The sequence below is a fragment of the Salegentibacter profundi genome, assembly GCF_054121475.1.
The window spans coordinates 1-115,343 of sequence record NZ_JBSYGG010000008.1 but is presented as its reverse complement, the minus strand read 5'-3'; the positions used below and the strand labels follow the sequence as shown (position 1 = coordinate 115,343).

102 protein-coding genes, 2 tRNA genes, 1 pseudogene and 1 CRISPR repeat array (1 of these 106 running past the window's edge) are annotated in these 115,343 nt (G+C 39.7%); of the genes and pseudogenes, 46 read left to right on the top strand and 59 right to left on the bottom strand.

Features of this window, described 5'->3' with window-relative positions; all coding sequences use genetic code 11:
• From ACW6NC_RS11485 to thrC, 4 genes are all read left to right on the top strand, one after another.
• A protein-coding gene (locus ACW6NC_RS11485) for a magnesium chelatase (RefSeq protein WP_457866174.1) crosses the window boundary here: on the top strand, positions 1-223 show its 3' portion. Its footprint begins 1,241 nt before the window's first position; only the last 223 of its 1,464 coding nucleotides appear in the window; its start codon lies beyond the left edge, outside the window; its stop codon occupies positions 221-223.
• 346 nt (positions 224-569) lie between these two features.
• On the top strand, positions 570-3,017 hold the full coding sequence (thrA, locus tag ACW6NC_RS11480) for a bifunctional aspartate kinase/homoserine dehydrogenase I (RefSeq protein WP_457866173.1): 2,448 nt from the start codon (positions 570-572) through the stop codon (positions 3,015-3,017).
• A gap of 3 nt (positions 3,018-3,020) precedes the next feature.
• Positions 3,021-3,944, top strand: coding sequence for a homoserine kinase (locus ACW6NC_RS11475; RefSeq protein WP_457866171.1), 924 nt, complete (start codon positions 3,021-3,023; stop codon positions 3,942-3,944).
• A complete protein-coding gene (gene thrC, locus ACW6NC_RS11470; protein ID WP_457866169.1) occupies positions 3,941-5,236 on the top strand; it encodes a threonine synthase in 1,296 nt (431 codons plus the stop codon). Before ACW6NC_RS11475 ends, thrC begins: the two co-directional genes overlap by 4 nt.
• A gap of 105 nt (positions 5,237-5,341) precedes the next feature.
• Here the strand turns inward: thrC and ACW6NC_RS11465 are convergent, their stop codons facing one another.
• The 15 genes from ACW6NC_RS11465 to ACW6NC_RS11395 all read right to left on the bottom strand — a co-directional run bounded on the left by ACW6NC_RS11465 (position 5,342) and on the right by ACW6NC_RS11395 (position 22,617).
• A complete protein-coding gene (locus ACW6NC_RS11465; protein WP_457866168.1) occupies positions 5,342-6,826 on the bottom strand; it encodes a S10 family peptidase in 1,485 nt (494 codons plus the stop codon).
• Between the two features lie 78 nt (positions 6,827-6,904).
• The gene (locus ACW6NC_RS11460) at positions 6,905-8,584 is read right to left on the bottom strand and encodes an ABC1 kinase family protein (RefSeq protein ID WP_457866167.1); all 1,680 of its coding nucleotides are present in this window, start codon (positions 8,582-8,584) and stop codon (positions 6,905-6,907) included.
• A 139-nt stretch (positions 8,585-8,723) separates the two neighbouring features.
• Positions 8,724-10,724: a cation:proton antiporter domain-containing protein gene (locus tag ACW6NC_RS11455; protein ID WP_457866165.1), complete on the bottom strand. Its 2,001-nt coding sequence runs from the start codon at positions 10,722-10,724 to the stop codon at positions 8,724-8,726.
• 111 nt (positions 10,725-10,835) lie between these two features.
• Positions 10,836-12,701: a M61 family metallopeptidase gene (locus ACW6NC_RS11450; RefSeq protein ID WP_457866163.1), complete on the bottom strand. Its 1,866-nt coding sequence runs from the start codon at positions 12,699-12,701 to the stop codon at positions 10,836-10,838.
• 149 nt (positions 12,702-12,850) lie between these two features.
• Complete coding sequence (locus tag ACW6NC_RS11445) at positions 12,851-14,050, bottom strand: glutamate-5-semialdehyde dehydrogenase (RefSeq protein ID WP_457866161.1); 1,200 nt, start codon at positions 14,048-14,050, stop codon at positions 12,851-12,853.
• Between the two features lie 43 nt (positions 14,051-14,093).
• Positions 14,094-14,864: a glutamate 5-kinase gene (gene proB, locus ACW6NC_RS11440; RefSeq protein WP_457866160.1), complete on the bottom strand. Its 771-nt coding sequence runs from the start codon at positions 14,862-14,864 to the stop codon at positions 14,094-14,096.
• Positions 14,865-14,892: 28 nt separating this feature from the next.
• Positions 14,893-15,696 (bottom strand): pyrroline-5-carboxylate reductase, encoded by an 804-nt coding sequence (gene proC, locus ACW6NC_RS11435; protein ID WP_457866159.1) that lies wholly within the window; start codon positions 15,694-15,696, stop codon positions 14,893-14,895.
• A 446-nt stretch (positions 15,697-16,142) separates the two neighbouring features.
• Positions 16,143-16,769, bottom strand: a complete 627-nt coding sequence (locus ACW6NC_RS11430; protein ID WP_457866158.1) for a hypothetical protein — start codon at positions 16,767-16,769, stop codon at positions 16,143-16,145.
• A 41-nt stretch (positions 16,770-16,810) separates the two neighbouring features.
• Positions 16,811-17,251 carry a hypothetical protein gene (locus tag ACW6NC_RS11425; RefSeq protein WP_457866156.1) on the bottom strand — a complete coding sequence of 147 codons (441 nt, stop codon included), beginning with the start codon at positions 17,249-17,251 and terminating at the stop codon, positions 16,811-16,813.
• Between the two features lie 23 nt (positions 17,252-17,274).
• Complete coding sequence (locus ACW6NC_RS11420; RefSeq protein ID WP_457866155.1) at positions 17,275-17,697, bottom strand: hypothetical protein; 423 nt, start codon at positions 17,695-17,697, stop codon at positions 17,275-17,277.
• Positions 17,698-17,776: 79 nt separating this feature from the next.
• Positions 17,777-19,144 (bottom strand): MBL fold metallo-hydrolase RNA specificity domain-containing protein, encoded by a 1,368-nt coding sequence (locus ACW6NC_RS11415; RefSeq protein WP_457866153.1) that lies wholly within the window; start codon positions 19,142-19,144, stop codon positions 17,777-17,779.
• The gene (locus ACW6NC_RS11410) at positions 19,141-19,989 is read right to left on the bottom strand and encodes an ATPase (protein WP_457866151.1); all 849 of its coding nucleotides are present in this window, start codon (positions 19,987-19,989) and stop codon (positions 19,141-19,143) included. Before ACW6NC_RS11410 ends, ACW6NC_RS11415 begins: the two co-directional genes overlap by 4 nt.
• Positions 19,990-20,020: 31 nt before the next feature.
• Positions 20,021-20,890, bottom strand: a complete 870-nt coding sequence (locus ACW6NC_RS11405) for a universal stress protein (RefSeq protein ID WP_457866149.1) — start codon at positions 20,888-20,890, stop codon at positions 20,021-20,023.
• Between the two features lie 2 nt (positions 20,891-20,892).
• Positions 20,893-21,744, bottom strand: a complete 852-nt coding sequence (locus ACW6NC_RS11400; RefSeq protein ID WP_457866148.1) for a universal stress protein — start codon at positions 21,742-21,744, stop codon at positions 20,893-20,895.
• Positions 21,745-21,762: 18 nt separating this feature from the next.
• The gene (locus tag ACW6NC_RS11395; RefSeq protein WP_457866147.1) at positions 21,763-22,617 is read right to left on the bottom strand and encodes a universal stress protein; all 855 of its coding nucleotides are present in this window, start codon (positions 22,615-22,617) and stop codon (positions 21,763-21,765) included.
• Positions 22,618-22,802: 185 nt separating this feature from the next.
• On the opposite strand from ACW6NC_RS11395, the gene ACW6NC_RS11390 reads away from it, so the two are divergent.
• The gene (locus ACW6NC_RS11390; RefSeq protein WP_457866146.1) at positions 22,803-23,429 is read left to right on the top strand and encodes a WG repeat-containing protein; all 627 of its coding nucleotides are present in this window, start codon (positions 22,803-22,805) and stop codon (positions 23,427-23,429) included.
• A gap of 67 nt (positions 23,430-23,496) precedes the next feature.
• Here ACW6NC_RS11390 and ACW6NC_RS11385 read toward each other — a convergent pair whose 3' ends face one another.
• Both ACW6NC_RS11385 and ACW6NC_RS11380 read right to left on the bottom strand, forming a co-directional pair.
• The gene (locus ACW6NC_RS11385) at positions 23,497-23,943 is read right to left on the bottom strand and encodes an Hsp20/alpha crystallin family protein (protein WP_457866145.1); all 447 of its coding nucleotides are present in this window, start codon (positions 23,941-23,943) and stop codon (positions 23,497-23,499) included.
• A gap of 779 nt (positions 23,944-24,722) precedes the next feature.
• Positions 24,723-25,760 (bottom strand): response regulator, encoded by a 1,038-nt coding sequence (locus ACW6NC_RS11380; protein WP_457866143.1) that lies wholly within the window; start codon positions 25,758-25,760, stop codon positions 24,723-24,725.
• 374 nt (positions 25,761-26,134) lie between these two features.
• On the opposite strand from ACW6NC_RS11380, the gene ACW6NC_RS11375 reads away from it, so the two are divergent.
• Both ACW6NC_RS11375 and ACW6NC_RS11370 read left to right on the top strand, forming a co-directional pair.
• On the top strand, positions 26,135-26,545 hold the full coding sequence (locus tag ACW6NC_RS11375) for a hypothetical protein (protein ID WP_457866141.1): 411 nt from the start codon (positions 26,135-26,137) through the stop codon (positions 26,543-26,545).
• Between the two features lie 4 nt (positions 26,546-26,549).
• Complete coding sequence (locus tag ACW6NC_RS11370; RefSeq protein ID WP_457866139.1) at positions 26,550-26,813, top strand: zinc ribbon domain-containing protein; 264 nt, start codon at positions 26,550-26,552, stop codon at positions 26,811-26,813.
• Here ACW6NC_RS11370 and ACW6NC_RS11365 read toward each other — a convergent pair.
• The 5 genes from ACW6NC_RS11365 to ACW6NC_RS11345 form a co-directional block, all read right to left on the bottom strand.
• Positions 26,810-27,316 (bottom strand): hypothetical protein, encoded by a 507-nt coding sequence (locus tag ACW6NC_RS11365; protein ID WP_457866138.1) that lies wholly within the window; start codon positions 27,314-27,316, stop codon positions 26,810-26,812. The genes ACW6NC_RS11370 and ACW6NC_RS11365 overlap by 4 nt on opposite strands.
• Before the next feature lie 11 nt (positions 27,317-27,327).
• The gene (locus tag ACW6NC_RS11360) at positions 27,328-28,155 is read right to left on the bottom strand and encodes a universal stress protein (protein WP_457866137.1); all 828 of its coding nucleotides are present in this window, start codon (positions 28,153-28,155) and stop codon (positions 27,328-27,330) included.
• Positions 28,156-28,226: 71 nt separating this feature from the next.
• Positions 28,227-29,219, bottom strand: coding sequence for an MlaD family protein (locus ACW6NC_RS11355; protein ID WP_457866136.1), 993 nt, complete (start codon positions 29,217-29,219; stop codon positions 28,227-28,229).
• Positions 29,220-29,226: 7 nt separating this feature from the next.
• A complete protein-coding gene (locus tag ACW6NC_RS11350; protein WP_457866135.1) occupies positions 29,227-29,970 on the bottom strand; it encodes an ABC transporter ATP-binding protein in 744 nt (247 codons plus the stop codon).
• Positions 29,971-29,975: 5 nt separating this feature from the next.
• Entirely contained in the window at positions 29,976-30,755 is a 780-nt protein-coding gene (locus tag ACW6NC_RS11345; RefSeq protein WP_457866134.1) for an MlaE family ABC transporter permease, read from the bottom strand.
• 370 nt (positions 30,756-31,125) lie between these two features.
• Here ACW6NC_RS11345 and ACW6NC_RS11340 point away from each other — a divergent pair, with 370 nt between their 5' ends.
• The 7 genes from ACW6NC_RS11340 (at position 31,126) to ACW6NC_RS11310 (ending at position 42,285) form a co-directional block, all read left to right on the top strand.
• Positions 31,126-34,764 carry a chemotaxis protein CheB gene (locus ACW6NC_RS11340; RefSeq protein WP_457866132.1) on the top strand — a complete coding sequence of 1,213 codons (3,639 nt, stop codon included), beginning with the start codon at positions 31,126-31,128 and terminating at the stop codon, positions 34,762-34,764.
• Between the two features lie 5 nt (positions 34,765-34,769).
• On the top strand, positions 34,770-36,986 hold the full coding sequence (locus ACW6NC_RS11335; RefSeq protein WP_457866131.1) for an ATP-binding protein: 2,217 nt from the start codon (positions 34,770-34,772) through the stop codon (positions 36,984-36,986).
• Between the two features lie 57 nt (positions 36,987-37,043).
• Positions 37,044-37,610 carry a response regulator transcription factor gene (locus tag ACW6NC_RS11330; RefSeq protein ID WP_457866129.1) on the top strand — a complete coding sequence of 189 codons (567 nt, stop codon included), beginning with the start codon at positions 37,044-37,046 and terminating at the stop codon, positions 37,608-37,610.
• Positions 37,588-38,151, top strand: coding sequence for a biliverdin-producing heme oxygenase (locus ACW6NC_RS11325; protein ID WP_457866127.1), 564 nt, complete (start codon positions 37,588-37,590; stop codon positions 38,149-38,151). The genes ACW6NC_RS11330 and ACW6NC_RS11325 overlap by 23 nt, the downstream gene beginning before the upstream one ends.
• Before the next feature lie 83 nt (positions 38,152-38,234).
• Entirely contained in the window at positions 38,235-39,956 is a 1,722-nt protein-coding gene (gene ggt / locus ACW6NC_RS11320; protein WP_457866125.1) for a gamma-glutamyltransferase, read from the top strand.
• Between the two features lie 134 nt (positions 39,957-40,090).
• Positions 40,091-40,693 (top strand): NAD(P)H:quinone oxidoreductase, encoded by a 603-nt coding sequence (wrbA, locus tag ACW6NC_RS11315; RefSeq protein WP_457866123.1) that lies wholly within the window; start codon positions 40,091-40,093, stop codon positions 40,691-40,693.
• Positions 40,694-40,776: 83 nt separating this feature from the next.
• The gene (locus ACW6NC_RS11310) at positions 40,777-42,285 is read left to right on the top strand and encodes an N-acyl-D-amino-acid deacylase family protein (RefSeq protein WP_457866121.1); all 1,509 of its coding nucleotides are present in this window, start codon (positions 40,777-40,779) and stop codon (positions 42,283-42,285) included.
• Here the strand turns inward: ACW6NC_RS11310 and ACW6NC_RS11305 are convergent.
• From ACW6NC_RS11305 to recF, 4 genes are read right to left on the bottom strand one after another with little or no spacing between them, the layout of a single operon-like run.
• A complete protein-coding gene (locus ACW6NC_RS11305) occupies positions 42,282-42,854 on the bottom strand; it encodes a pseudouridine synthase (RefSeq protein WP_457866119.1) in 573 nt (190 codons plus the stop codon). The two genes, ACW6NC_RS11310 and ACW6NC_RS11305, sit on opposite strands and share 4 nt — an antisense overlap.
• An 11-nt stretch (positions 42,855-42,865) precedes the next feature.
• Entirely contained in the window at positions 42,866-43,171 is a 306-nt protein-coding gene (locus ACW6NC_RS11300; RefSeq protein WP_457866118.1) for a DUF721 domain-containing protein, read from the bottom strand.
• Positions 43,158-43,592 (bottom strand): lipocalin family protein, encoded by a 435-nt coding sequence (locus ACW6NC_RS11295; RefSeq protein ID WP_457866116.1) that lies wholly within the window; start codon positions 43,590-43,592, stop codon positions 43,158-43,160. The genes ACW6NC_RS11300 and ACW6NC_RS11295 overlap by 14 nt, the downstream gene beginning before the upstream one ends.
• Positions 43,589-44,668, bottom strand: a complete 1,080-nt coding sequence (gene recF / locus ACW6NC_RS11290; protein ID WP_457866115.1) for a DNA replication/repair protein RecF — start codon at positions 44,666-44,668, stop codon at positions 43,589-43,591. Before recF ends, ACW6NC_RS11295 begins: the two co-directional genes overlap by 4 nt.
• Before the next feature lie 147 nt (positions 44,669-44,815).
• Between recF and ACW6NC_RS11285 the strand changes: the two genes are divergently transcribed.
• The 7 genes from ACW6NC_RS11285 (at position 44,816) to ACW6NC_RS11255 (ending at position 51,036) form a co-directional block, all read left to right on the top strand.
• A complete protein-coding gene (locus tag ACW6NC_RS11285; RefSeq protein ID WP_457866114.1) occupies positions 44,816-45,586 on the top strand; it encodes a tetratricopeptide repeat protein in 771 nt (256 codons plus the stop codon).
• Positions 45,587-45,590: 4 nt separating this feature from the next.
• The gene (gene ribH, locus ACW6NC_RS11280) at positions 45,591-46,088 is read left to right on the top strand and encodes a 6,7-dimethyl-8-ribityllumazine synthase (RefSeq protein ID WP_457866112.1); all 498 of its coding nucleotides are present in this window, start codon (positions 45,591-45,593) and stop codon (positions 46,086-46,088) included.
• Between the two features lie 126 nt (positions 46,089-46,214).
• Entirely contained in the window at positions 46,215-46,508 is a 294-nt protein-coding gene (locus ACW6NC_RS11275; protein WP_457866111.1) for a hypothetical protein, read from the top strand.
• On the top strand, positions 46,509-48,356 hold the full coding sequence (mutL, locus tag ACW6NC_RS11270) for a DNA mismatch repair endonuclease MutL (RefSeq protein WP_457866109.1): 1,848 nt from the start codon (positions 46,509-46,511) through the stop codon (positions 48,354-48,356).
• Positions 48,357-49,100: a rhomboid family intramembrane serine protease gene (locus ACW6NC_RS11265; RefSeq protein ID WP_457866107.1), complete on the top strand. Its 744-nt coding sequence runs from the start codon at positions 48,357-48,359 to the stop codon at positions 49,098-49,100.
• Positions 49,100-50,008, top strand: a complete 909-nt coding sequence (locus tag ACW6NC_RS11260) for a rhomboid family intramembrane serine protease (protein WP_457866230.1) — start codon at positions 49,100-49,102, stop codon at positions 50,006-50,008. Before ACW6NC_RS11265 ends, ACW6NC_RS11260 begins: the two co-directional genes overlap by 1 nt.
• The gene (locus tag ACW6NC_RS11255) at positions 50,008-51,036 is read left to right on the top strand and encodes an endonuclease/exonuclease/phosphatase family protein (RefSeq protein ID WP_457866106.1); all 1,029 of its coding nucleotides are present in this window, start codon (positions 50,008-50,010) and stop codon (positions 51,034-51,036) included. Before ACW6NC_RS11260 ends, ACW6NC_RS11255 begins: the two co-directional genes overlap by 1 nt.
• Here the strand turns inward: ACW6NC_RS11255 and ACW6NC_RS11250 are convergent.
• The 13 genes from ACW6NC_RS11250 to ACW6NC_RS11190 form a co-directional block, all read right to left on the bottom strand.
• The gene (locus ACW6NC_RS11250) at positions 51,014-51,676 is read right to left on the bottom strand and encodes a WbqC family protein (RefSeq protein WP_457866104.1); all 663 of its coding nucleotides are present in this window, start codon (positions 51,674-51,676) and stop codon (positions 51,014-51,016) included. The genes ACW6NC_RS11255 and ACW6NC_RS11250 overlap by 23 nt on opposite strands.
• A gap of 1 nt (position 51,677) precedes the next feature.
• Positions 51,678-53,249 (bottom strand): signal peptidase I, encoded by a 1,572-nt coding sequence (gene lepB, locus ACW6NC_RS11245; protein ID WP_457866102.1) that lies wholly within the window; start codon positions 53,247-53,249, stop codon positions 51,678-51,680.
• Positions 53,250-53,297: 48 nt separating this feature from the next.
• Positions 53,298-54,014, bottom strand: coding sequence for a 4-hydroxy-tetrahydrodipicolinate reductase (dapB, locus tag ACW6NC_RS11240; protein WP_457866100.1), 717 nt, complete (start codon positions 54,012-54,014; stop codon positions 53,298-53,300).
• A 2-nt stretch (positions 54,015-54,016) separates the two neighbouring features.
• Positions 54,017-54,598 (bottom strand): DUF5683 domain-containing protein, encoded by a 582-nt coding sequence (locus tag ACW6NC_RS11235; RefSeq protein ID WP_457866098.1) that lies wholly within the window; start codon positions 54,596-54,598, stop codon positions 54,017-54,019.
• Complete coding sequence (locus tag ACW6NC_RS11230) at positions 54,588-55,493, bottom strand: ParB/RepB/Spo0J family partition protein (RefSeq protein ID WP_457866096.1); 906 nt, start codon at positions 55,491-55,493, stop codon at positions 54,588-54,590. Before ACW6NC_RS11230 ends, ACW6NC_RS11235 begins: the two co-directional genes overlap by 11 nt.
• 3 nt (positions 55,494-55,496) lie before the next feature.
• Entirely contained in the window at positions 55,497-56,261 is a 765-nt protein-coding gene (locus ACW6NC_RS11225; protein WP_457866094.1) for a ParA family protein, read from the bottom strand.
• A gap of 217 nt (positions 56,262-56,478) precedes the next feature.
• Positions 56,479-57,360: an SDR family oxidoreductase gene (locus tag ACW6NC_RS11220; protein WP_457866227.1), complete on the bottom strand. Its 882-nt coding sequence runs from the start codon at positions 57,358-57,360 to the stop codon at positions 56,479-56,481.
• Positions 57,361-57,408: 48 nt separating this feature from the next.
• The gene (scpA, locus tag ACW6NC_RS11215) at positions 57,409-59,532 is read right to left on the bottom strand and encodes a methylmalonyl-CoA mutase (RefSeq protein WP_457866092.1); all 2,124 of its coding nucleotides are present in this window, start codon (positions 59,530-59,532) and stop codon (positions 57,409-57,411) included.
• A gap of 12 nt (positions 59,533-59,544) precedes the next feature.
• A complete protein-coding gene (locus ACW6NC_RS11210; RefSeq protein WP_457866091.1) occupies positions 59,545-60,942 on the bottom strand; it encodes a methylmalonyl-CoA mutase subunit beta in 1,398 nt (465 codons plus the stop codon).
• Positions 60,943-60,968: 26 nt separating this feature from the next.
• Entirely contained in the window at positions 60,969-61,283 is a 315-nt protein-coding gene (locus ACW6NC_RS11205) for an FtsB family cell division protein (protein WP_457866089.1), read from the bottom strand.
• A 19-nt stretch (positions 61,284-61,302) separates the two neighbouring features.
• Positions 61,303-61,911, bottom strand: coding sequence for a uridine kinase (gene udk, locus ACW6NC_RS11200; protein ID WP_457866088.1), 609 nt, complete (start codon positions 61,909-61,911; stop codon positions 61,303-61,305).
• Positions 61,912-61,979: 68 nt separating this feature from the next.
• Entirely contained in the window at positions 61,980-62,441 is a 462-nt protein-coding gene (locus ACW6NC_RS11195) for a c-type cytochrome (protein WP_457866086.1), read from the bottom strand.
• 4 nt (positions 62,442-62,445) lie between these two features.
• Positions 62,446-63,642 carry a PQQ-dependent sugar dehydrogenase gene (locus tag ACW6NC_RS11190; RefSeq protein ID WP_457866085.1) on the bottom strand — a complete coding sequence of 399 codons (1,197 nt, stop codon included), beginning with the start codon at positions 63,640-63,642 and terminating at the stop codon, positions 62,446-62,448.
• A gap of 208 nt (positions 63,643-63,850) precedes the next feature.
• Here ACW6NC_RS11190 and ACW6NC_RS11185 point away from each other — a divergent pair.
• Together ACW6NC_RS11185 and ACW6NC_RS11180 are read left to right on the top strand one after the other, a co-directional pair.
• Positions 63,851-63,925: transfer RNA gene (locus ACW6NC_RS11185), tRNA-Pro, on the top strand.
• A 215-nt stretch (positions 63,926-64,140) separates the two neighbouring features.
• Entirely contained in the window at positions 64,141-65,358 is a 1,218-nt protein-coding gene (locus ACW6NC_RS11180) for a site-specific integrase (protein WP_083645113.1), read from the top strand.
• A 618-nt stretch (positions 65,359-65,976) separates the two neighbouring features.
• Here the strand turns inward: ACW6NC_RS11180 and ACW6NC_RS11175 are convergent.
• A complete protein-coding gene (locus ACW6NC_RS11175; protein WP_083645114.1) occupies positions 65,977-66,420 on the bottom strand; it encodes a hypothetical protein in 444 nt (147 codons plus the stop codon).
• Positions 66,421-66,437: 17 nt separating this feature from the next.
• Positions 66,438-67,193, bottom strand: a complete 756-nt coding sequence (locus ACW6NC_RS11170) for a PepSY-like domain-containing protein (protein ID WP_083645115.1) — start codon at positions 67,191-67,193, stop codon at positions 66,438-66,440.
• A 1,500-nt stretch (positions 67,194-68,693) separates the two neighbouring features.
• On the opposite strand from ACW6NC_RS11170, the gene ACW6NC_RS11165 reads away from it, so the two are divergent.
• On the top strand, positions 68,694-68,837 hold the full coding sequence (locus tag ACW6NC_RS11165; protein ID WP_457866081.1) for a hypothetical protein: 144 nt from the start codon (positions 68,694-68,696) through the stop codon (positions 68,835-68,837).
• Positions 68,838-68,873: 36 nt separating this feature from the next.
• On the opposite strand, the gene tnpC (ACW6NC_RS11160) is transcribed toward ACW6NC_RS11165, so the two are convergent.
• The 3 genes from tnpC (ACW6NC_RS11160) to tnpA (ACW6NC_RS11150) form a co-directional block, all read right to left on the bottom strand.
• A complete protein-coding gene (tnpC, locus tag ACW6NC_RS11160; protein WP_457866079.1) occupies positions 68,874-70,424 on the bottom strand; it encodes an IS66 family transposase in 1,551 nt (516 codons plus the stop codon).
• A gap of 74 nt (positions 70,425-70,498) precedes the next feature.
• Complete coding sequence (gene tnpB / locus ACW6NC_RS11155) at positions 70,499-70,840, bottom strand: IS66 family insertion sequence element accessory protein TnpB (RefSeq protein ID WP_457866078.1); 342 nt, start codon at positions 70,838-70,840, stop codon at positions 70,499-70,501.
• Positions 70,833-71,111 carry an IS66 family insertion sequence element accessory protein TnpA gene (gene tnpA / locus ACW6NC_RS11150; RefSeq protein WP_457866076.1) on the bottom strand — a complete coding sequence of 93 codons (279 nt, stop codon included), beginning with the start codon at positions 71,109-71,111 and terminating at the stop codon, positions 70,833-70,835. The genes tnpB (ACW6NC_RS11155) and tnpA (ACW6NC_RS11150) overlap by 8 nt, the downstream gene beginning before the upstream one ends.
• Positions 71,112-71,193: 82 nt before the next feature.
• On the opposite strand from tnpA (ACW6NC_RS11150), the gene ACW6NC_RS11145 reads away from it, so the two are divergent.
• The 11 genes from ACW6NC_RS11145 (at position 71,194) to ACW6NC_RS11095 (ending at position 79,728) form a co-directional block, all read left to right on the top strand.
• On the top strand, positions 71,194-71,601 hold the full coding sequence (locus ACW6NC_RS11145; protein ID WP_457866075.1) for a hypothetical protein: 408 nt from the start codon (positions 71,194-71,196) through the stop codon (positions 71,599-71,601).
• A 466-nt stretch (positions 71,602-72,067) separates the two neighbouring features.
• Positions 72,068-72,484 carry a VOC family protein gene (locus tag ACW6NC_RS11140; RefSeq protein ID WP_457866073.1) on the top strand — a complete coding sequence of 139 codons (417 nt, stop codon included), beginning with the start codon at positions 72,068-72,070 and terminating at the stop codon, positions 72,482-72,484.
• A gap of 7 nt (positions 72,485-72,491) precedes the next feature.
• Positions 72,492-72,908 carry an SRPBCC family protein gene (locus tag ACW6NC_RS11135; protein WP_457866072.1) on the top strand — a complete coding sequence of 139 codons (417 nt, stop codon included), beginning with the start codon at positions 72,492-72,494 and terminating at the stop codon, positions 72,906-72,908.
• Entirely contained in the window at positions 72,892-73,425 is a 534-nt protein-coding gene (locus ACW6NC_RS11130; protein WP_457866071.1) for a VOC family protein, read from the top strand. Before ACW6NC_RS11135 ends, ACW6NC_RS11130 begins: the two co-directional genes overlap by 17 nt.
• Positions 73,426-73,472: 47 nt before the next feature.
• Complete coding sequence (locus ACW6NC_RS11125) at positions 73,473-73,739, top strand: hypothetical protein (protein ID WP_457866069.1); 267 nt, start codon at positions 73,473-73,475, stop codon at positions 73,737-73,739.
• Between the two features lie 174 nt (positions 73,740-73,913).
• A tRNA-Pro gene (locus ACW6NC_RS11120) sits at positions 73,914-73,987 on the top strand.
• A gap of 260 nt (positions 73,988-74,247) precedes the next feature.
• On the top strand, positions 74,248-75,456 hold the full coding sequence (locus ACW6NC_RS11115; protein ID WP_457866068.1) for a site-specific integrase: 1,209 nt from the start codon (positions 74,248-74,250) through the stop codon (positions 75,454-75,456).
• A 337-nt stretch (positions 75,457-75,793) separates the two neighbouring features.
• Positions 75,794-76,525 (top strand): DUF6088 family protein, encoded by a 732-nt coding sequence (locus ACW6NC_RS11110; protein WP_457866066.1) that lies wholly within the window; start codon positions 75,794-75,796, stop codon positions 76,523-76,525.
• Position 76,526: 1 nt separating this feature from the next.
• Positions 76,527-77,492 carry a nucleotidyl transferase AbiEii/AbiGii toxin family protein gene (locus ACW6NC_RS11105; protein ID WP_457866064.1) on the top strand — a complete coding sequence of 322 codons (966 nt, stop codon included), beginning with the start codon at positions 76,527-76,529 and terminating at the stop codon, positions 77,490-77,492.
• A gap of 630 nt (positions 77,493-78,122) precedes the next feature.
• Complete coding sequence (locus ACW6NC_RS11100) at positions 78,123-78,530, top strand: hypothetical protein (protein WP_457866063.1); 408 nt, start codon at positions 78,123-78,125, stop codon at positions 78,528-78,530.
• Between the two features lie 925 nt (positions 78,531-79,455).
• Complete coding sequence (locus ACW6NC_RS11095; protein WP_457866062.1) at positions 79,456-79,728, top strand: IS110 family transposase; 273 nt, start codon at positions 79,456-79,458, stop codon at positions 79,726-79,728.
• Here the strand turns inward: ACW6NC_RS11095 and tnpC (ACW6NC_RS11090) are convergent.
• From tnpC (ACW6NC_RS11090) to tnpA (ACW6NC_RS11080), 3 genes are read right to left on the bottom strand one after another with little or no spacing between them, the layout of a single operon-like run.
• Entirely contained in the window at positions 79,699-81,171 is a 1,473-nt protein-coding gene (tnpC, locus tag ACW6NC_RS11090; RefSeq protein WP_457866059.1) for an IS66 family transposase, read from the bottom strand. The genes ACW6NC_RS11095 and tnpC (ACW6NC_RS11090) overlap by 30 nt on opposite strands.
• A 42-nt stretch (positions 81,172-81,213) precedes the next feature.
• Positions 81,214-81,567, bottom strand: a complete 354-nt coding sequence (gene tnpB / locus ACW6NC_RS11085; RefSeq protein WP_457866057.1) for an IS66 family insertion sequence element accessory protein TnpB — start codon at positions 81,565-81,567, stop codon at positions 81,214-81,216.
• Positions 81,567-81,836 carry an IS66 family insertion sequence element accessory protein TnpA gene (gene tnpA, locus ACW6NC_RS11080; protein ID WP_457866054.1) on the bottom strand — a complete coding sequence of 90 codons (270 nt, stop codon included), beginning with the start codon at positions 81,834-81,836 and terminating at the stop codon, positions 81,567-81,569. Before tnpA (ACW6NC_RS11080) ends, tnpB (ACW6NC_RS11085) begins: the two co-directional genes overlap by 1 nt.
• An 82-nt stretch (positions 81,837-81,918) precedes the next feature.
• Between tnpA (ACW6NC_RS11080) and ACW6NC_RS11075 the strand changes: the two are divergent.
• Positions 81,919-82,149: pseudogene (locus ACW6NC_RS11075) on the top strand (IS110 family transposase); the annotation flags it as partial.
• Positions 82,150-82,254: 105 nt separating this feature from the next.
• The gene (locus ACW6NC_RS11070) at positions 82,255-82,692 is read left to right on the top strand and encodes a transposase (RefSeq protein WP_457866226.1); all 438 of its coding nucleotides are present in this window, start codon (positions 82,255-82,257) and stop codon (positions 82,690-82,692) included.
• A 99-nt stretch (positions 82,693-82,791) separates the two neighbouring features.
• Here ACW6NC_RS11070 and ACW6NC_RS11065 read toward each other — a convergent pair whose 3' ends face one another.
• The 4 genes from ACW6NC_RS11065 to ACW6NC_RS11050 form a co-directional block, all read right to left on the bottom strand.
• Positions 82,792-83,289 carry a DUF6252 family protein gene (locus ACW6NC_RS11065; protein WP_457866053.1) on the bottom strand — a complete coding sequence of 166 codons (498 nt, stop codon included), beginning with the start codon at positions 83,287-83,289 and terminating at the stop codon, positions 82,792-82,794.
• 106 nt (positions 83,290-83,395) lie between these two features.
• Positions 83,396-83,866: a hypothetical protein gene (locus ACW6NC_RS11060; RefSeq protein WP_457866051.1), complete on the bottom strand. Its 471-nt coding sequence runs from the start codon at positions 83,864-83,866 to the stop codon at positions 83,396-83,398.
• Positions 83,867-84,481: 615 nt separating this feature from the next.
• Positions 84,482-84,724: a hypothetical protein gene (locus tag ACW6NC_RS11055; RefSeq protein ID WP_457866050.1), complete on the bottom strand. Its 243-nt coding sequence runs from the start codon at positions 84,722-84,724 to the stop codon at positions 84,482-84,484.
• A 387-nt stretch (positions 84,725-85,111) separates the two neighbouring features.
• Positions 85,112-85,513 carry a Dabb family protein gene (locus ACW6NC_RS11050; RefSeq protein ID WP_457866048.1) on the bottom strand — a complete coding sequence of 134 codons (402 nt, stop codon included), beginning with the start codon at positions 85,511-85,513 and terminating at the stop codon, positions 85,112-85,114.
• Positions 85,514-86,165: 652 nt separating this feature from the next.
• Between ACW6NC_RS11050 and ACW6NC_RS11045 the strand changes: the two genes are divergently transcribed.
• The 9 genes from ACW6NC_RS11045 (at position 86,166) to ACW6NC_RS11005 (ending at position 99,859) form a co-directional block, all read left to right on the top strand.
• A complete protein-coding gene (locus tag ACW6NC_RS11045; protein ID WP_457866046.1) occupies positions 86,166-87,137 on the top strand; it encodes a type I phosphomannose isomerase catalytic subunit in 972 nt (323 codons plus the stop codon).
• A gap of 203 nt (positions 87,138-87,340) precedes the next feature.
• Positions 87,341-88,390, top strand: coding sequence for a LacI family DNA-binding transcriptional regulator (locus tag ACW6NC_RS11040; protein WP_457866044.1), 1,050 nt, complete (start codon positions 87,341-87,343; stop codon positions 88,388-88,390).
• Between the two features lie 122 nt (positions 88,391-88,512).
• Positions 88,513-90,978 carry a hypothetical protein gene (locus tag ACW6NC_RS11035; RefSeq protein ID WP_457866043.1) on the top strand — a complete coding sequence of 822 codons (2,466 nt, stop codon included), beginning with the start codon at positions 88,513-88,515 and terminating at the stop codon, positions 90,976-90,978.
• A 35-nt stretch (positions 90,979-91,013) separates the two neighbouring features.
• On the top strand, positions 91,014-94,064 hold the full coding sequence (locus ACW6NC_RS11030) for a SusC/RagA family TonB-linked outer membrane protein (protein WP_457866041.1): 3,051 nt from the start codon (positions 91,014-91,016) through the stop codon (positions 94,062-94,064).
• A 28-nt stretch (positions 94,065-94,092) separates the two neighbouring features.
• Complete coding sequence (locus ACW6NC_RS11025) at positions 94,093-95,565, top strand: RagB/SusD family nutrient uptake outer membrane protein (RefSeq protein WP_457866039.1); 1,473 nt, start codon at positions 94,093-94,095, stop codon at positions 95,563-95,565.
• Positions 95,566-95,584: 19 nt separating this feature from the next.
• The gene (locus ACW6NC_RS11020) at positions 95,585-96,694 is read left to right on the top strand and encodes a glycoside hydrolase family 130 protein (protein WP_457866036.1); all 1,110 of its coding nucleotides are present in this window, start codon (positions 95,585-95,587) and stop codon (positions 96,692-96,694) included.
• A 12-nt stretch (positions 96,695-96,706) separates the two neighbouring features.
• Positions 96,707-98,017 (top strand): sugar porter family MFS transporter, encoded by a 1,311-nt coding sequence (locus ACW6NC_RS11015; RefSeq protein WP_093411422.1) that lies wholly within the window; start codon positions 96,707-96,709, stop codon positions 98,015-98,017.
• 712 nt (positions 98,018-98,729) lie between these two features.
• Complete coding sequence (locus ACW6NC_RS11010; protein ID WP_457866034.1) at positions 98,730-99,005, top strand: transposase; 276 nt, start codon at positions 98,730-98,732, stop codon at positions 99,003-99,005.
• On the top strand, positions 99,002-99,859 hold the full coding sequence (locus ACW6NC_RS11005) for an IS3 family transposase (protein ID WP_457866224.1): 858 nt from the start codon (positions 99,002-99,004) through the stop codon (positions 99,857-99,859). The genes ACW6NC_RS11010 and ACW6NC_RS11005 overlap by 4 nt, the downstream gene beginning before the upstream one ends.
• A 120-nt stretch (positions 99,860-99,979) precedes the next feature.
• A CRISPR array of direct repeats spans positions 99,980-104,994; the repeat unit is 37 nt; unit sequence GTTTCAATCCTAGTTTCTTAATGGAATGGTCTGGAAT.
• 193 nt (positions 104,995-105,187) lie between these two features.
• Here the strand turns inward: ACW6NC_RS11005 and cas4 are convergent.
• Genes cas4 through ACW6NC_RS10965 form a run of 8 tightly spaced genes read right to left on the bottom strand, consistent with a single transcriptional unit; the run spans position 105,188 to position 114,033 of the window.
• A complete protein-coding gene (cas4, locus tag ACW6NC_RS11000) occupies positions 105,188-105,763 on the bottom strand; it encodes a CRISPR-associated protein Cas4 (RefSeq protein WP_457866031.1) in 576 nt (191 codons plus the stop codon).
• Positions 105,763-106,053: a CRISPR-associated endonuclease Cas2 gene (gene cas2, locus ACW6NC_RS10995; protein WP_457866029.1), complete on the bottom strand. Its 291-nt coding sequence runs from the start codon at positions 106,051-106,053 to the stop codon at positions 105,763-105,765. The genes cas4 and cas2 overlap by 1 nt, the downstream gene beginning before the upstream one ends.
• Before the next feature lie 10 nt (positions 106,054-106,063).
• Positions 106,064-107,056: a CRISPR-associated endonuclease Cas1 gene (cas1, locus tag ACW6NC_RS10990; protein WP_457866028.1), complete on the bottom strand. Its 993-nt coding sequence runs from the start codon at positions 107,054-107,056 to the stop codon at positions 106,064-106,066.
• Entirely contained in the window at positions 107,057-107,743 is a 687-nt protein-coding gene (locus ACW6NC_RS10985) for a CRISPR-associated endonuclease Cas6 (protein WP_457866027.1), read from the bottom strand. It lies immediately after the preceding gene.
• A gap of 31 nt (positions 107,744-107,774) precedes the next feature.
• On the bottom strand, positions 107,775-110,201 hold the full coding sequence (gene cas3 / locus ACW6NC_RS10980; RefSeq protein ID WP_457866026.1) for a CRISPR-associated helicase Cas3': 2,427 nt from the start codon (positions 110,199-110,201) through the stop codon (positions 107,775-107,777).
• Entirely contained in the window at positions 110,198-110,998 is an 801-nt protein-coding gene (gene cas5 / locus ACW6NC_RS10975) for a CRISPR-associated protein Cas5 (protein ID WP_457866025.1), read from the bottom strand. Before cas5 ends, cas3 begins: the two co-directional genes overlap by 4 nt.
• 27 nt (positions 110,999-111,025) lie before the next feature.
• Complete coding sequence (gene cas7b / locus ACW6NC_RS10970) at positions 111,026-112,039, bottom strand: type I-B CRISPR-associated protein Cas7/Csh2 (RefSeq protein ID WP_457866023.1); 1,014 nt, start codon at positions 112,037-112,039, stop codon at positions 111,026-111,028.
• 20 nt (positions 112,040-112,059) lie between these two features.
• Complete coding sequence (locus tag ACW6NC_RS10965; RefSeq protein WP_457866021.1) at positions 112,060-114,033, bottom strand: TM1802 family CRISPR-associated protein; 1,974 nt, start codon at positions 114,031-114,033, stop codon at positions 112,060-112,062.
• Between the last annotated feature and the right edge of the window lie 1,310 nt (positions 114,034-115,343).

The window sequence follows — 115,343 nt, the reverse complement described above, 5'->3', positions numbered from 1 at the left end:
CGATGAGCTCCCGGAAAAAGCCTATAAAGAAAAATTGAATTCCGTCCCAGCCCTGGAATCACTGATAAAAAAATATCAACCAGAGATTGAGGGGAAAGATAGCTATTTTCTGAAGGAATTTTTGTTATGGGGTCTTGTAGAATATAAAAAGCTCAGCAAACAGCGCTTTAGCCGAGGGATTCAGTTTAAAGATCTTTACGGTTCTTATATAAGCGGGATTTAAATAGATTAAATACAGGGAGTTGAATTCAAGTATTGATAATTCACTCCCTTTTTATTTATCAAAAATTCAGAAAACATCCTTAATTATGAATTATCTGCATTTCTGCCCCTAAAGCTTGCTTTTCGTTTTTCTTTCAGAGAAAAACCTGTACATTTATCACCATATTGCAGAATTAAATGGCAAAAAGTAATTTCTATTATAAGCGCTTTTCTTTTAACCCAATTCGGGTTGTTTTTACTATGATTACCGGTATTACCCCGTTTGGGGTATGCTGCTAATAATTTCCGCCACAAGTACATCTGTACATTTCTTAAACAACTTATCTCTTAAATTTAAAATTTCAAAAATGAATGTCCTGAAATTCGGGGGATCTTCCCTTGCAACACCCCAGCGTATAAAACTGGTAGCCCAAACTGTAGAAAAGCATCTTAAAAATGATTCCACCCTGGCTATATTCTCCGCCTTTGGTGGTGTCACCAATGATTTGCTGGAGATGGCAGAACTTGCTGCAAATGAAGATCCCACCTATAAAAAAATCCTTGAAAAAAATGAAAAACGGCATCTCGATGCAGTACGTGAACTCATTCCTGTAAATGACCAAAGTGCCATTTTAAGTAAAGTAAAGACCGAGTTTAATCGTCTTGAAACTTTATATGAAGGTGTGTATTTACTCAATGAGCTCTCCAATAAGACCAGACACGTAGTATCTGGTTTCGGAGAAATTCTCTCCTCACTGATCATCAACGCCTATTTCAAAAGCAAAGGAATTACAACCAGTTATGTGGATTCCCGTGAACTTGTAGTTTGCCGCAATAACAATGAAAAGGTGCAGGTGAATTACGTGAAGACCAATAGGAATATTGAGCATTATTTTGCCGGAAAGCCTAAAGGTTTATTTGTCGCTCCAGGATTCGTTGCAAAAAATGATGAAGGGGTACCAAGTACACTTGGACGAGGCGGTTCTGATTTTACCGCAGCGATTTTTTCTGCTGCTCTAGGTACCAAAAAGGTAATAATCTATACCGATGTCAACGGGATGTATACTGCTAATCCTATGATCGTTCCCCAGGCATATTCCCTGGATAAAATATCCTATGAAGAGGCCATGGAGCTTTCTCATTTTGGAGCTAAAGTCCTCTATCCGCCAACGCTTCAGCCTTTACTGGAAAAGCAAATTGAAATTCATATCAAAAATACGTTCAAGCCTGAGGAGCCCGGTACTATTGTATCAAAATCCAGTAAGGAAAACTTTCGTTGGGTTACCGGGATCACTCATATAGATTCCATTAAGCTTCTCAATATTGAAGGTAGCGGAATGGTCGGAATCCCAGGATTTTCCAAGCGTTTTTTTGAAGTGCTTTTTCAGGAAAATATCAACGTGGTGTTGATCACCCAGGCTTCTTCAGAGCACAGTATTTGTGTGGCTGTAAAGGATGATGAGGCCAAGGCTGCCAAGGAAGCCCTGGACGAAGCTTTTGAAGTAGAGATTCAGAATAAAAAAATAAAACCAGTCAGTATAGAGGAAAACGTGGCCATAGTTGCCCTTGTGGGTGATCGCATGAAAAGTCATCATGGACTAAGTGGAAAGATGTTTAGTGCTCTGGGCAATAACAATATTAATATCCGGGCGATAGCCCAGGGATCTTCAGAGCGAAATATATCGGCTGTTATCGCTAAGAAAGATGTAAAAAAAGCCCTCAATACTTTGCATGAACAATTTTTCGAGGTGCCTTCTAAAGAACTTAACCTCTTTATTACCGGGGTAGGCAATGTTGGCGGTAAGTTGCTGGCCCAACTTAAAAAGCAGGAGGATTACCTGTTAGAAAAACTCAGGCTTAAGGTGAGGGTCCTCGGGCTTTCTAATTCCAGGAAGATGGTTTTCAATGAAGAAGGAATAGACCTGCAGCACTGGGAGCAGGCCCTGGAAAAAGGCGTCAAAGCTGATAAAAGTGGGTTTTTCAAAAAAGTCCAGCAATTGAATTTGCGTAATAGTGTATTTGTAGACAATACCGCTAGCGCAGCGATCTCTTCCTGGTACAAACATTACCTGGCCAATTCCATCTCCGTGGTCACCTGTAATAAAATTGCCTGTGCCGATGACTATAGGAATTACCAGGAACTACAGGATCTATCCAGGGAGTATGGGGCTTCATTCCAATATGAAACCAATGTAGGGGCTGGGTTGCCTATTATCGACACCTTAAAAAACCTTGTGGCTTCCGGAGACCGGATCAAAAAGATCCAGGCGGTTCTTTCAGGTAGTTTGAATTTCGTATTTAATAATTATGATGCCAGTGCGCCGTTTTACAAAACAGTGGAAATGGCCATGAAAGAAGGATACACTGAACCTGATCCCAAAATAGATTTAAGCGGGGTAGATGTAGCCCGGAAGATCCTTATCCTTGCCCGTGAGACAGGATTAGAACTGGAGCTTGCGGATATCGAAAAGAAGAATTTCCTCTCAAAGGAGGCTTTGGATTCTCCAGACAATGAAGCCTTCTTTGAACTCCTTGAAAAAGATGAGCATAGCTTTAAGGAGATATATGAAAATGCAGAAAAGAATAATGCTCAACTAAAGTATGTAGCTCAGCTTGAAAATGGTAAAGCCCAGGTTGGGCTTCAGGAAGTTGGGAAGGACCATCCTTTTTATAATTTAAGCGGCAGTGATAATATCGTTTTATTTTTTACCGAGCGCTATCCGGATCAGCCCCTCATCGTTAAAGGCGCTGGAGCCGGAGCGGATGTTACTGCATCTGGAATATTTGCTGATGTGATAAGAATAGGAAAGAAATAAGCGATGGAAGAACTTCAAATTTTCGCTCCTGCCACCGTGGCCAATCTCTCATGTGGTTTTGATGTGTTGGGATGCTGTCTGGAAAACGTAGGGGACCGGATGCTGATCAGGAAAAATGATTACCATAAGCTGCAGATCACTAAAATTACCGGGCAGGAATTACCTATGGAAGTCGACCAGAATGTCGCCGGAGTAGCGGTAAAGGCCTTGCTTGAAAAAGCCGAAAGCACCCAGGGTTTTGATATCGAAATACATAAAAATATCAAAGCCGGTAGTGGGATAGGCAGCAGTGCAGCAAGCGCTGCCGGGGCCGTTTATGCGGTAAACAGACTCTTAGGTGAACCTTTTGGTATTAATGAGTTGATCCAATTTGCCATGGAAGGGGAGCGTTTGGCCAGTGGTAACGCGCATGCAGATAATGTAGCCCCTGCTTTGCTTGGAGGTTTTAGCCTGGTAAAGAGCTATGAGCCCCTGGAGATCCTTAAACTTCCGAGTCCTCCCGAATTACGCATGGTTATCCTTCATCCGCTAATCGAGATCAAAACCCGGGATTCCCGGGCTGTGATCAGACAAAATGTGAGTCTGCAGAAAGCCATTTCCCAATGGGGTAACCTGGCCGCCCTGGTGAGTAGTCTTTATACCGAGGACTATGCGTTGCTAGGGAGAAGCCTAAAAGATGAGATCATTGAACCTTTTAGGGCTATTCTGATCCCGCATTTTGATGAATTAAAATCGATTGCTATGGAAAACGGTGCGTTGGGCTTTGGAATCTCGGGCTCAGGACCTTCTGTTTTTGCCATGTGCAAAGGAGCGGAAAATGCTGAAAATGTCAGAGAAAAACTCGAGGCCTTTTACGGCGATAAAAATATTGCATTTGACCTTCACCTATCAAAAATTAATACCCAGGGAATAAAAGAACTATCATGAAATATTTCAGTTTAAATGACAAGAAGAATACCTCCAGCTTTGAAAATGCTGTTGTAAAAGGTTTGGCCCAGGACAAAGGCCTTTATTTTCCTGAAAGAATACCCCGTTTAGCTCCGGAATTTTTTGAAAACATCAGTGAGCGCTCACAGGAGGAGATCGCCTTTGAGGTGATCAGGGAATACATCCAGGATGAGATTCCTGAAAAAGACCTCAAAAGAATCATAAGTCAAACCCTGGATTTTGACTTTCCTGTGGTTCCTGTGGAAAGTAATATAGGTACCCTGGAACTTTTTCACGGGCCCACCCTGGCATTTAAAGATGTCGGGGCCAGGTTTATGGCCGGTTGCCTGGGCTATTTTATTAAGAAAAGCAACCTGGGGAATATAACCGTGCTGGTTGCAACCTCCGGTGACACAGGGGGAGCGGTTGCTAACGGTTTTCTCGGGGTCGATGGAATAGATGTAGTTATTTTATATCCTAAGGGGAAAGTAAGTGGAATCCAGGAAAAACAACTGACCACCCTTGGCCAAAATATACAAGCCCTGGAAGTAGATGGAAGTTTTGACGATTGCCAGGATATGGTTAAAACAGCTTTCCTGGATAATGAAATTCAAACAAAAAGACAGTTAACCTCTGCTAATTCCATCAATGTCGCCCGTTGGTTGCCACAGATGTTCTACTATTTCCTGGCCTGGAAACAGTTAAAAGGAAATAAGAAAGACCTGGTTTTTTCTGTGCCCAGCGGAAATTTCGGAAATATTTGTGCCGGTCTTATGGCCAGGGAGATGGGCTTGCCCATAAAACATTTTGTAGCGGCGAATAATGAGAATGACGTGGTGACCCGATACCTGAGAACCCAGAAATATGAGCCAAAACCCAGTGTGCATACTATTTCCAATGCTATGGATATCGGTAATCCCAGTAATTTTGTAAGGGTGCTGGAGCTCTTTGAGAATAATTTTAAAGACCTCAAAAAGATCCTTTCCAGTTATAGTTTTAATGATGAAGAAACCAGAAAAGCCATCAGGGATGTATACCGGAAAGATGCTTATGTTATGGATCCCCATGGCGCGGTTGGTTACCTTGGGTTAAAGGAGTTTTTAAAGGATAGGCAGGAGTATTACGGGGTGTTCCTTGAAACGGCCCATCCGGTTAAATTTCTGGATACTGTAGAAGCCGCAATTGAGAAAAAACTTGAGATTCCCGATAAGGTTCAGGCCTTTATGAGCAAAGAAAAAAAGACCTTGCTCATTCAGGGTTATGACCAACTAAAAGCCTATCTTCTAAAATAGAATAACCCCGGCAGGATACCCTGCCGGGGCTTTAAATTCTCTAAATCTTAGCTCACAGGCTTAAGAAATTTAAATGCAAAGGGATTTGAATGCTTGGCCTAATTTTTAATATTTCGCCGATTCTCCCTTTTTAGGAAGACTGTTTTCAATAAATTCCCTGATATCATCATTAGCATTTTTAAGATCTTCAGCTCTTAGGTACATCATGTGACCACTCTCATAGGCTTTAAAGCTTAAACGATCTCTCATTTTTCCGCTTTTATCAAGCTGCCACATGGAGTATTTGGCATTGAAATAAGTGGTAGCACCATCAAAATATCCAGATTGCACCAGGACATCTAGATTGGGGTTTTGGGCCATTGCTTGCCTTAGGTTCTCTCCGGTATTATCCCCGCTACGATCCCAGGGATGAACAGGTCCGAACATAAAATATTTTAGATCGGTTTTAAAATTAAGTTCATCGCGTAAATAATGATTGATCGCGGGAGTGAATGAATGTAACCAGGAGGTCAGTTCAGAATTATAATCGGGAGAATCGCCGGCTTCCCTGGCGTCCAGGCCAAGGTATCGGGAATCAAGTCTTCCAACAGTGTAGCCACTATCTTCACGTAAAAGTTCTTTCCAGAAATAACGGATCGGCACCTCGAGATTGTTTTGTAGAATCACGTTTTGAGAAAGTCCGGAATAATAAGCCATTTTTTCAGCCGCCTTTTGCTTTTTATCGGTATCGGTAAAACCTCCCTTGATCAGTACGGGTAACAGGTCGTTGATCGCATAGGTTTCTACTTCGGAAAGCAAGTCTTCCAGTTCCCTTTGTTGCAATTGCTCATCAAGGGCATTATGGTACCAGGCCGCCGCCGTAAAATAGGGTAGGCGATTTGCAACTTCTACCGGTCCATCGCGGTCAATACCGATATCTGTGGGAGAAACAAGAATCACTCCGTTGAGATACATCCATTGGCTGTTTTGAAGTTCCAGGGCCAGACCGGAAACCCTTGTCGTTCCATAACTTTCCCCAATAAGATATTTTGGTGACAACCAGCGATTGTTTCTGGTGACAAAGGTATTAAGCCACTCTGCCAGATATTTAATATCGGCTTGTACACCAAAGAATTTTTCCCGGTCTACTTTACCATCCTTATCCGGGATAGGTCTGGAATAACCGGTGTTCACCGGGTTGACGTACACGATATCAGCAACATCCAAAATCGAGTGGGGGTTATCTTTTATGCCATAGGGCTGAACCGGAAAGCCTTCATCATCGATCTTTAATACGCGGGGGCCGGTATAGGCAATATGCATCCACACGGAAGCCGAACCGGGTCCTCCGTTAAAGGATATCACTAGCGGACGGTTTTCCCTGTTTAGAATATCACTACGCTGGTAATAGGTATAATAAAGGCTGGCAATGGGTTCTCCCGCCTCGTTCCAAACGGGTTGAGTCCCCGTGCTTGCGGTATACTTAATGTTTTGGCCCTTAATACGTACCGAATGCTGGGTGACCACGGTCGTATCTACTGGCACTTCAATTTTTTGTGCCTGGATTCCAAGACTTAAAAAAAGGAGCAAAATTGTAGAAATATATTTCATGTAATCAGGTTTTAGTTGAATTAAAACCGAAAATACACTGATTCGCGGAATCCTACAAAAAACTGAGGCTATTAAAACTTATTCCTCTTTTTTCGAGTTGAGATTTTCATCCTTGAAAATGATGATATAACTCAGATAAATCCCCATGAGCGCTGCCAGTAGAAAAAATACCATCGCCAGCCCGGGATAACCAAAAATGGTAAAGTCTGAGGGGACCTGCATCAGCATGGAAGCTCCAATAATCATCGCTGCGATGATAAGACCCAGGGTTATCCGGTTGGCAACTTTTTGAAAACCATCGGTGACCCGCTGTTCATCTATGGCATCGATATTTATCTTAAACCGGTTATTGGCCAGGTTATCGGATATTTTATTGATTCGTTCGGGGAGTTGCTCTGTGAGCTTTTTGGTTTCCAGCACAAAGGAAAAGAAGTTTTCAGGCTTTAATTCCTCGTACATCTTTTTGCTCATGATTTCATTCACATGTTTTTTGATGGCTTCCTTTAAATCGAAATCAGGATCTAATACGGCAATGATCTGATCCATATTCAACAGGATTTTGCCGAGTATATTAACTTCTACGGGGATATGAATATTATTAGTGGCGGCCACCCTGTTAAGCTGAATTAACAGCCTCCCTGTTTGCATATCTTTGGCACTGCCTTGCTGGCTGTCCATCACCAGGTCACTTATCTGTTTGTTAAATGCTTTCACCTGGGCTCGCTCTGGGTCATATTCGCTCATGTTTAACAATACATGGGCGGTTTCTTCTCCATTACTGCGACTGATTGCAATTAAGAGCTGGAGCAGGTCTTCCTGAAGGCTGGGACTGAATTTAGCCACCATGCCCAGGTCTATAAGGGCGATTTTCCCGTCCCTGGTAAATTTAATGTTTCCCGGATGCGGATCAGCGTGGACAAAACCATCGTTAATAACCTGTTGCAGGTAGGCTTCGACGAGTTCATCAACAATAGAACTATAATCTACCTCCAGTTGTTTTAAAGGGGAAATAGCCGTCACTTTCCTGCCGTCAATAAAATCCATGGTAAGGACTTTGGAAGTGCAATAGTCCATGATCGGTTGGGGTACGATAAGGTTTTTGAAGTGTTTGAGATTTTTACCTAAGGTAAGGAGGTTGGCTGCCTCCCGGTTATAATCAAGCTCTTGTAGCAGGATTCGCCTGAGTTCTGCCAGGACATTATCAAAGGCATAACGCCGGGCGACCTGGCTGTGCTTCACGGCCATTTCAGCCAGCTCTTCCAGGGTATCGAGGTCTTCCAAAAACTTTTTCCTAATACCGGGACGTTGTATTTTAACGGCTACCGGTTTTCCTGAGCGCAAGGTAGCCTTATGCACCTGGCCAATAGAGGCACTGGCAAGAGGTTCCTCATCAAAAGTCTCGAATGCTTTTGAAATCCGGGTCCCGATCTCCTGGTCAATGATCTTATGAACCTCTTCATAGGCGATGGGAGGTACATCGTCCTGTAGGCTGGCTAGGGCCTTTAAATAATTGTCGGGGAGCAGGTCTGGACGGGTGGAAAGCAATTGTCCCATTTTGATATAGGTTGGCCCCATATTTTTAAGATCCTCTACCAACTCCTCGGGGGTCTGGTCATATGCTGTTTCCTTTTCTTTATCTTCAGGCTCATCTTCCAGCGCTGAGTTAGCTGTTTGACGGAACAACTCACTATTCCAGTATTTGAGCATAAATCCAATGAACTTTCTATAGCGTTCCAGGTGATCAGGTAATACAGACATAAAAGTTTTAGTTAGTTTGTGGTAAATTAAAGATATCTATTTAATGTTATACCCCCAATAACTAGCGATTTCAATTGGTCATTTTTGGGAAATATTTAAAATAATCAGGATGAATCCTGGCCTTTTCCATACTGAAATTTTAAAATGAAAGCTCTTTACTGAGTTTATAGATATTTTGTGGGTGCCCGAAAATATAGAGCAGATCCCCTTGCTCAATGACCGTGTCCGGACCTATTTCTGTTAGGTAATGAGTATCTCGCTTAATGGTGAGAATGGTTAAATGGAATCTTTTTCCGATCTCTGATTCCTCAATGCTCTTACCCACTATGCTTTTGTTATTTTGCTGAACACAGATGGTAACGATTTCCTTATTAGGAATATGAAGGTGTTGCAGGGAAGGACGATGGGGTCTTCCCTTTAAGGAAGTGAGCATCTCATAATCCGAGGATCGAATATTATTGATGAAATCCTGGATCTCATTATAAGGCACCAGGTATTTCTTTAAGACCCTGGTAAAGATCTCAATGGAGGTCTCAAATTCTTCCGGGATCACTTCGTCGGCTCCGAGTTTGAGGTTTTCTTCTATTTCCCTGACATACCTGGTTCTCACGATTATAAAGGCGGCATTGGTAAAACTTCGGATATTACTGATAATCTTTTTGGTAGCACCAGGATCGGAAATGGCAATAACCACTACCCGTGCTTCATGAATATGCAGGTGTTGAAGAATTAATGGGTTTGTAGCATCTCCATACACTATGGGTTCTCCATTCTTTTTTGCCTTGTCGAATGCATCAGGATCTATATCTACAATCAAATAAGGAATTTCAGCATTTTTGGCTGCTTTGGAAATATTTTCCCCGTTTATACCATAGCCAATGATAATCAAATGGTCTTCCAGTGGCTTTTTTGCTTCTTCCTCTGAAACGGCACTTTTCTTTAAATTCTCCAAGCGCCTGCGTACCGGGGCGGGCACCGGTGCTTTTAGTAAAAAATAAGTAATCTTTGGTGAGGCCGATATTAAAAACGGCGTAAGGCCCATACTTATAATGGAGATGGCCAGAAAATACTGGTATACATTCTCTGGAAGGATGTTATTATCCATACCGACCCCGGAAAGCAGTAAAGAGAATTCCCCAACCTGGAACAGACCAAACATGGTCATAAACACCGTTCGGGGTGGATATTGCAAAACCATCACCGTTACGGCAATTATGATCATCTTAAGAAGCACTACCCCAATAACCAGAAGCAGGATATACCAAATATTTTCCGTAAAAAAATTGAGGTTTAATAGCGTTCCTACCGAGATAAAGAAAAAACTGATAAATATTTCCCTGAAGGGAAGCACATTGGCCGTAGCCTGGTGACTATACTCAGACTCAGAAATAATAAGTCCTGCAAAGAAGGCTCCCAGGGCCAGGGAAAGGCCGGCAGAGGAAGTGAGCCAGGCAATGGCGAAAATAAATACGACCACCGTTAAAATAAAGAGTTCCCTGCTTTTGGTCTTAACTACCATCTCGAAGACCTTGGGGACAATATAACGTGCAAGCAGATAGATTACCACGCCTAGGACCAGGAATTTAAGGATGAGCACACCCACGGTCTCAAGAATATTATTGGAAGCTCCGGCCAGCAATGGTGTAAACAGCATCATCGGGACTACAATGATATCCTGGAAGATGAGCACTCCCAGGCTAATACGCCCATGGGGGGAGGTGATTTCTCCTTTTTCCTGGAGGATTTTAAGAACGATAGCCGTACTGCTTAAAGAAAAAAGAAACCCCATAAACACTGCTGTATTTAAGGGTAATCCCATGAAATAGGCAAGCACAGCTGTAATTAGGATCGTACCGCCAACCTGCAGACTTCCCCCAAGGAGCACCGTACGTTTCATGGTGATAAGCTCCTTTAGTGATAGCTCAATTCCGATAATAAAAAGCAGGAAAATAATTCCGATTTCTGAAAGCAACTCGACCTCATGCTGACTGCTAATTAAGTTAAAGGCATAGGGTCCAGCGATTATTCCGGCCAGAAGAAACCCCAGTAAAGAAGGTACCTTCATTTTCTGAAACAAAAGAATGATCAGGATTGAAAGTCCAAGAATGATCACAATATCCTGTAAAATAGGGATTTCCATGTATCTCGGGAGTTGGTTGGTGTTATATGCCTAAGTTAACAGATTTAGGTGTATAACTAAAATAAAAAAGCGGCAGGTTTCCCTGCCGCTCTGCGCTTTAATTAAAATCTATTAACCTTTTAACCAAGCTTCGCGCAATTTTACCTGCGCATTATCATCATTTTTTTCAATTATCCTGGTCGAGGTGGTTGTGGGTTGGTGGGCTTTAGCTGTTAAGCTAAGTTCCTCACCATCACGGAGCACCACAACGGTAACTTCCTGACCTTCTTCCCAGGACTCCGCAGTCATAACCATATTATACGCCGTCTGGATATTATATTCCTGACCGTTGATAGACTTTATAATATCGCCACCTTCTATGCCCAGGTCATTGAGGAAAGAATTAAAGCTTATGTTTTCTCTAAAGAAAAGCGCTCCGGTATCTGGGTTACCGTCGATATAGGGAGTTTGACCGGCAATAAAATAACCGGTATTGGTCTGGTATTCTTCTTCCACCAGGCCTACTTTTTCGAAAAATTCATTGTAGGGAATAGGCGTGGAGCCCGATACATAGGTGTCAAAGAATTCCTGGATTTCCGGATAGGATAATTCAACAATCACCTCAATTAACTCCTGGTCATCAAAAGGTTGGTTTTTACCGTATTTTTCGGAAAGCCTTTTCATAAGATCAAGCAAACCGGTTTCTCCCTGGCTAAGTTCCCGTAACCTGATATCCAGGGCCATCCCAATCAGGGCGCCTTTCTGATACACATTATAATAGCTATCCTTATATTCAGGTTCCAGGATATTTTCACTCATTTCTGTAAATGGCATGGTATCATCGAAATTCTGGGATACTTCGATTTTTTCAGAGATTCGCTTGTAAAATTCCTCATTATCGATAAGGCCCTGATTGACCTGGAATAAATTAGCGAAATATTCGGTAACTCCTTCATACATCCACAGGTGCTTTGACATCTGGGGATCGTTATAATCGAAATAATGGATCTCCTTGGAATGAATATTAAGGGGCGTGAGGATGTGGAAGAATTCATGCGAGACCACATCGGTCATCGTTTGCTGCAGTTGTTCGGGTTGCATCATCTCAGGGAGCACCACCACGGTGGAGGTGTGATGTTCCAGGGCCCCAAAACCACGAGCATCTGGTTTTTCGGTATCCGAAAGGTATAAAAGGATGGCATACTTCCCGGTGTTGTCTATCTCTCCAAGAAAGTTTTTTTGGGCGGAGATCATTTTTTCAATTCCCGGCTTGATGTCTTTGGAAGTATATTTTTTATTTGGAGAATATACATTGATCAGGACCTCCATATCGTCGACCATAAAAGAGGTGGTATCAGGCTGGGAGTACATAATGGGATTATCGATAACCTGGAAATAGCGGTTAAGAAGGAAAACATCGGTTTGATGATCCATCTCAACCCCGTTGTCTATTTCGGAAAGATTCAGAGCCGTTCCCGGAATAATGCTTTTAGGTCGCGTTATTTCAAGACGGTATGGTTCTTCATTCATATTCTCAAAATAACCTACAAAACCGTGGAGGTTGAGCACAAAATTCTCTCCTTTGGCAATATTGGTCCCGCTGGGAGAGAAAACGCCCTCTTCTCCTTCGATATCATAGGTGTCATTAACAAAATAGGTTAACTTATCGAGGTCAGTGGCATTGGATATGATCCAGGTGTTTTCTTCTTCCCGGCGAAACTCCAGTTTATTTCCCTGATAATCCAGGGCAGTGAAATCTTCAATTAATTTCCCGTAATCATCATTGGAATAAGTACCGGGAACGGTTTTGGGGATATAAAACCTTATTTCTTCCCCGGTTAACCTATCCGGGTCAATACTTACTTTGACCTTATCTTCATTTACATTAACCAGGTCCAGGCTTGCGATGATGGGTTGTTTGGGTTCGGGCTGAATTGTAGTTGTTTTACACGAATAAAGGCTGCCCAGCAGGGCAAGGGTGTATAGAATCTTCTTCATTATAAAAGTGACTTTTGCCTATTAGACTGAGGAAAACCAAAAAGGTTACATTTAAAAAGGATTTTTTTAACCAGGGCATAAAAATACCCCCAAATAGTTTGTGACCGATTGGGGGTACTTCCCTTATGGATGTTTCTTGAAATAACTGCTTAGGTTCTTACATGACCTTCACCTAAGACATAATATTTATTGGTGACCAGTTGCTTTAATCCAAGAGGACCACGGTGATGAAGTTTGTCGGTACTTATGGCCAGCTCTGCACCAACCCCCATTTGGCCGCCATCGGTAAATCGGGTAGAGGCATTGTGGTAAACCGCGGCACTGTCCACCTGCTCCATAAAAGTCTTGGCTTCTTCTTTATCTGTGGTGATGATTGAAGCCGAATGACCTCCAGAATACTTATTAATCTTTTCGATGGCCTTATCCAAACCGTCAACACTTCCCAGAACGATTTTCATGGCTAGAAATTCTTCATACCAGGTATCTTCGGAAGAGACTTTTTCCTCATCGGTTAAAACCTTAGAGACTTCCTCGTCTACCAGGATAGCAACCTCATGGGATTTGAACATCTCCTGGAGTGCTTTTAGTTTATCTTCGTAGCCGGGAATGTTTTTATCAATGAGGACCTTGTCCAGGGCGTTACATCCGGAAATCTTATCGATTTTAGCATTTAACATTACCTTTTTAGCTGTTTCGAAATCAGCGTTTTTAGAAACGTAAAGGAAGTTGTTGCCACGGCCGCTTACCAGAACTGCTCCAGTGGCGTGTTCTTTTACAAAGGCGATAAGGCGCTCTCCACCACGGGGAACAATAAGATCGATATGGACCGGTGGGTTTTTAAGGAATTCCTGGGTTTGGCTGCGATCTAGTTTCAACATCTCGATCCAGTTTTTATCCAAACCGTTTTCTTCCAGGGCCTCGTGCCAGCATTGTTCCAGGATCTTATTGCTGTGAAAAGCTTCTTTTCCTCCTTTTAAATAAATTTTATTATTGGCTTTAAAGGCCAGCATTGCTGCTTCAATGGTAACATCAGGCCTGGATTCATAGATGATCATAATAGTACCAAAGGGCGCTGTTTTATTGGTGATATCCAGCCCGGTATCCAGGCGACGATGTTCTATGGTTTTGCCCACTGGATCTTCCTGTTCCATTACTTCTTTGACGGATTGGATCATCGAATCCACCTTTTTCTCATCGACGATAAGCCTGTCATACATGGCCTGATCGCTTTTCCCAAAGGCTTCAAGGTCCTTTTTATTTGCTTCAATTATTTCCTTGCGCTTTTCATCCAGGATTCGCATCATGGACTTCAGCACATTATTTTTTGTTTTGGTGTCTATCAACTTCATTTTAAAATAGATTTTTTTAATACTCCTTTTAACTACCGTTTGCTTAAGCGGTAAATTTAGTGCCTACAGGTTTCCCTTCCATAATATCCAGAATGACATTAGGTCGTTTACCATTGGCGATATAAGTAGTGATGTTTTTAGCGGCGGTTCCCTTAGCGATTTTAATCTTGGATTCCATTCCGCCACGGCCTTCACCTTCGCCTTTATCGGATTCCTGAACGTATTTTTCTACATTTTGATCAATCTGTACCTTGTTGAGTTTTTCTGAATCTTCATGATCTGGGTGACCGGTATACAGTCCTTCGGTATCACTTAATATGATAAGGGCATCTGCCTGGATTAATTCTGCAACCAGACTTGCGAGTTCATCATTATCAGAAAACATGGACATGGTAACCGAAACCGCATCATCTTCATTGGCAATAGGGATAATTCCCTCAGAGAGCAAGGATTCATAGCAATTGATCATATTCTCCCGGTGAATGCCCGGGCTAAAATCCCTTTTTGTGGCCAATACCTGAGCACATCGCATTCCATAATCATGAAATATGCTGTAATAATGACGCATCATTCGCGGTTGTCCTACCGAGGAGAAAACCTGTCTCCTTTTCGAAGGGTCAGTGATCTGAACATCTCCCAGGATTTCTTTCCCTGCTATGGCAGATCCAGAGGATACAAGCACCACCAAAATATCTTCTTCATATAAAGTGGCGATCTGTTCTACAAGGTTTTTTAATATAGGTTGTAAAATTCTGTTGTCTTTGTTGGTCATCACATTGGTTCCAACCTTTACAACGATTCTCTTTTTTTCCATTTCTATTGGTTTGAAATAAAATTTATGCTTACTCCTTTCCTAGTTCAACTGCTCTGTCAAACGCGGCATAGGCAGCCTCTTTAATTAGTTCCTTAACATTGTTATCTTCCATGGAATCAAGGGCGGCTCTGGTAGTTCCTCCTTTTGAAGCTACGCGTTCCATCCAGGTTTCTGGAGATAGATCAGATTCGTTAAACAATTTAACTGCGCCTTCAAAGGTTTGACTTACCAGTACCTTGGAATCATTTTTAGAGAAGCCCATTTTCAGCGCTGCTTCAAGCATGGATTGCATGAAATAAAATACATATGCGGGTCCGCTACCGGAAATCCCCGTGGAAGCATCGATAAATTTTTCTGTTTCTACATGGATGGACTCCCCAGTGGTATCCAGCAGGTTTCTAACCATCAGTAATTCTACGCGGGATACTTCTTCTGATTCCGTATAAGAAGTGACTCCTTTTCCTACCTGTGCAGGAAGATTAGGCATAGACCTTACAACTTTTTTAACCCCAAGGCCTTCCTGGATTTTGGCTATAGTCACGCCTGCCATCAGGGAAACGAAAATTTGTTCATCATTTACCATGGAGCGGATTTCCTCAAAAAGACCTTCGCAGTGATATGGCTTTACCGCCAGGAAAACAACATCGGCATCGGGTAGACATTCTTCGATATCATCGTAAACATCAAAATGCTCTAATTTGCTTAAACTGGTGATTATATCAGCAGATTTATCAAAGATCATTAAGTTTCTGCGGTTTAATAAACTGGACTTGGCCATTCCTTCGGCATAAGTAAGTCCCATATTTCCGGCTCCGATAAGTAATACTTTCATGTACTGTTTTTTTGGTTAATTTTTTAAAGTGGCTTTTCAGCCTGTTTTTATTTAAACACGGTCCTATATGGCTCAAAGACCATGCAAGCTTTCCGAAGATGCCGCTCTTTGGAAGCTTTGCTGATAGTAATTTAAAGTATTTTGAGCGCTTTTAATCCTGAAGAAAGGTTAAAACTAATTTAAAATTTTAAGCCAAAGCTTAGCCTTCAGGGACTCACCGCTGACTCACCCCAAGGATAGTCAAGCATTAAACCCAGGCTGTAATGGATGTTTTGAGCTATTTTTTGGAAGTAAATGTGTTATTATAGGAAAGAAAATTAAGAGGATTTTTACCATTGAGTTAATCGATGCGGTATAGATTAAACTTATTGTAAAAGAAAACCTGCAATATTGGCAGGGTGAAGTTGCCCTATTAGTCACGAAAAGGTTTTCGTAAAAAAAGCTTATTAGGGAAGAATACCATCCCATTTTAAGCTAGTAATCAATAGCTCTACATACTGTTTGATGCTTCTGCGTACCCTTTTCGGTTTTTTAAGATCGATTTCTCCCTGCCATAGCAGTTCTCTTTGACGATTTTCAGGAAGGGTGTAAATCGAGGTCACCGTGTGGTAAATCTTGGAGTCCCCGGAAACATCATCGCCATGGAAAATGCCCTGGTTGGAATAGTAATCGCTCTTGAAACTTCTATAACTCCCTTTTAAACTAGAAAGGCTCGTGCGCAAATCTTTGTGGGATTCCACCTGAACGATCTTGCTAAGGAGCACTGTATTATAACCTTCTTCAAGGAGGTAGGTCTCCAGGGTATCCAGCTGAATTTCTGTGCTGTCTCCAGGGGCAAGTTTTCCGTTTAAAACGGATATACTGCTGACCGCTTCCACATGATGCTTTTTAAATTCTTTTTCCAGTAAGTTCTCAAAAGCCTGCCGGAATTCTGTGACCGGGGTCATTCCTATTATTAATATTTTCTCGATTTTTGGTTTTTCGGCGCGATATGGAGTATGAGATTCCACCAGACGCGTAGTACTACAGCCTGTTACTAACAAAAAATAAAGAATCACGAGAAAATATCTCATCCGGAGTTTTTTTAGTTTTTAAATTTCCAAAACTTCATCACCTATTCCAGGAGCCTTTTCTGCTTTTGTTTTTTAAGGGCACCGGAAACCTTTGCGAAAATATCTTTTTTTAATTGTGAATAGGATTCCCAATAGCCATTGAGGTCTTTAAGTAGCACCCTATGTTCCTCCTTATACTTTTTTTCTTCTTCAGGTTGATCTACGCCATCTAGTAGAATATCCAGTCCATTTTTATGGGAGGAGACCCTTTCTGCTAGCTCCTTCATTTTCTTTTTGGATTCGGTAAGTTGGTCAATAAGGACTTTAACCTCCCCGGTTAAATTGGATTCAATAATGGGGAGGGTATATTCCCTTAGCATATCTTCAAAAAACAGATGTTCATCTTCGTTAAAAGCAAGGTTAGAACTCCATTGCTGTGCGCTATAGTGCATCTCTTCAGGACTCTTCCATTCGATATACCTGAAATTTTTCTGATCTTTCATGATGGTTAATATTATATGAATGATTATGTTTTTGCGATTAACAGATCCCCGGTGTAATTAAATATTTGCGATTGTAAATCCTTAAAACCCGTGATGAATTTTGTGAGTTTTTCTTTTAATGCCCAATGTTGCTCGCGGTAAAAACCTTCACAACTGATATCATCGCATTCTCTCATGCCCTCCAGGTCGTATTTATGATTGTGAACTTCCTGGTTAAGAAGGAAAATGTCAGCACGATAGGTATCCAGCCTTTTTTTAAAGCTTTCAAACATCTCGAACATATTAGGCTGCCCGGAATTAAAAATATCAGCCACCAGATACTTGGTAAGAAAACGGATGTGCTCTGTGGCATTAAAGATTTCATGGAGCCAGGCATCGGTTTCTTTTTGTAGTTCTTCGGTGCTGCCATCCCTATCATTATATCGATTCCTGAAAGATGTTGCCATAGGTTTTAAATTTAAATACTCCTAAATTTACAACAAAAAAGAGCTACGTAAAATGATAATTATCAAAAGATTATAAACTTTAAGAGGCCGTAAAACTTTCGTGAAGTTTGGGGATGGATGCCTTCCAGTGGTACACCTCTTTAAGCTTAACTCTTAGGGCATCCAAGGCATGTGATTCCCCGTGAACCAGGAAAACCTGCTCTGGAATATTTTTGATCTGGCTGGTCCACCTTAGTATGCCCGCCTGGTCGGCGTGTGCAGAAAGGCTATCCAGATGTATTATTTTGGCTTTAACCTGGCAGTACTTACCAAAAATCTTGATTTCCTGGCTGCCTTCTAGAAGCTGTCGGCCCCTGGTGCCTTCGGCCTGGAAACCCACCAGCAGTACCGTAGTTTCAGGCTTTTCGAGATAATATCGCAGGTAAGTGAGCACCCGTCCCCCGGTGACCATTCCGCTACCTGCAATGACCACTTTCGGGCGGTTATAGTCTATGGTTTTCCAGGTGTCCTGGTAAGAGGTGATTATTTTAAAGTGCTTTTTCATTTCCTGGAATTCCATTAAATCCAGTTTATGCCATTGCGGAAAACGCTGAAAAACCTCCAGCACTTCATTCCCCATAGGACTATCAATGAAGATCGGAATATTCGGAATTTTATTCTTCTTAAAAAGTTGCCAGAGTTTAAACATCAGGCTTTGGAGTCGTTCTACCGCAAAGCTGGGAATGATAAGACTCCCGTTTTGATTAATCACCTTTTCAATTTCCGAACTTAAAATATCATCAACAGGCTCCAGGGGATGCTGGCGGTCCCCATAGGTGCTTTCCAGGATGAGATAATCCGCCCATTGGGGCCGCTCGGGCGGTTCGAGTAAAAGATCCTCTTCCCTTCCGATATCGCCTGAAAACACCCATATTTTTCCGGAAATATCCAATTCAATAAAGGTAGCTCCGATAATATGGCCGTTTTTTCTAAAACGGACCTTTATATTTTCAGAAAGCTGGATCCAAAGTTCTGGTTCCACTTTTTCAAATAATGTGATCGCTTTTTCGGCTTGCTCAGTATTATAAAACGGTAGGGCGGGGCTATGGCTGCTGAAATTCTCTTTATTAGCCCTTTCTGCATTTTCCTCCTGGATTTTAGCACTGTCTTTTAGAATAATCGAGGCTATTGCCAGGCTAGGTGAGGTCCCTAAAACAGGTCCATTAAATCCTTGCATGACCAAACGGGGTAAATAGCCCGAATGATCTAAATGCCCATGGGTAAGAAGCACCGCGTCAATATTTTTTGGCGGAAAAGCAAACCCCTCCCAGTTGAGCTCACGTAATTCTTTAAGACCCTGGAACATCCCGGCATCGACCAGGATGGTATAACCCGGGGTTTCCAACAGGAATTTTGAGCCGGTAACTGTTCCAGCTGCACCGTAAAAACTGAGTTTTATATTATTCATTTTTGTGTTTTACATAAACCTCTCATTTCTTCCAAAATATGTTTTTTACGGTTAGAAGAAATTCCCAGGTGGTCGAGGTAAAAATCATCATTGACCAGTTCGCGGCAGAGTACTACATCCCGACTCAGCAGAAACTGTTTTTCCCGCTTACTGAGCAGCACAGATACGGTGATTGGGTATAAACCGGAATGATCTATCCGTTCCTTGAGGCTGTTTCCCTTTGGATAATCCCAACTCAATAGCTTTAAGCCTGCGCATTTGCCGTATAGAACGGCGTCCCTGGTAAATCGGGTATTGGTCACTACCCATCCCTGGGAGAAGAAAAATGGGTTATCCTTTTTTACTTTATTGAAGTTTTCAATATCCCGAAACCGGGAATGAATATAAAGTGGAACTTTCACATCACAGCTTTTTCCAGGCAGGCTGTGAAATTTACATTCCATAAGCAATATTTCATTCTCCTGGGAGGCGATTATATCGACTTCGTGTGTAACACAGGCCCCCTGGAAGATATCACCGATTTCCACCTGATAACCGCTGTATTTAAAAACTGCCCCTACGAATTTTTCAAAAGGAAAGCCTGTTGGACCAAGCTCATAAATGGCATTTTTTAATTTATAGCGGGAGGCCATAAGGTGATCCTTATTTTTTAATAACCTGAAGGCCCGATTATAAATTTCCTTGGTGGTTATTCCTGGGTAGAGTTCTTCTTTGAGCCTGGAAATAATTTTTTCGATGACCTCTTTGCTTGCCCCGGCACGGCCAAGAGAAATAGCCACCTTTTCTTCAGAAAAAACGGCCTGCTGACCAGAGGCTTTTATAATTTTTAGTTCAGAGGTATCCATAGCTAAGGTACGGTTATTTAAATCACAAAAATTAAAATAAGCGAGGCAGGTACCTGGTTTCAGGAAGCACCAGGATGGGAACTCTTGGTTTTTTAGTGATCTGGTGTAAGACAGACCTTGAAAATATCTTTTTAAAGAAACCTGGTTTTTCCCTGTTTAAGATTAGTAGCTGACTGCCACGGCTTTCGATAAAGGTGATTATTCCCTTGGTGACTGATATGTTGGTAAGGGTATGAAAGCTGTGCGAAATATTGCGAAACAGCTCCTGCAAGTAATCCCTGTTGGTTTCCTGCTGTTCATCCATCTGGTCATGTTCCTGGACATACAAAACCCTTATGGTGGCTGAAAACCTGTTGGCAATTTCGCTAACATAATTAACCCCGGCCTGGGAACATTTATAGCGAAAGTTAGTGGCAAACACCACTTCCTTTTGAATGTCGGGAACAAAAAGGGCATTTTCCGGAACAATGAGTAGAGGGCAGGTGTTGCAATGGTCCGATACATGGACGGTGTTGCTTCCAAAAATGCGATTTTCAGGATCTCCGGAGCCCTTGGTACCCATCACGACCAGATTGATGTTGTACTTTTCAATAGCCCATTTTATCGCCTCGGTAACACTGTTATACATGGAAATAATCTTGAAATGATGATTGGGATTCTCATTCATAAGGCTAAGACTATCCAGAAGTTTCTCTAACCCCTCTTTGGATTGCTCATGGGCCAGGTCATAAGCAGGTTCACCAGGTTCGGGCACCATAAGGCTGGTGGTTGTAAAATATTCGGTTTGAAAAGCATTCAACAGGTAAAAGGTGCAAACATCTTTTTCAAATAAATGAATGCTATACTCCAAAGCCTTCCAGGCATTTTTAGAGAAATCGGTGGGGACAAGTACATTTTTCATGACTAGGAAGAATATTTCCCCGAAGGAATTACCAGAAAAGGAACTTTGATATGAAATCCTATTTTATTGATCACAGGCCGGAAAAGCAGATTCTCAAAGAAGGAATGCTTGTTATTGATCATAACCAGCATATCGGTAGGATGCTCATTTTGAAAATCATAAATAGCTTCGGTAAGCGCTTTCTTTTGTATGCTGTAAAACTGATGCTTTACCGAGTCCATTTGAGTGGCCAGTAATTTTTTATGCTGTTCCTTTTCGGGAGATAATTCTTTTTTACTCAGCACATGGAGGATATTGAGCCTGGAATCATAATTTTTAATAATTTCCTTAAGGAGCTGAAGTTGCTTGCTGCTGTAATCCAATTCATAATCCGTAGGAAACAAAATGTTGTCTGGCCTGGTAAATTCGTATTCTGATGGAATTGCCAGAATGGGGCACTTAACTTTCTTAATGGCCTGGACGGTATTGGTTCCCATGAGCACCTCCTGGGCCCCGGTGGCCCCTTGTGTCCCCATAACCACTAGGTCGATCTCTTTTGCTTTTACCTGGTCCTTTATCTCTTCAATCAAAAGATTGAAGGCAGAGATCAATTCAAAGTGGTGTTTTGGACTCTTATCTGTTTTGGTAATGCGTTGCTTAACCTTTCGCAGTCCTTTTTCTGAATTTTCCCGGTAAATTTCTTCTAAACCGGGTTGTGTGGTGCTGTATAGGATATATTCAGTGTCGTATAAAACCGGAGTGAAGGTGTTTAATAAAAAGAAGGTGCATTCTTCATCCTTGAACAAACTCACCGCATATTTCAGGGCGTTGATGGAGTTTGTGGAAAAATCGGTGGGCATTAATATTTTTTTCATCACTTTAGGTTTTAAGGGTTAAACACATTCCCGGTTAAAATTCTGGAGGACCAGTAAAGGTATTTTAGGATTCAGACCTATTTTGTCCAATGTGCCTTCAAATAGTATATTTTCCCATTCACTATGCCTGGAATTGACCAATACCAAGATATCGGTCTTTTGTTTTTCGATAAATTCCATGATCGTGCTTACCTTATCTACACCCGCTACCTGGTGCGTTTGGAACTTTATATTATGAAACTGTTCTTTTAGAAAGCTTAGGTTATCTTTTTGCCTGAAGGATTCCAGTGGATATTTTGAGATATATAAAGTATGGATCTCCGAACCGAAGACCCGGGCAATTTCGCTCACTAGTTTTAGTTCCCTTTTTTGGTAAGGCACCAGGAAATTGGTAGGAAAAAGGATCTTCTCCGGGGTGTTATATTGGTAACCGGCCGGGATGCTCAATACCGGGCATTGAACATACTTCATAACCAGTAGGGTATTGGTACCAAAACTTATATTCCGATCATCGGTTTTGCCCCGGGTTCCCATAATGCAGAGATCAGCGTTTTCCGAATCTACAAGATCATTTACCTCATCGACCAGGGCACCAAATGCAGCGACTTTATGATAAGTATGATGAGGGTTAGGCGCTATTTTCCGGATTTTCAAAAGACTTTCTTCCAGTTTTTCTTTAGCCTGGCTTAACACTTTTTCCTTAAGCTCATCCATAAGGCTTCGGCTTAAAATGCTTTCATCGTTATAGACTTCGTCGGCATAAGCGTGAAGGAGAAAAAATTCACAGGTTTCATATTTCAGTAGCTCTACTGCGTATTTAAGCGCATTGAAAGCATTGGCTGAAAAATCGGTTGGGAATACTATTTTTCTCATCTTTTCCTGGATTTGAATCTACTCAAATTTAACAGAATTAAGTGCTGGAAACTATGACGAAAATCAGTAAAACCCCCTGTTTATAAAATCATTATGAAATGCCTGGTTTGATTTAGATGATGTTTATCATTTTTTAATTTAAGGTGATAGGGTATCTTTAATTACTAATTCAAAAAAATAAAACGATGAAACCTATTCGCCTATTTTTGGTCCTGCTCATACCATTTATGATGGATGCCCAGGAATTAAAAGACCTTAGTTATGTGGGAGCACTCCATGAAGGGTATGCACCGGTGAAAAAAAATAACCAGTGGGGATTTATAAATTCATCGGGTGAATTAATTGTTGATTTCAGAAATGACCTGATTGAAAATGAAAAGGTCGTCACTTCCGGGGACCTGGGAGTAGCTACTCAGAAAAGGCCAGTGATGCAGGAGAAAAGGGCGATCATTAAAAAAAATATCGAGGGAGTCAATTATTATGGATTTATAAACGAAAAAGGGGAGGAGGTCATCGCTCCTGAGTTTTTGAATGTATCCCTGTTCAATGATGGAAAAGCCCTGGCCCTTAAACTTGAAGGAGAACAATTGGGCAAGAATGAAGTACTGGGAAAAAGAGTGATCTCCTATAAATACGACGTTGTTGTTATCGATCCTGACGGGGAAGTATTGCAGTATTTAGCCGGACCGTTCCCGGTCACCGTTTCCAAAAGAAATCTTAGGGATGCACCTCCAATTGCAGCGAGGACCCTGGGGGAAAACCTGATCAGTGTAAGAGGACCGGATAAACTCTGGCAGGTCTACCAATATTAATACTAAAAAAGGGGCAAAAATTTTTGCCCCTTTTAGTTTAAGAAACCTTAATGGTTCTTTGCTTTTTTTATGCCTGGGCTTGGGTTTTCTTCTCAAGCTTCATTTTCAGAATTCCGTCTTTATAACTGGCCTTAACATCCTTTTCCTCATCGATACTCTCAGGTAGACTCATAGAACGGGAAAAACTGTTATAACTGAATTCCTTTCTTAAAAATCCTTCTTTCTCTTCCTCAGATTTTTCTTCTTTTTCCGCAGAGATGGTCAGGATACCATCTTCCATAGTGATTTTAAAATCATCTTTTTCAAGCCCAGGAGCGGCCAGTTCGATTTCGTAATCTTTTTCATGATCCCTGACATTGACAGCTGGACTGAAATCGAAATCTTCACCATTAAAAATGCGATTTAAATTGTTCAGTCTTCTTGTGTCCATCAATTCAGAAAAAAAGGGATCATTGGCAAATAAGGAAGTGCCCCACATGGGGCGGCGACGTTTGTTGGATTTAACTAGTGACATAATATTAAAATTTTAAAGGTTAATAAATACCTTTCTAATGTATTTGATTAAAGGCAAGTGGGGAATGATAAATATCAATTTTTAAAAAATAAATTGGGCTTGATCCCTAATTTGATCGGGACCCTTAAGAAGGAGATCCCATTAAAAACAGAAACAGGAGCTCCAAGTCTCCTGTTTCTTTTAAGAAGGTATTAAACGTATTTCTAATTCTTTTGTGATACCAGTGATCTTACGCGCAGTAAAATTTGTGTATCGATTAGATAATCACCTTTGATACCTTCTCAATTTGATTTTTAACATCAATCAAGTACTTAAAAACCAAATTTTATATTTGCGATAGCTCGGCAGTCAATGACTGTTTGCTAGCGACTAATGTACTAAGCCCGGAAAGGGTAAAGAATGACATTTGTCATTTTTCCGCTTTTTAACATATTATTTTCCACTGGCCTGGAATTCTGAAGGTAAGGAGATAAAATAGAAACAGGAGTACCATGACTCCTGTTTCCTAAGAAGGTATTAAATATATTTTCTAACTTTTTGATTGATACCAGTGATCTTACCCTAGGTAAAATTTGTGTATCAAGTTAAAAATATGCTTTGATACCCTCTTAATTTGATTTTTAACTCCAATAAAGTACTTAAAAACCAAATGCTTTTATTCTCATTAAGCCGGCAGTTTCTTATTGCTTTCTGAGATCTAATTTATCACAGCCAGGTGGGCTAAAGAATGATATTTATCATCCTGGGTTTTTTTAACAGATAATTAGCAAATTCTGAGGCTATTTTATGCTCATGAGTTTCTGCATATTAAGAATCCTTATATTGCGTCCTTCAATACCTATGATTCCGCTTTTCCTTAAACTGGATAAACTTCGGATAAAGCTCTCTGTAGAAATTCCGGCTACACTGGCAAGATCGGTCCTGGAGATTCTGATGCCTTCCCGCGCGCTTTCAGGCATAAGTTCCGCAAACTGCCTTATGGTACTGGTGGTCTTTCTCAATACGGAGGCATAGGCCATTTCCAGGAGGTGGCTTTTTATAAGTGCAAGATTATCTGATAATAATTGGGCAACCTCCAGGGTTAAATGCTGACTTAAATTGAGAATCTCCTGAAACTTAAGACTGGAAAGCCTGTAGGAGAAACTGTTTTCCAAAGCGGTAGCAGTCTCCGGGTAAAAAGAAGTATCCATAAAATAATAAAACCCAAAAACATCGGAATTCTTATACAGGCCGGTAATGAGTTCCTTGCCATATTCATCCATTCGGTGGGTTTTTATTAAACCATATTTAATAAGATAGATATAATTCGCATTCTTTCCTTCCCGGTAGACTTCCTCATTCTTCTCGATTTCAAGGCTTTCCCCTGAACGTTCAAAATAGGTCCGTAATTCATCCAAGGTATTGATCTGATGAATTCCGGGAGCGGCGATCTTCTTTTTCTGTATTTTTTCGTGTTTCGATAACCGGGTACTTATGGCCATTAAGAGATCCCGCTCATGAAAAGGTTTAGTGAGGTAATCATCCGCCCCCATATTCATTCCGAATCTAATATCTTCGACCTCCGATTTTGCAGATAAAAAAATAAATGGAATGTCCCGGGTTTCTTTGTCCTGGTATAAACGCTTTAAAAGTTCATACCCATCCATAACCGGCATAAGTATATCACTGATGATAAGATCGGGTTTATATTCTTTGGCCGCTTTTAAACCTTCTTTCCCGTTTTCGGCTGTGAAAACACGGTAATTTTCTATTTCCAGGAGTTCCCGGGTGTTTTCCCGAAGTATTTTATCGTCTTCGATAATGAGAATTTTTTTCATCACAAAAATATTATCCAGGTGCAATTAAAATAAGTCCGGGGCGAATTCATGTGGGGGGTAAAAAAAGATTCTATCTTATAGAGAGGAACCTCCATATAAATATACACAGAAAAACTTGTAAAATTCTGGTGAGATCAAAAAAATATTTATTGGGACTTTACCAGTGGAGCTATAGTTATTGTTGAGTTTAGCGAAAATTATTCTTCAAAGGCTTTGGCAGCTCAGACGCCTACTGATTTATATCATTTTATTAATAAACCAGCTGCAGTAATTTTACAGGTTTGAGAAGGACCTAATATAGAATTAATTTAAGTAAGCTTTCCCGCTGAATCAAAAGCTTTTCGTAAATTTAAGAGCGACAAATACCTTTAAAGATGGGAAGAGATATTCATAGTTATACAGCCGATTCTTTTTATATTCACCTGGGTAAACTATTTTATGCCGTAGCGGCTGCCGATAAAGTGGTTAGGGAACAAGAAATCAGGACTCTTAAAGAGATCGTTGAGAAGCAATGGCTTGAGCACGATAAGTTCGAGGATGAATTTGGGACGGATGCTGCCTACCAGATCGAGATAATTTTTGACTGGTTGGATGAAAATAACCCGCAACCAGGAGATTCCTACGCGGATTTCGAAGATTATTACAAGGAACACCAGGCTTTATTTACGCCCAAGGTTAAACAAATGATTTGGAAGACAGCCGATGCGATAGCGGCTTCTTATGCAGGAAAAAATAAAAGTGAACTTATCCTGCTCTCCAAATTAAAATCACTGTTAAAAAATTAATTCCATGACCCCTTATACCTGTCAAAGTTGCGGCCTGCCCTTTACCAAAGAATTGCGTGGCACCAACAGGGATCAATCCTTCAATACTGATTATTGTATTGATTGTTTTAAGGATGGCAAATTCACCGATCCTCACGTAAACTTGCATCAGTTGGAAATCCAACTCCTGGAGCGGGCTGAGCACCATAATGGAATATCCCTTGAAGAAGCACAGCAGATCATTCGGAGTCTACCTGAGTTGAAGCGCTGGCGCATGGAGAATATTTAAGGATTGATATTCTTAAAACCCACCTTGCTTTTGGGAATGGGGACTTCCCATTTAATCAATTCTTTTAAAAATTCATCTATTTTTTCTACTACCAGTTTCTCGGTAATGGCAGCGGGGGAGTAGATACCCATTTCCACCAGGTCATTTTCCACGGACATCCAGTTTTCTGGAACTGGAAAGAGGGTGAAGATTTCAATATCTCCGTTATGAAGTTGTGAAAATACTAAGGCTCCGCCCTGGAGAAACTGGTAGGTGGGAATCTGTCCTGTTTTAATAATCAGCTCCGGTGGAAAGGAATCGAAGCTTAGGTTGATAGCTTCATTGGTGTGAATCCATTTTAAATGCTGTACTTTCCAGCCGATGTCATATTTTTCTACGGCCTGACTGAGCACCTTATGGATAAGGTCTTTGACCTGGGTTTCCCACTCTATCCGTTTATCTACAAGGATGTGGATGGAATTCTTATATTCGGTAACCCGCTCCTCCAGATGTTCAATTTTCATTTTAGAGACTTTTAAAATTTCTCGTTGAAGCTTAATAAGGGAACTTCAATGCAGGATTGCATCCGTTTAACCATATCCCTGTGAAGCAGACTGCTTTTCTTTGAATCGGGTTTTCTCTCCAACATCACGACCATATCTGCATTGAGGTTTTCAATATTTTCTTTTAATGATTTTAAAATATTATCCGAGAAAATAATTTTATACTCAATATTAGGATACTGTACTAATTCAGTCAGGTTCTTTTTAAACCATTCCAATAGATTCTTTGTCATCGTTTCATCCTGGTCACTTACATGCAAAATGATCAATGTTGGTTCCACAGGCTTCAGAAGGCTGATCAACTCTTTGAGGTTGATGATATCTTTCTGTTCAAAATCCGTGGTATAAACTACATTTTCAAACTTTCTAAAAACGAAATTCGGAGGTACTGCCAGTAAGGGGTAGGGAGAGCGTTCCAGCATATCCTTGGTGGAACTACCTAGGAAAAAGTCCTTGAAACTTCCTGAGCCACAGGCTCCCATGACAAGGAGTTTTACCTCCATGTCCCGGGTGAACTTAAGGATTCCTTTGGTGACCGAGACAGCGAGGTTTACCGCCACAGTGAGGTTTAAATCAGATAAATCCTCCTCCAGGTGATCGCTGCAGAATTCTTCCAGTTTAGCTTTTAATGCAGCCCGAGTTTCCTTTTCATCATGCTTTTTGTTCAGATTCAGTGAGGTCTGGGTGGCCACGTGAAGGGCGATCACATCGGTTTTAAAGAGCTCTCCCAGGGCTACGGCATATTTTAAGGCAGCTACAGAATTCTCTGAAAAGTCTGTGGTATAAACAATCTTTTTCATCTTAATCAGGTTTGCAATAAATTTAATACCAGATATTTATATAAATAATGATATTGCTCAGCTAAACTGAATTATGGTTCGGTCGCCTCTTGTGTCCTGGCTTTTTGCCTTTCAAGTCTTCGAAAATAACCCCGAAAAAAGAAATTATGTTTTAGCGCCTCCATGTTTTCATTGAATTTATAGCTCGCCTTCTCGATATTCTGAAGACTGCTGTCCAGATGATTTACAAAAGAGGTGTCGGTCAACATAAAATTGATTACCCCTTTCCCGGTTTTTATTTCCGAGGAAAATGCGCTGATATTACTGGTGATCTTGTTGATCGCTATGGCAGAGGAATCCAGATGGGACAGGCTGGAGGCAAATTGCTGGGCCGCAAGGCTATCTTTAAGGATAAGCCCGGCCAGGCTTTGATCAAAGTTCACCTGGGATAATAAATTATTAAGCCTATTGACACCGGTAATTGCCGCGTTGGTGGTCTGTCTTAAGTTACTGATGCTATGCTTAAGGTCTTCAGCCATTTCCTTATCCTTGATCAGAGCTCCGGCAACGCCTTCGCCACTATTGATGGAGTTGGTGATTTTTAACAGGTCTGAGGTGAGCATTGCTGCATTCTCATTGGTACGGTTTAAGGTAGAGAGCATATCAGCAGTGGCTACCTGGCTAATAGATTCCAGGGTGTCTCCCTGCTGTAAAACACCATTCCCGGGTTCATCCCCAGGGATGATGTTTACCACCATACTTCCAACCAGTCCGTCAGAATTGATCGTGGCCACAGCATTCTTTCTCATTTGTCTGGCCGTCTGGATATCGAGCAACATATCCACAGCGATGCTGGTGTCATTGACCATCACAATGTGTTTTACCGTTCCTACATCCAGGCCAGCAAACCTAACGTTGTTTCCGACCTGCAAACCATTGACATTTTTGAAAACCGAGGTGACCTTAAGGTTTTCCCCAAACAGGTTCTGGCGGTTTCCGATAAAGAAAATGGCCAGGGTAAAAATGATAAGGCCCGTAATTACGAAAAGCCCAAGACGCATATACTTTGATGATTGTGTTTTCATAATTTTTCTATTTAAAAAAGGCCATTATTTTAGGATCTTTAGAGGCCGATAATTCTTCATATTTTCCTTCGGCATAATTAATTCCATCAAGCAGCAGGATCATCCTGTTAGAAATCACCCTGGCACAATCCACATCGTGGGTAATGATCAGGGAAGAGGTCTTATATTTTTTTTGGATATCCAGCATCAGTAAAATAATCTCCTTGGCGGTAATTGGATCAAGACCCGTTGTGGGTTCATCATATAAAATGATCCTGGGTTTAAGGATCAGAGCCCTGGCCAGGGCTACCCTGCGTTGCATTCCTCCTGAAAGCTCTGCAGGCATCATATTTAGGGTGTGTGGAAGTCCTACATTGTTTAAAGCTTCTAAGACCAATTCATCGGTATTCTTCAAATCGAATTTATGGGTGTGCCTTCGCAATGGAAACTCCAGATTTTCCCTTACGGTCATCGAATCATAAAGGGCACTTCCCTGGAATAAAAAACCAATATCGGCCCTTAGTTCATCGAGTTCCTGGCGTTTCATCCGGGAAATATCCTTGCCAAGTACCTCCACCTTCCCGCTATCGGGTTCCATAAGCCCTACAAGGCATTTGATCATGACCGATTTGCCTGAACCCGATTTTCCCATAAGCACCAGGTTTTCTCCTTCCAGAAGCTGAAGGTTAAAACCATTAAGTACTTTGGTCTCTCCAAAGGCTTTATAGAGGTCCTCAATGCAAATGACCGTATTTGGCGATGCTGTCTTCATAGAGGCTATGGATATAATATATCGGTAATAAATACCGCGAGGAAATCTAGAATAAACAGAAGCATGGAAGTGAAAACAACAGCAGCATTAGACGCTTTTCCCACCCCTGCGGTTCCTTTTTTGCTATTATAACCTTTAAAACATCCGACCAGGCCGATAGCAAAACCAAAGAAAAAGGTTTTTACAGTTGCCGGGAAAAGATCACTATACTCCAGGGTATTAAAAACCTGGCTAAAATAAAGGGTGAAGGAAACATTGCCCTTTAAGTTCTCGACCAGCGCAGAACCAAACAGTGCAATAAAATCGCCCAGTATTACCAGTATCGGTACCATTAAAGTGGTGGCAAGAATGCGAGTGACCACCAGGAATTTAAAGGGATTGGTTCCGGAGACTTCCATCGCATCTATTTGTTCGGTGACCCGCATCGAACCTAATTCGGCACCTATACCGGATCCGATTCGGCCTGCCAGAATTAGTGCGATCATTACCGGCCCAATTTCCCTTACAATCGAAATACTGATCATGGAAGGCATCCAGGAGACGGCCCCAAATTCCATCAAAGTAGGCCTGGATTGCAGGGTAAAGACCAGGCCTAAGATAAAACCGGTCACCCCAACCAGGAGCAAGGACTTGTTGCCCATATTATAACTCTGGCGCAAAAACTCCCGGAATTCAAATGGTCGTGAGAATAACTCCTGGAAAAACCTTCCCGCAAATCCAGTGAGTTCCCCGATCTCAATAAAAAAACCGGAAAGACCTTTTCTAAAACTATGAGTGCCGTCCATATACTTACTTTGCCTTCTAAAGTTACAACAGGGGCACAAAACTTTATATGACTTTGATCAGTTTAACGAGCCGTGGTTTTTAGCAGTAGGGGTGTATTAAAAATGGCTTTAATGGCAGATCGAAGGATAAAACTTCAATTTCATTTAGAGAAAAGTTGCGAAAAATGCAATAAAAGATACTTTTTTAGAAAGGATAATAAGAATAATTGATCACTTATTGATTTCTTTGATATAATTTTAACGGTAAAATGTTGTAGAAAAGTTAAAAAACGTCAGGAAATGTGGGATATGGGGCCACATTTTTTAATTTTAACCGTTATTTTTGATTTTTTAGTCTATTTCTAATTAAATATCGCTGCTTTATACCCAGATGACCAAGTCTAATGTAACTTCCGAAAGTGCTGATTTACCAACAATTATAGAACATCAGGAACCCAGAATAATTGCAATTGGTGCCAGTGCCGGTGGATTAGAAGCTTTAAAGTCCTTTTTTGATCATATTTCCGAGACCGATAAGAATGCTTATGTGGTCATTCAACATTTATCTCCGGATTACAAGAGTATGATGGGGGAATTGTTAAGGAAGAATACCAATCTGCCCATTGTAGAGATTACCGATAGTTTAAAGTTACGCCAGGGACATATTTATTTAATCCCCCCGGTGAATAATCTTGTTTTGGAAAATGGGAAGCTCCATTTAATAGAAAAGCCCAAGGACCAAAGCTTAAATTTACCCATCGATAAATTCTTCGAATCGCTGGCAAAGTTCAAAAAAGAGAAGGCCATCGGTGTTATTCTTAGCGGTACGGGAAGTGATGGTACCCGGGGCATTAGAGCGATTAAGGAGAATGACGGGATGATTATGGTTCAGGATCCCGAGGAAGCCAAGTTCGACGGGATGCCGCAAAGCGCTATAAATACCGGTCTTGTCGATTATGTGCTTCCTGTTGAGAAAATGGGACAAGAGTTAAGGAATTTTATTTCAGCACCTTCGATATTGAATTTTACCGATGGCGAAGTTTCTGTCGATGAAAATAAGCTCGATAAAATTCTTCGCTATGTCGATGAGAAAACCGGGCTCGATTTCAGAGAATATAAACGCGCTACCCTTGCACGGCGTATTTCCAGAAGAATAAATGTATGTAAGTGCGAATCTCTTTCGGATTACTATGCCTATATGCTGGAAAATAAACGGGAAGTAGATATGCTTTACCGGGAATTTCTCATTGGGGTGACCAAATTCTTTAGAGACGACAAAGTCTGGGAGGTGCTCAAAAATAAGGTGATTCCTGAATTGGTGGCTTCCAAGGAGGATGGAGAAATCCTTAAAGTATGGGACGTTGGATGTAGTAGTGGGGAGGAGGCTTATTCCTTTGCAATGGTTATCAATGAGGAAATTGAAAAGCAGGATAAAAGAATTGATCTTAAGATCTTCGCTACCGACATTTCAGAAAAACACCTGGAAATTGGGGGCAGGGGCTTTTACCCGGAAAGTATTGTAGCCGATGTGGATCATGATTTGCTACTGAAGTATTTTGTAAGTAAGGCCAATGGCTATCATATCGTAGATAAATTGCGCCGGATGGTGGTTTTTTCAAGGCATAATATCATTAAGAACCCCCCATTTAGCAAAATGGATATGGCCGTATGCCGTAATTTGCTCATTTACTTCCAACCGGGAATTCAGAATAAAGCCCTCAATATGTTGCATTATTCCCTGGTTAAAAATGGGATTCTTGTGCTGGGAACCAGTGAGAGTGTTTATAATCAGAAGAACAATTTTAAGGTGATAGACAGGGCTTCGAAAATATATAAGAACCTACACCCGAGCAAGCGTTTGAAATCCGAGATTTCCGAACCCAGCCACATCAACAACATAAAATCCCGAAAACCCAAACCCCGAACCACCACTACCCGTCCAAATCTAAGCCCTTTAAAAATAAAGCTCAAAGAGGAGCTTAATGACGCCATCATGGAGAATTTTGGCGGGGCTTCCGTATTGCTTGATGCTGATTATAATATCCTGCATGCCATTGGTGAATTCCGCAAATATGCCAAAATGCCTGCAATCGGATTTTCGATCAACCTGCTTGAGATGCTGGAAGAAGAGCTTAAATATATCCTGCAAACCACGCTGAAGAAAGCAAAATCTGAAAATAAAAAGGTAAAATATCCTTCAGCGACCTTCGAGGATAATGGTGAGAAAAAAGCAGTCGATATTATCATAAAACCTTATATGGAAACCAAACTCGATAATGATGCGAGTTACGTGGTCACTTTCATAGAAAAGGAAGTTTTTGAGGAAGACCTTGAAAAACTAGATAAGATCACTCTGACCAGCCGAACCAAGGAATATGTTACCAGCCTTGAAGAGGAATTAAAGCATACTAAGGAGGAGCTCAATATTTCGCTGGAGGAAATTGAGACCAGTAATGAAGAGCTGCAGGCTGCCAATGAGGAATTGCTTGCCAGTAATGAAGAGTTGCAAAGTACCAATGAGGAATTACAGAGTGTAAACGAGGAGATTAATACCGTGAATGCGGAAAATCTTCAGAAGGTAGAGGATCTTGCGGCCCTTAATGCCGATATGAATAACTTGCTTGAAAGCACCGAGATCGGTACTATTTTTCTTGACACCGACCTGAAGATCAGAAAATTCACCCCGGCCATTAAAGACCATTTCAATCTTATTGCTTCCGATGAAGGCCGCCCCATAGATCACTTTACCGATAGTATGGGTAAGAATAATCTTATCAGCCGATCTGAAAGGGTTTTAAGGACCGGTAAGATCCTTGAAAAACGTGTGATAACCAAAAGCGGGAACCAATATTTAAGACGCATTTCGCCATATATTGATTCCAAAGAAACTATTAGTGGGGTGGTCATTACCTTTATCGATATTAGCAGCATCGAAAAATCCAGAAGTAAACTGGAAGCCAGTGAAAAGCGTTTTAAAACTTTTTATGAGGAAGATCCGGTTTTACATATCTCGGTAGACCCTCAAAGTGCGCTTATTATTCAGTGCAATAATACCGCTGTTCGGGAATTAGGTTATGATTCGAAAGAGGAATTGATCGGAAAGCTGGTGTATGACCTATACGAGGAGGAAAGCCAGGTCAAGGCGCTTAAATCGAATAAGGAGTTTCAGGAAAAGGGAGAATTAAAAAACATTGAACAGGATATGCTTAAGAAATCCGGAGAGATTTTACCGGTGATTTTAAGCGCCACTGCTGAAAAGGATGAACAGGATAAGGTAATTACCATAAGGTATACCTGTGTGGATATATCTGCTCAGAAAAAGGCAGAGGAAAAACTCAGACAGCAAAAAGCTGATTTAGAGCGAGCCAACTACGACCTCGAGCAATTTGTATCTATTTGTTCCCATGACCTCCAGGAACCTTTATCTACTATCAAATTCGGCAGTGATGTTTTGGGTAAGATCTATTCCAAGAATCTTGATGAGAAAGGCCAGAATTACCTGACTTACATCAAAGACGCTTCCACAAGACTTGCCGAGCAGATCAAAGCCCTTTTGGAACATTCCCGAATTGGACGAAATGGAGAGAAAAAACTGGTGGATATAAAGGAAGTGGTTGAAGTCGTAAAATACGATCTTGGAAAAAGGATAAAAGAGACCAAAGCTAAGGTCCATACCGGGAAGCTTCCCAAGCTTAAAGGCTATGAAATAGAATTGCGTCTGCTCTTTCAGAACTTGATTGGCAATGCCATTAAATATACGCCTGCAGCGCGAAATCCGGAGATAAGGATATCAGCATTCAAGGAAGGGAAATTCTGGGTTTTTTCCATAATGGATAATGGAACGGGGATTTCCGAGGAGGATCAGAAAAGCATTTTCACTATTTTCAATAGGATAGAGACTAATGATGCAGAGGGGACCGGGGTAGGGCTTGCCCATGTTAAAAAAATTATTGAATTGCATGAGGGATCTATTTGGGTAGACTCCCAATTGGGGATAGGAAGTACCTTTTATTTTAAGATCAAGGCCTAATGCCAATGGAGAACGCACAAAATTCATATCCCGGGGAGATAGATATATCCAATTGCGAGAAGGAACCCATTCATATCATTGGTAAATCTCAGGCGCATGGACTGATTCTGGCCTGTGATATCAAAAGCCTTCAAATTACCCAGTGCGGTACCAATGCTAAAGAATTCCTGGGGATTGATTATAGGGAGCTAGCAGGAAAAAGCCTTGCTGAAATCCTTGGGGAAGAAGTATTTGAGAAGCTGAAAATCACCCTAAGGGAAGACCAGCAATTTTTACCTGAAGAGGTTCAGATCAACGGCAGGAAATTACTTATGCTTGCCCATCAATCCGGAGAAAGCCTTATCCTGGATTTCGAAGAAACCGGTGAATTCTGGGACTCTTTATTTTTTCAGCGTCAGCTTACTGAAATTCTCAATAACTTAAATGCTTCCAGGAGTATTGAAGATTTGTGTGCGCAGGCAGCCCGGCTAACCAGGAATATTTTTGGATACCACCGGGTGATGGTCTACCGTTTTGATAAAGAGTGGAATGGTGAGGTGGTAGCCGAAGAAAAAGAGGAGAACCTGGAAAGTTGGCTTGGCCTGCATTATCCGGCAAGTGATATTCCGGCACAATCCCGGGAACTCTTTTTGAAACACCCGGTAAGGATCATAGCCGATGTGAATTATTCGCCTGTACCTATATATCCTGAAATTTCTCCTTTGAATAGCCAGCCACTGGATCTTTCCAAATCGGAACTTCGTGGAGTTTCTCCTATTCATATTGAATATTTGAAGAATATGAAGGTGGGGGCCTCGCTTACAGCTGCGGTTATTGTCAGTGGAAAACTATGGGGATTGGTGGCCTGCCACCATTATTGCGCTAAATTTATCGACTATTTTCAACGGCAGACCTGTGAATTTTTAACCCAGGTTTTTTCCAACCAGCTTGCCCTGAAAGAGTCGCAGAAATTTCGAAAAGAAAACGAGATTAGCCGTTTAAAAAGGAGGGAACTCCTGGCTCAAATCCAGGCGCAGGGGGATATCGTTACAGGCCTTAGCCGTGGAGGAATCAGATTTACAGAACTTATTGATTCAGAAGGGGGAGCCATTGTTCTGGGCGGCGATCCTAAGTTAGTGGGAAAAACTCCAGGGAAGGAAGCTGTCAAAACCCTTATTTCTGGTCTTCTAAGTCAAAAGGAGGAAGAAGTATTTTACACTAAAAACCTTTCAAAGCATTTTCCAGAGGCAAAAAAGTATGTCAAAATGACTTCAGGGGTGCTCAGTGTACGGGTTGGTAAGGATAAAAACCATTATCTTATTTGGTTTAGACCGGAAGAAGCCCAGAGCGTTAACTGGGGAGGAAATCCTGATCATAAGGTGGTTTATAATGAAAACGAAGGCCGCCTGGGACCCAGAAAGTCTTTTGCCAAATGGACTCAGCAATTAACAGGGATATCGCTGGGATGGAAGTCTTTTGAAGTGATGGCAGCGCGGGAACTGGGAGAGAGTCTGAGTCATCTTCTGGCTGAAAAACAAAAGGCGGAAATTTCCCTGTTGAATGAAAAATTGTTAAAGGCAGTGGAAGAGCTGGAACTTTTTGGTTATAGTATCTCACACGATCTGCGCGGTCCTTTACGCGGTGTGGATGGTTTTGCCCGCATCCTAAAGGAAGATCATTATGAAGAACTCTCCGAGGAAGGCAAGAAAGTAGTGGATACCATTTTACTTTCTGCTAAAAAGATGGATAATCTTATCGATGATATACTTTCATTGACCAAAATCTCCACCGGGACCCTTACCCGGGAAACCATTAGCGCAGAAGAATTGATAAAGCAGCTACTTAACTCCTTGAACCTTAAGGTTAACTATCCAAATACCAGGGTAGAAATCCAGGAGAATATCCCTGCGATCAATGCCGATAAAAAAATGATCTACCAGGTTTGGTCAAATCTAATCGGGAATGCCTTGAAATACTCCGCTAAGGAAAAGCATCCTGAAGTCAGGATCGGTAGCTTTAGCCTTCACGGTAAAACGGGATATTATGTCAGCGATAATGGAATAGGTCTAGATGTTAAAAATCAAGACCTGGTATTTCAGGCCTTTAAGCGGGTGGCAGGTAATGATTATACCGGTACTGGAATTGGATTGGCCGTGGTCAAACGAATCCTGGAAAAACATCAGGGTAGCATCTGGTATGAAAGTGGCCCGGAAAAAGGTACTATTTTTAAGTTTATTGTTTAATCAGGCAAGTTTTTAATAATTCAAAGGCTTCCCTATTATATTTTCAAAGCATAACCCATGATCACAATACCCTTACGAATACTTTTAGTTGAAGATAGTCAAACCGACTTAGCTTTAATTAAAAGACACATCAATAAAATAGTGGAAAGCCCCAAATTCGAGGTGGTAGAAAATCTTTCTGGTTGTGAAAATAAACTAATGAATTTTGTTCCCGATGTGGTCATTTCGGATTATAATCTGCCCAGCTGCGACGGGTTTGAGATCCTGGAACTTACAAGATCCATGGCTCCCGATATACCCTTTATTTTTATTACGGGCACCATAGAAGACGAAGATCTTGCTGCCCAAACGATCCTGGCCAAAGCAACAGGATTTATTCTAAAGACGCATATGCATTGTCTTGATGAGAAATTAAAACCACTGTTAAAAAAAATAGTATATAATATGGTGGCCAATGAGGATCTTCGGGAACGAATCAGGCAAAATAAGATTGCTGTAAACCAGATTTATAATTACCTTGACAGCCTGCATGATGATAATGACGAACAACGGGATAGCATAGAAAAGATCAGAAAAGAAATAGAAAATTATAAATCAGCGGATGATGATGTTGACCACACTTAGAGAAGCGACCAGGAAGTTGCATGAGGAAATAGAAAAGGATAATCTTGCCGCTAAGATCATAACGCACCAGATAGGTCTTGATCAGTATAAGCTTCTTTTACTTCAGAACTATATTGCCTATAAAATTACCGAAGAGCAGATAAGACCATACCTGGATCACTGGGAGTCTGATAAATCCCTTCGGTTGAAAAAGGATCTTGATACCCTTGATGTCGATACTTCTGTTCTTGCGCTCTTTAAAAACCGGTTTCACATTCACAATACCTCCCAGGCCATAGGTGCAGCTTACGTGGTGGAAGGTTCGGCCCTTGGTGGAATGCAGATTGCAAAGGAATTACCACATTGTCACCATCTCTCCTCGATCGGAAAACCCTGTTTCTTTACCGCTGAAAGAAAATCTATGGAGGCCTGGAACCGTTTTCTTAAACGCCTGCGAAACTCCGATTTCTCGGAAGAAGAAAAGACTATTGCAGCCAATAAGGCCAAGGATACTTTCCGTTTTTTTGCCTCGGTATTTAAACTGGACCTCACAGTAGTCTGAACTTCCGGAGTCCAATCACCATCTTGTTTGGTTTAAACTTTTTACTTAGGTTTACTCTTTTTTAATTATTAAAGACCTTGATTATGATCTCAAAGCAGCTTCGGGCCCTGGTAGTTGTACTGCTAGCCTTTGGTATTAATTTTAGCTTTTTCGCTCAGAGTGGCCGGATTCCAGTTCGGGCTCAAAATGGAATGGTGGTCACCAGTCATCACCTGGCTTCCCAGGTGGGAAGTGATATTCTCCAGCAAGGAGGAAATGCCATAGATGCCAGTGTTGCCACGGCTTTTGCTCTTGCCGTTACCTTGCCCTCGGCAGGGAATATCGGGGGAGGCGGTTTTTTGGTGTACTATGGAAATGACGGATACAAAACCACCTTTAATTTCAGGGAGAAAGCCCCTTTAGCCGCATCAGAAAGGATGTTTTTAGATCAGGATGGGAAGATAAAAGATAATTCCAACCACGAAGGTTTGCTCTCGGTGGGGGTACCGGGAACCGTGGCGGGGCTGTTCAAAGCCCATCAAAAAATGGGGAGCCTACCCTGGAAAGATCTTGTGGCACCGGCCATAAAGCTTGCTGAAGATGGATTTCCTTCTACTTACAATATGAATGGTTTTCTCAATTGGGCGCGTGAACATAAAGACGAAGCACTTTATAGAGCTACAGCAAAGGCTTTTCTAAAGCATGGGGAAGAAATTTATCAACCCGGGGAAATCTGGAAACAACCCGAATTGGCCCGGACTCTTAAACGAATACAAAAGCATGGTGCAGATGGCTTTTATAAAGGGGAAACAGCCCGGCTGATCGAGGATTATATGGAGAAACACGGCGGATTGATCACCAGGGAAGACCTGGCGCGATATCAGGCGGAAGAACTGGAGCCGGTAACAGGCACCTACCGGGGTCATGAAATTGTAGCCATGCCACCCCCAAGTTCAGGTGGGGTTGCCCTTATCGAAATGCTTAATATCGTTGAAGGTTTTGATATTAAAGAAATGGGGCATAATTCGGCTGCTTCGCTTCACCTTCTTACCGAAGCAATGAGAAGGGCATATGCGGACAGGGCCCTGCACCTTGGGGATCCTAATTTTAATCCTGGCATGCCTGTTGAAAAGATCACCTCAAAGGATTATGCAGCAGATTTGCGAGAATCCATTGAGCCTAATAGGGCCTCGGTGAGCGATTCTGCTAATTTCTCTTCTGCACATCTACGTTATGAGAGTCCTCAGACCACCCATATTTCCATTGTGGATAAAGAAGGTAATGCAGTATCCCTGACCTATACCCTGGAGCATAGCTACGGGTCTAAAATAACGGTTGAAGGTGCAGGATTTCTTTTAAATAATGAAATGGGGGATTTTAACCCCATTCCCGGATACACCGATACCGATGGCCTGATAGGTACCCAGCCGAACCTTGTCGCACCGGAAAAAAGAATGCTTTCCAGTATGACCCCAACCATTGTAGCCCGCGATGGCAGACCTCTAATTGTCATTGGGAGTCCGGGCGGACGAACCATTATCAATACCGTCTTCCAGGTTATTGTCAATATGATCGACCATCAAATGAATATTGCCCGGGCTATAGAAGCACCCAGGATTCATCACCAGTGGCTGCCGGATATCACTTCCTTTGAACGCTATGGCATCTCGCCTGATACTCAAAAACTCTACGAGGAAATGGGACATCATGTACGGTTTAGAAATAACCAGGGCCAGGCCATGGGTATTTATATAGATCAGCAGGAAGGTGTGATCTACGGAGCTGCCGATTCCCGCAGTTATGATTCCGGAGCGGTGGGCCATTAAGAAGGCAAAGGTTTAAGAGCCCGGCATCATCAAAGCATTTGCCTGGAACTGATAAGTTTATAATAATATTAAAATAATTGGAATGAGAATGCTTTATCTTAAGGCTAAGAATTAATCACCTAAAAGATAAAGCTATGAGTAAAGTGAATTTGGCTGTAATTTATTACAGTGCTACAGGAACCAACCATCAGCTCGCCAAATGGGCTGAACAAGCAGGAAAACAATCAGGAGCCGGGGAAGTGAGGTTCCGTAAAATAAAAGAAACCGCTCCGAAAGAAGCTATAGCCCAGAATAAGGACTGGGAAAAGCATGTGGAGACCGCAAAGGATGTTACCCAGGTCAGTTTAGAGGATCTGGAATGGGCCGACGCCATTATTTTCAGTATCCCTACCCGATATGGGAATTTGCCTTCGCAGGTGCAGCAGTTTTTTGATACCACCGGGGGTCTATGGTCCCAGGCTAAGCTTGTCAATAAGGTCGTTAGCGGGATGACCAGTGCCAGCAATGCTCATGGGGGGCAGGAAACAACCTTGATGTCCTTATACAAAACCATGATTCATTGGGGCATGATTATAGTGGCTCCCGGATACTCAGATAAATGCTTATTCGAATCCGGAGGTAATCCCTATGGACTTAGTGTTACAGCAGGAAAAGACAAATTGGACGAAAAGATTGAAACCGCGGTGTCTCACCAGGTCAAAAGAATGCTTGAAATAGCGGAAAAGCTAAAGTCTTAAAACCTCTTTGAAATGAATAGCAGTGATGGCGGATCCTTGTGGTTCGCCATTTTTAGTATATTTAAAACAAATTTGATTCCCTGATGAAAAAATTTGTTTTCCTAGTCCTCTTTATGCCAGGTTTTCTCCTGGGCCAAAATGGTGAGATTTATGATTTATGGATTAAAAATGCCGAACTTATAGACGGATCAGGCAGGGAAGGATTTCGGGCCCACGTGCTTGTCAATGACAAGGTGATCGTTCATATTGAAAGGGATACCAGCAAAAAATTTTCGTCCCGCCATATTATCGATGCTACAGCTTTGGTCTTAAGTCCGGGTTTTATAGATACCCATTCCCATGGGAATCCGCTTGAGAATCCGGAGTTTAAGAATTTCCTTGCCATGGGCGTGACCACCATTAGTCTTGGTCAGGATGGTTACAGCCCGGGTGTAAAGGATCTTGGCCAGTGGATGGAAAAACTCCGGGAAATCGGTCCGGCAACCAATATTGCGATGTTTGCCGGGCATAACACCCTGAGGCAATTAGCAGGAGTTAATTACGATACCCTGCCATCAGAAAAAGGCCTGTTGGAAATGGAAACATTGCTTCAAAAGGCCATGGAGGCCGGGGCTTTTGGAATGACCACCGGCCTGGAGTATAATCCAGGCAATTTCTCCAGGGAAGAAGAACTGCAAAGATTAGCCCGAATTGTGGGAAAGAACAAGGGACTTATTATGAGTCATATGCGCAATGAGGATGACAGTGCCCTGGAAGGATCGATAATAGAGCTGCTGGCCCAGGGAAAATATAGCCCTGTCCATATCTCTCACCTTAAATCGGTATATGGAGAAGGAAAAGAGCGAGCCCAGGAGATCCTAAGTATGTTGGAAAAAGCAAGATCTGAAGGGATTAAGCTAACCGCCGATATCTATCCCTACATGGCCAGTTATACCGGTATTGCAATTGTGTTTCCGGATTGGGCTAAAAAGCCTAATAATTATGAGACTGTTTTGAAAACCCGTAAAGAGGAGTTGGGCGAATTTCTTCGCAATAAAATTGAAGCCCGTAATGGACCCGGGGCTACCCTCATTGGTTCGGGTAAATATAAAGGTAAAACCCTTGAGGAAATTTCCGCGGAGCTCCATAAACCATTTGAGGATGTGCTGATGGAAGATATAGGACCTTATGGCGCCGGGGGAGCCTATTTTATTATGGATGATGAGTTACAAAAAAGGCTGATGCAGCACGAGCTGGTCAATATATGCAGCGACGGTAGTCCTGGTATGAGACATCCCCGGGGGTACGGAAGTTTCGCCAAGATGATTCAAACCTACGTGATGGACCAGGGAATGTTCTCCCTGGAGGAGGCGATCCATAAAATGACCGGGAAATCCGCAGCGGTATTGGGACTTGAGGATCGTGGACTGATAAAGGTCGGATACAAAGCGGATCTGCTGCTATTTGATCCTTCCCAGGTAAGGGAAATGGCTACCTATCAGGAGCCTCATAAACTTGCTGAAGGTTTTAAATATGTGCTTGTCAATGGCCAAATTGCAAAAAAGGATGCTGATTTTGCCTTGCAAGGGTATGGAGAACTTCTGAGGCCTTAATAATCAAATTGTGCTAAGGAGACTACCTGGCCTGCATCCATGGAATCCAGGTGCTCATTACCGACCCTTACCCGTACCAGTCTTAAGGTCGGAAAGCCTACGGCAGCCGTCATTTTTTTTACCTGGCGGAACTTGCCTTCGGTAAGGGTTACGGAGACCCAACTGGTAGGGCCGTGGCGTTCATCCCTAATCTTTTTTGCCCGTGCAGGAAAACTTGGTCTTTGCTTTAATTTAAAGGCTTTACAGGGGAGGCTTGTATATTTTTTACCGTTGATGCTAATGGCTACTCCCTCACGCAGCAATGCTATGGCTGAAGGGGTAATCTCCCCATCGACCTGCACATAATATTCCTTCTCGACGTTCTGCCCCGTAATTTCGGCACTGACCCTGCCGTCGGTAGTGAGAAGCAACAGTCCTTCTGAATCCTGGTCAAGCCTTCCCACAGACATGGTGCCTTGGGGGAAATCATATAAGTCCCCTAAAAGTTTCTTCTTTTTTCGGGGTTTTTCGTTAGTGATGAACTGGCTCAGGTATCCGTAGGGCTTGTAGATCTTATAGAAACTATGCAAAGCTTTGAAGTTTAACGTAAAACGAGTTTTTTTACAAGTTCACGACCCAATTCCTCATTGAGCATATGGATGATTTTGGCTTTTCCATAGCTTAATTCTTCTCGCAGCACTGACGAACTCAACTGCACGTATAAGGTGTCATTTTGCAATTTGATATTGGTGGTGTATTTCTCAATGGCCGGACCCATTTCTCTGTTCCATACTTCTCTAACGTTAACCTTATCGAGCCCTGACTGTAGTTTATTGCTGTTTACAAAATCTTTTAGCACATCGCCTATGCTCATATGCTCATTATTTCTTCGGTTATTCTTCTTCATTTTCTTCAGCAAATAAGGGGGTGAATTTTTTATAATGGTATATGATCCCATCCTCATTGAGGATGCTCATTTTATCCTTGTCGGCATGTAAGAGGGTTTCTTTCCATTGGTCGAAAGGAGTCTTGTAATAAAGGCGTAGGCTGTCATTTTCGATCTTTATCCTAAGTGTTTCTGCGTTTTCGCTGGTTTTATAGCTTCCGTCGAACTGCGGTTGTAATTTTTTTCTAAATCCAAGACTATCCTTTAGCTGGAAATAATCAATATTCTCATTTATCGAGTATTCCCTTACCGAGTCACCAGGGAGCTCGACTTTGTCGATTTCCCAATATCCTTCGATGTATTGGATCTGCTCTGAAGGATCCGGGGACCCGCAGCTTAAAAGTACGATTCCAATAAGAGAATAAAGAATTATTTTATTCACAATTTAAATATTTTATAGGTTTGGTTACTGCCTTGCACGACCTTTTCAGTGCGGTCGGCATGAGTGTCGCTTATAAATATCTGGCCTAATTCATCGGTGGCCACAAGGGCTACAATATGCGCCACGCGTTGTTCATCGAGTTTGTCAAAAATATCATCCAGCAGTAAAATCGGATGGACTTTGCTTTGTGCCTTTATGAAGTCGAATTGCGCGAGTTTTAAAGCCACCAGAAATGACTTTTGCTGTCCCTGGGAGCCAAATTTCTTGATGGGATGTCCTTCTATTTCAAAACTCAGGTCATCTTTGTGGGTGCCAACACTGGTGTATTGTAGCGCCATATCCTTTTGAAGGTTTTCCTCAAGAAGCGTGGATAAAGGTTTTTCAAAGAGCTGGCTCTTATAACTGATGTCTACCTTCTCCTTATTTGCCGTGATGTCCTTATAGCGTTTGTTGAAAATTGGAATGAAGTCTTCCAGAAATTGTTGTCTTTTTTCAAAGAGATACTGACCGAGCTGTTGGAGTTGGAGGTTATAAACTTCCAGGGTATCACGGTCGAAACTGTGATTGGCTCCAAAATACTTAAGAAGGGAATTGCGCTGGCCCAGAATTTTCCCGTACTGGATTAACCTGTTGAGGTATCGTTTGTCGCTTTGAGAAATGACCCCGTCTATGAATTTTCTACGCGTCTCGCTCCCTTCGATGATAAGGTCCCGATCGGCAGGCGAAATGATCACGGCTGGAATAAAACCTATATGGTCACTGAATTTCTCATAAGCTTTGTTATTCCTTTTGATCAGTTTCTTTTGTCCCCGCTTGGCACTGACTACGATCTGCTCGGGTTTATCAAACTTTTCGAATTCTCCCTCTAATACAAAGAAGTCGGCCTGGTGGTTGATATTTTGGCTGGTAATAGGGTTGAAATAACTCTTGCCGAAAGCAAGATGATAAATGCTGTCTAAAACGTTGGTTTTCCCAACTCCATTATGTCCAACCAGGCAATTAATTTTTCGGTCGAACTCAAAGCTGGCCGAATCGAGGTTCTTGTAATGAAGCAAATTGAGGTGTTTTAGATACATAAAACTCTGATATTCAGCCGTGTGATTTCTGTTAAAATTATCTTTACAAAACTAAGCGAATGACCCGAAAATATTAAAAAAATACAAATATTTTCCCTTTTAATTTTGAATAAAAATCCTATTTTTGCGACGCATTAAACAGATTTTATGGCAACTTACAAGAAAAAGGGATATAAACCATCTAACAAGGAAGAACAAAGAAAAAAGGTTGAAGACGAATCAACAACCGCTGAAGTATTCAATACCCTTGATGAAGGTGCCTCAAAGACGGAGACCTGGGTAGCCGATAACCAGAAGTATATCTATATTATAGTAGGTGTGGCTATCGTAGCTGTGCTGGGGTACCTTGGATGGCAGCGTTTTATCCAGGAACCCAAGGAGACTGAAGCCGCCAATGAAATGGCGCAGGCTCAAAATTACTTTGCCAATGCTATGAATAGTGCCGGGGCCCAGCGCGATTCACTTTATACCTTATCCTTAAATGGAGGCGAAGGAAAATTCGGGTTTCTTGATATTATAGAAAACTACGGGGGTACAGATGCGGCCAATCTCGCGAAATATAACGCTGGGTTTGCTTACCTGCATACGGGTAAATACCAGGAAGCCATAGATTATCTTGAGGACTTTAACAGTGATGATGAAATTCTTGCAGCCTTAGCTGTAGGTGGGATAGGGGATGCTTTCATGCAACTCGAGCAGCCTGAGGAAGCACTGGATTATTATGATAAGGCAGCTTCCATGCGTTCCAATGAATTTACCACCCCGAAATTCCTTCTGAAAGCTGCGATAACCGCTCTTGAAATAGGAGAGGACAGCCAGGCAGAAGAATACCTTACTCAATTAGAAGATCAATATCCAGAGAGCCCTGAGGCCGAACAGGTTCCTGTGTATTTAGGGCAGGCTCAGGCTAATAATTAATTATATGGCTACTGAAGGAAAGAACCTTTCGACTTATGATAAAAATACAATCCCAAATGCGGAAGACTTCCGGTTTGGGATTGTTGTTTCAGAATGGAATGATAATATCACCGAAAACCTTTACCAGGGGGCCTTTGAGACCCTCATTGAAAACGGTGTAGATCCCAAAAAGATCGCCCGTTGGAACGTACCGGGTAGTTTTGAACTGGTTTACGGCTGCAAGAAAATGCAGGAAAGTTTTGATATGTTGGATGCAATTATTGCCATTGGAAGTGTTATTCAGGGTGAAACAAAACATTTTGATTTTGTATGCCAGGGTGTCACTCAAGGGATAAAGGATCTCAATGTTCAAAACGATACGCCCATTATTTTCTGTGTTCTTACCGATGATAATATGCAGCAGTCTATAGCCCGAAGCGGCGGTAAACATGGTAATAAAGGGACGGAAGCTGCTGTAGCTGCCATAAAAATGGCCCAGCTTCGCAAAGACTCCAGGTTCTGACATTCTTTTTAAAGGGGCAGGACCGAGATTGGTCGGCACTATTATTGTGATAATCTTTAAGACGCTGAGCTTCGGAATTTCGGAGCTTTTTGAGTAAATTTGATTTCTATTATAAAGCAGCCTGTTTTGAAGATTGGATTTAATAAGATAAAGAAGAATACCCGATATAATTACACCCCACGTTATTATAAAGGCAAGGATACCGGTAATATTTATAAATTTGATTCTCAGTTTCATAAATATAAGGAAACCACTAATGCCATAGATTTTGGTTCTCATTGGGCCGATGCACGTAAATCCAGCCGTAACAGGGGGAATCGGGAAATCAATACCCGGGTGCTTATCATCATTGCCATCCTGTTACTAATCTTCCTGTGGATCATCGATTTTGATTTGTCTATTTTTTCGAATGCTCGTTAAATGAGTGATGTAATTCAACTTTTACCAGACCATGTGGCGAACCAGATCGCGGCCGGGGAGGTGGTGCAAAGACCAGCTTCTGTGATCAAAGAGTTGCTTGAGAATGCTATTGATGCCCAGGCAACAAAAATCCAGGTGGTGATCAAGGATGCAGGAAAAACCCAGGTTCAGGTGGTTGACAACGGTATCGGGATGAGTCTTTCAGATGCCAAGATGAGTTTTGAGCGTCACGCCACTTCTAAAATCAAATCCGCGGAGGATCTTTTTAGTCTTACCACTAAGGGATTTAGAGGAGAGGCCCTGGCTTCGATTGCTGCTATTGCCCATGTGGAGCTGAAGACCAAGAACCAGGAGAGTGAAGTAGGTACGCTTATTAAAATCGAGGGGAGCCAGCTTACCGCTCAAAAAGCTTGTGTCACCCCCCGTGGAACTTCCATCAGTGTTAAAAACCTGTTCTATAATATTCCTGCCCGACGAAATTTCTTGAAATCAGATGCCGTGGAAACCCGGCATATTATCGATGAATTCCAAAGAGTAGCCCTTGCGCATCCACAGATAGCTTTTGAACTCTTTCATAATGGCAATGAATTGTTTCAATTGCCGGAAACCAATTTCAGGCAACGCATATCCAATATTTTCGGGGGTAAAACCAATGAAAAACTAGTTCCAGTGAACGAGGATACGGAGCTTGTGAAAATTTCCGGATTTGTTGGTAAACCCGAATTCGCCAAGAAAAGCCGGGGTGAACAATTCTTCTTTGTGAATAACCGATTCATCAAAAGTCCCTATCTCAATCACGCGGTATCGGCAGCTTTTGACGGTTTGCTTAAGGAAAAATCCTATCCGAGCTATTTTTTATATCTCCAGGTAGATCCAAAAAGTATCGATATCAATATACATCCCACTAAAACCGAGATCAAGTTTGATGATGAGCATGCGCTCTATGCGATTTTGAGAAGTGCCATAAAACATAGTCTCGGTCAGTTTAACGTGGCTCCTGTACTTGATTTTGAGAGAGATGCCAATTTAGATACGCCCTATGAATATAAAGATAAACAGGCCAGGGTTCCCGGGGTAGAGGTGGACAGGGAGTTTAATCCTTTCCAGCAGGGGTCTGATGCTGTAAAAAGCAATCCAGGCTCCTATAAAAAGGAGCCAGCTGCCAGATGGGAAAGTCTCTACTCTGGAATGCAGGATGAGCTACAGGGAAGGGAAGAGGTGGCGCATATGGAATTTGAAAGTGAGGAAGTCACCGGGAATTTATTTAATTCTTCGGAATCGGAACCGGAAAAGACCACCTTTCAACTACACAAGAAATATATCGTCAGCACCTTAAAAAGCGGTATCCTGGTTATCGACCAGTACCGGGCACATACCAGGATTCTCTATGAGGAATTATTGAAAAACATCACGGTTTCAGCCGCGGTGAGCCAGCAATTATTATTTCCGCTGAAACTACAGTTTTCTTCCCATGAGATGCAAATGCTCGGGGAGATTAAAGAATCACTGGAACAAACCGGCTTTGTATTTGCCTCCCTGGAAAGAGATGCTGTGGAAATATCCGGAATACCTCCTTTGGTTTCTGAGAGTGAAGTAGAAATGTTACTGGAGCAACTGCTTTCTGATCTTGAAAACCAGGTGCCCAATGATGGTTTTTCACAAACTGATTTAATGGCCAGATCGCTGGCTAAAGCAATGGCCGTGAAATCGGGCATGCATTTGAACAATACCGAGCAACAACATATCGTTAACCGTTTGTTTGCCTGTAAGGAACCAAGCCTGAGCCCTTCTAATAGGTCGGTTTTTGTGACCCTCACGGTGGATGAACTGGACAAAAAATTTATGTAAATGGGAAGAATTACCGAAACGGTCAAAGTACTTTTAATTATCAACATTATCTTTTTTGTTGGGAGTCAGTTCCTGGGAGATTATGCCTATCAACTCTTCTCTTTATGGTTCATTGAAAATGAAAACTTCCGTTTCTGGCAGATCCTTTCTCATATGTTTATGCATGGAGGAGTAACCCATATCCTATTTAACATGTATGCACTTTGGGCTTTTGGAGGTCCTATAGAACAGATGCTGGGACAGAAAAAATTCCTGTTCTTTTACTTTTCAGCTGGTCTAGGAGCAGCTTTATTGCATACCTTAGTAAATTACTTTGAATACCAGACCGGATATAATGCCCTTCTGGATGCAGGGATGACGATGGGAGAGGTAGAGCGGATGTTGCAAACCGGGGAATACTCGACAGCTATTCTGGAATCTGTTTCTAAGGAAACCCTTCAGGACCTCTATATGAGTTTTAATACGCCGGCGGTGGGAGCCTCCGGGGCTATTTACGGGATTCTTGTTGCTTTTGGGATGATGTTCCCTAACGTTCAATTATTCCTTTTATTTGTACCGGTACCGATCAAGGCAAAGTATTTTATTCCGGCTTTAATCGGTATAGATCTTTTCTCTGGATTTACAGGGTATTCGATATTTGGAGGAGGAATAGCCCATTTCGCGCACGTGGGAGGTGCCCTATTTGGGTTCATAATGATGTGGTACTGGAAGAAAAACCAGTTTAATCAAAATCGCTGGGATTGATGAAAGCTTCAGATAAATTTAAATATAAACTTCAAACTGCCACGGTCGTTGAAAAGCTTATCGCTATAAATGTCCTGGTGTTTGTACTGGTCTACCTTTTTAGAACCATAGCATTTTTGTTCCAGTTTCCTTCCAATTTTTTTATGGAATGGTTTGTCTTTCCCAAGGAACCAGGGGAGTTTATCTTTAAGCCCTGGAGCATAATTACCTATGCTTTTTTGCATAGCGGAATATGGCATATTCTTTCGAATATGCTTATTCTGTATTTTTCCGGAATCTATTTCCTGAATTACTTTTCACCCAAACGTCTACTTAATTATTTCTTTCTGGGGGTCATCGTAGGTGCTTTGGTTTATATGTTGAGTTATAACCTTTTTCCTGCTTTTGCAGCCACAGGCCGGTCTTATCTTCTGGGGGCATCTGCTGGGGTGATGGCAGTTCTGGTAGGGATTGCCACTTATATTCCAAATATGCGGGTGAGACTAATGCTTTTGGGGAGTATTAAATTTTGGTATATCGCTGCATTTCTGGTTTTGCTGGATGTTATTCAAATTCCTATGGGAAATGCTGGGGGACACCTGGCCCATCTTGGTGGCGCTTTGCTCGGTTATTTCTATACCACCCAGCTTCAGAAAGGAAATGATATAGGCTCCTGGTTTGAAAAGCTCATGGATGCTTTTGTGTCTATGTTCTCTTCGGCTCCCAAAAAAGCTAAAATGAAAACCGTATACCGGAAAGGAAAAGATGATAGGGCTTCAAAAAGGGCCACTACCGGATCCGGAAGAATGAACAAAGATGAAAAACAAAAGCGTATTGATCATATACTCGATAAGATAAGTAAAAGCGGGTATGACAGCCTTAGCAAGGAGGAAAAAGACTTTTTGTTTAAAGCCGGAAAAGAGGATTGATGAAAAAGCTCGGCTTTCTAGATAAAATGGTCTTTATTCTAAATTCCCTTGCGGCGACAGCGCTTTTATTGTCCTATTTACTTGCTTATATTCCTCCAAAATCATTTCCGCTGTTGTCCGTACTTAGCCTTGGGGTACCGGTACTTATTATCCTTAACCTGCTATTTCTGGTGTACTGGATCATTAAATTTAAAAGGCAATTTCTTCTTTCCCTGATCGTATTGCTATTAGGATTTAATTATGTCACAGGATTATACCAGTTCGCAGGCCCGGAAAATGATCAGCAACAGAGCCAGCTATCGGTAATGAGCTATAATGTTCGTATGTTCAATGCTTATAACTGGGTGGAGGATTCCGAGATTCCCGGCAAAATCACCGGTTTTGTCAATGATCAATCGCCCGATATCCTGGCTATGCAGGAATATTATGTTGGGGCCTCCAAGCTGGATCGAATGTATCCCTACCATTATATCAAGCTTAAAAATAAGAACGACGAGTTTGGTTCTGCCATATTCTCTAAATACCCGATCATAAAAAAGTACTCCCTGGATTTTCCACAGCAGGGAAACAATAATGCCACTTATGTGGATATTGTACTCGCAGAGGATACCTTAAGGGTATTCAATGTCCACTTCCAGTCGCTTAACATCAAACCTGAAATTGATGAACTTCAAAAAGAAGATTCCAGGAAACTTCTTGGAAGAATTGGAGCCGGATTTGCCATGCAGCAGGATCAGGCTGAAATGGTGATGGCGGAAGTTAGAAATTCTCCCTATAAGACCCTTATTATTGGTGATTTTAATAATACGATCTTCTCTTATATCTACGAGAAAATAAACCCTGACAATCGCTTTCAGGATGCCTTTCTCGAAGCAGGCTCGGGCTTTGGTGAGACCTTCAAACTGAGTTATTTTCCACTTAGAATAGATTTCTTACTCGTTGAAGATTCCTTGGAAGTTCAGTCCTACGAGCGATTTAAGGTGGAATATTCAGATCATTACCCCATTATGACCAGGCTTCGGCTTTAAATTCGTGGTTTTCCAGGTAGGGAAGGCTGTTAGGCCCCTCATTGAACAGCAGGTCAAGGATGCTTAGATTAGGAATGAAACCGTGTTTACTCTCAAATACCTGATTATATGGAATTTGCTGAAATTCCGTTTTATGCTTTGCATTTATCAGGGAGCGCAGATCGGTAATATTTTTTGGGTCCTTAATATATTCTGAAGTCTTGCTGAAATCAAGGTTCAAATCCATAGCTTTAGTAATGAACTCCAGGCAGGCATAATTGAAATCAATCAGGTATTTGAAACTAGTGTGATAGAGTGGGTGTAATTCATCTTCGTAGAACTCAAAGAATGGTGAAGTCTGGTAGGAGGATTTCAGAGCACGCCAATGCTGTTTTTGCCATTGAAATTCATTTTCGATCTGGACTTCTTTATAAGCCTGGTGCTTTCCTGAGGTTTTCGGTTCTCCGGTAAGGGCTGAGCGATGTTTGATAGGGATATTCAGCAGCAATTTTCCATTGGAGTCGTAAATATACATCCGGTTCCTGAAGGTTTGCTTCTGGTAATTATCCTTGTCTTCAAAAACCACGCTTTCCGCTTTAGCCAGTGCTATAAACTGCGAAATAGGACCGAAGTAGGCAAGGTGCAGTAAGACATCCTTCATCTTAAGAATTTTCTCTTCGTTTTTTAAAGTAATTAAAAGCGAAAATAATAACCAGCAGAATCAGGAAATAGGGGAGATAAGAAACCGGTGTTCCTTCTCCCTTGACCGTAGTGAAAACCCGATCCCAACGTATTTTATTCATGATTCCGTTCGCATTGGCATCCCAGCTCATCCAGATAAATACCGGTTTGCCCACTACATGGTTTTCCGGAACATAGCCCCAGGTACGACTATCTTCACTATTATGGCGATTGTCTCCCATCATCCAGTAATAATCCTGTTTGAAGGTATATGAATCGACGGGTTGCCCATTGATTAAAACCTGTGTGCCGTTAAGGCTTACCTCCTTGGGCTGTCCCATTTCTAAACCTTCGTAAGTCTGAATGATCCGCCGGTAAAAAGGTACGGTCTTCGCGGTTAATTCCACCTTATCACCTTTTTTGGGAATATAGATCGGCCCAAAATTATCATTGTTCCACCCCATATTCCCGGTATTGGGAAAAATTCGTTTTGAACCTGTTGTTGTGGTATCGATATAGCGTTGAATAAAGGCTACATTCGGGTGATTTTGAAGGCGCTTAAAAGTATGCTCTGTAAGTGCCCTAAAGTAAAATTCATTATTATTAGGATTGTAGTAAAAACCGTCGGTAATATCATATTCTTCATATAAGAACCTGCGATCAAAACCCTGGCCCTTGGTTTTTCCGGAATAAGAAAACTGCGTCCGGGCTCGCCCTGGTAGTTCCAGGACCTTATTATTTACATAAAGCGTCCCGTTTTCAATGTGCAGAGAATCCCCGGGAAGGCCAACGGCCCGCTTAACATAGTTTGATTTTTTATCGATAGGTTTATCATAGCGTTCACCGGAACGGTCAAAGAATTGCTTTACCGTGTCCACCGGCCAGTTAAAGACCACAATATCATTTCGCTCTATCTCTTCAAAGCCGGGTAACCTGGTGTAGGGAATCTGAGGTTTATTGAGATAGGATTTTGTTCCCAGGATCGGAATTGTATCGTGAACCATTGGAAATGCTATGGCGGTTTGGGGAATGCGCGCCCCATAGTGGAATTTACTTACAAAAAGAAAATCACCAACCAACAAGGTTTTTTCAAGGGAAGAAGTAGGGATGGTAAAGGGTTGCATAATATACGCATGCACTATAGTTGCCGCAATAACCGCAAACAGGATAGAACTGACCCATTCTCCCGTTGCTGTTCTGGGTTTAAGACTGCGGTCTTCAATATAATTTACATCCGTTGCATAATTGATATAGTAAATATAAAATCCTAGGCTAAGGATCACCAGGAATGTTTCCGTTCTGCTATGACGTCCAAAACTTCTTATGGTTTCCACCCAGATCACCGGAAACATGATCAGGTTAACAATAGGAATAAAAAGCAGAATAACCCACCACCAGGGCCGATTGATAATTTTCATTAAAATCACTGCATTGTATACAGGGATTGCAGCTTCCCAGGGTTTTCTTCCTGCTTTCTTATATAATTTCCAGGTTCCTAAAAAATGAATAACCTGGATAAGCAGGAAAAATAAAAACCATTGCGTAAATGTCATAATGAAATGTTTTGCTTTATTAGAGCCTGCCAGGCTCAACTTGTTACATTATTTTAAAATTTCAGCCAGCACGTCCTGCATTCTATAAATGCCTTCTTTACCTTTTAACCATTCTGCAGCAATGACCGCTCCTTGTGCAAAACCCTGCCTGGAATGGGCGGTGTGTTTTATTTCAATGGAATCAATTTCAGAATCGTAAGAAACAGTATGGGTCCCGGGAACTTCGGCTTCTCGCTTGGCGTAGATCGGAATTTCATCATTCTCAGCGTGGTCCAGTTGCCATGCGATCTTATTAGGATTATTGGTTATGATTTGCTGAGCCAGGCTAATGGCTGTTCCACTTGGGGAATCAAGTTTTTGTACATGGTGTATTTCTTCTACAGAAATCGCATATTCCTTTAAGTTTTTCATCATCTGAGCCAATTTCTCATTGAGTTCGAAAAACAAATTAACCCCTATGCTGAAATTTGAGGCATATAAAAAGGCCGAATTGTGTTTTTCACAGACTTCAATAGCCTTATCGTAATGGTCTAACCAGCCCGTAGTTCCACATACAACCGGGATTCCCAGTTCGAAACAGGTGGTGATATTTTTAAAAGCCGCCTGGGGAATGCTAAAATCTATGGCTACATCGGCATCCAGGTGAGTGAGATCGTAACTATCTATATCTTCATCTACTTTTAATGTGATCTTATGGCCTCGTTCCAAGGCAATTTCTTCAATGGTTTTGCCCATTTTTCCATATCCTAAAAGTGCTATCTTCATAATCAAAAATTATAATTTAAGGAAAGTCCGTATCGGGTTTTCCCGGAAAATTCATCAAAATTCATATCAGGCCGAAGGCTGAGATCTTCGCTAACATTAAATTGTTGCAAGTGCGCATCAACGTTAGCATCAATGATATTCAGGGCGTAAATCCCTGCAATGACCAGAATCGAAATCTCTTTATTTCGACGGTAAAAACGTTGAGCTCTAATGAGCCCGTCATCGCTTATCCGGCCCTGAAATTCATCCACTCTCCCTGCAAGCCTGTCCTTATAAGCATCGCGGTATCGATTAAATTCGTTATTGTTGTTGATGTAAAAATAGACCCCGATTCCCAGGCCGGCGTAGGCAATAGGGATTTTCCAGTATCGGCCATTGTAGGCTTGACCCAGTCCAGGTAAAATGGCGGAATAAAACGCAGCGCGGGACGGAGCAAGCGCATCATAAGGTTTGTAGTCCTGTTCTTTTTCTTCTTCCTCGACTATTACATCAGTGGGGGTATCCACGGTCAGGCTATCCTGGGAAAATCCTGGATTGGAAAAAAAAATCAGCATCACTGCTGTAAAAAGAAGTCTACCCTTCACCCTGGATCAGTTTTTTAATTCTATTAAAATCCTCTTCCGATTTGAAGGGAATACTCAATTTACCGCTTCCCTTTTTGGTTAATTTCACATCAACTTTGGTTCCGAGATATTCCGAAAATTCCTTAATGCCTTTTTTGTAGGTCTTGGGAACGCTGGTCGTAGTTTTTGTGGTTTTTTTTCCAGTTTTACCGGAGTTAATTTCTCGTACCAGTTGTTCGGTCTCTCTTACCGATAGTGATTTTTGAAGAATCTTTTCATAAATATTCAATTGCTGCTGGGGATCCTCCACATTGATAAGGGCACGCCCATGTCCCATGCTTAGGAATCCGTCCCGCATTCCAGTTTGAATAATGGGGTCGAGTTTAAGCAGGCGGAGGTAATTGGCAATTGTAGAGCGGTTTTTCCCCACTCGCTCACTAAGTTGTTCCTGGGTGAGATTGATCTCATCGATAAGTCGCTGATAGGACAGGGATATCTCGATAGGATCCAGGTCCTGGCGCTGGATATTTTCGACCAATGCCATTTCCAGGGATTCCTGATCGTTTGCTATTCTGATATAAGCCGGAATGGTCTTTAACCCAACTATTTTGGAAGCTCTAAATCGGCGTTCCCCGGAAACAAGTTGATACTTATTGAAATCCAGTTTTCTAACCGTGATGGGCTGGATGACGCCTAATTCGTTGATTGAGGAGGCGAGCTCCTTTAGGGCATCTTCATTAAAACTGGTTCGCGGTTGAAATGGATTGACTTCTATGGCCTCCAGCTCAAGTTCCACGATGTGTCCCACCAACTTATCAGCATTCTTATCTTCTGCAGATTGTATATCATTTTGCGGATCCTTCAGTAAAGCTGAGAGTCCTCTTCCTAAAGCTTGTTTCTTGGTAGCCTTCGCCATCTTCTATGAGTTTTTCTTTATAATTTCATGTGCCAGGCTTAAATAATTGCTGGCTCCTTTACTTCCCGCATCGTAGTTTATGATACTTTCTCCATAACTGGGGGCTTCACTTAAACGGACATTCCGTTGAATGATTGTATCGAAAACCATTTCCCCAAAATGCTTCTGAACCTCTTCTACCACCTGGTTGGATAATCTCAGCCTCGAATCATACATGGTCAGTAACAGGCCTTCAATATCCAGTTTTTTATTGTGAATTTTTTGAACGCTTTTAATTGTGTTCAGCAGCTTGCCTAGGCCTTCCAGCGCAAAATATTCACATTGGATCGGGATGACTACCGAATCTGCAGCGGTTAACGCGTTAAGGGTAAGTAATCCAAGTGACGGGGCACAATCGATCAGGATATAATCATATTTTTCCTTTAAAGGAGTGATTGCTTTTTTTAGCATAGACTCCCTGTTTTCCTGGTCCACCAGTTCAATTTCTATCGCTACCAGGTCTATATGAGCAGGAATAATATCCAGGTTTGGAGAATTGGTTTCCATGATTGCCTTTTCAGGAGAAATGGAATGTTCCAGCAACTGGTAGGTGCCTAATTCAACTTCTTCTACATCAATACCGAGACCCGAGGTCGCATTGGCCTGGGGATCAGCGTCAATCAGTAAAACTTTCTTTTCAAGTACTCCAAGTGAGGCCGCCAGGTTCACCGAAGTTGTGGTTTTTCCCACGCCGCCTTTTTGATTGGCAATAGCAATGATTTTACCCATTAATTACGTTCAATTTTTAAAAGGTAAAAATACAATTTATTATAGGTTTATGAAATCATTTTGTTAACAGCTTGTACATCTGATAAAGACTAGTGGTTCAAGACTATTTACCGCTTTGCTTGGTGCAAAATCAACAAAAATGTTAAGGGTTGTATAAATAAAAAACCGAAGGTTTTTCCTCCGGTTTTTAAGAAGTGTAAAAACTTTGATATAAAGATTAGCTTCCTTTCTTGGCTTTGATCATCGCTTCGAGCTGATCCCAGAGTTCCTCGGGAATGGCTTCCAGGAGGTTGAATTGTCCTGCACCTTTTAACCATTCGCCCCCATCTATGGTTATGACCTCGCCATTGACATAAGCGGAGAAATCTGAGACCAGATAGGCGGCAAGGTTAGCCAGTTCCTGGTGTTCCCCAAGCCTTTTTAAGGGAACCTTCTTTGAAAGGTCGAACTTCTCTTTGAGATCCCCCGGTAGTAATCGGTCCCAAGCTCCCTTGGTAGGGAAGGGGCCTGGCGCAATGGCATTAGATCTTATTCCGTATTTCGCCCATTCAACGGCAAGGGAACGCGTCATCGCTAAAACACCTGCTTTTGCCGTGGCACTGGGAACTACATAGGCTGAACCTGTCCAGGCATAAGTGGTCACGATATTGAGAATGGTTTTATCTTTTTGCCCTTTGTCTATCCAGTATTTCCCGAAGGCCAGGGTGCAATTTTTACTTCCCTTTAATACGATATCGATAATGGTATCGAAGGCATTGGCGCTAAGGCGCTCGGTAGGTGAAATAAAATTTCCGGCGGCATTATTTAATAAAATATCCACGGGGCCAAATTCTTTTATTACGGTATCACGCATGGCCTCCACCTCTTCATAATGTCTTACATCGCATTGCACCGCCATACACTTACCTCCGGTTTCTTCTTCAAGTTCCCTGGCGGTATTCTGAAGTTTTTCCAGGTTTCGGGAAGTGATGGCCACTTTTGCCCCCAGTTCCATAAAATACCTGGTCATGGCTTTTCCCAGGCCACTGCCACCTCCTGTAACGACGATGATTTTGCCTTTCAGGGCATCATCTCGAAGCATTTTTTGTGTATAATTCATCATTTAAGTTTTTCTTTTCTAAGATCGGAATTTCTAATGGGTTATACCCTATGGTTCGATGAGGATCTCCAGCAATTTTATGGCCGCCTCACTTATTTTGGTTCCTGGGCCAAAAACCGCCACGGCCCCGGCGTCAAATAGGAATTTATAGTCCTGGGAAGGGATTACACCACCCACGATCACCATTATATCATCACGTCCGAGATTCTTGAGTTCTTCGATTACCTGGGGTACAAGGGTTTTATGTCCTGCTGCCTGAGAAGAAATTCCCAGGATGTGAACATCGTTTTCTACAGCCTGTTTCGCCGCTTCCTGGGGAGTTTGGAAAAGCGGACCTATATCGACATCGAAACCGAGGTCGGCATAGCCAGTGGCTACAACTTTTGCACCGCGGTCATGGCCATCCTGGCCCATTTTTGCGATCATAATACGGGGACGCCGACCATCCTGCTCGGCGAATTGATCAGCCATTTTCCTGGCCTTTTTAAAGGAAGCATCGTCTTTCATTTCTTTGGAATATACCCCACTAAAGGATTGAATTTTTGCTTTGTAACGACCGTAGACCGCTTCCAGGGCATCACTTATTTCTCCCAGGCTAGCTCTTTTCCTGGCCGCCTCTACGGCTAAGGCTAATAAATTTTCGTTTTCTTCTTTTGCTGCTTTGGTAAGTGCCGCAAGGGATGCCTTAACTTCCTGGTCATCGCGTTCAGCCCTGATTTTTTTTAGCCTTTCAATTTGTTGTTTTCTTACCGTTTGGTTATCCACCTCCAGGGTGACCAGCTCATCTTCTTTTTCCTGCCGGTATTTATTAACCCCCACAATGATGTCCGTTCCACTGTCTATCCGGGCCTGTTTTCTGGCAGCAGCTTCCTCGATTCTCATTTTAGGAATCCCTGCTTCAATAGCTTTGGTCATCCCGCCGAGTTCCTCGACTTCCTCAATGAGTTTCCAGGCTTTTTCAGCGATCTCCTGGGTAAGTTTTTCCACATAGTAGCTGCCCGCCCATGGATCCACGGTCTTGGTTATCCCGGTCTCCTCCTGGAGGTGTAACTGGGTGTTTCTTGCTATTCTGGCAGAAAAATCTGTAGGCAGCGCAATGGCTTCGTCCAGGGCATTGGTATGTAAGCTTTGGGTGCCTCCAAAGGCAGCAGCCGCTGCTTCAATACAGGTACGTGCGACATTATTAAAGGGGTCCTGTTCAGTTAAGCTCCAACCACTGGTTTGACTATGGGTTCTAAGGGAGAGGGATTTGGGATTCTCAGGCTTGAATTGCTTGACCAATTTTGCCCAGAGCATCCTTCCTGCCCGCATTTTTGCGATTTCCATAAAATGGTTCATCCCAACGGCCCAGAAAAACGAAAGTCGCGGGGCAAAGCTGTCTATTTTCATGCCGGCCTTTAATCCCTCCCTGATGTATTCAAGACCGTCAGCCAGGGTATAAGCCAGTTCGATATCATTGGTTGCCCCGGCTTCCTGCATATGGTATCCGGAGATGCTAATGCTGTTAAATCGGGGCATATGCCTGGAGGTGTATTCAAAGATATCAGAAATGATCTTCATCGAAGGAGCAGGGGGGTAGATATAGGTGTTGCGCACCATGAACTCCTTTAAAATATCATTTTGTATGGTCCCGGAAAGCTTAACGGCCTTTACACCCTGTTCTTCGGCAGCAACGATATAAAAAGCCATTATCGGTAAAACGGCGCCATTCATGGTCATGGAAACCGACATCTTATCCAGTGGGATTTGATCAAAGAGAATCTTCATATCCTCTACCGAATCTATAGCAACTCCAGCTTTTCCCACATCGCCGATCACCCTTTCATGGTCACTGTCATACCCGCGGTGGGTGGGAAGATCAAAGGCTACCGATAGGCCTTTTTGCCCGGCGGCCAGGTTTCTGCGGTAAAAGGCATTACTCTCCTGGGCCGTGGAAAAACCGGCATATTGCCTAATGGTCCAGGGCCGGGAGACATACATCGTACTATAAGGACCCCGAAGGTATGGTGGAATCCCGGCTGCAAAATGGAGGTGCTGAGCCTTTTCAAGATCTTTTTCAGAATAGGTAGATTGCAAAGGAATGCCTTCCGGAGTTTGATAAGGCTTGCTTTCTTTTTTCTTCTTCTTGTCGGGCCTTGTTAGCTTAATATGTTGAAGCGCTTTTCTTGACATTTCCGTTGGATTTTAATTCTCTGCTGATTCCTTCGCTAATCTTTCCTGCTCCGATTTTTCACTCAATCGGCGTTCTAAAATAGGTTCAAGGAGGGTTTTGCGTTTGTTTTTCTTCAAAAAAGGGAATAATTCCAGTTCATCTTTCATTTTATCCTGGATATTTTCAAACTTATTCGTCCCGATTAGAACCAATTCTCCTTTATCAAATTGCTGCTGCTCTTTTCCAGCACTTTCTTTGATCTTCTTTTGGATAACCCCTGTTTTTAATTGCTTTAGAAAACCGCCTCCTTTCTCGATCTCCTTAAAGATTTCCAGGGCTTTTTCTGCGAATTGCCGGGTTAGGGTTTCAATATAATATGTGCCTTCAGCAGCATTGCTCACTTTATCCAGGTAGGCTTCATGTTTAAGGATTAATAATTGATTTCTGGCCATACGCGCTCCGAAATCATTGTTTTTGTGATAAATGGCATCATAAGGGGAATTGGATACAGAATCGGCTCCACCGAGTACGGCGCTCATACATTCCGTAGTAGTCCGCAAAAGATTCACATTGTAATCGTATAAGGTCTTATTTCGTTTTGTAGGTTGCGCCAGGATGTGACAATCCCCAGGGAGATCATACTCCCTGGCTAAAGTGGAATATAACCAGCGCAGGGCTCTGATTTTTGCAATTTCAAAGAAATAATCCCCTCCGCTAGCTACTAAGAATTGCGGAAGGAATTTGCTCTTAATACTAGAGGATAGAGCGGTCTCGCCCATATGGTTCAGATATTCATTGACATGAGCCAAGGCGTAAGCCAGTTGTTGCGGAATATTGGCTCCGGCATTTTGGTATAGGTCGGTATTGATGCTAACCACAGAAGAAATACCTTCGGATTTAGAATGAATTCGATCGAAAACCCTGTGATCTTCCTTTAGATTAAAGAACCAATTTCCTGTGCGGGCCAGCTTGCCAATTATATCTGTTTGCAGGTAGACCTGGGATGCTTTATCCTTTAGAAACCCTCGCAAACGATTGAAAAACTCCTCAGATAAAAATTCGGTTTTTATATAAAGAAGCACAGATTCCAGATCGATTTGGTCCAATAAAGTTTCTACGGAAATCTCCTGAGATGGTAATTCAAACCAGATACTTTCAGCGCCTTTTTCTAATGCGGCTTTAGCTTTTTTGTTGGCTTCCAGAGCAGAAGAAACATAAATTTTTTCACAGATATTCCATTGGGCAGGGGATTCAAGGTGCACCGCTTCCCCTATGTCCTCAGCGGTATAAAAGGGCTTTATCGCTATTCCATCCCGGGATTTAAAAATGAGTTTTTCGTTATAATCTGCACCTTTTAAGTCAAATTGAATCTTTTGTTTCCATTGCTTTGCAGAAACCGCTTCAAATTCCTGAAATAATGCTTTTTCCATTGTAAAGATTTTTGGTTGCGGATACCTTAGTCTATCGTGTCGTATTCGATGATATAGATATCTTCATCGGCACGTTTCATAAAGTATTTTTGGCGTGCGAATTTCTCGAGTTCCAGAGAATCCTGAAGCTGCTTGATCACGGCTTTATCTTTGGCGATCTCGTTGCGGTAATAATTTTTATTATCCTCCAGCTCTTCAAGCTCCTGATTGAGCTCATTATGGATAAACCAGGAATTACTATCCAAAAAGATCATCCATCCCGCAAAGATAAGGCTCAAAAGCACATACTTATTGCTCAGAAATTTAAACCAGGTTTTTTTTCGCAGCTCTTTAAGTTTCATACCGGATAAAGATACAAAATTAGCTCAAGCGGTCCTTGATAATAGTCTGGACAATATCAACAGCAACGGTATTATATCGGTTGGTCGGAATGATAATATCGGCAAATTCTTTGGTGGGTTCAATAAATTGCTGGTGCATAGGCTTAAGGGTAGTCTGGTATCGCCATAACACCTCTTCCAGGTCCCTGCCACGCTCATTGATGTCCCTTTTCAGCCTTCGTATAAGGCGTTCATCACTGTCGGCATGCACATAGATCTTAATGTCGAACATTTTCCTGATCTCAGGATTGGTTAAAATCAGGATCCCTTCCACGATAACAACTTTTCGCGGTTCTGTCTTTACCGTTTCACTGGTGCGATTATGTTCCTTAAAAGAATATACAGGCTGATGGATGGTTTTGCCTGCTTTTAGTTCCTGAAGATGCTGTACGAGTAACTCAAAATCTATGGATTGGGGATGGTCAAAATTGGTCTTCACTCTTTTTTCCATACTCAAGTGGCTAAGATCCTGGTAGTAATGATCCTGGGAAATTACATCAACTTCCTCATTTTTTAATTCCTCTATGATCTGGTTTACCACGGTAGTTTTCCCACTTCCGGTGCCGCCGGCGATTCCAATGATTAACATTTAAAATAGTTTGGGACAAATTTAATTATTTGCCCCAAACCCTGAAATTCTATAATAGTGTATTTAAGTTAATTCTTCTCTATATGTTGAACTTCTTCCTCGGTGACCATCGGGCCAAGTTTATTTTCCCAGGAATTCATTACATAATTCATCACATCTGCGATTTCCTGATTACTTAAGCCCATGGGAGTCATCATATTATCATAGGTTTTCCCATTGACGATGATTTCCCCGGATAAGCCGTATTTTACTGCAGCAATGCTTTCATGGCGTTTTTCGCTAAGCCAGTTTGAGCCATTGAGGGGCGGATAAGTACCAGGAACCCCTTGACCGCCAGGAAGATGACAGGTTACACACAAATCGGCATAGACGGCTTGTCCGCGTTTGATACTTTTCTCCAAAGCTGTTTTTTCCTGGTGCTGCTCTTGAGGTACTTTTTCAAGCTTATCTTTTTCCTGATCCTCATTTTTATCGGATTTGCAGGAATTAACCAATAGGAGCAGTGCCCAGCTAAAAAGCAATTGTTTCATTTAATTAATTGGAAGCGTCTTCTTTGGGTAAAATCTTTACAATTCCAGTACCTTCAACGGCAGCATAGAGAAAACCGTCTGGGCCCTCACGCACATCACGTAGTCTTCCTACTCCATTTAAAAGCCTTGTTCTTTCACCTACTTCCGTTCCATCGAGCTCAAGATGTTCGAGGTACTGAAACTTTAAAGAGCCTACTAAAAGATCTCCTTTTAATTCTGGATATTTATCGGAGGTTACATAGACAAATCCGCTAGGCGCTATTGAAGGAAGCCAGTAAAAGATAGGGGCCTCAAAATCTGGTCCACCGGTTTGCTCAGTAATGATGGAATCGTCATAATTAATTCCATAGGTTACCGTTGGCCAACCATAATTCAAACCTTTTTTTACAATGTTGATCTCATCCCCGCCCTGTGGGCCATGCTCGTGAAGCCATACTTCCCCGGTTTCAGGATGATAGATCATTCCCTGTGCATTTCGGTGACCATAGGAGAAGATCGCTTCTTTTGCATTCTCCTCTCCTACAAAGGGGTTATCCTCGGGTATACTGCCATCAAGGTTTAAACGATATACTTTTCCACCATCACGAGTGATATCCTGGGGGTTTTCATCGCGATTTCCACGATCACCTATAGTGAAATATAAATGTCCGGCCTCATCAAAAACGATTCTGGAACCAAAATGTTGACCTTTTGTGGTGTTGGGTTCCGCCTTATACAGGTCTTCTATATCTGTAAGTTGATTATTATTGAGTTTTGCCCTTACCAATTTGGTATTTCCGCCTTCGCCTTCTCCTTCTTCTGAAGCAAAAGTAAGGTAAATCCAGCCTTTTGTTTTGTAATCCGGGTGAAGGGCCACCTCCAGCAATCCACCCTGCCCGTGGTCATAAACAGCAGGAACTCCTGAGATAGATTGCTTATTGCCATCCTTATAATGGTAAAGCGCTCCGCTCTTTTCAGTAATAAGCATACTTTGATCCGGTAAGAAGGTAAAGCTCCAAGGAATATCCAGTCCGGAGACAACTACTTCGTGCTGGTAATCTGTTTCAAGGGTATCGGCTGCAGGTTGTTCCTCCAGGCCTTCCCTGGTTGTGATTTCTTGTTCCTCAGGTTCAGTGGTACTAGCCTTTTCCGAAGATTTCTGATTCTCACCACAAGCCGAAAGGGCAAGAATCATACTTAGAGATAATAATACTCGTTTCATATCAATAGTTTTGGTGATTAGACAATTTGCGGTCTACCTGCAAATTGAATTAACTAAGATATAAAAAATCTAAAGTTCTTGTTGCAATCCCAATGGAATTATTATATTTGCAGCCGCTTAAAGATAGAAGTTCATTTAAAAGATTTTATTTCTGATTTTATCAAGGATTGTTGCTTTAAAATTTAGCGATAATCTTATCAGAAAAATTCGGGGTGTAGCGTAGCCCGGTTATCGCGCCTGCTTTGGGAGCAGGAGGCCGCAGGTTCGAATCCTGCCACCCCGACGAACCACCTAATAAGTGGATACAAAACACTGTTAATCTATTGATTTTCAGTGTTTTTTGTTTTTAATGATATCAGATAATATCATTTAAATACATAAGTCTGGTGAATCATTCGGTGAATCAATTATTACAGATAAATCCGTAACTTCCTAAGGCACTTTAGTTGATTTGACTTTCGTCTTTGCGAACTGATTGTTTCATTAAAGACGCTTGAAATGCCTAATTACACTACCTTTTCCGTATTATTCTTTGTCCGAAAACATCATGATGAGACTAAGAAATTATTTATCTACGCCCGGATTACTGTTGATGGAAAACGTTCCGAAATCAGTTTAAAAAGATCTATTCCGGTGAATCAATGGGACGCCTCAAAAGGACGCGCGAGAGGAACTTCTCCAAAATCCCGCATTTTAAACCAGTATCTGGACCAGGTTTACAATAAATTATTAGACTGTCATAAACAGTTGTCTTCTGAGAATAAAGTAATCTCCGCTCAGAGTATCAAAGCTCGTTTCTATGGGAAGGATGATCAGCAGAAAACCTTATTGGAGCTTATGGATTATCATAATTCTCACATGAAAAATGTGTTGAAGCCCGGAACTCTTAAAAACTATTATACAACTGAAACCTATTTAAAAGAGTTTTTAAATAAGCAAATGAGCTGCAATGATATTAACCTCAGACAGATTAATTACCGGTTTGTAACCGACTTTGAACAGTTCTTACGCAAGTATTCTGCAAGGGTCTCCAGAAAGACTTGTGGCAATAATGGTACTATGAAGCATTTGGAACGTTTAAAAAAAATGCTCAATCTGGCCATTAAACTGGAATGGCTGATGAAAAATCCTTTTGACAAATTTAAATTCCGCTTTGAAAAGAATGAACGGCAGTATCTAACTAAGCGTGAGCTTCAAATATTAGAGACTACCGAGTTTACCAGAAGTAGTTTGCAAAAAGTTAAAGATATTTTTGTTTTCTCATGCTATACGGGTCTTTCCTACGTAGATATTAAAGAGCTAACCATTCATCGGCTCGTAAAGGGAATTGACGGCAGTAATTGGATCTATACCAAACGAGAGAAAACAGATGAAGCTGTGAAGGTACCATTACTCCCTCAGGCAGAACTTTTATTAAATAAATACAGGAATCAAATTACTTCCGATGATTATTTGTTTCCAGTATGTTCTAATCAAAAGATCAATAAATATTTAAAGGAGATTATGCTGCAATTGAAAATAAAAAAGACCATAACCTTTCATTCTGCCAGGCATACTTTTGCCACCACGGTAACTTTATCTAATGGAGTGCCTATTGAAACTGTTTCCAAGCTATTAGGACATTCCAAATTATCCACTACCCAGATCTATGCCAGGGTGATTGATTCTAAAATATCCAATGATATGGAATGTTTAAAAAAAAAATTAATGAATTGATGTTTGCCTTAGGTGAAGGTATATGAATAATCCAAATCCTATAAAAGCCATTAATATTCCAATTATAAGGATTAAATAAGGAACCACTTTTTTTGTTCTAGACATAGGATTGTTTGAAGTGGCAATTAAGTTCTTTCTTATTGGAACGATTGCCGTTTTTCCAATTAGTCTTAGCAATTTAAGATTAGCTTAATATATTTAAAGTGAACTAATTGCAAGATGTGTGCCTGTGGACACAATCTTGATTGCTCCCGATGGTCGCAATGAAAAAGAGATATTTAAGTGTTAAACCAGTATCTGAACTAATCTATGAAATGGGTGCAAAATACTTTTCTCTCTTAAAAATAAAGTGGAGTATTAGTAATAATATATTATGGGAAAAATTGAAATTAAAAGAATCGGCAGGGATATTTCGCTAAAAGCAAAAAGTGGCACGTAATAGGGACTAGCCACATACGAGTAATGCAGGAAAATATAAATAGGTTAGTAAAAAAGAATGCACCATCAGCCGGTATTGATGAACAATAAATTAAAAGCACTGAACAATAATAGATTGTCAGTGCTTTTAATCTGAGAATACGTTGAATAATTTAGTATTGTATGATCACCAAAAATTATCTAGTCACCTTCACTAAGCGAAAAGCTACCATCACCATTGAAGGATTCTAAAGTAATGGTAACGGACCAAATTCCAGGGACACCTGTAGAAGTTGTTCCTGAAAAGCTATCAGGCTCAGAACCACCATCCAGTGATTTATCCAGAACCATAGTTCCGTTGGCATCTTTTACTATCATTCTAAATGTTCCCTGCGAAGTAGCCGTAATATCGGCATTATAATCTGCTGTATTTAAAGCATTTCTCCATTGAAATGTTCTGGTTACACTCCCACCATTTCCTGTGAAATCACCATCAATATCACCATTGAAATCGCCAACATCTTCAAACAAAGCCTGACCATTTACCCTGATAGTAGCATTGCTTGAATTATCATCATCACTACTACATCCAACTATTATTGTTACGAGGGAAAATATGAGAAGAATTTTTTTAGTAAGTTTCATTTATATAGATTTTTAAGTTAATCATTTTCATCTTCGCCTTGATCATCATCATCTTCTCCATTTCCATCTTCTGCGCTAACGAAATTTCCATCCTCATCGAATTCAAGCTCTATACCGTTGTCTAATGTTACTTCATAAGATCCATCATCTTCTATTTCTGCTTCAATAATGGTCTCTTCAGGATAGTTCGCACTGATATAATCTTTAATTGCCTGAGGTAAATTATCTGGATGGATATCCGTGTCATCCTGGTCATCATCATCTTCATTCTCGTCATGAGCGATTCCAAGAAAATTTCCATTGACATCAAAAATTAATTCGATGCCATTGTCCAATTCTATTTCATAATGCCCATTACTTTCCCTTTCAGCCTCGTCAATGCCAACCCCTGGAAAGTGCTCGTCTATGAAATCCAGTATGTTCTCGGGTAATTCGGATACCTCCAAATCTTCATCTCCAAAATCATCTTCTTCATCTCGGTCTTCACCTAAAAAATTACCTTGCGAATCAAATATTAACTCAGTATTGTCACTTAAGGTAATTTCAAAATTATTATTATCCTCAACTTCAGCTTCTATAATAGTCAGGCCAGGATAGTTGTTGGTAATAAATTCCAGAATGCTCTGGGGTAGTGAAGAAGTTCTAACGTGAGCATCTGCTGTAAATGCAATAGCATTCAAATTATCTTCAGTGGCATTTTCCTCTTCGGAAGAACAAGCTGAAAGTAGAAGGAGCCCACATACAGTTAAAGTAAGTGTGGTTAAGTTTTTCATTTTTAAGTGTTTAGATTAGAGCAAATAATTTATTATTTCTATAAAGCAAATTAATAATAAATATTATCCCAAAAATAGAACTTTTTTTTAAAACACTAATTTTAATAGGAATAGGATCAGTATCATGAAGTTTTACCCTTTTTTTAAATATTCCTTATTAAAATAGCTTTAGAACGGTAGCAGATTTTAAAGCCGTTTGGTGGAGGTATGTAAAGAATGAAAAAGGGGAAATAACGCTTTTACCTGCATTTCCCCTCTTTTATTCCACTTGGGGGTGACCCTTTGTGGATTAAACTAATTAAAAGTTTACAGCGATTTTAAAGATACAAATAATTCTTTGCAACCTCCGGGCGCAAAGCAAGATTGTCATGACAATGACACATCTTGCTTTGTTGATTTTTTGAAGTTAATAATTTACTGGAAAGGCCGATGCGAATCCCCTGTATGAACCATTATTTTTAAATGGTTTACGTAAATCCCTGGTCTTACGGTTCATATTAAAATTTACTTTTTTTATCCTGAGCACTTTCCTTTTTTTAATCAGTTACAATTTTTGAAAACAGAAAACCTTTCAATTATTGAATTTAATTTACTTCTCTCAGAGCCTTCGCTACTACCTTTTTTCATGCCACCATATTTAAGATTTAGAATTAGAAAAGGACTTATAAAAGGGCAAAGTATGAAGCCCGGTTTATGCAGTCCGGCTAACTTCTAAATCTTATCCATTTGCATTTACTAAAAAAGGGAGATGACGTTAAGAAAGAATAATATGGAGGAGAGTGTATTTTGTAGAAAATCATATCTTTACATCACAAAGACGATCAAATAGTATGAACTCTCTTTGTTTTATGAAGTTTGGTGAATCATTCGGTGAAACATCAAAATAATTAACAGTGAAAGTATTGTGGTTAGGACGTTTATTGGAAAATAAATTATCCTGCCACCCCGACATTTTGATTTTCAAACTACATCAAAAAACACTTAAACAAATGATTTTTAGTATTTAACAGATACTGGGGATCATTTTTTTTTGTTTGATATCAAACAAAATGTGACCTATTCGGTTATTCTTTTTCAAATTTTTCCGTTAGCTTGGGTTTTTGTGATTTTACTTTTTTCGGTTTAGTTATACCGGTTACCTAAAGGAATGAAGGCTAATGAAAACAAACCTACTTATCATATTCTCTTACGGTGCTATCTTAAAAGAAAAAGACAAGCATGCACTTATATATGCGTGGGTTACTATTATTATGGGTTCAGATTAATTTAAAAGAGCTAAGTTGTCGGAAACCTGGGGTCTTCATGTTCAATGTTTAAAAGGGAGAAGGGTGCACCATATGTACTCAAAACTATAACATTGTTGCATTGAGTAATAAAAAGTTATAGTTTTCACGCAACCAAATGATTGGTAGTGTATCTAATAAACAGAGCCATGAAAGGGCAAACCCGGAAGACCACCAAGGCCAATTAGAAACTGAAATATCAACTCATTAAAAAGTTATGAAATCCAAAATCTATTTTATTGCATTAGTATTAATTGGAGCCATGTTCTATTCTTGCGATTCAGATGATTTAGCCTATCAGAATAAGTTCGAAACCAGTAAAAAAGAGTATCCACCCCACGAACTACGTCTTGTAAAATAAAATAATTGTTCTAAGATCCTCCTGGTTAATCCGGATTTAATTTTGCTGGAGTTTCTTGTAATTCTGCGGATAAAGGTTCCGGATATTCCTGTGGTTTATGGACATGATATTCTCCAGGGTGTACTTGAGCCATTCATATGGATTGACTTCGTGCTTTTTGCAGATAGCAAAGAAAGAATACATGATGGCTCCACGTTGTGCTGCGCTATGGCTCCCGGCAAAGAGGTAATTTTTCCTTCCAAGGGCCAAAGGACGGATGGCATTCTCGATTAAATTGTTATCGATTTCCAGGACTCCGTCATATAGATAAGCATTTAACTGGTCCCACCGATCCATGGTGTATCTAAAGGCTTTTCCGATAGGACTCTTTGGAAGCAGCTGGTGATTCCTCATCTGCTGGAACATCCATTTGCCCAGCTCGTTTAATATCGGCAATGCCTTTTCAAGACGTAGCTCCTTTCGCTGATCAGGATCTAGTTTGTCCTCTCTGGCCTGGGCCTCGATAGCATACAGCTGCTGAATAAAGATTAGCGCTTTTTCCGCCCGCTGTTTATCATTATCCTTTGCTTTGTCAAATTCTCTTCGGGCATGGGCCCAGCAATTCAGGTGGGTAACCCCATTACGTTTACCGATCTTATCATAGGCTCCGTAGCCGTCGGTTTGCAGGTATCCTTTAAAATCAGCCAATACATGATCGGCAGCCTGACGGCTACGCCCGCTTTGGTAATCAAAGAGCACGGTTTTATCTATAGGATTATGGTACACCCAGTAGTAGCCCTGATGGTTGGTGCCTTTCTTATTCTTGTCGATGACCTTGATCGGTGACTCGTCCGCCTGAAGGTATCCTTGAGACTTGGTATCCTCCAGCAAGTGCTGGTAGAGGATGTCGAGGATCTTTAGACTCTGCCTTGTCCAACCTTCCAAAGTGGAAGAGGCTACGGGGATATCTGCTCTTTTAAACCTTTGAAGCTGGCGGTACAGCGGGAGGTGGTCCATGTATTTATCGACCAGGATGGAGGCCAGAAGACCAGCTCCAGGGATTCCTTTTTCGATCACCCTGTTTGGAAGTTCCCCGATTAACACTCCTTCTTTATTTTTGGGAGCATATTTGTAACGGATATAGCGTTTGATGTAATACTTGGCGGGCTCGTATTCGAGCTCTTCCGTAACCTCTTCTCCGATACAGACCATTCCACTTAGATCTCCCTCAGGATATATTTTGATCTCTTCTACTGGCAGGTGATCCGGCAAGGCCACTCGTCCTTTGTGTGCAGATTTTCTCTTGCGACGCTCGTAGGTAAGCTTTTCCTTTGCTTCTTCCTCCTGCTTCTGGGCAGTTTCAGGATCCATTTCAAAAGGAAGGCTCATCTGATCCTTATCCCCTTCGAAGCGCTCCCTTTTCTGGCCGTATGCCAGACGCTTGTAATGGGCTAGTTGAAATTCCAGATCAGAGATCTTTTGCTCCTTCTGGGAAAGAACCTTTTCTGCCTTTGCCAGCTTTTTGGCTCCCTTCTGCAAGAATTTTTCCTGCTTCTGAAGGAGTGCTAAAAGCTCATCTTTGGATAGATTTTCCAGGTCATTTCCCATAGGATAAATATACGGAAAATCACAAGTTACACCTAGCCTTAAGCCGCATTATTACTGGAAAAGTTAATATTTTTTCAGTGCGAATAACGAAGTTTCTGAACGCTTTTCTTCACTGTAATACCCTCTATCATCAGTACCAGTTGTGGCCAACTAAAGCTGGTTTGATCATCCCTGAGAACCGGTGGAGTGAAGGTTCCTTTCTCCAGTCTTTTATAGTATAAAACAAACCCGCCCCGCTCCCAGTGCAGCAGCTTTATATGGGTGCGATTTCGGTTCAGAAAAACGAACACATCACCGCTGGTAGGCTCACGGTTGAGCTCATTTCGGACCAGTCCGCTCAGGCCGGAAAAACTCTTCCTCATGTCACAAGGCTTTCGGTACAGGTGGTATCTATTGGAGGAGCCAAGGCTAAACATGCATCTGCACCAGTTTGGCAATAAGGGCAGGATCTCCGCCATTCATCCTGAGTTGGACTCCGTTGGGAAAATTTAATTCTACCTCCACTGGACCCGACGTAGGGCCAGATATTTCAACAAATCCCGATCTTTTCTCCAAGGATCGCTTTTTCCGGATCCAGTAACCCATAGTGCTTGCACTGATGTTATTCTCACGTGCAAAGCGCTTTGCTGATAATCTACTTAGGCGGTATTGCTCTACCAGCTGAAACATTTCTTCCTGTCTGCTCATCTTTATTATTTTTGAACAAAGCTAGAGGAACACAGGCTTCAGGTCAACATGTACTTGGTGGGACGGATACAAAAAAGATTGGTTGGATTTTAAAGAATCTTCTAATAATTCTTACAAATATACCTCTGTGAACAGCTCATGGGTTGGTTTTAGCTGGGAGACTACCATAACCGTAGAAAATGGTGTTATTAAACAAAGAGATTTTGAATATACTTCTACTGAAGGTTTACCAGAAGATATTTCAGAAAGTGAGCTTCAATGGACCGAATCGGAAACTGAGATTGGTTCTCACGAAAATGGAGGTGAACCAATAACAATTGACGAAATCTACGAAAAGGCTCAACAGGAATGGCTTATTGAAAGAGAGAATGCCACAATATATTTCGAAACCGAGAATAACGGAATAATTTCAACTTGCGGTTATGTTGAGGATAATTGTGCTGACGATTGTTTTATAGGAATAGTCATAGATAGCATTGAACCTCTTTAATTGAAATTTGTCACTTCATGTTGACTTAAATGTTTAGACCTCAAGGAATTCAGAGAAGTTTTTTTAAGTTAAGTAAGGCTACAGTACAGCTACAGTACATATTTATAATGCTCCCCTGGGTATAGTTTTGCTCAAAAAAATAATCGTGAGTATTACGGCCTACATTAAAGATATCCCGCAATGCTTTGTAAATGAAGTTAACGAGATTTTTCCGCACCTAATAAACCGAGATACCAAAAGTTTATCCTAATTAGAACCACTTGATTGTAGAAACATTGGTTTTCCATGATACCAAACTATTGGTTTTTCGATACAAAATATAAACCGCTGTTTTTGACGCATTCCACCTTTTAGTATGTCGTATATGCACCTGCTAACTCCCTAGTATTCGTTATATATTTGATTATGATTTTGACTGAAGGATCATAAAACAACTAAATATGTTATCAGCTAAAAATTAAATATTATGAAAGTACAAGCATATCTTAATTTTGATGGGAATGCTCAAGAGGCCTTTAATTTTTATAAAGAGGTTTTTGGAGGAGAATTCAGTGCGGTTTTGAAAATGAGTGATGCCCCGGAAAGTGATAAGCTTTCCGAAAAGGAGAGAAACAGAATTATGCATATTTCACTGCCGATCTCAAAAGATGTTATCCTAATGGCTTCTGATATATTGCCTTCAATGGGTCATAAACTCAAAAAAGGGAATAACCTCTATATATCACTTCACCCTGAGAGCAAAGAGGAAGCTGACAGGATTTTTTATGAACTCTCGGAAGGAGGCGCTATAGAAATGCCTATAGAAGACCAGTTTTGGGGGGATTATTATGGAAGTTTTGAAGATAAATTCGGAGTAAAGTGGATGATTAATTATAGTAAATAAGATAACAATGAGTAAGAAGCAAATTGAAATTTCAACAAAAGTAGAAGGCGATATAGACAACGTTTGGGAATATTGGACCCAACCAAATCATATTACGCAATGGAATAGTCCTTCTGATCAATGGCACACCCCAAAAGCGGAAAATGACCTTAGAGAAACAGGAAAATTCAACTTTCGAATGGAGGCAAAGGATGGGAGTGCTGGATTCGATTTTTCAGGAACCTATGATGAAGTGAAGGAAAAAGAGGTAATCCGGTATAGCCTTGACGATGGTAGAAAGGTGGATATCTCCTTCAAGGATGAAAATAATAAAGTCCTAATCCTTGAAAAATTTGAACCTGAAGCACAGAATTCAGAGGATATGCAGCGAGAAGGCTGGCAAGCTATTCTTGACAATTTCAAGAGATATGTCGAAAGCAAATAAAAAGGAGATTCGGGAAAATCCTGGTAAACCTCCTTTAGGTTTAAAACTTACGCAGATTGCCTGGGTAGTCCATGATATTGAAGCTGCCAAGGTATTTTTTAAGGATCTGCTGGGAACAAAAAATTTTAGCAATACCGAAATATCGCGGTTAAGTGATTATGATGGGACCTATTATGGTCGCCCCTCAAATGCTGAAAACCTGGTAGCTATGGCCTATTCAGGAGGCGTGTTTATTGAACTCATTCAGCCTGTTTCTGGCAATAGTATCTTTAGGGATTATATTGATGAAAGTCCTACTGGCGGGGTTCAACATATTGCATATAGTACCAAGCTTGCTAATCTCGACAAGGCTGTTTCCCAATTCCAGGATAAAGGCTATACCATCATTAGCTGTTTTGATACACCAATTGCTAAAATTGTTTTCTTCGATACGCGAAAAGAAATTGGTGTTTTTACTGAAATTATGGGTATCACCGAAGAAGGGGAAACAATAGTTCAAAAAATGATGACCCCGTAATTAATTGAAAAGACCGTAAAATTTAAGATTCATAGAAAAAAGAGCCAATGGTTGAAGTATTTCAAACCAATATAGATACTGAAAAGAAAGCAGATTTTATACTGGAAAAACTTCAAATTGCCTTTCCAGATTACCGGATCAACTTTGATCTGGAAGACTGTGACAACATTCTCCGCATGGAAGTTGGGGACTCCTCAATTGAAGCAAAAGCTGTCATGGAGTTAGTCAAGAGCTATGGGTACCAAATTAGCGTGCTTCCTGATGAATACGTACCTCAAAACATTTCAATCTCAGCGAAGACACCAGGCTTTTAGAAGGATAGATTGATCTCCGGTTGAGGATGCTCACCACTAAATATTATTTTCCCTTTTTTCTTCGTCGAAATCTTTAATAGTCCCTGGTTGAAAAGGTTACCATTTCCTAAGATAAAAAAGAGGGTATTCTCTTTGAAAATTGATTGAAAGCCGTTTAATTTGCAAAACATTTATCGGGATGTGGCGCAGTCTGGTAGCGTATACGCCTGGGGGGCGTGGGGTCGCAGGTTCAAATCCTGTCATCCCGACTTTTTAACATAATATTTTAACATAAATAAAGGGTAATTATATGATATTCATTTAATTACCTTTTTTGTTTGATTTCAAATATTAACAAATTATGTTAAATTTAATAAGAACAAATCGAGACTTTTTGGGTGATTTGTGAGTAAATCGGGAGTTCTAAATGAGTTATTTTTTAGTATCTTAGTATAATTAACCTCCGGGTTCGTTCCGCGTTTTCAGTTTGATTTTCGTACTACAATTTTTGTTTCATTTAAAATCTAGTATGATGCGTACCGATCAAACTTTTATTATTTCCTTTTTTATTCGAAAAAAGAAACATCAACCTGAAGTAGCTAATCTTTATACCAGAATAACGGTTAACGGAAGAAGGCTGGAAATAAGCCTTAAAAGAACCTTGCCAGTGGAGCAGTGGTTGCCGGATGCCTGTAGGGTAGCAGGTTTTTCAAAAGAGGTAATTCAGCTCAATTCAAAAATAGACCAGACCCGGGCTCTTCTTTATAAGGCATTTGATGAACTTCAAAGAGAAGGACAACTTGTAACATCTCAATTGGTTAAGGCACGATATCTTGGTACTGATGTGAAACACAAAAGTCTTCAAGACCTAATTAATTACCATAACACTAATATGATAAGTGTGCTTAAAAAAGGCACTCTTAAAAATTATTATACCACTGGTCATTATTTGGAGGATTACCTTCTAACAAACTATAGAACCAGTGAGTATTTTTTAAAGCAAATCAATTATGAATTTATTTTAGGTTTTGAGAACTTTCTCCGATCAAAGCCTAAACTACACAACAATGGTGTAATGAAACATATGGAGCGTTTTAAAAAGATGATGCGCTTAGCCGGAGATCTGGATTGGATTGAAAAGAACCCTACGAAAAGATTCAAGCTTCGCTTTGATAAAGTAGATATGGTTTACTTAACTAAATTAGAACTTGAAAAGATCAAGAACGAAACCTTTGAAAGACCTGTTTTATCAATAAACAGAGATGTTTTTATTTTCGCTTGCTATACAGGCCTTACTTATTCCGATGTCAAAGCCCTGACCAAAAATCATGTGCATATAGGAGTTGATGGCAATAAGTGGATCTATACCAGAAGAAGTAAAACCAACACGTCTGTGCGAATTCCCATATTAAAAGAAGCTCAGGAAATTCTGGATTACTATAAAAATCATCCAAAAATTGATGGGACTGATAAATTGTTACCGGTTTATTCCAATCAAAAAATCAATCAGTATTTACGAGAAATCGCAGTGAAAGTCAAAATAAGTAAGAAACTAAGCTTCCATGCTGCCCGGCATACTTTCGCCACTACCGTAACCCTTGCTAATGGTGTTCCCATAGAAACAGTTTCAAAGCTATTAGGCCATCATAAAATATCTACAACACTAATATACGCACGGGTTCTTGATTCGAAAGTATCAATGGATATAGATAATTTGAGGAAAAAATTAATAGGTTAATTCTTGATTAAATTAGCTGATTACTAATATTTACCTAATAATCCTGGAAATTATTACGAGAACTACTGCTCACAACAATTCAAACACGCACAAAAATTCTATGAAAATTGGTTTTGCGGTATGAAAATTATGAATAGTAGATACTTTTATAAAAATCAAGATAGTGGAATTAAATTTGCCATTCTTTAGCAGTGCCAATTTTTATTAGAATCACATTTAACATTATACTCCTGGCTTTAAGGTTTTAATTTAAATTAAAAATGTCAAGTATTTTGCGCAATATACTTGACAAAACATCTTTCTTTCTTATTTTTGTTCCCGTTAAGGAATTCATTACATGCAAATGAAGGTAGCAGAGAAAATAGAACGCAAAATCGACAGGATGCAGGAAGGTACCACCTTCAAGTATCAACAACTCGATATTGACCAGTCTGAGTATAGTGCTGCTGCTAAAGCTGTTGAAAGGTTAATGAAGAAAGGTATTATAAAAAGAGTATCTACTGGAGTGTTCTACAAACCAAAACAATCTGCATTTGGAGAACTGAGACCAAGCGAAGAGGAATTACTGAAACCACACCTTTTTCTGAAAGGGAAACGTATTGGATACATAACGGGTGGTTCATTATACAACCGAATGGGGTTAACCACTCAGGTTCCCAAAACCATTAAAGTGGCCAGTAAAATCAAACGCGTAACAACCAAGATTGGAAAAACACAGGTAAAGCCGGTAAAAAGCTATGTGGACGTAACCAATGAGAATTACTACTTGCTTGAAATATTGGATGCAATCAAAGACTTTAAGACCATACCTGACCTGGACAAGAAATCAGCCATCACATTACTAAAAAACAAGATCAGTAAACTTACAGAAAATGATCTATCAAAGATGGTAAGGTACGCCATAAAATACCCGCCAAGAGTAAAAGCATTGTTGGGGGCTATACTTGAATTTTCCAGGAAAAAGAACGGCATTGAAAGTTTGAGGACAAACCTGAATCCGCTTACCTCCTATAAACTCGGGATTACAGAAGAAGCATTACCAACTGCTTCCAAATGGAACATTAACTGATATGAACTTGCACAGCAATAAAGAACTACTACAGGATGCTATTCTTGCTACATCCGAATATCTTGATATTAGAGATATTTATATTGAAAAGGATTATTGGGTCACCATTGCTCTGTATGAAATATTCCATTCCTATATAGGAAGTCAGGCTGTTTTCAAAGGAGGAACTGCACTTTCAAAATGTCATAAACTGATTGAACGGTTTTCGGAAGATATTGATATGGTGGTACTTCGCAATCAAGGAGAGAATGATACTCAGATGAAGAAGAAAATTCGGGCAATTAGTAAGGTAGTGGAGAATGTAATTCCGGAGATAGAGGTGGAAGGATTAACTAACAAGATGGGTAATATTCGGAAAACGGTTCACCAGTACGATAAGATTTTTAAAGGAAATTTTGGTCAGGTGAGAGAACACGTTGTGGTAGAAGCTACCTGGTTAGGAAATTTTGAACCATTCTCAGAAATGCAGGTCAGTTCTTACATCTATGAAATGATGAAGGCCAAAGGACAGGACAAATTGATTGAACAATACAATATGGCTCCATTTACCATTCAGGTATTGAGTAAGTTGAGAACATTCTGTGAAAAGATCATGAGTTTAGTAAGGTTTTCCAGATCAGAAACACCAATCACGGATTTGAGGAATAAAATCCGCCATGTTTACGACATACACCAAATGCTTAAAGATGGCGAGATACAGGAGTTCTTTAAAAATAATGATTTTGATAAAATGTTGGTGAAAGTCGGTCAGGTTGGCTATAAGAATAGTAATGCATGGATTTCAAATCACCCTTCCACTGCTTTGATATTTGAAAAACCAAAAGAGACTTGGGACCAACTCCACTCTGAATACATAGGTAATTTCAAAGACTTAGTTACAGGGGAGCTGCCAGAAGAAAAAGCATTAATTGAGACCCTAAATAAAGTATCTGATCGTCTTAAAAAGGTGAAATGGAAAATAAAATAAAGTTTGCCAATAGCTACGCGTTCAATGTTGGACCGTATTGGCCACACGAACGCTGAGCTATTGCGTGGATGTGCTTTTATACTCTTTAAATTCCCTAATCTGAATATTCTTAATCAACAAAAATGTATTGGTTATGGTGTAATTTTAATTGAAGGATGATGAATACTACACGGACAAAACTGGTAGGTAATTTAATTTAGAATTACTTAACTATGCTGGAATATTCGAAAGATCGTAGTGTCAGCAATAGACCAAAAAGAGATATCATCTCTTTTTAGTAAAATTTTGCCGCAGTTTCAAGGGCTTCGGAGCATTTTAACTTCGGTTTCTTTTTTTGATTTTGTGGAAATAAAAATGCCCATTTCCGTGTTTTGGGGAGAACGATGAAATGGGCAGTTCTTGGGTTTTGCAAAAGAAGGAGAAAATGAGCGTATTTCTTATGGGGGTTTTCCCTTATTTCTTGTCAAATTATGGATGGATTGGACTCATTCTCGAGTCAACTCAGTTAAGAAAGGCTGTCTTAAAGTAGATATTTCAGAGGCAGTTAATTGGATTATCTCCTTCTTTTGGAATTATTCCTATTAATTTGAATTGATTTTTTAATTTTGTGATAGGAATTAAACCTTTTGAATGATGACTAAGCTTTATAGACCACCTTTAAGAGAAACTGCCAGGTATGATTACTTTGATCAGGTTGACATCTTTGATGATATGCTGGATTTTTCATTCGGTTATTTCTATAGCGGTGCCCGGCAGGGACCAAAGGCAGAAGTTATTGATTTGGCGGTGGTGACATGGGTGATGGATTTCCAGGAGAATTTATTCATTCGGTATTGTCAGTATAGTGGATTAAAGGATGCCTGGAAAGAAAAGATCACTGAGCAGATGAAAATTATGATGAGAGATATAAGCATAAGTGAAGGATTTATCAGGAGACGTTTGGTGGACTTTGAAGTCGGGAAAGAAGAGTTTTACAAGAGAGAGCCGTTTGAAAAGAAGTTTCTGGAGTTGAGATCCAGGATGAAGTCGGTTAGGTAATGATTTACGTTCCATTTTCTTATTGAAACATTTTCCTTCTTAATTGTTGCACCTCTTTCTTCTTACTACCAAGCTAACAGGCTCAAGGAAGGGCCAATGAAGCCTGACGAGATAACGTCGGGCGTAATGCACCGGCTTGTGCCTGTGTGAGGGCAGGGGAAGTACCACGCCAAGCTTATGGGCTTAAATCGGCTCTACCAGTCCTATAGCATTTTTTTACGAGCTTCTTTTAAAGGGGCGTGGTTCTTTCGCCCTGAATTCGGAAGCGCCTGTTTTGTTCAAATTCTTAGGGAGTTTGAATTAATTCAACATCGGTAATTTAGAAAGCAGAAGCGCCCGGATAGTTGCAAAAAAAGATTGGGGTTTTTGACCTCCGGGTTATGCATCCGATGTTCTTATTTTTCTTTTGTAGATATGTTGGTTGCTTTTTTTGACATTGCATAAGGCCTGCAGGGCGCGGAAGCATGGAGGAAGGCATTTTTTGGGGATATGGGTTTTGGAGCGCAGAGGAGGAACTTTTTTTCTCAAAAAAGAATGCCTGGAGCACGGGGCCAGAGCTTTGTGAAATTGATGACAAATTAATTTTGGCGCTACTTTCTCTGAAAAAATTGTGCCGAAATTAAAGGGGTCTTATTTGCAGTGCAGGATAAAATGCCTGTTTTGGCGACAATTTTGTGCAAAGCTTTGGCAACCGTGCACCGCTTAACCCTTTAGTATTATACCTTCTTAATTTTGTACAATCAAATGTTAACAACCGACAGGGACACTTTATCGCTTTACCTGGGATTAAAGGCCCACAAGCAGAATTAATCCCCTGTCGGTTTTCTGAACAAGCTTCAAATAGGAATTAGGGATTAAGGCCCATTATAAAGGGTTTGAAAGTGTTCAGAATAGTTAACCAGTTATTAATCTTTAAAACAAAGTTATGAAAGAATTTGATTTTTTTGTGGGTGTCGATGTTTCTAAAGCAACATTAGATTTTTCAGTAGTTAAAGACGGAAAACAAGTTTTTTACAAGAGGATAGAAAACAAGATTAAAACGATCCGGAACTTGTTGAAGTTAATCTCTAAAGACCACAACACTGGTCTAAGCTATACTCTTTTTTGTATGGAATATACTGGGATTTATAATAACCATCTTTTAAAGTATCCGTCCGAGCAACTGCACTCACGACCCCTTCTGATAGCCGGGCAATAACTCCTCCAATTTTTGGATGTTATGATCAGGTATTCTTTTCAAGGTTTGCTCTAACCACTGCTGGGGATTAATACCCTGCATTTTGCAACTACCAAAGAAGGAATATAACATAGCCGCATCTTGTGCAGCCTTGTGGGAGCCTGCGAACAGGAAGTTTTTTCGGCTCAAGGCTAACGGACGAATAGCATTCTCAATGAGATTGTTATCCAATTCGATCCTCCCATCTTCAAAGATCACTTCGAACTTAGGATATTGATTTATGAAGTAGGTCATGGCTTTGCCGATGGCACTTTTAGGCAACACCTTAAACTGTTCTTCCTGGATCCAGGTTTTGATCTGTTGCAGTAGCGGCAGCACCTTTTGTAATCTTAGTTCCTTTCGCATATCCGCATCACTAGCTGCTTCTTCTTTGATAGATCGTTCCTCCTTATAAATTTCACTAAATATGGCTAATGCTTTATCCGCTCTTGCTTTATCCTGGTCCCGGGCATCCACAAATTTTCGCCTGCCATGCACAAGGCAACCGGCCATAGTAATATCTGGATCTAACCCGATTTTATCATAAACTGTGTATCCATCACATTGAACGTACCCCTTATACCCATCAAGGAGTTCTTTGGGACCATGTTGCCCGCGTCCTTTGCGGTAATTAAAGAGCACCAGTTTTTGCAAGGGGTCGTGATAGACCCATTGGTAGCCTTGATGTGTGCTGCCTTTTTTATCACTATCCAGCACCTTTATCGGACTTTCATCAGCCTGGATGTACCCGCCTTCAAGGATTTTTTGTTTCAAGGTATTGTAGAGGGGTTCCAGTAGCTGGCAACAACTCGACATCCAGTCACTCAAAGTACTGGAGGCTGGTTCCCAACCAAACTCTCGTTTAAAACGCTGGATCTGACGATAGAAAGGGGAATGATCCACGTATTTACTCACCAGGATATAAGCCAGTAAACAGGCCTCGGCAATAGATTTTTCGATAGGACGTGTGGGTAGTGGCGCGATTACCACCCCCTGCTGATCTTTTCTGGCATATTTAGGACGAATGGTACGTCTTTTAACCAGGCTGGCCGGAGTGTATTCCAGGGTTTCACTAACTTCCTGGCCAATCTTTTTCAGCGTACTTACATCTTCCTCTGGTTCAAGAATGACTTCTCGCACCGGAAGGTGTTCCGGCAAGCTGCCACGGCCCGGGTGTTTTTGTTTTTCCCGGGTATAGGTAATCGTTTCTTTAGGTGTGGCTATTTGCCCTGTTTTATCTGAATCTTCAGAAAAAAGTGATAGTTGCTGCTCGAGAATTTCAGGAATAAATCGTTCCGATTTAAAGCCCTGAATCAGCTTATAGAGCTGCCCAAGTTGCACCTCCAAAGCGGAGATCTTCTCCTTGAAGGCTTCATTGGACTGGCGAAGTTGCTCATTTTCTCTTTGTAGCTCCTGATGCGTCATCGGGTAGCTAAAATACTACCCTTGTTAAAAATATACCAGTATTTAACCGGCTTTTTTATAGCGTTTTCTTCGGGTAATATTGGTGATGGCTACCCCGTCTATGAGCATCACCAGTTGGGTGTAATCCAATTGGAGTCCTCCCACGGATGCATCGTAATCGGGCAATTCAAAAGTACCACGCTCCAGGCGTTTATAATATAACACAAAGCCCCCAGACTGCCAATGCAGCAACTTGACCTTATTGCGCGCTTTATTGATAAAAATATAGACCGAACCATCCTGGGGACTATGGCCTAATTCTCCAAGCACCAAACCACATAATCCGTCAAAACTTTTACGCATATCGGTGCCAGGAAGATATAACTGGTAATTTAGGGAACTGCTTAAGGCAAACATTACAGGGGAATTTCAATTTCTACGCCATTACCTAAACGGATGTGCATACTCCTGGAGGATGTTGGGGTGATAGAAGGGGCGGCCGATAAAGAAACAAAATTGCTTTTTACGGGTTTTTTGCCTTTCTCCTTGAGAAACTTGTTTACCCAATAGGATAGTTTTCCTTTGCTGATTCCGTGGGCACGAGCAAATGTAGTTTGGCTTTGTCCTGATTCATAATAGCTATTGACTAGCTCACGCATTTCTGTGGCAATTGAAGATCGGGTCATTTTGATTATATTTAGACCGCTAAATTATAATCTACAAAGGTTTCTGAAAAGATGCACTTAGACGGACGCATACCTTTTAAAAGTTTTACAAGAACAACAACTTACTATTTGCATGGAATCTCCTATGCAAATTAAACGATCCATGGGAGTACAACGAGGTAAAAGTGATAAGATGGATGCTAGTAGAATCGCCTTGTATGCTTATAAAAATCGTGATAACATAAGCGTTTGGCAGCCATCAAGAGAACAGCTACAAAAGCTTAAACAATTGATTGGCATTCGTAAACGACTAATTAAAGCTAAATCAAACCTGAAAAAGCCCTTAGCAGAACTTTCTTTCTTCTCCCCTGATCAACAAAAACTTCTAAATAATAGCTGTAAAACAACTTTTAAGGCCTTAGAAAAAGACATTAAGGAGGTGGATAATAAAATTAAACAGACTATTAATGAGGACGAACATCTTAAAAAACTATATAAGCTGGTTACATCTGTAAAGGGTATTGGAAAGGTTTCAGCGATACAAATAATTGTTGCCACTAATGAGTTCAGAAGTATTACCGAGGCTAAAAAATTTGCTTGCTTTGCTGGTGTGGCGCCTTTCGAACACACTTCAGGAACCAGCGTGAATGGGAGGGCGCATGTATCCCATATGGCAGATAAATCTATTAAATGTGCTCTTCACATGGCTGCATTAGCTGCTGTAAGAGAGTCCGGAGAATTACAGGATTATTTTCTTAGGAAGGTTGGAGAGGGAAAAAATAAGATGTCGGTAATTAATGCAGTAAGGAACAAATTAATTTTACGAGTGTTTGCGTGTGTACGAAATAATAGACTATATAGACCAGTACTACCGTAGTGCTTAACTTAAATAAAATAAGAAGAATTAAAAAAACTTCTGAATTTATTTGTTTAATACATAGGAATCTGCCCTCCGTTGTTGATTAGAAATTGCTTTCTATAAATCAGAGCGGTTTATAATAGTTCCTCTGAATTCACCATTGTTGAAATTTAGAAGATTAATTTCGGTTTCAGGATTACTATATTCCTGGAGCATGGTTAGGGTGAAATTCCCTTTTATTGTTTTGCTCTCAGGATGGTATTCTGTTATAGTAAGTTGTGAGTCGGATTCCGGATCGAGCTTATAGAGGCTTGTGATGACGTCCCCACCAATGGTGGTATAATAGCTAGCCTGGGCATCAGATAAATCATAGGTGCCTTCTTCTTTAAATTTAATTTTAAATACAACTACCTGTTCGTCACCTGAACCCAGTATGGTTAAGGTATCGGTTTCCCGTTCAAGGTATACTTCAGGGTCTCCGTTCCAGTTTTCTTCGTTTATTGTTGCCGAGATAAAATCAGATTCTTCATTGGTGTCATCATCTTTACTGCAGGAAAAAATACCAAGAGTTAGTAGTAGAAACAAAAACGGAATAAAATTTAATTTTTTCATCATCTAATAGTTTAGCTTTATTATTAGATGTGTCAGATGGTAAAAGGTTGCGTGAATTAAATTATAATCTTATTTATAATGGAAAGAGCGGTAAAATTCAGGATTTGTCTTAGGTTTTAAAAAATCGATTAAAAATGCTTTTCGTTTTTCTTATTTTTCGATAAACCAGGATATTTTCATCACCGTAAAAAGAACCGAATCTGGCGGCACCGCTGTCCAGGGCCATTGCCTGACAGCTGCAGGTCCAGTCATTTTTCCAGGAGGCATTCATGGTGTCATCACAGTTTGCACAACGATAAACGAATTTATGGTTGGTACTCCACTCATTTGAACCTATACAGGAAGGCCCTCTACCTAGATATTTTAAATCAGGCAATTCTATTTCAAATTTCAGTTCTATGGGGTTCATAGAATCAAATATAACTTTTAATGAGGAATTAGTAATGCAGTTTTTCTCATATTCCAAATCAATGTTTGGAATATATCCAGAATACATATCCGGAAACGTCTTAAGTTCCAAAAAGTCGCTTGAAAAGGCTTTTTGTTTTCCCCGTTTTTCTATATAAAAGAATGTTGTCATATCCATAATAAGAACGGAATCTGGTGGTATCGCTATCCAGGGCCGTTGCCTGACCAGTTGCATGTCCAGTCATATTCCCAGGAGGCATTCATAGTGTCACCACAGTTAGCACAACGATAGACAAATTTATCCTTGGTGCTCCATCCATTTGAACCTGTACACGACGGTCCTTTGCCAATATATTCTAAATTCGGGAGGACGATTTCAAAACTTAGGTCTAAAGAGTTGCGCAGCTTTCCATTTTAAATTAATCAATGGTATTACAAGTCATTTCATTTGCTTTGACACTCTCAATCCCATCTTCACCTTTGTAAAAGACATCTATTTCGGTGTTTATATCGGGGTTCCTAAACTGGAAAACAGTAGTGGTGTGAGGAAATACCTTAAATCTCTATTGCTTAAAATAAAGAAACCCCTGCCAAAGCAAGGGTAAGTTCTCTGAATTACTGTGGGGCGAATTATTCAGAGAAAATAGGGGAATTAAAATAAAATTACTGCTATTACCACTAAAATCAGGTAAACCCATCTATCTTTTATTGATAAGGGATCTGCTAGTTTCACCATCGTTTAGAATTTAATTAAATACTATTTTAAATTTCCTTAAGATCTTTCTTATTATTTTTTAGGGTTTTCTGAAAATTTTTGGTGCTCTTGCAAACTCAATTTAGCCAATATGTTATCCAAACCCATATTCATTGCATTTTCACCTTCGGTGGTTAAAATGATCTTATCATCTACAATATCTATTAAATTATATTTGAGAAGTTCATTGAACTTTTCTATTAAAGAATCTTCAGCTAAAATGGCTATGGCATCTCCATTTTTAATAAGTTCGATAAGTCTTTGAGTCGATATCATTTATTCTGGTTAATCATCTGATAATCAAAGCACAAAATTCGTAAAGGAATAGGAGAGGAAATATGATCCCAATCATATTTCAAGTAATTTTTTATACAATGATCTCATTTACAGATGTTCTGTCCTCATCATTTCTACTTAACTTAATTGATCTTATAACTGCAAGACTGGCTTTTAGGTACAAAGCTTTTATACCCTGATCGACGATTGCTTATGGAGAAACTACCCAAAAATTGTGACTGCTACATTAGCTGTTTTGACATCGCTTTAATCGGCGGATTCTAGCGATAGACTCCGACGATATGTTGTAGCATCCATAAAGAATTGATGTATCAGTAAAATCAAATAGTAAGTTAGTTCCCGGAGACCAAACCGGAATTATATTGATCAATGAATCCCTACCGAATCATATACCTGAACTTTTTTCCATAAGTGAGAAGATTCTTCAATGAAAACCAAATGCGCGGGTTCTTTCTGATATTTATCCTGGATTTCCTTTGAAGGAAAACTAAGGATTAGCGAATATGTATATGAATTATCCACAACATCCCTGGGAGTTTCTGCAGGGATCCCAATGAATTTGGTTTTTGCATACAAACTATTATCGAGGAACTTTTTAAGTGAACTCTCAAAAGCTGCTCTGTCGCCGGGATTATCGGGATTGTTTAAATAAAAATATACCACATGGGTAAAATTCTTATCAAAATCTACAGGTTGATCCTGCCCCTGAAGCTTGTTAGTTCCCGCAAGTACCGTTAAAATTATCACCAATTTTAAAAATTTCATCATAGTTATTAATTAAGAAGTTCTAAAATAATAAAAATGGTTTTAATAAAATAAGTCCAAAAATTAGAACTAAATTTTTTATTGATCGAAAATAGTAATTTCAAATGCCGGTATGTAAGCTTACAGAAGGACCTATAGCGGATGCGATTTTGGGCAGGATCGTGAACTCCTCACACCGGATTGATCCCTAAAGGGGAATCGCGAAGAAAAGGAGCTCTAAAGAATGTATGTTTCAAAGTGGCACTGTTTGACCGAAACAGGTGGCACCATCACTCCGAAATAGACATGTATCAAATAGATTAATTTTTTTGGCAATTCAACAGGCCCGCAGGGCGCGAAAGCATGGAGGAAGGTATTTTTTTGAGAAAATGGGTTTTGGAGCGCGGCGGAGAATAAAATGCCGGTTTTGGTGACAATTTTGTGCAACGCTTTGGCAACCATTAATTATATAAAAGAAACCAGGGGTAAAGTTCGAACTTTTCGTATTAATTATGTTTTACTTAAAAGCTTTAAAAGGGAGCGTAAAACTCCCCCTATTAGGTCCGACTGCAGGCAAATTATCCCGACTATTACGTGGACTTCAATAAATTTAAATGAATTTGAGAAGTGTTATTGATAACTAATTTTTATTTTGGGCGATTTTAAACTTACTTTTATGATTAATTATCCATTAAAATTCACCCCTATTTTAAAAGAGAAAATCTGGGGTGGGACTAAACTTAAACACCTTTTAAATAAGGAATCTAACTCAGATGAAATAGGTGAAAGTTGGGAGATCTCAGGGGTTCCTGATAATATATCCATTGTAAAGAATGGAAGTTTAGCGGGGAAGTCACTTCAGGAATTAATACATCAGTATAAGGCAGATCTGCTTGGAGAGAAAGTCTTTAAAAAATTTGGGGAAGAATTTCCCTTATTGATTAAATATATTGATGCTCAAACCGAGCTTTCTGTTCAGTTACATCCTAATGATAAACTAGCAAAAGAACGCCACAACTCTTTTGGGAAAACTGAAATGTGGTATATCATGCAGGCAGATAAGGATGCTGAGATTAATGTAGGTTTTAAAAGAACTATAAGTAAAGAAGAATACCTGAAGCATCTTGAAGAAGGTGAAATAATAGATTTATTAAATTTCGAAAAAGTAAAGAAGGGAGATTCCTTTTTTATAAATACAGGAAAGGTACATGCCATTGGCGCCGGGGTTTTATTGGCTGAAATCCAACAAACTTCTGATATAACCTATAGAATATATGATTGGGGCCGAGTAGATTCAAAGGGTATCTCCAGGGAATTGCATACCGGGCTTGCATTGGAGGCGATTGATTTTGAGAAGAAGGATGATTTTGAAATTTCCTATGACAGGAACAGTAATAATTCTTCCAATTTGGCGAGATGTGATTATTTTACCACAAATTTTTTACCGGTGAAAGGTAAAGTTGAAAAGGATTATTCCAAGGTGGATTCCTTCGTAATCCTTATGTGTGTGAAAGGAAAAGTGCAAATAGCCATAGAGGATAAGATGGAAAAAATACAACAAGGGGAAACTATCTTAATTCCGGCCAGTATAACCAAAGTAAAACTTCTATCTGAAAATGCTGACCTATTAGAGGTTTATATAGAGTAATTTTGAAAAAAACTTAGTGCTGATATTTAAGACAAATACCTTCAGGATTTTGTAATTTAAAATGCTGGATTAATCTTTATTTGCTCAATAGAGATTCTTAAAAGTTTAGAGGGCCCTTTTTACACTTTTATAGTGGAATTTTCTAATTTTATATATTTGTTTTCACCACTTCACCTGACCTATAATTATTTAAGCCTGAATTAATGAAGCGAAATAAAAAAATATCAATGAAGGATATTTCTAAGGAATTGGGGATCTCAATTACTACGATTTCCTTCATTGTTAATAAAAAGGCAGAAAATAAGATTAGCAAAGAGGTAATAAAAAAGGTTGAAGATTATATAGAGAAGGTTGGTTACAAACCTAATTCTTCAGCTCAATCCTTAAGGACGGGCAAATCTAAATCTATTGTATTCATGGTGGAGGATATTTCAGATCCTTTTTTCTCTGCCATAGCAAAACAAATGGAAGAGATTGCTTTCAGAAATGGTTATAATATTATTTACTGCAGCACCGAAAATGACAGAGAGAGAACTTTGGAACTTATTTCTCTTTTTAAAGACAGACAGGTAGATGCATTTATTATAACACCTCCTGAAAATTTTGAAAAAGACCTGAAAAATTTGATCTATGAAGAGCATCAAACTGTGATGGTCTTTGATAGGTATTTTAAGAATTTCAAGCATAATTATGTGATCCTTGAAAATTTTGAAGGAGCTCAAAAAGCAGTGACCGGATTTTATGAATCGGGGAGAAGAAATATAGCATTTATAGGTATACATTCAGAACTATCTCCATTGGTTGAAAGACATGAAGGGTATTTAAATGCGATAGGAGCCTATAATTTAGCTGCTTATGAATTATTTATAAAATTTAATGAGGTAAAAACCCCAGCCGGGATGAGTGCCATTAGGAATTTTCTAAAGGAAAATCCTGGGATAGATTCTATCTTATTTGCCACGAATAATCTTGCAATCAATGGTTTACGGGTGATGCGGGAAAAAAAGATTAAAATCCCTGAAGACCTGGCTATAATATCGTTTGACGAAAGAGATGTGTTTGAGCTTTATTCTCCTCCTATAAGTGTCATTGCTCAACCAATTTCTGAATTAGCCAAAGAACTTATAAATGGAACTCTTGAAATTCTTGCTTCAAAAAAGGAAAAGAAGTATTTCTTCACTAAAGCTTTACCAGGAGAATTAATTGTAAGGGAATCCTTACGTCAAGTAAAAAAATTAAGCTCCAATCCTTAAGGTTAGATAATTCTAACTTTTCAAACTTGTTAAATAATTTGGCAGATATGGTATAGCTTTTTATATTAGCTGTTTAGTAAAACGTTTTACTAAACCGTTTTCGGCTAGTTTAATTATATTTTATGCGATTAGAAACACTGCTTTTAGGCTTTTGCTTGTTAATTTTATCCAATATTAGTTATACCCAGGATTTAGGTTTGGAAATTCAGGGAGATAAAGAAACCGGATACTTTGTTCAAATTTTAAATGGGGCGGATGAGTTAACGGCGAATCAAGGAGAATTCAATTTACAACTCTCTAACTTAGATAGAAGTGTCAGTTATAAAATTGTGAACTGGAGAGGGGTTTCTTATGAAAAAACGGAGAAGGGGTATATTTTGGAGAAAACCCAATATCTCAAAGACTTTGATTCAAATTTGTATTCGGAAGTGGAATATGAAAAAGTAAGTCCATCCCTGGTCAAAAAAACTTTAAGAATTAGCCAAAATTCCATTCCTAATTTCTACTATTCTGTAGATTTTACTAATGTGCCTGCCTTTACGCCCAAGAAATATGTGAGTTATGAATATGAGAATTTTGAAGGAGGAATGGTTCATGAATTATATCCTTCAGCAGGTTTTATTACTAATGAGGATGATGTGGTGGGGTTTCTAACAGGCCCGGGGTACAAAAACAATTTTACCCGAACCACAAGGAGACGTTTTTCAGGTCGAGGTGGAGGAATGGTGGGAATGCGCATATTGCCAGATGCAAAATTACTTTCAACTGCAACCCCAAAAGAGCAGGATAACGGGAAACATTATATCAAATACACATATGGAGAAGCTCTAAATTTAGACCATGGTGAAAGCTCAGAGTTGCAAATTCCGGAGTTGTTTTCTAAGGCCGGAAATTTAAAATTAAAGCAAAATGATTCCCTTATTGAAATGTCTTTTCCTAAAGGTGATAAAGCTGGAATAGAATTTCTGTCCGGAATGGAACCTCAGAAAATTTACAGCATTTCGTTTTCTGCAAAAGGGGACATGCCTTTGGCCCTGAAACTAAATGAATATAAAAAGGGGATTGAAGGACCTGAACTGGAACACGGTATAAAATATATCGACGGATTCCCATTGGAAAAAGATAGCTGGCAGGAATTTGAGGCGAGTGTCATGGTGCCTTATACAGAAGCGGAAGACATTAAGATGTTTATTGGCAGGACCAATGGGTTAAGTGGCTCTCTTAATATTAAAAATCTAAAAATTCTGAAACATAAACCTTGCCGTCTGGATTATAATAGGCTGTCAATGGGGGATACTATTGAAAAAGTTACGTATGTTTTTATGAAGCCCTGGAAGGATCAGAAGGATTTCAAGGTGTCTTCACAGGTTAAGCTGGCTGAAGGTATGGGGTTTGAAGGTAGTACCGAAGCAGAAAAAATGCTTTATGCTAATTTTCAAATGATGACCTGGATAACTTCAGTAGATGATGAAAAACCTTTTAATGTGCCTAATTTGAATTATTCTCCAGATATGTACAACAGGGATTCTTTTTGGTCTGTAATCTCTACTTACAATAAAGACCTTAATGTTTCTATCTGGAATCAATGGGCGGCCACACAAACTCCGGAGGGTGCAATAGGAACTATTATCACTCCGTATATGGGATCGGTTGAGGCCAAAGATAATGAAGCAACTATAGAGTGGTTGGTTTGGGGGTTGTTGAATAAAAGAAGATTCGGCGTTGAATTGCCTAAAGAGAAAATCCAACTTGCAGCCGATTATATATTGAATGAATTTGATGAAAACAGAGATGGGAAGTGTGCTTCACATTTTTCTATGAGCCAGGTTGACGTGATGGAATACCATCCTAAAACAGAACGAATGGCTGCAAATCAAGGAATGTTTGCTGTTGCACTAAAAACCATTCAGGCTCTGGGGTTAGAAATAGAAGAGGATTATGTAGAGAAAGCGGAGCAGGAGTATCGGAATTTTTATGATGAAGAAAGAAAACATTTACTTTTTGATACAGATTACCCAGACCTTATAAGTGTAACTGACCTGGTACCTGAATTTTTATCACTATGGGTTTTTGAAGAACCTATCCTCACGAATGAAATGGTTCAAAACCATCTGGATCAGATTCCGGCGTTAAACAAAGTTGAAAATTCCTTATACCCCGAAATTGGAACTACGGCTCCAATTATAGTGAGGTTAACCGATGATGAGAAAGGGTATACCTATATGGATGAAGACTATCAGCCATTTGGGGATTTTGGAGTGAACAATTATGGAAATAACAGCAGAGATGGGTTTTACTATAATGGGGGTAGCTGGCTTAGAGCCGAATATACCGCTTATGCTGTAGGATATTGGCACGGATGGGAGCCCGCAAAAAAACGAATGGAGAATCGATTATGGGCAGAGAAAAACCTGAATCCAAATTGGCCCTATAGCAAGGAATTTATTCCAACAAAATGGGAGTCGTACGATGAATGGTGGCCGTCCACCCGAGGTCTTAGCTGGAATGTTTTCATTTTAATGGCCAATGAATTTGTGGGGGATAGAACACCGGAAATGGATCCGGATTTTAATAAGAGAAATAAATAAATACTAACATACTAGAATACTAATTTAAATGAAAAATGATGAAAAAAAATAGTTTAATTTTTAGCCTGGTGCTAATACTGGCAAGTGTAAGCTGGGGGGCTACTTTTGCTCAAACGGTGACCGGAGTTGTAACTGCTGGAGACGTACCCATTCCCGGAGTTTCGGTTGTGGAAAAGGGGACCAACAATGGTGTGGTAACCGATTTTGATGGTAATTACAGTATTGATCTGGATGAACCTGATGCGGTTTTAGTTTTTTCCTATGTTGGATTTAAGACACAGGAGATAAGTGTTGAAGGAAGGGGGCAAATTGATGTATTCCTTGAAGATGAGGTTTCGCAATTGGATGAACTGGTTGTGGTAGGTTATAAGTCTCAAAAAGGCAGGACAATTTCTGGGGCACTTACTTCGGTTAATGTAAATAATCTTGAGTCCAGAAGGGTTCCTGAAGTTACTCAGGCACTTCAAGGCCAGGTTGCCGGTGTAAATATCACCCAGAGCACCGGTGCTCCAGGGGATGAAGTTGAAGTAAGGATTCGAGGGAATGGTACTATTGGAAATAATAACCCACTTTATGTAATTGATGGGATCCCATCCAGGGAAATATCTTTCCTTAATCCTTCGGATATTAAATCTATGACTGTATTAAAAGATGCTTCTGCAGCTTCTATTTATGGTTCCAGAGCAGCAGGAGGTGTAATTGTTATTGAAACTAAAAACGGTGGAGACCGTAAAGGAATCCAGGCAAATTACTATACCGGTTTTCAAAAGGTAACGAATCTTCCAAATATGCTGAATGCTGAGCAATATATGCAAACAGTAGAGCGTGCCTGGGATAATGCTGGTTATGAAGGAGAAAATCCTTATACAGAAGATTTTAACAGAAGTGATTTTGCTGATGTAGATTATCTTGATGAACTATTTGAATTAGGTCGCACCCATAGTGCGCAAGTTACCGCATCAGGAGGAAATGAGAATACTAATTATTTCTTGTCTGGAGGATATTTTGGGCAAGATGGACCAGTTGTATATGATAATGACCAATATAAAAGAATAAATTTCCGATCTAATGTTGAATCAAATGTAACTGATAGATTAAGAGTTGGAGCTAACCTTCAGGCGTCATATGAATATAAGGACAGGATTTCATCCAGTGGAGATGCCCCCGGAATTATAAGACATGCATTTTTGCGCCCTCCGATAATACCTGTGAAAAAAGATCCTTCTGATCCTACCTATTCTGAGGAAGATCCGTTTACCGATTTGCCTTTCTACCAGGGCCCTGATAATTTCGAAAGCAATAAATATGAATATTCTCAAAACCCGATAGCATTAGCATATTTCACAGATGATGCGGCGAGAACTTTTAAAACTTTCGGGAATCTTTTTGCCGAATATAGCTTTCTTGATGATAAATCCCTGACATTCAGGACTAATTTTGGGGCAGATATTAACTTTATCCATAATAAAGCCTTTGGTGCAAATTTTGGGGATGATGATGGTGGAGGTGCCTCTCGGGATCAAGGATTAGGTAGACAGAACAGACCTAATAGTCTAAGCGAAACCAGAGGAGAAGATATAACTCTAACCTGGAATAATAGTCTAAGTTACTCCAAAGAATTTGATGAGCATAGTATAGATGCTTTAGTTGGTACAGAATACATAACTTCCAGATTATCTAATTTAAATGCTTCAAGAACGCGATTTGACTTTACCCAACCAAATTTTCGATATATTGACTTTGGTGATACGGAACAAGACTTATGGAATGGAGGCTTAGCAGAAGAATGGTCATTATTTTCTTTATTTGGAACGGCCACGTATTCTTTTCAGGATAAATACATGGTTACCGCCAACTTAAGAGCAGATGCCTCATCAAGGTTTGCTGAGGAAAATCAATGGGGGTATTTTCCGTCATTCTCTACTGGCTGGATGATATCGGAAGAAGAGTTTACGGAAGACTTAACCTGGTTATCAGAATTAAAATTAAGGGCAAGTTGGGGACAACTTGGAAACCAGGAAATTCCAAATTTTGCTTACTTAACCTTATATAGAAGAGATGCCGATCGGTACCTAATAAGTCGATATGGAAACCCTGATTTGAAATGGGAAACGACCACCCAGACCAATGTTGGTTTGGATTTCGGAATAATCGATAATAGGATATATGGTAGTGTAGATTACTTTAAGAAAGAAACCACAGATATTTTGCTACCTATTTCTCTTCCAAATTTTGTGGGGGATGTATCACCAACCTTCCTTAATGCCGGAGAAGTTAGTAATAGCGGACTTGAATTTGCATTATCCTACAGAAATTATGATAATGAATTCAAATATTCCGTTAGTGGTAACATTGCTACATTGAAGAATGAAGTAAATTCTTTGCATCCTAACTTACCCTATATCAATGGGAGGGTGACCCGCACCCAACCCGGAGAAGCATTGAATTCTTATTATGGGTTTATCCAAGAAGGAATATACCAGAATGAGCAAGAAATAGCTGATCATTTGGACGGTACACCTAATCCACCACAAAAGCCAGGTGATATCAAATTCAAGGATTTGAATGGAGATGGCAGAATCAATGATAATGATAGGGATTTCATTGGGAATCCTAATCCAAAATTGAGTTTTGGGTTGAATGCTGGATTTGATTATAAAGGTTTCGATTTTAGTTTGCTTTTTCAGGGAGTCAGCGGCGTCGACCGATATAATGATTTGAAAAAGATAATTGATTATGATACCCGCCCGTTTAACTTCACAGACAGGGTGCTAGGAAGTTGGGATGGAGAAGGTTCTACAAATACTATTCCCCGGGTAAGCTTCACCGATAATGGGAGCAGCAGGATTTCAGATATTTTTGTAGAGGACGCTTCTTATCTTCGGTTGAAAAATATCGAATTAGGTTATAGCTTAAGTTTACAGGAAGAGATAGGAGTTGAAAGTGTTAGAATTTATACTTCCGGCCAGAATCTCTTTACGATAACGGATTATTCAGGGCTTGACCCCGAATCAACAGATTTAATTGATTTTGGTACTTATCCTCAATCATTGACAGTTTTATTTGGTGTTAATATAACCTTATAATAAAGGTTTGAAATTAAAAAATTATAAAATGAAAAATATAACAAAAACAGTAATTATAGCCCTGAGTGTGATTCTTTGGGGGTGTGAATTAGATGAGGAGCCTATAGGTTTAATAACCAAGGACCAGATTAGTTCTGAGCCTACCGCAAGCACTATTACTTCGAGTGTAAACTCAACCTATCAACTTCTTTCCTCCACTTTAAATATAGTGGGTAATTGGGCATGGGATGATGGCCAGGTAACTAAGAATGATTTCATCTTACAGGATATTGCCGCAGGCGATATGAATAAAAAATGGAATCCTGACGGGGACCAGGCGTGGATGGATGAAATTGCAGCCTTTAATTTCACTTCCATGAACGGTGCATTTAATGGAGCCTGGAGTTACGACTATGAAGGTATTTCAAGAGCTAATCAAGCCATTGCAACCTTAGAAAATACCGAAGTCGTTTCCACGACAAGCTTAACTGAGGAGGAAAAGAATCGTTTATTGGGAGAAGCATATTTCCTTAGAGCCTTTTATTACTTTGATCTAGTTAACCTTTTTGGCGATGTGCCACTGTTAACTGAACCATTAGAGGATTTTGAGGCGGCTTATGAAGTTTCTGAAAGGGCTCCAAAACAGGAGGTTCTAAATTTAATAAGTGATGATCTGGAATCTGCAGCAAATCTTCTGCCAATGGGAAAATACTCAAGTCCTTCAGAACCCTGGAGAGTTTCTTTAGGTGCGGCTAAAGCTATGCAGGCAAAACTAGCACTATACCAAGAGGAATGGAATACTGTGATTAGCCATATTGAGGAATTACAATCCTGGGGCTATTATTCTCTAAATGACCATTACTTTGACGCCTTCGACGTATCCAAGGAATTTCAGGAAGATGAGGTGATTTTTGCTTATGACCACCAGGAACAACAGAATCCCGGAAAAGGTAATGGACTTGCCGCTTTAATGGGATGGGGTTTTGTAGCCCCAACCGATGATTTCAAAGCTGCTTTTGAGGAAGGGGATCCTAGATTGCTTTATACAGTAGAAAGTGATGAACAATCTGTTCATAAATTGCTGGGAACTACAGATGGACGTTATAAAGGGAATGATGATTCCCCGGGCAACAGAGTATATATAAGATATGCCGATGTATTGCTTTGGAAGGCCGAAGCCTTAATTGAAACAGGAGAAGTAGAAGCCGGTCTTGAAATTATTGATCAAATAAGAGTAAGAGCAGAAAACACTCCGGCTTTAGACGGCACCTCAACCAGTCTGGCTAAAGTTTCAGGTGAGGGATATTCTCAAGAAAAGGCTTTAGAGATTTTAAGGCACGAACGTAGACTTGAACTTGGGTTTGAATCACATAGATTTAATGATTTAAGGCGATGGGGTATTGCCGAAGAGGTCTTAACAGAAATGGGGAAAAACTTCCAGGACTACAATTACCTGTATCCAATTCCTCAAGGTGAAATAGATAAAAGTGGTGGGCAAATTGACCAGAACCCGGGTTACTAATTTTTAAAAGGATAATATTATGAATAAAACTTATATAGCAATTTTTGTATCCCTGGTTAGTTTGCTGGGATACAGTCAGGAAAAATTAGAAAAAGAATGGATGATGGGGCCTTTTGAAAGGTTTGAGGATGCCAAACCCATTATACAGAAAGATAGCCTAACCACATTTAAAGATCCTATGACTGACAAAGAGATCAAGTGGGAATCTATGGCAACCTTTAACCCGGCAGCTATAGTTAAGGATGATAAAATTCACGTATTATATAGAGCTGAGGAGAAATTAGGAGAAAAAGAAATTGGGGGTCATACTTCCAGGATTGGACTGGCTGTATCCAGTGATGGAGAAGAATATAAACGAAAGAGTGAACCAATTTTCTATCCAGATGATGATCATCAGAAGGAGTTTGAATGGACAGGTGGTACTGAAGATCCAAGAATTGTAGAAACTGAAGACGGACTTTATGTTCTTACCTATACCCAATGGAATAGAGAATATCCAAGGTTGGCGGTAGCGACTTCAAAAGATCTGAAAAACTGGGAAAAACAAGGACCTATTTTTGAGGAATGGAAGGATGGTAAATATCACAATACCGAAACAAAATCAGGAGCTATTGTTACAGAGCTTAAAGACGATAAACTTGTAGCCGCAAAGATCAATGGAAAATATTGGATGTATTACGGAGTACCCCATATTTGGCTAGCGAGTTCTGATGATTTAATCAACTGGGAGCCTGTAGAAGACTATGCAGGAAATTTAGCACCTGTGTTAAGCCCACGTCCCGGTTATTTTGACTCTTGGTTAGTGGAAGCAGGACCACCACCGGTATTAACAGAAGATGGAATCGTAGTAATGTATAATGCCGGGAACTCTCAAAATATTGGAGTTGAAGATTTAGGTAATAGAATATACACTGGGGGTCAGGCTTTGTATGATGCCGATGAGCCCTGGAAACTTCTTGATCGATCGGAAGAGCCTTTTATCCAACCTGAATTGCCTTTTGAGAAATCAGGACAATATGAAGATGGAACAACTTTTATAGAAGGTTTAGTGTACTTTGAGGATGAGTGGTATCTATATTATGGTACCGCCGATAGTATGGTAGGCGTGGTAAAAACGGATAACGACTAGATAAAATCTTATATGGGTTTAACTAAAAAACTTCTAACCGGGGCCATTGTTTCGAGTTTAGGAGGACTGTTATTCGGATTTGATACTGCAGTAATATCGGGAGCGGAACAAGGTCTAAAAAGTTTTTTCGACCTTGATCCTGTCGCCCATGGATTTACAAATTCAATAGCCTTAATAGGAACCATTATTGGAGCTATTTTTGCTTTTTGGCCGGCACAGAAATTAGGTAGAAAAAAATCGCTGTTATTTATAGGTTTCTTATTTGGATTGTCTGCTATTGGGTGTGCCCTAACCAGCAATTGGGAGTTATTTTTATTATACCGATTTTTAGGAGGGCTGGGAGTTGGTGCATCCTCCGTTATTGCTCCTATGTACATCTCTGAAATTTCTCCCGCTACTCATCGGGGTCGATTGGTTGGTTTGTTTCAATTTAGTATTGTATTTGGAATATTATTAGCTTTCATATCCAACTACTTTTTAAAGATTGAAATTGAAAATGAAGCCTGGAGATGGATGTTAGGTGTTGAGGCAGTCCCTGCATTAATATTCTTTCTTCTTACCTTTTTTATTCCTAAAAGTCCACGGTGGATGATAATCAAAGGTAATGATAAAGAAGGGCTTAGTATTTTAAAGCAGTTAGGGGATCTAAAGGCTAATGAGACCTATGACAGCATCAAAAACTCCTTAAAGCAAAATGTGAAAAAGGATAAATTATTTCAGAGTAAATACTTTAAACCTTTACTTTTAGTCTTTTTAATGGCCACTTTTAACCAGTTTTCTGGTATTAATGCCATAATGTATTATGCTCCGAGGATTTTTGAAATGTCTGGAATCGCCGAAGATAGTGCCTTTCTTCAAGCAGCATCTGTAGGGTTTGTAAATATGGTGTTTACAATAATAGCAATGAGCCTCATTGATAAGATAGGAAGGAAAAAGCTTATGATCTGGGGAACATTAGGGATGATCATCAGTTTGATTTTTAGTGCTTTTTATTTAAATGAGTCAGAAATTGGATCTGGTCTACTAATAGTACCCATTTTAATTTTTATTGCAAGTTTTGCTTTTTCACAAGGTGCGGTTATCTGGGTTTTTATTTCGGAAATTTTTCCTAATCGGGTAAGAGCTTCAGGACAATCCTTTGGAACTTTCATTCACTGGTTCTGGGCAGCTATTCTTACATGGTTGTTTCCAGTAGTAGCTGAACTGCCAAATGGAGGCACGTATGCCTTTGGTTTTTTTGCGTTAGCTATGATATTCCAATTACTTTTCGTTTTTAAATTATTTCCAGAAACTAAAGGAAAGACATTGGAAGAAAATGTTTAGTGTTAATTTGTTTTTGATTAAAAGCCCGGTATTTACCGGGCTTTTTGTTTAATTCGGTTACCATGGGAACTTTAGTTAAGAATTCCCATTAAGTATCCTAAACTGAAACAGGCTATAAGTCTTATAATCCGGGTGAGGGTACTGAGATTTTGTTTTTGAAGTTTTGAGGTGGTGAGTTGTTGGTGTTGAAGAGCGTTGTTACTCTTTAAAAGTTCAATTTGAGGTCTTTGGTTTGATTGGTTTTTTCCAGCCTTTTTACGAGTGAAGTTAAAATGGCTAACTCCAGAGCTGTAATCTGTGCGTTGACTTCCAAACGGGATTTTTCCTCGAGGTCCAGGGACGTTCCTCCCGGCGGTATCATAGTCAGTAGGGTCTTGTATTAAGTGAAGAACAATTCCAGGATTTCGAGAGATTCTGTGAACAAATTGCTACCCGTGAACCCGGGATAAGGTACCTTGTAATGGGCTGTGGGGTACCATTATGTAGAACTACTGGCTGAAGCACCGAAAGCCCTTACAGATCTTCTCGCAGGTAAAAAGTTGCGTGAATTAAATTGTAGTCTTAATTATAAGTAAAGCGTGGGGAAATTCCAGAAATATCTTAGGTTCCAAAAAATTGCTTGAAAAGGCTAATTGCTTTCCCATTTTTTGATCATTCCCCAAAAATTAGGACAGTAAGTTAAGTTCAAAAATAACTTTAATTTTACTGTATTATGACACGAAGAAAATTTACCTCAAAGTTTAAAACGAAAGTAGTTCTTGAAGCCTTGAAGGAGCGTCAAACTATCAAGGAACTAGCACAAAAATTTGAGATCACCCCACAGCAGATCAATACCTGGAAACGCGATTTCCTAAAGGAAGCCGATACGGTTTTTTCAAAAGGTGAAAAATCAAAAAAATCAGAGGAAGAGGAAAAGAAAGACCAGCTTCTTAAAGTAATTGGGGAACTTAAAGTGGAAAATGATTTTTTAAAAAACGCCTTGCGATAAAACCTTTAAAGGAGCGTAGAACAATGATAAGCAAGGGTCATTCAAAACTTAGCCTCCAGCAGCAATGTAAACTATTGCAAATCCACCGTAGCGGGCTTTATTATAAACCTCGAGGAGAAAGTAAACTCAATCTGGAACTTATGCGTTTAATGGATGAACATTATACCCATCACCCGTTTAAGGGTGCCAAACGGATGCATACCTGGCTTACCCTGGACAAAGGATATCAGGTCAACAAAAAACGTATTGAGCGCCTCTACTCTAGGGTGATGGGTCTCCAAGCGATTATGCCGGGGAAACATACTTCCAGACGTCACAAAGAACATAAGGTTTATCCTTATTTATTGAGGAACCTCACTGTAGATCGTCCCAATCAGGTTTGGGCAATCGACATTACCTATATTCCTATGCGGAAAGGTTTTATGTATTTGGTAGCCATTATTGACCTCCATAGCCGCTTTGTGCTAAACTGGTCAGTCTCCAATTCAATGGATGCCCATTGGTGCAAGGAAACTGTCGAAGAAGCCATCGCACTTCACGGTAAACCGGAGATCCTCAATACGGATCAGGGAAGTCAATTTACCTCAGAAATTTTTACTCATAGCATCCTCTCTAAGAATATCAAACTAAGTATGGACGGTAAAGGAAGGGCTATAGATAATGTTTTTATAGAACGGCTCTGGAGAAGTGTGAAATATGAAAACATTTATCTCAATCCACCGGAATCTGGAGTAGGTTTATACCGACAACTGAGTAACTATTTTGATTTTTACAACCATCGAAGAAGACATCAGGGAATAGAAAACGAAATACCCATCAACCGATATTTAAAACAGGAAAGAAAAGCCGCATAATAAATGAAAAATAGAACTTAATTTAGCAGCTAAGCTGTACTAACAAATGGGGGTACTTCATTTCTTAATGGAATGGTCTGGAATATTCGTAAGGGTTCTGCTATACCCAAAAGCTTCATCGTTTCAATCCTAGTTTCTTAATGGAATGGTCTGGAATCAAGGCAACGGAAATACCGAAGCACTTTTTATCGCATGTTTCAATCCTAGTTTCTTAATGGAATGGTCTGGAATTTAAACCTGCGTTTATCCCGGCTTTGCGATTAGGGAGTTTCAATCCTAGTTTCTTAATGGAATGGTCTGGAATCAAGATACGTGCTTTTGCGATCGAAAACAATGTGACGTTTCAATCCTAGTTTCTTAATGGAATGGTCTGGAATGCTTGATGCGGGATGAGTTGCGTGTTGGCAACGAACGTTTCAATCCTAGTTTCTTAATGGAATGGTCTGGAATACAGGAAGCGGAATAGATCCACCGGTAAGTCCGGTGTTTCAATCCTAGTTTCTTAATGGAATGGTCTGGAATAAAGCATAGGAATTAGCGATGGCATTCACGGCGCAAGTTTCAATCCTAGTTTCTTAATGGAATGGTCTGGAATACTCTAGGGGCCTGGTCGTGGATTAACTTCCCACCGGTTTCAATCCTAGTTTCTTAATGGAATGGTCTGGAATCCGCAAAAAAGAACAGGAATTTGATTAGGGTTGCGTGTTTCAATCCTAGTTTCTTAATGGAATGGTCTGGAATAACCTCTGTTAAAAGTAAATATCCTTGTTGCTTTATGTTTCAATCCTAGTTTCTTAATGGAATGGTCTGGAATCGGAACCAAAGATATGGACGTTAAAGACGTATTCAAGTTTCAATCCTAGTTTCTTAATGGAATGGTCTGGAATCTTACCTCGTTTTAGCCACGCATAACTGATGTTCTCGGTTTCAATCCTAGTTTCTTAATGGAATGGTCTGGAATACATTGCAGGAGCCTGAAAAGTTTAAGCGGAAGCGAGTTTCAATCCTAGTTTCTTAATGGAATGGTCTGGAATGTTGTCAAACAGAAAATCTTGAATTTCATCTCTTTGTTTCAATCCTAGTTTCTTAATGGAATGGTCTGGAATCCGGCTTCAGATCGTTCTTCCCTCCTGGTGAATGGTGTTTCAATCCTAGTTTCTTAATGGAATGGTCTGGAATGATATCTATATTTCTCCGGCTATTGAGAATCACCTGGGTTTCAATCCTAGTTTCTTAATGGAATGGTCTGGAATAGATCACGCCCTTGCTGGTGAGGCAGTTCAGGGACTTGTTTCAATCCTAGTTTCTTAATGGAATGGTCTGGAATGATCTCTCCAGGCTTGCACCCGGTCAACGTTCTGGCTGTTTCAATCCTAGTTTCTTAATGGAATGGTCTGGAATGTTTCCATCGGTTAAGGCAGAGTTTTTTACTTCCCCGTTTCAATCCTAGTTTCTTAATGGAATGGTCTGGAATATTCCACAATTTGCCGCCAGTCTTTAGGCTCAAATTGTTTCAATCCTAGTTTCTTAATGGAATGGTCTGGAATCCATCGTGAAAATTTTGTTTTCGGTTTTCATATCTCGTTTCAATCCTAGTTTCTTAATGGAATGGTCTGGAATTCTCCATTGGTTTAACTCTCCAGTTTCAACCAGCTTGTTTCAATCCTAGTTTCTTAATGGAATGGTCTGGAATTCGTTAGCAGAATTCTAACCGGTGCCGGGAATTCTTTGTTTCAATCCTAGTTTCTTAATGGAATGGTCTGGAATTTTCCCTAACTGAAATACCATACTGCCGTTCTTCATGTTTCAATCCTAGTTTCTTAATGGAATGGTCTGGAATCCGGTGGGTTAATGGTATTGGCTACAAACTGAAGGTTGTTTCAATCCTAGTTTCTTAATGGAATGGTCTGGAATAATGCGCTTTGATCCCGATATCCTTATCAATGGTACGTTTCAATCCTAGTTTCTTAATGGAATGGTCTGGAATGTTGCAGCAATTGATCAGAGATGGTTTCAGTAAAGAGTTTCAATCCTAGTTTCTTAATGGAATGGTCTGGAATCGGGCTTTCTTCGTTTTTAGCCACTAATTCTCTGAGTGTTTCAATCCTAGTTTCTTAATGGAATGGTCTGGAATGATCTTACCGGTTTTAATCATCACCGATTCCGGCAGGTTTCAATCCTAGTTTCTTAATGGAATGGTCTGGAATACCAGCAACTTGATCGGTGTAATCTTTGGCTTCCTGGTTTCAATCCTAGTTTCTTAATGGAATGGTCTGGAATTTTTCTTAACGCGGCCAGAGTTTATACTTATCCGTTCGTTTCAATCCTAGTTTCTTAATGGAATGGTCTGGAATACACAGTAAATAATTTTACGCCAGGCATTGAAGTTGTTTCAATCCTAGTTTCTTAATGGAATGGTCTGGAATAAAAGCCTTACCGAAGGCGCCGAGATCGTGGAGGCGGGTTTCAATCCTAGTTTCTTAATGGAATGGTCTGGAATCGTGCGATATCTTCTATCCCGCTGGCATAGGTCTCGAGTTTCAATCCTAGTTTCTTAATGGAATGGTCTGGAATAATGTCTCCGGACCTTGAGGCTGCACTTCAGAATACGTTTCAATCCTAGTTTCTTAATGGAATGGTCTGGAATTAGCAAGAGTAGTTGTTGAAGTTGAAGGCGAACCCGAGTTTCAATCCTAGTTTCTTAATGGAATGGTCTGGAATGGTGTTTATAGAAATGACCCTTCAGTCGTTATTTTGAGTTTCAATCCTAGTTTCTTAATGGAATGGTCTGGAATGGGGAGCAATTCACCACTCGCTTACTGGCCGTGATCCGTTTCAATCCTAGTTTCTTAATGGAATGGTCTGGAATAGGACTATGGCACGAACACAACAGGCCAGACCGGGAGTTTCAATCCTAGTTTCTTAATGGAATGGTCTGGAATATGAATACCGCAGTACAGCAAATATTGAGACCGTAGTTTCAATCCTAGTTTCTTAATGGAATGGTCTGGAATAGAAATAACAGTTAACCCTCAATTACAATAATGGCGTTTCAATCCTAGTTTCTTAATGGAATGGTCTGGAATACAGGAATGAGTGTAGTGCTCAATATGACCAAAGGTGGTTTCAATCCTAGTTTCTTAATGGAATGGTCTGGAATATCAATATGATGATGAGACTTATGATCATCCGGGCCTGTTTCAATCCTAGTTTCTTAATGGAATGGTCTGGAATAAAACTTTCATTCCGGTGAAAACAGGAGCTTCCTCAGGTTTCAATCCTAGTTTCTTAATGGAATGGTCTGGAATCTGGTATGCATCTTTGAGATATCTGCGACCTTGTCTGTTTCAATCCTAGTTTCTTAATGGAATGGTCTGGAATACTCATACCGGTATCGTTGGAGGTTTTGGTTCTGGGTTTCAATCCTAGTTTCTTAATGGAATGGTCTGGAATAGTGGTGCCCTCTATCGTACTGCCTGTATTATCGGGTTTCAATCCTAGTTTCTTAATGGAATGGTCTGGAATATAATTTCTTTTGATTTAACTCTAACCCCTTCAGCAAGTTTCAATCCTAGTTTCTTAATGGAATGGTCTGGAATGAGATTTCCCGAGAATTTATTTTAATAATGTTGGTGAGTTTCAATCCTAGTTTCTTAATGGAATGGTCTGGAATTATGTCTGAACGTATCAGCAAGACCGTAGACAACGAGTTTCAATCCTAGTTTCTTAATGGAATGGTCTGGAATTGGAATCTGTAGAATATAAGTCTAGTTTTCCATCGTGTTTCAATCCTAGTTTCTTAATGGAATGGTCTGGAATGGTCACGCATGGCGTTCTTTGGAAGAGCAAAAGCGATGTTTCAATCCTAGTTTCTTAATGGAATGGTCTGGAATAATCTCAGGAGTATTGTCTTTAATTCTGATTCCGGCGTTTCAATCCTAGTTTCTTAATGGAATGGTCTGGAATTTACTTGACGGTTCCTTTATTCTGTCACAATTATCTGTTTCAATCCTAGTTTCTTAATGGAATGGTCTGGAATAGAGAGCCGGATCAGTTAGATACAATTACAACGGCATGTTTCAATCCTAGTTTCTTAATGGAATGGTCTGGAATTATCCATTAGATAACCACTTGCACCGGCTTTATTGCGTTTCAATCCTAGTTTCTTAATGGAATGGTCTGGAATAAGTCATTGGTATTAGTAGAGGAAACCGAATATATTGGTTTCAATCCTAGTTTCTTAATGGAATGGTCTGGAATGATCAAGGTAAAAGTAGAACAACCACAATTAAAATAGTTTCAATCCTAGTTTCTTAATGGAATGGTCTGGAATAAGTTTATGTTCCTCTATTATTTCCTTTACTGTGATGTTTCAATCCTAGTTTCTTAATGGAATGGTCTGGAATTTTTAGCCGGTTACGGCCACGGTGTAGACCCACAAGAGTTTCAATCCTAGTTTCTTAATGGAATGGTCTGGAATCCGCAATGACCACTTCAGCCAATAGATCCATTCCTTGTTTCAATCCTAGTTTCTTAATGGAATGGTCTGGAATTCTGAGTTTGCGCCCGTCATCTTCGCCTGAATACTCGTTTCAATCCTAGTTTCTTAATGGAATGGTCTGGAATTTCTTATTACGTCAATTGCTTTCATAGGGATAATATGTTTCAATCCTAGTTTCTTAATGGAATGGTCTGGAATGCTGTTAAATGATTATCTGCCACTTTAGGACATTGAGTTTCAATCCTAGTTTCTTAATGGAATGGTCTGGAATACAAAGATTAGCCCTTTTTGCCCTGGAAACCCCAGGTTTCAATCCTAGTTTCTTAATGGAATGGTCTGGAATACGGAAAATTTGATACATAATACTTGTATATGTCAGTTTCAATCCTAGTTTCTTAATGGAATGGTCTGGAATTTAATACCGGGAAAGAGTTTTATAGTTTTAGGATTTTGTTTCAATCCTAGTTTCTTAATGGAATGGTCTGGAATGAACGTTGTAGGAAACATTATTAACGAAATAGAAGCGTTTCAATCCTAGTTTCTTAATGGAATGGTCTGGAATTCTGATACATAAGGCAGCCAGTTTTCATCTATTCTGTTTCAATCCTAGTTTCTTAATGGAATGGTCTGGAATCCGATTGGTTGCCCAGAACCTTTAATCATATACTCTCTGGCAATTTCTTCAACTTTTAAAATTTGCTTTTTCAATATGTCAAAGAACCTAAAAACCATATATTTCAAGTGGTTTCCGTATTCGCCTTTTCCCGTTATAACTGCCATAAACCTAAAAAATAAGTTGTTCAAAAATAAATTTATACACGGAACGCCTATTTAATACAAATGTTCCTGTAGGTACAATTTACACATCTTTTCTTAAATTTAGTGGCTTTTGGGAACTTGTTTTCTTCAATAATTTCAAGCATTTTTTCCATACTGGTTTTGATTTCCAGTTTCGTTTCCGCAGGAATAGAAACTTCAACCAGTTTATGTTTGCTACGCGTATATACCAAAAATCCCTTCTCCACCTTTGTATTAAAAGTTTCTTCAATTAACACCGCATAACAATAGAGTTGCTGTTTATAGGTATCATAAACCTTATCTTTCCAAAGGGCAAATTTATAATCGAGTGGGGCATAAGTACCATTAGTTAGTTGTAAGACTTCATCTACTTTTCCACGCAATCCATCAATTCCCAAGTATTGATCGGTCCATTTATTATTTACCCCAATTTTTTTGCGCAAATATTCCTTATTTCGTTCTAATTTCTCATTATGTATTTCACGTCCACGATTGACTTTATAGAATTTATCTTCGTACTGCGGAATTCGAAGCACATATTCAAAATACGTAAAGCGTGGGCAATACAGGTATTCAATTATTTGTGAAGGATAAAAACTTTGCATCAGAAAAATAATGCTTTTACTTCATCGGTAACCAGTTTTTCATCAAATGCCTGGCCCATCATCGTACATTCATTTAGTTGTTCTTTATTCATCCTGAAAATATAAATCTTATCGGTATCTTCATTGATCACCTTTTCAATTTGCAGTTCCAGGCTATCTTTTTCATTTGAGTTTAAGGTTCCTAAAAAACAGGAATATTGTACACGATATAAACCTGCGTGCTTGCAAGCTTTGGAAACAAAGTTTCTTGAGCTGTCATTTTTAATATCATATAAAACCCAGATGATCATAAATTTATTTTTATTCAATTAAACTATTGGCAAATCGATGCGTTTCCAACTGCACCGCATTTAATCGAGTTTGCAACCTACCTTTGTATCGTATTTTCTCACTATCGAGATATTCAAGATATGGCGCCACAAAAAATGCTTTTCCCTCTTCATTAAGTGAATAACCACCGGTAAATTCTGAAAAATAATTCTTGTTGATTTTCTTTCCTGTAAATAGCCTGAATACAAACCTATCGGCATAAATACGATAGGGTTCTATAAAGTCGAAAACCAGGCTTTTGGAATTATAATCGTCCCGGTGCATAAAACCCACAAAAGGATCTAAACCGGCGAGCATTAATGCCTTTTCTATACGACTGTATAAAATACCATAGGCATAATTAAGCATAGCATTAAATTCATCTTGAGCCGGGCGAAAACTTCTGCCTTTAAACGCAAAAGCCTCTGGAATACAGGTAGAAAGGGCTTCAAAATAATGCCTTCCGGCAGAACCTTCCCAGCCTCTAAAGGATTCGGCTACTTCATTGATTTCTTTAGCCTCGCTTTCTAAAATTTTTCTTCGAAACTCTAAAATAGCCCTGATTTTAGTATCCAGGAACTCATGTAAACTTGAACGGTGTTTTTTGAGATCTTGTAAGAAATCGGACTGGTTTTCCAATTTAATCCCCAGCCATAGTTTAATCCATGTTACAGCCGTGGGGTCTAGAGAAGCTTTTAATTGTTCTTTTCTTATTTTAGTGGTACTTCCCAGTTTACTATGCCAGAAACGCCCCATGGGGTGCCCGTCATTTTCTACAATTACAATATCGATATTATGTTTTAAAGCCAGAGCAATGGCATCGGTACTAAGTGCAGCGCCTTTGCTCATTATAAAAGAGGTGATTTTATGTGCAGCAATATGGTTTACTTTTACCGGTTGTGATTTATCTTCCCGAATTTTAATCTGGAACATATCATCCTTTACGTGTACATAAGCACCATAAGTATTGATGAAGATTTGCATTTAAATTCGTTTTATAGTGCCAAATCCCCGGGAAACAGCTTTACCCAATCCTATTTCATCTGGAAGCAAGGCATTTACAATAAAACTTCCCGAAAAGGCAATCATTTTGTTTTCTTTAAACTGCGTGCTTTTTTCTTCTACAGTCACTTTTGCCATTAAACGTTCACTGGAATTTAATTCCACCCCGGTATTTCTAAAAAAGCTTAAAATATGTCCTACTAAAATGGCATTCAACATATCCTGTTTTTCTACTTCGCTTTCCAATTTATGATATTTGGCATAATTGGTTTGGTTCAGCCCCATCCACAAAGTAGAAAATTGATATTCTTGCAGGCTATTGCTATATCCTGTTTTTTCGTTTGTAAGGGCTATATTTTTAGTGTTGATGCTAAATTTTTGCTCATTAATATTCAGTTCTTTAATTTTTAAAAATAAGCTTGGCAGTAATTCAGCTCCTTCTTCAATACCAATTAGGGTGGGTACGTTATTGATTACTTTATATTGAATACTGGGGTATTTATACCTAAACCGGCCGTCTTCGTAATGGTTGTGTAGCATTGGAGAGTGCTCTTTAAATAAGTTTCCAAAATAGCCCCGAAGTTTATGGGCATCCCTGGTTTGCAATTTAATTTCTGGGAATTTAATACGACATATTTGTAATTCCTGAATTGTTGAAGATGTTGTCATTTTTTTCCTTGTTTTAGTGGAGTTGGGTTTATTAAAAAGTATATGCGTTATTTTCTTTTATATAATCTCGATTATAACCAGTTTTTGTGCTATATCTAGATCCTATTTCACTTTTCGGTACTAGCAAAATGGATTCTTCATATTCATTTACCGTTTCTAAACCTTCACAAAAATATATTGGAACGGAAATTATATGTTGCTGAAATTTCAACTTCCAATCTTTATTATATTCCTCCTTGCTAATCTCATTTGTTATCTTTTGTAGATATTTTTGTAAGATTTCTGAAGAAAAATCATCTATTTCTATATAAACAGCGGCATATCTGTCTGACTCTTCAATTATGCGAAATGCGGAAACTGGTAATAACTTTTTATCGTCAGCATCGTACTTTAAAGTCTGCATTGAATTAAAATAAGCGCGTGCATCAGAGAAGGAGCTTTTTTCTGAAATCCCATCGAAGTATTCGGTTATTAATTTTAAATATTCTCTTTCATTAAAATGATTTTGCCGTTCCAGTGATTTTTTTGCCTGAATATAGGTTAAGCGACCATAAACCATTGTTGTTGCTATTGTATCGAAATCAACAATATATAGTGGTGAATGCGGTTTATCAGGGTTATTATTTCTGTTAATCCTTCCGGCTACCTGAATAATAGAATCAATAGGGCCAATATCCCGAAAACCCATGTCGAAATCCAAATCCACACCGGCTTCAACAACTTGTGTGGCAACTAAAATGGGAGCTTTGTGTGCTTGAATATCGTCCTTTATCTCTTGAATACGTTGAAGTCGATGGGCAGGAATGATATTGGTTGATAAATAAAAGATGGGATTTTCAAAATCATTTTCATCCAAATAGCTTTGAATAGCATCGAATATTTCAATAGAACGTTTAACTGTATTGCAAACAATCAAACAAGATTTATTTGAACTCCATTTATCCTCAAACACAGATGAAACAAATTCTTGTGTTCTGTTTTCTTTTTCTTCCTTTAAATCATTTAAAAGCGGATGAATTGAGGTTCGTTGGAAAAGTGCGAAAACCTCTTCATAATTGATCAATAATTCTTTTGGCAAAATACTTTCTCCCTGCTCTTTTAAAATTTCTTGTTGTGCGAGTTCAAATATTTTGGGTCGTGTAGCCGTCATTAAAATGATGCGTGATTTTAAAAACTTTGATAGATAAAATAAAGCAGCGCCCAATAGCGGCATTTGATCCAGACGAAGCGTTTGTACTTCATCCAAAATTATTATAGCATTTGCGAAATGATTGAATTTCTTTAGCAGTTTATTCCGGTTCCCAATTAAGGTTTCAAAAAACTGCACAAAAGAGGTGATCACCACATCGGCTTGCCAGGTGTCCAATGCCATCAGTTTTTGATCGTATCCTTGTTCAGCACCATCAATATTTTCCTTTTGATCGCTTTTGCCGAAAACATCGGCATATTGATAATGTCCTAATATATTGATGTTTTGTTCCCCTAGTACTTTATTATATTCACTTAGCGCCTGCTCAATGATATTGATAAATGGCAGAGCATAAATAATCCTGGATTCTACCCCAGAATTTTCTTTGATTTTATCTTTGAGTTTCAATGAGAAATCAAGTGCAGTCATTGTTTTTCCAATTCCCGTGGGAGCGGTGAGCGTGAAAATATAGTGTTCTAGAATGTCAGTTTGGTCCAGATTGGAAATGACAATCGCCCGACAGTAATTTCTTAATTCGTTATTATTTAAAATTTCCAAATTTTTATTTAGACGATTCGGCTTTCCAAAACGATCATCAACAGAAGATGGTTTTATGGATTTTAATTTATAAGGTATAGTATCCGAAGCATCTAGCTTATCACCTTCTATCAACAATGAAAATAAATAGTTGATCAGATAGTAATCTTGAATAGAGGCATATTTTTTGCCCCAATATTTGAAACCTTTACGCAGTTTTTTTTCTTCTGAGTAAAAAACCAAATCCTGAAGTTTATGGATACCAAAATCTCTCTCAATTGGGGAAAAATTCAGCATCAAATCCTCTCTTTGTTTTTCTATTATTCTCTCCAAATCATCCCCTAATTTTGAAGAAACTTCAAGTATATCTATAAGCGGACTGTGGTGTAGAAAAATTATATAGAGTGCTAATAGAGCCTTTTTCTGCTCCTTTTCCTCTAAATAGTTATATGCCACAAAACCTCCCAATCTAGCGTGTTGCTTTAACTTAAAATCTATAGGTTTTTGATTTAAAACATAATTTTGAAAATAAGAAGTGTACTTACCCAAATCGTGAAAATCAACAACGATTTCCAGTACTTCCTTTAACTCCTCATTGCTGTAACCTAAGGACAAGTTTTCAGCTAAATGAAAAAGGGCTTTATTTTTTACCCCATTAGTATGAATATGCAACTCTTTAGAGCCGTAGGTTGTTCCATCCTTATCTATTTTGCTATGAGAGAAATAAATCATTCGTCCACAAATTGAATGTTCAGTTCGCTGGTTTTACTTTTTAACACATAATAAAATGTATTCAGCTTAATCCTCAAAGGATGTGGAGTAATTGAAAACAGCAAGCGGTTCATCTTACGCACTTCCCGATTTCCGTTAGCTATAAAATCTCCCGGAAGCATATCTTCTTCTACAAAATTGTAATTTTCATATTCCTCTTTGTCAAACCTCAAAACTTCCACCATATCAACAGGTATTGCAGAATGTATATCTACATAATCATTCTGTTTTTTGATTTCAATCTCATTGTGCTTATAAATTTGAATATTCGAAAGCCTTGCCGTAAAATTTGCTGTTCCCAAGGTGATATTGTAAACTGGTTCCTTTATTAGTAGATGAGTTTTAATAGAGTCATAAACCGATTTACCAGAATCGCTCGCTTTTATAAAAACCTGATAAGAAACGTTACCTTTTGCCAGATCCCAAGCCGTAATAACCTCAAATGGTGTTTGGATCCTGCCACCTTCTCCACGAAAATCTGAAGACCAGCTTTTTGCCATATCTCCCGAACTTTTGATGCTTAAAAAATTGAGCCGATGAAAACTTTTCTTTAATGGGTTGAGGACCCGAATTCCAAACTGGATGTTTTCGGAAGCCAAATCCTCGTAATACGAATCTTTTGGCCATCCCATTGCGGCGGCAACAATTCCCATTAAGGTAGTTCGTGGTGGAATAGAAAAACTAAAGGCGGAATTATTGGCGTAATACTTTCTAAAATGCGCCATTTTACCACTAATTTCAAAACTTAATATCTCCATAACAGTAGGTTTAAAATGAAACTTCTGTTATAGTGAAAAATCAAAATCGGCAGAGGTTTTTACAATTACGTCCTTGATTTTATTTTCCCCGTTTTTATCATCGGAAATCAATTTTTTTAATGTACTTAAATCAATTGATAAATCTTTAAATTTCCGCACTTGCTTATCGGTTATCCCTTCTTTAGGTTCGGTTTCTACAAAATTCCGGAGATCACCAAATTGTCCGTTAGAAACCCCCTCTTTATAAACAATTTCTATATATAGTTTTGGATACTGGTTCAATTTAGATCTTGTGGGGGATGCGGGAATGCTTTCCCAAATCGCCTTTCTAAATTCAGTTACATCTTCATCGGTTAAACCTGTTGTTTTTGCAGCCGGGGCGTTAATTGTTCCATTAAAACCCAATAAACTATAATGTACCCGGTAGTCTTTACCGAACGTACTGCTATCATCATTCATAATAGTAACAATTGAACTCGAATCAATCAGTTCTACTTTATTAAATGAATAACCCCAATTTAATTGAATAGGTCCGGTATAAGCTTTAGTAAATCCGCCTACGGCAAAAGCACTACCAAACATTCTAATATCAATAAATTTTTCTCTAACTAAATAAGCCAAAAGCTCATAGTTTACTTCCTTCTGCTTGAATTTCTTGTCGGTAATAGCTTTCCAAACGCTTTCTGCATCTTTTTCTTTAGCAATAATATCGGTATATACTTTTAGTGCTTCGGGATTATTTTCAAAGGCTTTTTCTAGTTCCCCTTCATTCTCCACAGTTCTTTTCACTACTGCTTTCAGCTTACTATCTACGCTCACCTTAGATTCACCTTCCATATCGACAAAGACAACTTCATCTTCATTACTCGCTTTTAGATAATCCCTAATAAACCGCTTAACTCGGGTATCGGTTACGAGATTAGTTTTTGTGTCGTAATCCATTCTAGGCTTGTTTTCCTGATCTGGATCACCATTAGGATTGCATTGAATAGCTTCATAAACGAATAGAAAATCAGATGAATTGGTAATACTTTGCTTCATAATATTTTATTTTGATTGATTTAAATAGTTTCTTGGGTTTCCTTTTCAGCAAGTTCTTCGTTATCTTTGACACCTACTCCAAATGAGTAACCGGTTAATAGGAAAAAGACAGCTTCCTGAGGACTCATTTTCCAGTCGTTAAAATTGAAATGTTTACCAAATTCATTGTCTGTAAAAACAACCTTTCCAATAGAATTATACTGCTTTGCCTTTTCAATTAAAGAAATACGAAGCCGCTGAATATCCTCTTTGTCCATTCCATTGAAATTGACTTTCTGAATAACCGTTTTTGTTTTCCCTTTTTGAATGTATTCCACAGCATTTAGCATTCTGCCCAAATAGAACATTGCCTTTTGTTCCTGATTTAAAGACATCTTAGAAAAGAATTCTTGAATTGCCTGTTCGTATTTATTTTCCGATTTTTCTTCGGTTGGATTAAGTGAAGTTTCTTCCATATCGATTAGGTTTAGTTTTTTAAGGAATTGAAAAAAAGCATGGTATTTGAAAACGCTTTCACGAACAGCTAAAGAAAAATAGTCTTTTGGACTTTTTTGCACATTAGTGTAGCTACCATACCGTTCAAAATAATGACATAAGATAAGCTCTACAAAATAGTCATATAGAATAGTTTTATTTACCTTCCTGTTTTCGAGGATGGTTTTAAAAAGTTCCAATGCTTTATTCTTCTTTTCCTTATCCTTACGTAATGGAATTATTTTGAAAATAGAATTAAAGTTGAAATTTCTAGGCAAGCGTTCTTTAAAATCATAATCATATTGCGTCATCACTTTATCCCAATCTACGAAACTTGCCTCTCGAAATTCCCAATTGATATCATTAAAAACATTTAGTAGTTTACTAAAATGAAAATTACTTACATCTTTAATAACTTCAGTTGATTTAAAGAAATTACCATCCGATTCGAAAGCAACGAAATTTAACCAGAAAATTTCATTATCTATTTCATCTTGAACATCTTTAGAGAATTTATCTAATCGATTAATATTAAATAAGATATCAGATTTTTTATGAATGCCATTTAAAGCCATTTCTAAATCTATGTCAGATTTATTTTGAAATTGTGGAATAATTACATGGTCTAAATTTGCTATTCTTACTTTGTATCCGTGATTCAGTAAATAATCAGATGCATAATCTAGCTTTTCTTGGTTTTCGCTGCTTACCTGGTAATTAATGGGAAAATTCTTCTTACTAAAAACTGAAGCATAATTCTTAGTTTCGGTCACAAACATTTTGTTTAGACTGTAACGGCTTGTAAGATTTAATTCTTCTACACTTTCTTCCATCTCACCACTGGCGTAACAAAGTTTTTGCTTTGTAGTTCTGGTACTTTTATTATTTGAATCTCCAAAAAAGGAATATTTTAAAAAGGCTTTGTATTCAGGAATTTCAGAAAATAAAATTGGCTTGCTGAAACCAAATTCTTTTGCTTTAATTTGAACGGTTGCAAAAACAATATTTTCGTTTTTCCCTAATTCAAAGCTTTCATTAATTTTACGAACATCAACCAATCCTTTTGATGAATGCACCGTCATCTGAAGAAATTTATCTTTTAACGCAAAAATCTGAGACAATAAATCCTGTAAATTTTCTGTTAATAATTTTAGACTGGTCTTTTTAAAGGATTCAACTAGTTCCCCATTCTCAGTATCTGATCCTTCCTTTCCAAAAAACGTTTTATATATCTGATTGATTTTTTTGGCAGGAACCGAGGTGTATATTGCTTTGTTATTACCCCCTTTTATTTTTAACGGAAAAGTATTTTTAATTTTTTCTTCATCATATTCCCTTAAATTTTCTTCGCTAATAATGACCACTTTTGCATCTAGGTCAAAAATAATAGGAAGCGTATAATTTATAATGGGATTGCCATATCTGTCTTCCCATTCTGCTTTTGGATAATCAAGAAAACGGTCCCATTCGCTTTTACCCTGACTTTGCCATTCACCTATTTTTAGTAATGTTTGAAGCATAAATTTTGTTAATTCCGTTAGTTAGAGACTTCTAAGGTTTACAACCTTTGAAAATCAATTATTTAAATGATATATAAATAGGATTATTCCGTTGAGAAAATATTTAAAGCGGCCTTAACAGGGCGCTTTTATTTTTTGGAATAGTAGGGTAGGCCAAAATATATTAACATAATTACTAAAAATAATTATAAACTCCTACAAAAAATAAGGAAAAACCCGTAGTTAAATAAATGGGGGACTTTTGTAAGCTTCCTCTAATTAGAACTGCTTGGTTATCTAAAAATATCATTTTTCATTCTTCTGGCACTACGGCCAAAAGAATGAAATTTGGCGTATTCTACGAGGGTGCAATTTCAACTAATGCGTAACTGACTCATCATCAGTTTCTTTTATGCTTTTGCTTATTCCAATTATTAAATTTCTATACCCAAGGTCAATATCGTTTAATTTTTCTTTTGAGTTTTTGTCAATATTACAAATGTCATATATAAATAAGCAGGTTAAATAAATTGCTAATCGAGTTATTGGGTCGGTGTAATCTTTTGAAATAACTTTTCCTCTAATTCTTTTAAACTCTTCGATAGCTGGAAAGTTAGAATGAGTGTGAATTGATGAATGTTTGTAGGTGTTTATAAAAGCCCTAGTTCTACAACAATGTTTAACTAATCCAATTATTTGCAAAACTTTTACTTTGTTTTCCTCAATTAAAAATTTCCAATTTGATTTTCTTTTCTTTGGATCAAAAATTTTAGTAAAATGATTTTTTGGTATTTTCGCTAAAAATTCGGAGGCCTCAATTTCTTTAATTGTCGTTGAAATCTCATTTTCCTTTTCCTCAAGAATTTTTCTACGTTTCGAAAGTCCGTTAGGTCGATTTCATATTTTTTTCTTGTTAGAGTCCGTCTAGTTTCCATAATAGAAACCGGAAATGTTTTTCGCTATTGGTTTTTGGTTCTGCAAAAATGTGATTGAACGCAACATAAGTTTCAATGAGAGTTCGAATTGTTGTATTGACTGTAAACAAATCATATCCATTCATTCTCCTTTGTTCTCCAGATTTTTTATGTTCAATTATTCCACTTGATAAATGAAAAAAAGATGATGAATGAATTGCAAATTTATCAATTGGATATCTCGGTTCGAATTGTGCCAGTGATTTCGGTCGGTTAGTGCCAGGCATTTCGGTTCAAATTGTGCCACTTTTGGCTGTTAGTTGAACCTATACCGGTTCGATTTGTGCCACTTTGAAAGATCAAGTAACTCATACCTTGTCGCTTAAAAACAAGCGATATGGCCAATACACTTGATCC

What these genes read in the sequence shown, in the direction of transcription:
- thrA (WP_457866173.1), top strand. Translation starts at nt 570, where the DNA reads ATGAATGTCCTGAAATTCGGGGGATCTTCCCTTGCAACACCCCAGCGT.
- ACW6NC_RS11390 (WP_457866146.1), top strand. Translation starts at nt 22,803, where the DNA reads ATGAAACCTATTCGCCTATTTTTGGTCCTGCTCATACCATTTATGATG.
- ACW6NC_RS11225 (WP_457866094.1), bottom strand. Translation starts at nt 56,261, where the DNA reads ATGGGTAAAATCATTGCTATTGCCAATCAAAAAGGCGGCGTGGGAAAA.
- ACW6NC_RS11130 (WP_457866071.1), top strand. Translation starts at nt 72,892, where the DNA reads ATGTCGAAAGCAAATAAAAAGGAGATTCGGGAAAATCCTGGTAAACCT.
- ACW6NC_RS11220 (WP_457866227.1), bottom strand. Translation starts at nt 57,360, where the DNA reads ATGAATTATACACAAAAAATGCTTCGAGATGATGCCCTGAAAGGCAAA.
- ACW6NC_RS11050 (WP_457866048.1), bottom strand. Translation starts at nt 85,513, where the DNA reads ATGATGAAATTTTTAAAATTGGTGATAATTTTAACGGTACTTGCGGGA.
- ACW6NC_RS11420 (WP_457866155.1), bottom strand. Translation starts at nt 17,697, where the DNA reads ATGGCAACATCTTTCAGGAATCGATATAATGATAGGGATGGCAGCACC.
- ACW6NC_RS11345 (WP_457866134.1), bottom strand. Translation starts at nt 30,755, where the DNA reads ATGGACGGCACTCATAGTTTTAGAAAAGGTCTTTCCGGTTTTTTTATT.
- tnpA (WP_457866054.1), bottom strand. Translation starts at nt 81,836, where the DNA reads ATGACCCGATCTTCAATTGCCACAGAAATGCGTGAGCTAGTCAATAGC.
- ACW6NC_RS11265 (WP_457866107.1), top strand. Translation starts at nt 48,357, where the DNA reads ATGGGAAGAATTACCGAAACGGTCAAAGTACTTTTAATTATCAACATT.
- ACW6NC_RS11045 (WP_457866046.1), top strand. Translation starts at nt 86,166, where the DNA reads ATGATTAATTATCCATTAAAATTCACCCCTATTTTAAAAGAGAAAATC.
- ACW6NC_RS11455 (WP_457866165.1), bottom strand. Translation starts at nt 10,724, where the DNA reads ATGGAAATCCCTATTTTACAGGATATTGTGATCATTCTTGGACTTTCA.
- ACW6NC_RS11020 (WP_457866036.1), top strand. Translation starts at nt 95,585, where the DNA reads ATGAATAAAACTTATATAGCAATTTTTGTATCCCTGGTTAGTTTGCTG.
- ACW6NC_RS11400 (WP_457866148.1), bottom strand. Translation starts at nt 21,744, where the DNA reads ATGAAAAAAATATTAATGCCCACCGATTTTTCCACAAACTCCATCAAC.
- ACW6NC_RS11065 (WP_457866053.1), bottom strand. Translation starts at nt 83,289, where the DNA reads ATGATGAAAAAATTAAATTTTATTCCGTTTTTGTTTCTACTACTAACT.
- cas5 (WP_457866025.1), bottom strand. Translation starts at nt 110,998, where the DNA reads ATGGAGATATTAAGTTTTGAAATTAGTGGTAAAATGGCGCATTTTAGA.
- ACW6NC_RS11095 (WP_457866062.1), top strand. Translation starts at nt 79,456, where the DNA reads ATGAAAGAATTTGATTTTTTTGTGGGTGTCGATGTTTCTAAAGCAACA.
- ACW6NC_RS11015 (WP_093411422.1), top strand. Translation starts at nt 96,707, where the DNA reads ATGGGTTTAACTAAAAAACTTCTAACCGGGGCCATTGTTTCGAGTTTA.
- proB (WP_457866160.1), bottom strand. Translation starts at nt 14,864, where the DNA reads ATGGAAAAAAAGAGAATCGTTGTAAAGGTTGGAACCAATGTGATGACC.
- tnpC (WP_457866079.1), bottom strand. Translation starts at nt 70,424, where the DNA reads ATGGGAAATGACCTGGAAAATCTATCCAAAGATGAGCTTTTAGCACTC.
- ACW6NC_RS11450 (WP_457866163.1), bottom strand. Translation starts at nt 12,701, where the DNA reads ATGAAGAAGATTCTATACACCCTTGCCCTGCTGGGCAGCCTTTATTCG.
- cas3 (WP_457866026.1), bottom strand. Translation starts at nt 110,201, where the DNA reads ATGATTTATTTCTCTCATAGCAAAATAGATAAGGATGGAACAACCTAC.
- ACW6NC_RS11255 (WP_457866106.1), top strand. Translation starts at nt 50,008, where the DNA reads ATGAAAAAGCTCGGCTTTCTAGATAAAATGGTCTTTATTCTAAATTCC.
- ACW6NC_RS11380 (WP_457866143.1), bottom strand. Translation starts at nt 25,760, where the DNA reads ATGAAAAAAATTCTCATTATCGAAGACGATAAAATACTTCGGGAAAAC.
- ACW6NC_RS11415 (WP_457866153.1), bottom strand. Translation starts at nt 19,144, where the DNA reads ATGAATAATATAAAACTCAGTTTTTACGGTGCAGCTGGAACAGTTACC.
- ACW6NC_RS11340 (WP_457866132.1), top strand. Translation starts at nt 31,126, where the DNA reads ATGACCAAGTCTAATGTAACTTCCGAAAGTGCTGATTTACCAACAATT.
- ACW6NC_RS11325 (WP_457866127.1), top strand. Translation starts at nt 37,588, where the DNA reads ATGATGATGTTGACCACACTTAGAGAAGCGACCAGGAAGTTGCATGAG.
- ACW6NC_RS11115 (WP_457866068.1), top strand. Translation starts at nt 74,248, where the DNA reads ATGATGCGTACCGATCAAACTTTTATTATTTCCTTTTTTATTCGAAAA.
- ACW6NC_RS11465 (WP_457866168.1), bottom strand. Translation starts at nt 6,826, where the DNA reads ATGAAATATATTTCTACAATTTTGCTCCTTTTTTTAAGTCTTGGAATC.
- ACW6NC_RS11110 (WP_457866066.1), top strand. Translation starts at nt 75,794, where the DNA reads ATGCAAATGAAGGTAGCAGAGAAAATAGAACGCAAAATCGACAGGATG.
- ACW6NC_RS11475 (WP_457866171.1), top strand. Translation starts at nt 3,021, where the DNA reads ATGGAAGAACTTCAAATTTTCGCTCCTGCCACCGTGGCCAATCTCTCA.
- ACW6NC_RS11385 (WP_457866145.1), bottom strand. Translation starts at nt 23,943, where the DNA reads ATGTCACTAGTTAAATCCAACAAACGTCGCCGCCCCATGTGGGGCACT.
- ACW6NC_RS11105 (WP_457866064.1), top strand. Translation starts at nt 76,527, where the DNA reads ATGAACTTGCACAGCAATAAAGAACTACTACAGGATGCTATTCTTGCT.
- dapB (WP_457866100.1), bottom strand. Translation starts at nt 54,014, where the DNA reads ATGAAGATAGCACTTTTAGGATATGGAAAAATGGGCAAAACCATTGAA.
- thrC (WP_457866169.1), top strand. Translation starts at nt 3,941, where the DNA reads ATGAAATATTTCAGTTTAAATGACAAGAAGAATACCTCCAGCTTTGAA.
- ACW6NC_RS11425 (WP_457866156.1), bottom strand. Translation starts at nt 17,251, where the DNA reads ATGAAAGATCAGAAAAATTTCAGGTATATCGAATGGAAGAGTCCTGAA.
- tnpB (WP_457866057.1), bottom strand. Translation starts at nt 81,567, where the DNA reads ATGTTTGCCTTAAGCAGTTCCCTAAATTACCAGTTATATCTTCCTGGC.
- ACW6NC_RS11030 (WP_457866041.1), top strand. Translation starts at nt 91,014, where the DNA reads ATGATGAAAAAAAATAGTTTAATTTTTAGCCTGGTGCTAATACTGGCA.
- wrbA (WP_457866123.1), top strand. Translation starts at nt 40,091, where the DNA reads ATGAGTAAAGTGAATTTGGCTGTAATTTATTACAGTGCTACAGGAACC.
- lepB (WP_457866102.1), bottom strand. Translation starts at nt 53,249, where the DNA reads ATGACATTTACGCAATGGTTTTTATTTTTCCTGCTTATCCAGGTTATT.
- proC (WP_457866159.1), bottom strand. Translation starts at nt 15,696, where the DNA reads ATGAAAGTATTACTTATCGGAGCCGGAAATATGGGACTTACTTATGCC.
- ggt (WP_457866125.1), top strand. Translation starts at nt 38,235, where the DNA reads ATGATCTCAAAGCAGCTTCGGGCCCTGGTAGTTGTACTGCTAGCCTTT.
- ACW6NC_RS11335 (WP_457866131.1), top strand. Translation starts at nt 34,770, where the DNA reads ATGGAGAACGCACAAAATTCATATCCCGGGGAGATAGATATATCCAAT.
- ACW6NC_RS11175 (WP_083645114.1), bottom strand. Translation starts at nt 66,420, where the DNA reads ATGAAACTTACTAAAAAAATTCTTCTCATATTTTCCCTCGTAACAATA.
- ACW6NC_RS11180 (WP_083645113.1), top strand. Translation starts at nt 64,141, where the DNA reads ATGCCTAATTACACTACCTTTTCCGTATTATTCTTTGTCCGAAAACAT.
- ACW6NC_RS11365 (WP_457866138.1), bottom strand. Translation starts at nt 27,316, where the DNA reads ATGAAAATTGAACATCTGGAGGAGCGGGTTACCGAATATAAGAATTCC.
- ACW6NC_RS11230 (WP_457866096.1), bottom strand. Translation starts at nt 55,493, where the DNA reads ATGGCGAAGGCTACCAAGAAACAAGCTTTAGGAAGAGGACTCTCAGCT.
- ACW6NC_RS11250 (WP_457866104.1), bottom strand. Translation starts at nt 51,676, where the DNA reads ATGAAGGATGTCTTACTGCACCTTGCCTACTTCGGTCCTATTTCGCAG.
- ACW6NC_RS10985 (WP_457866027.1), bottom strand. Translation starts at nt 107,743, where the DNA reads ATGACAACATCTTCAACAATTCAGGAATTACAAATATGTCGTATTAAA.
- ACW6NC_RS10965 (WP_457866021.1), bottom strand. Translation starts at nt 114,033, where the DNA reads ATGCTTCAAACATTACTAAAAATAGGTGAATGGCAAAGTCAGGGTAAA.
- ACW6NC_RS11375 (WP_457866141.1), top strand. Translation starts at nt 26,135, where the DNA reads ATGGGAAGAGATATTCATAGTTATACAGCCGATTCTTTTTATATTCAC.
- ACW6NC_RS11190 (WP_457866085.1), bottom strand. Translation starts at nt 63,642, where the DNA reads ATGAAACGAGTATTATTATCTCTAAGTATGATTCTTGCCCTTTCGGCT.
- ACW6NC_RS11445 (WP_457866161.1), bottom strand. Translation starts at nt 14,050, where the DNA reads ATGAAGTTGATAGACACCAAAACAAAAAATAATGTGCTGAAGTCCATG.
- ACW6NC_RS11350 (WP_457866135.1), bottom strand. Translation starts at nt 29,970, where the DNA reads ATGAAGACAGCATCGCCAAATACGGTCATTTGCATTGAGGACCTCTAT.
- ACW6NC_RS11140 (WP_457866073.1), top strand. Translation starts at nt 72,068, where the DNA reads ATGAAAGTACAAGCATATCTTAATTTTGATGGGAATGCTCAAGAGGCC.
- recF (WP_457866115.1), bottom strand. Translation starts at nt 44,668, where the DNA reads ATGTATCTAAAACACCTCAATTTGCTTCATTACAAGAACCTCGATTCG.
- ACW6NC_RS11310 (WP_457866121.1), top strand. Translation starts at nt 40,777, where the DNA reads ATGAAAAAATTTGTTTTCCTAGTCCTCTTTATGCCAGGTTTTCTCCTG.
- cas7b (WP_457866023.1), bottom strand. Translation starts at nt 112,039, where the DNA reads ATGAAGCAAAGTATTACCAATTCATCTGATTTTCTATTCGTTTATGAA.
- ACW6NC_RS11360 (WP_457866137.1), bottom strand. Translation starts at nt 28,155, where the DNA reads ATGAAAAAGATTGTTTATACCACAGACTTTTCAGAGAATTCTGTAGCT.
- ACW6NC_RS11040 (WP_457866044.1), top strand. Translation starts at nt 87,341, where the DNA reads ATGAAGCGAAATAAAAAAATATCAATGAAGGATATTTCTAAGGAATTG.
- ACW6NC_RS11210 (WP_457866091.1), bottom strand. Translation starts at nt 60,942, where the DNA reads ATGGAAAAAGCATTATTTCAGGAATTTGAAGCGGTTTCTGCAAAGCAA.
- cas1 (WP_457866028.1), bottom strand. Translation starts at nt 107,056, where the DNA reads ATGCAAATCTTCATCAATACTTATGGTGCTTATGTACACGTAAAGGAT.
- ACW6NC_RS11300 (WP_457866118.1), bottom strand. Translation starts at nt 43,171, where the DNA reads ATGAAGAAGAATAACCGAAGAAATAATGAGCATATGAGCATAGGCGAT.
- ACW6NC_RS11195 (WP_457866086.1), bottom strand. Translation starts at nt 62,441, where the DNA reads ATGAAACAATTGCTTTTTAGCTGGGCACTGCTCCTATTGGTTAATTCC.
- ACW6NC_RS11025 (WP_457866039.1), top strand. Translation starts at nt 94,093, where the DNA reads ATGAAAAATATAACAAAAACAGTAATTATAGCCCTGAGTGTGATTCTT.
- udk (WP_457866088.1), bottom strand. Translation starts at nt 61,911, where the DNA reads ATGTTAATCATTGGAATCGCCGGCGGCACCGGAAGTGGGAAAACTACC.
- ACW6NC_RS11395 (WP_457866147.1), bottom strand. Translation starts at nt 22,617, where the DNA reads ATGAGAAAAATAGTATTCCCAACCGATTTTTCAGCCAATGCTTTCAAT.
- ACW6NC_RS11370 (WP_457866139.1), top strand. Translation starts at nt 26,550, where the DNA reads ATGACCCCTTATACCTGTCAAAGTTGCGGCCTGCCCTTTACCAAAGAA.
- ACW6NC_RS11165 (WP_457866081.1), top strand. Translation starts at nt 68,694, where the DNA reads ATGAAATCCAAAATCTATTTTATTGCATTAGTATTAATTGGAGCCATG.
- ACW6NC_RS11125 (WP_457866069.1), top strand. Translation starts at nt 73,473, where the DNA reads ATGGTTGAAGTATTTCAAACCAATATAGATACTGAAAAGAAAGCAGAT.
- ACW6NC_RS11010 (WP_457866034.1), top strand. Translation starts at nt 98,730, where the DNA reads ATGACACGAAGAAAATTTACCTCAAAGTTTAAAACGAAAGTAGTTCTT.
- ACW6NC_RS11035 (WP_457866043.1), top strand. Translation starts at nt 88,513, where the DNA reads ATGCGATTAGAAACACTGCTTTTAGGCTTTTGCTTGTTAATTTTATCC.
- tnpA (WP_457866076.1), bottom strand. Translation starts at nt 71,111, where the DNA reads ATGAGCAGACAGGAAGAAATGTTTCAGCTGGTAGAGCAATACCGCCTA.
- scpA (WP_457866092.1), bottom strand. Translation starts at nt 59,532, where the DNA reads ATGTCAAGAAAAGCGCTTCAACATATTAAGCTAACAAGGCCCGACAAG.
- ACW6NC_RS11460 (WP_457866167.1), bottom strand. Translation starts at nt 8,584, where the DNA reads ATGTCTGTATTACCTGATCACCTGGAACGCTATAGAAAGTTCATTGGA.
- ACW6NC_RS11285 (WP_457866114.1), top strand. Translation starts at nt 44,816, where the DNA reads ATGGCAACTTACAAGAAAAAGGGATATAAACCATCTAACAAGGAAGAA.
- ACW6NC_RS11430 (WP_457866158.1), bottom strand. Translation starts at nt 16,769, where the DNA reads ATGAGATATTTTCTCGTGATTCTTTATTTTTTGTTAGTAACAGGCTGT.
- ACW6NC_RS11100 (WP_457866063.1), top strand. Translation starts at nt 78,123, where the DNA reads ATGATGACTAAGCTTTATAGACCACCTTTAAGAGAAACTGCCAGGTAT.
- cas4 (WP_457866031.1), bottom strand. Translation starts at nt 105,763, where the DNA reads ATGCAAAGTTTTTATCCTTCACAAATAATTGAATACCTGTATTGCCCA.
- ACW6NC_RS11135 (WP_457866072.1), top strand. Translation starts at nt 72,492, where the DNA reads ATGAGTAAGAAGCAAATTGAAATTTCAACAAAAGTAGAAGGCGATATA.
- cas2 (WP_457866029.1), bottom strand. Translation starts at nt 106,053, where the DNA reads ATGATCATCTGGGTTTTATATGATATTAAAAATGACAGCTCAAGAAAC.
- ribH (WP_457866112.1), top strand. Translation starts at nt 45,591, where the DNA reads ATGGCTACTGAAGGAAAGAACCTTTCGACTTATGATAAAAATACAATC.
- ACW6NC_RS11170 (WP_083645115.1), bottom strand. Translation starts at nt 67,193, where the DNA reads ATGAAAAACTTAACCACACTTACTTTAACTGTATGTGGGCTCCTTCTA.
- ACW6NC_RS11330 (WP_457866129.1), top strand. Translation starts at nt 37,044, where the DNA reads ATGATCACAATACCCTTACGAATACTTTTAGTTGAAGATAGTCAAACC.
- tnpC (WP_457866059.1), bottom strand. Translation starts at nt 81,171, where the DNA reads ATGACGCATCAGGAGCTACAAAGAGAAAATGAGCAACTTCGCCAGTCC.
- ACW6NC_RS11410 (WP_457866151.1), bottom strand. Translation starts at nt 19,989, where the DNA reads ATGGATACCTCTGAACTAAAAATTATAAAAGCCTCTGGTCAGCAGGCC.
- ACW6NC_RS11405 (WP_457866149.1), bottom strand. Translation starts at nt 20,890, where the DNA reads ATGAAAAATGTACTTGTCCCCACCGATTTCTCTAAAAATGCCTGGAAG.
- ACW6NC_RS11060 (WP_457866051.1), bottom strand. Translation starts at nt 83,866, where the DNA reads ATGACAACATTCTTTTATATAGAAAAACGGGGAAAACAAAAAGCCTTT.
- ACW6NC_RS11055 (WP_457866050.1), bottom strand. Translation starts at nt 84,724, where the DNA reads ATGATATCGACTCAAAGACTTATCGAACTTATTAAAAATGGAGATGCC.
- ACW6NC_RS11205 (WP_457866089.1), bottom strand. Translation starts at nt 61,283, where the DNA reads ATGAAACTTAAAGAGCTGCGAAAAAAAACCTGGTTTAAATTTCTGAGC.
- tnpB (WP_457866078.1), bottom strand. Translation starts at nt 70,840, where the DNA reads ATGTTTAGCCTTGGCTCCTCCAATAGATACCACCTGTACCGAAAGCCT.
- ACW6NC_RS11355 (WP_457866136.1), bottom strand. Translation starts at nt 29,219, where the DNA reads ATGAAAACACAATCATCAAAGTATATGCGTCTTGGGCTTTTCGTAATT.
- ACW6NC_RS11260 (WP_457866230.1), top strand. Translation starts at nt 49,100, where the DNA reads ATGAAAGCTTCAGATAAATTTAAATATAAACTTCAAACTGCCACGGTC.
- mutL (WP_457866109.1), top strand. Translation starts at nt 46,509, where the DNA reads ATGAGTGATGTAATTCAACTTTTACCAGACCATGTGGCGAACCAGATC.